Origin of the sequence: Vallitalea okinawensis, from assembly GCF_002964605.1 — a bacterium.
GTDB classification, from domain to species: Bacteria; Bacillota; Clostridia; order Lachnospirales; family PQDH01; genus Vallitalea_A; species Vallitalea_A okinawensis.
In genome coordinates, this window is the sequence record NZ_PQDH01000005.1 from 1 (window position 1) to 115343 (window position 115343).

General features: G+C 34.0%; 99 protein-coding genes (1 of these 99 running past the window's edge). 20 read left to right on the top strand and 79 right to left on the bottom strand.

Annotation, left to right across the window (positions count from 1 at the left end):
• Window positions 1–166: 166 nt before the first annotated feature.
• A complete protein-coding gene (locus C1Y58_RS14455) occupies window positions 167–1726 on the top strand; it encodes an ArnT family glycosyltransferase (RefSeq protein WP_105616790.1) in 1560 nt (519 codons plus the stop codon).
• A 5-nt stretch (window positions 1727–1731) separates the two neighbouring features.
• Here C1Y58_RS14455 and C1Y58_RS14460 read toward each other — a convergent pair whose 3' ends face one another.
• The 6 genes from C1Y58_RS14460 to rffA are packed head-to-tail and all read right to left on the bottom strand — an operon-like array spanning window position 1732 to window position 7262.
• Window positions 1732–2448: an ABC transporter ATP-binding protein gene (locus C1Y58_RS14460; protein ID WP_105616791.1), complete on the bottom strand. Its 717-nt coding sequence runs from the start codon at window positions 2446–2448 to the stop codon at window positions 1732–1734.
• Entirely contained in the window at window positions 2432–3235 is an 804-nt protein-coding gene (locus C1Y58_RS14465; protein ID WP_105616792.1) for an ABC transporter permease, read from the bottom strand. The genes C1Y58_RS14460 and C1Y58_RS14465 overlap by 17 nt, the downstream gene beginning before the upstream one ends.
• Complete coding sequence (locus C1Y58_RS14470; RefSeq protein ID WP_105616793.1) at window positions 3226–4152, bottom strand: ABC transporter substrate-binding protein; 927 nt, start codon at window positions 4150–4152, stop codon at window positions 3226–3228. Before C1Y58_RS14470 ends, C1Y58_RS14465 begins: the two co-directional genes overlap by 10 nt.
• Window positions 4149–5396 carry an ATP-grasp domain-containing protein gene (locus C1Y58_RS14475; RefSeq protein WP_105616794.1) on the bottom strand — a complete coding sequence of 416 codons (1248 nt, stop codon included), beginning with the start codon at window positions 5394–5396 and terminating at the stop codon, window positions 4149–4151. Before C1Y58_RS14475 ends, C1Y58_RS14470 begins: the two co-directional genes overlap by 4 nt.
• A complete protein-coding gene (locus C1Y58_RS14480) occupies window positions 5393–6115 on the bottom strand; it encodes a glycosyltransferase family 2 protein (RefSeq protein WP_105616795.1) in 723 nt (240 codons plus the stop codon). The genes C1Y58_RS14475 and C1Y58_RS14480 overlap by 4 nt, the downstream gene beginning before the upstream one ends.
• Window positions 6108–7262 carry a dTDP-4-amino-4,6-dideoxygalactose transaminase gene (gene rffA, locus C1Y58_RS14485; protein ID WP_105616796.1) on the bottom strand — a complete coding sequence of 385 codons (1155 nt, stop codon included), beginning with the start codon at window positions 7260–7262 and terminating at the stop codon, window positions 6108–6110. Before rffA ends, C1Y58_RS14480 begins: the two co-directional genes overlap by 8 nt.
• Window positions 7263–7345: 83 nt before the next feature.
• Here rffA and C1Y58_RS14490 point away from each other — a divergent pair, with 83 nt between their 5' ends.
• Window positions 7346–7564: a sulfurtransferase TusA family protein gene (locus tag C1Y58_RS14490; RefSeq protein WP_105616797.1), complete on the top strand. Its 219-nt coding sequence runs from the start codon at window positions 7346–7348 to the stop codon at window positions 7562–7564.
• Here C1Y58_RS14490 and C1Y58_RS14495 read toward each other — a convergent pair.
• On the bottom strand, window positions 7561–8460 hold the full coding sequence (locus C1Y58_RS14495) for a LysR family transcriptional regulator (RefSeq protein ID WP_170311600.1): 900 nt from the start codon (window positions 8458–8460) through the stop codon (window positions 7561–7563). The two genes, C1Y58_RS14490 and C1Y58_RS14495, sit on opposite strands and share 4 nt — an antisense overlap.
• 363 nt (window positions 8461–8823) lie before the next feature.
• Between C1Y58_RS14495 and C1Y58_RS14500 the strand changes: the two genes are divergently transcribed.
• From C1Y58_RS14500 to C1Y58_RS14515, 4 genes are all read left to right on the top strand, one after another.
• A complete protein-coding gene (locus C1Y58_RS14500) occupies window positions 8824–9531 on the top strand; it encodes a YeeE/YedE thiosulfate transporter family protein (protein ID WP_105616799.1) in 708 nt (235 codons plus the stop codon).
• Between the two features lie 95 nt (window positions 9532–9626).
• Window positions 9627–9854 (top strand): sulfurtransferase TusA family protein, encoded by a 228-nt coding sequence (locus C1Y58_RS14505; RefSeq protein WP_105616800.1) that lies wholly within the window; start codon window positions 9627–9629, stop codon window positions 9852–9854.
• A gap of 48 nt (window positions 9855–9902) precedes the next feature.
• Complete coding sequence (locus C1Y58_RS14510) at window positions 9903–10466, top strand: YeeE/YedE thiosulfate transporter family protein (protein ID WP_105616801.1); 564 nt, start codon at window positions 9903–9905, stop codon at window positions 10464–10466.
• 224 nt (window positions 10467–10690) lie between these two features.
• Window positions 10691–11929: an FAD-dependent oxidoreductase gene (locus C1Y58_RS14515; protein ID WP_105616802.1), complete on the top strand. Its 1239-nt coding sequence runs from the start codon at window positions 10691–10693 to the stop codon at window positions 11927–11929.
• Window positions 11930–12030: 101 nt separating this feature from the next.
• Here the strand turns inward: C1Y58_RS14515 and C1Y58_RS14520 are convergent, their stop codons facing one another.
• From C1Y58_RS14520 to C1Y58_RS14570, 11 genes are all read right to left on the bottom strand, one after another.
• The gene (locus tag C1Y58_RS14520) at window positions 12031–13485 is read right to left on the bottom strand and encodes a sulfatase-like hydrolase/transferase (RefSeq protein WP_105616803.1); all 1455 of its coding nucleotides are present in this window, start codon (window positions 13483–13485) and stop codon (window positions 12031–12033) included.
• 26 nt (window positions 13486–13511) lie between these two features.
• Window positions 13512–15491, bottom strand: a complete 1980-nt coding sequence (locus tag C1Y58_RS14525; protein WP_105616804.1) for a DUF5107 domain-containing protein — start codon at window positions 15489–15491, stop codon at window positions 13512–13514.
• Between the two features lie 77 nt (window positions 15492–15568).
• Window positions 15569–16447, bottom strand: a complete 879-nt coding sequence (locus C1Y58_RS14530) for a carbohydrate ABC transporter permease (RefSeq protein WP_105616805.1) — start codon at window positions 16445–16447, stop codon at window positions 15569–15571.
• Between the two features lie 67 nt (window positions 16448–16514).
• Complete coding sequence (locus C1Y58_RS14535; protein WP_105616806.1) at window positions 16515–17417, bottom strand: carbohydrate ABC transporter permease; 903 nt, start codon at window positions 17415–17417, stop codon at window positions 16515–16517.
• 96 nt (window positions 17418–17513) lie between these two features.
• Window positions 17514–18914 (bottom strand): type 2 periplasmic-binding domain-containing protein, encoded by a 1401-nt coding sequence (locus C1Y58_RS14540; protein WP_105616807.1) that lies wholly within the window; start codon window positions 18912–18914, stop codon window positions 17514–17516.
• A gap of 131 nt (window positions 18915–19045) precedes the next feature.
• Complete coding sequence (locus C1Y58_RS14545; protein ID WP_105616808.1) at window positions 19046–20908, bottom strand: sensor histidine kinase; 1863 nt, start codon at window positions 20906–20908, stop codon at window positions 19046–19048.
• Between the two features lies 1 nt (window position 20909).
• Window positions 20910–22520, bottom strand: a complete 1611-nt coding sequence (locus C1Y58_RS14550; RefSeq protein ID WP_105616809.1) for a response regulator transcription factor — start codon at window positions 22518–22520, stop codon at window positions 20910–20912.
• Between the two features lie 249 nt (window positions 22521–22769).
• Window positions 22770–24125 carry a sulfatase family protein gene (locus C1Y58_RS14555; RefSeq protein WP_105616810.1) on the bottom strand — a complete coding sequence of 452 codons (1356 nt, stop codon included), beginning with the start codon at window positions 24123–24125 and terminating at the stop codon, window positions 22770–22772.
• Complete coding sequence (locus tag C1Y58_RS14560) at window positions 24112–25731, bottom strand: tripartite tricarboxylate transporter permease (RefSeq protein ID WP_105616811.1); 1620 nt, start codon at window positions 25729–25731, stop codon at window positions 24112–24114. The genes C1Y58_RS14555 and C1Y58_RS14560 overlap by 14 nt, the downstream gene beginning before the upstream one ends.
• A 10-nt stretch (window positions 25732–25741) precedes the next feature.
• Window positions 25742–26194, bottom strand: a complete 453-nt coding sequence (locus C1Y58_RS14565) for a tripartite tricarboxylate transporter TctB family protein (RefSeq protein ID WP_105616812.1) — start codon at window positions 26192–26194, stop codon at window positions 25742–25744.
• 69 nt (window positions 26195–26263) lie between these two features.
• Entirely contained in the window at window positions 26264–27283 is a 1020-nt protein-coding gene (locus C1Y58_RS14570; RefSeq protein WP_207655761.1) for a tripartite tricarboxylate transporter substrate binding protein, read from the bottom strand.
• Between the two features lie 247 nt (window positions 27284–27530).
• Between C1Y58_RS14570 and C1Y58_RS14575 the strand changes: the two genes are divergently transcribed.
• From C1Y58_RS14575 to C1Y58_RS14585, 3 genes are read left to right on the top strand one after another with little or no spacing between them, the layout of a single operon-like run.
• A complete protein-coding gene (locus C1Y58_RS14575; RefSeq protein WP_105616813.1) occupies window positions 27531–28739 on the top strand; it encodes an ABC transporter substrate-binding protein in 1209 nt (402 codons plus the stop codon).
• Window positions 28736–30496: a sensor histidine kinase gene (locus C1Y58_RS14580; RefSeq protein ID WP_105616814.1), complete on the top strand. Its 1761-nt coding sequence runs from the start codon at window positions 28736–28738 to the stop codon at window positions 30494–30496. Before C1Y58_RS14575 ends, C1Y58_RS14580 begins: the two co-directional genes overlap by 4 nt.
• 16 nt (window positions 30497–30512) lie before the next feature.
• A complete protein-coding gene (locus tag C1Y58_RS14585) occupies window positions 30513–31565 on the top strand; it encodes a response regulator transcription factor (RefSeq protein WP_105616815.1) in 1053 nt (350 codons plus the stop codon).
• Window positions 31566–31616: 51 nt separating this feature from the next.
• On the opposite strand, the gene C1Y58_RS14590 is transcribed toward C1Y58_RS14585, so the two are convergent.
• On the bottom strand, window positions 31617–33023 hold the full coding sequence (locus C1Y58_RS14590; protein WP_105616816.1) for an alpha-L-fucosidase: 1407 nt from the start codon (window positions 33021–33023) through the stop codon (window positions 31617–31619).
• 129 nt (window positions 33024–33152) lie between these two features.
• On the opposite strand from C1Y58_RS14590, the gene C1Y58_RS14595 reads away from it, so the two are divergent.
• The gene (locus C1Y58_RS14595; RefSeq protein ID WP_105616817.1) at window positions 33153–34862 is read left to right on the top strand and encodes a sensor histidine kinase; all 1710 of its coding nucleotides are present in this window, start codon (window positions 33153–33155) and stop codon (window positions 34860–34862) included.
• A gap of 117 nt (window positions 34863–34979) precedes the next feature.
• On the opposite strand, the gene C1Y58_RS14600 is transcribed toward C1Y58_RS14595, so the two are convergent.
• On the bottom strand, window positions 34980–35378 hold the full coding sequence (locus C1Y58_RS14600; protein WP_105616818.1) for a pyridoxamine 5'-phosphate oxidase family protein: 399 nt from the start codon (window positions 35376–35378) through the stop codon (window positions 34980–34982).
• A 149-nt stretch (window positions 35379–35527) separates the two neighbouring features.
• Here C1Y58_RS14600 and C1Y58_RS14605 point away from each other — a divergent pair, with 149 nt between their 5' ends.
• Entirely contained in the window at window positions 35528–35860 is a 333-nt protein-coding gene (locus C1Y58_RS14605; protein ID WP_105616819.1) for a winged helix-turn-helix transcriptional regulator, read from the top strand.
• A 9-nt stretch (window positions 35861–35869) separates the two neighbouring features.
• Here C1Y58_RS14605 and C1Y58_RS14610 read toward each other — a convergent pair whose 3' ends face one another.
• Window positions 35870–36931 (bottom strand): response regulator transcription factor, encoded by a 1062-nt coding sequence (locus C1Y58_RS14610; protein WP_170311601.1) that lies wholly within the window; start codon window positions 36929–36931, stop codon window positions 35870–35872.
• Between the two features lie 217 nt (window positions 36932–37148).
• On the opposite strand from C1Y58_RS14610, the gene C1Y58_RS14615 reads away from it, so the two are divergent.
• The 4 genes from C1Y58_RS14615 to C1Y58_RS14630 all read left to right on the top strand — a co-directional run bounded on the left by C1Y58_RS14615 (window position 37149) and on the right by C1Y58_RS14630 (window position 42125).
• On the top strand, window positions 37149–38051 hold the full coding sequence (locus C1Y58_RS14615; RefSeq protein WP_105616821.1) for an ABC transporter permease: 903 nt from the start codon (window positions 37149–37151) through the stop codon (window positions 38049–38051).
• Window positions 38052–38065: 14 nt separating this feature from the next.
• Window positions 38066–38986: a carbohydrate ABC transporter permease gene (locus tag C1Y58_RS14620; RefSeq protein ID WP_242985408.1), complete on the top strand. Its 921-nt coding sequence runs from the start codon at window positions 38066–38068 to the stop codon at window positions 38984–38986.
• A 58-nt stretch (window positions 38987–39044) separates the two neighbouring features.
• Window positions 39045–40619: an ABC transporter substrate-binding protein gene (locus C1Y58_RS14625; RefSeq protein WP_105616822.1), complete on the top strand. Its 1575-nt coding sequence runs from the start codon at window positions 39045–39047 to the stop codon at window positions 40617–40619.
• A gap of 138 nt (window positions 40620–40757) precedes the next feature.
• Window positions 40758–42125: an alpha-L-fucosidase gene (locus C1Y58_RS14630; protein WP_105616823.1), complete on the top strand. Its 1368-nt coding sequence runs from the start codon at window positions 40758–40760 to the stop codon at window positions 42123–42125.
• A gap of 90 nt (window positions 42126–42215) precedes the next feature.
• Here the strand turns inward: C1Y58_RS14630 and C1Y58_RS14635 are convergent, their stop codons facing one another.
• The 11 genes from C1Y58_RS14635 to C1Y58_RS14685 form a co-directional block, all read right to left on the bottom strand.
• The gene (locus C1Y58_RS14635; protein WP_105616824.1) at window positions 42216–43277 is read right to left on the bottom strand and encodes a hypothetical protein; all 1062 of its coding nucleotides are present in this window, start codon (window positions 43275–43277) and stop codon (window positions 42216–42218) included.
• Entirely contained in the window at window positions 43267–44061 is a 795-nt protein-coding gene (locus C1Y58_RS14640; RefSeq protein WP_105616825.1) for a DUF1700 domain-containing protein, read from the bottom strand. Before C1Y58_RS14640 ends, C1Y58_RS14635 begins: the two co-directional genes overlap by 11 nt.
• On the bottom strand, window positions 44054–44389 hold the full coding sequence (locus C1Y58_RS14645) for a PadR family transcriptional regulator (protein WP_105616826.1): 336 nt from the start codon (window positions 44387–44389) through the stop codon (window positions 44054–44056). The genes C1Y58_RS14640 and C1Y58_RS14645 overlap by 8 nt, the downstream gene beginning before the upstream one ends.
• A gap of 165 nt (window positions 44390–44554) precedes the next feature.
• Complete coding sequence (locus C1Y58_RS14650) at window positions 44555–46084, bottom strand: sulfatase family protein (RefSeq protein WP_105616827.1); 1530 nt, start codon at window positions 46082–46084, stop codon at window positions 44555–44557.
• 17 nt (window positions 46085–46101) lie between these two features.
• Window positions 46102–47403 (bottom strand): MGH1-like glycoside hydrolase domain-containing protein, encoded by a 1302-nt coding sequence (locus tag C1Y58_RS14655; protein WP_105616828.1) that lies wholly within the window; start codon window positions 47401–47403, stop codon window positions 46102–46104.
• An 18-nt stretch (window positions 47404–47421) separates the two neighbouring features.
• On the bottom strand, window positions 47422–48780 hold the full coding sequence (locus C1Y58_RS14660; protein ID WP_157950112.1) for a sulfatase family protein: 1359 nt from the start codon (window positions 48778–48780) through the stop codon (window positions 47422–47424).
• A gap of 130 nt (window positions 48781–48910) precedes the next feature.
• Complete coding sequence (locus C1Y58_RS14665; protein WP_105616830.1) at window positions 48911–50218, bottom strand: MGH1-like glycoside hydrolase domain-containing protein; 1308 nt, start codon at window positions 50216–50218, stop codon at window positions 48911–48913.
• Window positions 50219–50229: 11 nt separating this feature from the next.
• Window positions 50230–51531 (bottom strand): sulfatase family protein, encoded by a 1302-nt coding sequence (locus C1Y58_RS14670; protein WP_105616831.1) that lies wholly within the window; start codon window positions 51529–51531, stop codon window positions 50230–50232.
• Between the two features lie 140 nt (window positions 51532–51671).
• The gene (locus C1Y58_RS14675) at window positions 51672–53306 is read right to left on the bottom strand and encodes a type 2 periplasmic-binding domain-containing protein (RefSeq protein WP_105616832.1); all 1635 of its coding nucleotides are present in this window, start codon (window positions 53304–53306) and stop codon (window positions 51672–51674) included.
• Window positions 53307–53324: 18 nt separating this feature from the next.
• On the bottom strand, window positions 53325–54206 hold the full coding sequence (locus tag C1Y58_RS14680) for a carbohydrate ABC transporter permease (RefSeq protein WP_105616833.1): 882 nt from the start codon (window positions 54204–54206) through the stop codon (window positions 53325–53327).
• Between the two features lie 18 nt (window positions 54207–54224).
• Complete coding sequence (locus tag C1Y58_RS14685) at window positions 54225–55190, bottom strand: ABC transporter permease (protein ID WP_105616834.1); 966 nt, start codon at window positions 55188–55190, stop codon at window positions 54225–54227.
• A 314-nt stretch (window positions 55191–55504) separates the two neighbouring features.
• Here C1Y58_RS14685 and C1Y58_RS14690 point away from each other — a divergent pair, with 314 nt between their 5' ends.
• Window positions 55505–57718 carry a helix-turn-helix domain-containing protein gene (locus C1Y58_RS14690; RefSeq protein WP_105616835.1) on the top strand — a complete coding sequence of 738 codons (2214 nt, stop codon included), beginning with the start codon at window positions 55505–55507 and terminating at the stop codon, window positions 57716–57718.
• A 155-nt stretch (window positions 57719–57873) separates the two neighbouring features.
• Here the strand turns inward: C1Y58_RS14690 and C1Y58_RS14695 are convergent, their stop codons facing one another.
• The 16 genes from C1Y58_RS14695 to C1Y58_RS14770 all read right to left on the bottom strand — a co-directional run bounded on the left by C1Y58_RS14695 (window position 57874) and on the right by C1Y58_RS14770 (window position 78539).
• Complete coding sequence (locus C1Y58_RS14695) at window positions 57874–58980, bottom strand: TMEM165/GDT1 family protein (protein WP_105616836.1); 1107 nt, start codon at window positions 58978–58980, stop codon at window positions 57874–57876.
• A 31-nt stretch (window positions 58981–59011) separates the two neighbouring features.
• Window positions 59012–60280: a PDZ domain-containing protein gene (locus tag C1Y58_RS14700; protein WP_105616837.1), complete on the bottom strand. Its 1269-nt coding sequence runs from the start codon at window positions 60278–60280 to the stop codon at window positions 59012–59014.
• A gap of 454 nt (window positions 60281–60734) precedes the next feature.
• A complete protein-coding gene (locus C1Y58_RS14705; protein ID WP_105616838.1) occupies window positions 60735–61943 on the bottom strand; it encodes a S41 family peptidase in 1209 nt (402 codons plus the stop codon).
• A 262-nt stretch (window positions 61944–62205) separates the two neighbouring features.
• Window positions 62206–63348: a murein hydrolase activator EnvC family protein gene (locus C1Y58_RS14710; RefSeq protein ID WP_105616839.1), complete on the bottom strand. Its 1143-nt coding sequence runs from the start codon at window positions 63346–63348 to the stop codon at window positions 62206–62208.
• 10 nt (window positions 63349–63358) lie between these two features.
• Complete coding sequence (gene ftsX, locus C1Y58_RS14715) at window positions 63359–64264, bottom strand: permease-like cell division protein FtsX (RefSeq protein WP_170311602.1); 906 nt, start codon at window positions 64262–64264, stop codon at window positions 63359–63361.
• The gene (gene ftsE, locus C1Y58_RS14720; RefSeq protein WP_105616841.1) at window positions 64254–64940 is read right to left on the bottom strand and encodes a cell division ATP-binding protein FtsE; all 687 of its coding nucleotides are present in this window, start codon (window positions 64938–64940) and stop codon (window positions 64254–64256) included. The genes ftsX and ftsE overlap by 11 nt, the downstream gene beginning before the upstream one ends.
• Window positions 64941–64958: 18 nt before the next feature.
• Window positions 64959–66050 (bottom strand): PucR family transcriptional regulator, encoded by a 1092-nt coding sequence (locus C1Y58_RS14725; protein WP_105616842.1) that lies wholly within the window; start codon window positions 66048–66050, stop codon window positions 64959–64961.
• 130 nt (window positions 66051–66180) lie between these two features.
• On the bottom strand, window positions 66181–67290 hold the full coding sequence (locus C1Y58_RS14730; protein WP_105616843.1) for an ABC transporter ATP-binding protein: 1110 nt from the start codon (window positions 67288–67290) through the stop codon (window positions 66181–66183).
• A gap of 180 nt (window positions 67291–67470) precedes the next feature.
• A complete protein-coding gene (locus tag C1Y58_RS14735; RefSeq protein ID WP_105616844.1) occupies window positions 67471–68352 on the bottom strand; it encodes a YitT family protein in 882 nt (293 codons plus the stop codon).
• A gap of 33 nt (window positions 68353–68385) precedes the next feature.
• Window positions 68386–69108 carry a WecB/TagA/CpsF family glycosyltransferase gene (locus C1Y58_RS14740; RefSeq protein ID WP_105616845.1) on the bottom strand — a complete coding sequence of 241 codons (723 nt, stop codon included), beginning with the start codon at window positions 69106–69108 and terminating at the stop codon, window positions 68386–68388.
• A complete protein-coding gene (gene csaB / locus C1Y58_RS14745) occupies window positions 69101–70225 on the bottom strand; it encodes a polysaccharide pyruvyl transferase CsaB (RefSeq protein WP_157950113.1) in 1125 nt (374 codons plus the stop codon). Before csaB ends, C1Y58_RS14740 begins: the two co-directional genes overlap by 8 nt.
• An 11-nt stretch (window positions 70226–70236) precedes the next feature.
• The gene (locus tag C1Y58_RS14750; protein WP_105616847.1) at window positions 70237–72327 is read right to left on the bottom strand and encodes a DUF5693 family protein; all 2091 of its coding nucleotides are present in this window, start codon (window positions 72325–72327) and stop codon (window positions 70237–70239) included.
• A gap of 195 nt (window positions 72328–72522) precedes the next feature.
• Window positions 72523–74418 (bottom strand): LTA synthase family protein, encoded by a 1896-nt coding sequence (locus C1Y58_RS14755; RefSeq protein WP_105616848.1) that lies wholly within the window; start codon window positions 74416–74418, stop codon window positions 72523–72525.
• A complete protein-coding gene (locus C1Y58_RS14760; RefSeq protein ID WP_105616849.1) occupies window positions 74408–74908 on the bottom strand; it encodes a hypothetical protein in 501 nt (166 codons plus the stop codon). The genes C1Y58_RS14755 and C1Y58_RS14760 overlap by 11 nt, the downstream gene beginning before the upstream one ends.
• An 84-nt stretch (window positions 74909–74992) precedes the next feature.
• Window positions 74993–77089 (bottom strand): phosphodiester glycosidase family protein, encoded by a 2097-nt coding sequence (locus C1Y58_RS14765; RefSeq protein ID WP_157950114.1) that lies wholly within the window; start codon window positions 77087–77089, stop codon window positions 74993–74995.
• A 157-nt stretch (window positions 77090–77246) separates the two neighbouring features.
• Complete coding sequence (locus C1Y58_RS14770; protein ID WP_105616851.1) at window positions 77247–78539, bottom strand: LCP family protein; 1293 nt, start codon at window positions 78537–78539, stop codon at window positions 77247–77249.
• Between the two features lie 687 nt (window positions 78540–79226).
• Here C1Y58_RS14770 and C1Y58_RS14775 point away from each other — a divergent pair.
• Together C1Y58_RS14775 and ymfI are read left to right on the top strand one after the other, a co-directional pair.
• Complete coding sequence (locus C1Y58_RS14775; protein WP_105616852.1) at window positions 79227–80090, top strand: deoxyribonuclease IV; 864 nt, start codon at window positions 79227–79229, stop codon at window positions 80088–80090.
• Window positions 80091–80110: 20 nt separating this feature from the next.
• On the top strand, window positions 80111–80845 hold the full coding sequence (ymfI, locus tag C1Y58_RS14780; RefSeq protein WP_105616853.1) for an elongation factor P 5-aminopentanone reductase: 735 nt from the start codon (window positions 80111–80113) through the stop codon (window positions 80843–80845).
• 71 nt (window positions 80846–80916) lie between these two features.
• On the opposite strand, the gene C1Y58_RS14785 is transcribed toward ymfI, so the two are convergent.
• Complete coding sequence (locus C1Y58_RS14785) at window positions 80917–82797, bottom strand: hypothetical protein (protein ID WP_105616854.1); 1881 nt, start codon at window positions 82795–82797, stop codon at window positions 80917–80919.
• A gap of 285 nt (window positions 82798–83082) precedes the next feature.
• On the opposite strand from C1Y58_RS14785, the gene C1Y58_RS26470 reads away from it, so the two are divergent.
• Entirely contained in the window at window positions 83083–83328 is a 246-nt protein-coding gene (locus C1Y58_RS26470) for a hypothetical protein (RefSeq protein WP_157950116.1), read from the top strand.
• 165 nt (window positions 83329–83493) lie between these two features.
• Here C1Y58_RS26470 and C1Y58_RS14795 read toward each other — a convergent pair whose 3' ends face one another.
• Window positions 83494–84261, bottom strand: a complete 768-nt coding sequence (locus C1Y58_RS14795; protein ID WP_105616856.1) for a hypothetical protein — start codon at window positions 84259–84261, stop codon at window positions 83494–83496.
• Window positions 84262–85367: 1106 nt separating this feature from the next.
• Here C1Y58_RS14795 and C1Y58_RS14805 point away from each other — a divergent pair.
• The gene (locus tag C1Y58_RS14805) at window positions 85368–86216 is read left to right on the top strand and encodes a right-handed parallel beta-helix repeat-containing protein (protein WP_105616858.1); all 849 of its coding nucleotides are present in this window, start codon (window positions 85368–85370) and stop codon (window positions 86214–86216) included.
• Window positions 86217–86287: 71 nt separating this feature from the next.
• On the opposite strand, the gene C1Y58_RS14810 is transcribed toward C1Y58_RS14805, so the two are convergent.
• The 29 genes from C1Y58_RS14810 to map form a co-directional block, all read right to left on the bottom strand.
• The gene (locus C1Y58_RS14810; RefSeq protein ID WP_105616859.1) at window positions 86288–87037 is read right to left on the bottom strand and encodes a coiled-coil domain-containing protein; all 750 of its coding nucleotides are present in this window, start codon (window positions 87035–87037) and stop codon (window positions 86288–86290) included.
• Between the two features lie 153 nt (window positions 87038–87190).
• On the bottom strand, window positions 87191–88465 hold the full coding sequence (gene rhaA, locus C1Y58_RS14815; RefSeq protein WP_207655762.1) for an L-rhamnose isomerase: 1275 nt from the start codon (window positions 88463–88465) through the stop codon (window positions 87191–87193).
• 130 nt (window positions 88466–88595) lie between these two features.
• A complete protein-coding gene (locus C1Y58_RS14820) occupies window positions 88596–89609 on the bottom strand; it encodes an AraC family transcriptional regulator (protein WP_170311603.1) in 1014 nt (337 codons plus the stop codon).
• 195 nt (window positions 89610–89804) lie between these two features.
• A complete protein-coding gene (locus C1Y58_RS14825) occupies window positions 89805–92129 on the bottom strand; it encodes an alpha-L-rhamnosidase-related protein (RefSeq protein WP_105616861.1) in 2325 nt (774 codons plus the stop codon).
• Window positions 92130–92360: 231 nt separating this feature from the next.
• Window positions 92361–93344 (bottom strand): alpha/beta fold hydrolase, encoded by a 984-nt coding sequence (locus tag C1Y58_RS14830; protein WP_242985409.1) that lies wholly within the window; start codon window positions 93342–93344, stop codon window positions 92361–92363.
• A 415-nt stretch (window positions 93345–93759) separates the two neighbouring features.
• Window positions 93760–94152: a 30S ribosomal protein S9 gene (gene rpsI, locus C1Y58_RS14835; RefSeq protein WP_105616863.1), complete on the bottom strand. Its 393-nt coding sequence runs from the start codon at window positions 94150–94152 to the stop codon at window positions 93760–93762.
• Window positions 94153–94175: 23 nt separating this feature from the next.
• Window positions 94176–94610 (bottom strand): 50S ribosomal protein L13, encoded by a 435-nt coding sequence (rplM, locus tag C1Y58_RS14840; RefSeq protein WP_105616864.1) that lies wholly within the window; start codon window positions 94608–94610, stop codon window positions 94176–94178.
• Between the two features lie 180 nt (window positions 94611–94790).
• Window positions 94791–96569, bottom strand: a complete 1779-nt coding sequence (locus tag C1Y58_RS14845; protein ID WP_105616865.1) for a sensor histidine kinase — start codon at window positions 96567–96569, stop codon at window positions 94791–94793.
• Window positions 96570–96707: 138 nt separating this feature from the next.
• Window positions 96708–97565, bottom strand: coding sequence for a carbohydrate ABC transporter permease (locus C1Y58_RS14850; protein WP_105617094.1), 858 nt, complete (start codon window positions 97563–97565; stop codon window positions 96708–96710).
• Between the two features lie 34 nt (window positions 97566–97599).
• Window positions 97600–98502, bottom strand: a complete 903-nt coding sequence (locus tag C1Y58_RS14855) for a carbohydrate ABC transporter permease (protein ID WP_105616866.1) — start codon at window positions 98500–98502, stop codon at window positions 97600–97602.
• Window positions 98503–98584: 82 nt separating this feature from the next.
• Entirely contained in the window at window positions 98585–99913 is a 1329-nt protein-coding gene (locus tag C1Y58_RS14860; RefSeq protein ID WP_105616867.1) for an ABC transporter substrate-binding protein, read from the bottom strand.
• Window positions 99914–100046: 133 nt separating this feature from the next.
• On the bottom strand, window positions 100047–101648 hold the full coding sequence (locus C1Y58_RS14865) for a response regulator (protein ID WP_170311604.1): 1602 nt from the start codon (window positions 101646–101648) through the stop codon (window positions 100047–100049).
• A gap of 244 nt (window positions 101649–101892) precedes the next feature.
• A complete protein-coding gene (gene truA, locus C1Y58_RS14870) occupies window positions 101893–102627 on the bottom strand; it encodes a tRNA pseudouridine(38-40) synthase TruA (RefSeq protein ID WP_105616869.1) in 735 nt (244 codons plus the stop codon).
• A gap of 50 nt (window positions 102628–102677) precedes the next feature.
• The gene (locus tag C1Y58_RS14875) at window positions 102678–103484 is read right to left on the bottom strand and encodes an energy-coupling factor transporter transmembrane component T family protein (RefSeq protein WP_105616870.1); all 807 of its coding nucleotides are present in this window, start codon (window positions 103482–103484) and stop codon (window positions 102678–102680) included.
• Window positions 103485–104345 carry an energy-coupling factor transporter ATPase gene (locus tag C1Y58_RS14880; protein WP_105616871.1) on the bottom strand — a complete coding sequence of 287 codons (861 nt, stop codon included), beginning with the start codon at window positions 104343–104345 and terminating at the stop codon, window positions 103485–103487. It abuts the gene before it with no gap.
• Entirely contained in the window at window positions 104321–105184 is an 864-nt protein-coding gene (locus tag C1Y58_RS14885) for an energy-coupling factor transporter ATPase (protein WP_105616872.1), read from the bottom strand. Before C1Y58_RS14885 ends, C1Y58_RS14880 begins: the two co-directional genes overlap by 25 nt.
• A 174-nt stretch (window positions 105185–105358) precedes the next feature.
• Window positions 105359–105508, bottom strand: a complete 150-nt coding sequence (locus C1Y58_RS26475) for a hypothetical protein (protein WP_157950117.1) — start codon at window positions 105506–105508, stop codon at window positions 105359–105361.
• A 130-nt stretch (window positions 105509–105638) separates the two neighbouring features.
• Entirely contained in the window at window positions 105639–106955 is a 1317-nt protein-coding gene (locus tag C1Y58_RS14890) for a zinc-ribbon domain-containing protein (RefSeq protein ID WP_105616873.1), read from the bottom strand.
• A 12-nt stretch (window positions 106956–106967) separates the two neighbouring features.
• Window positions 106968–108647, bottom strand: coding sequence for a zinc ribbon domain-containing protein (locus C1Y58_RS14895; protein ID WP_105616874.1), 1680 nt, complete (start codon window positions 108645–108647; stop codon window positions 106968–106970).
• A gap of 12 nt (window positions 108648–108659) precedes the next feature.
• Complete coding sequence (locus C1Y58_RS14900; RefSeq protein WP_105616875.1) at window positions 108660–110627, bottom strand: zinc ribbon domain-containing protein; 1968 nt, start codon at window positions 110625–110627, stop codon at window positions 108660–108662.
• 226 nt (window positions 110628–110853) lie between these two features.
• Window positions 110854–111381: a bL17 family ribosomal protein gene (locus C1Y58_RS14905; protein WP_105616876.1), complete on the bottom strand. Its 528-nt coding sequence runs from the start codon at window positions 111379–111381 to the stop codon at window positions 110854–110856.
• 30 nt (window positions 111382–111411) lie between these two features.
• A complete protein-coding gene (locus C1Y58_RS14910) occupies window positions 111412–112371 on the bottom strand; it encodes a DNA-directed RNA polymerase subunit alpha (RefSeq protein ID WP_105616877.1) in 960 nt (319 codons plus the stop codon).
• Between the two features lie 87 nt (window positions 112372–112458).
• A complete protein-coding gene (gene rpsD, locus C1Y58_RS14915; protein WP_105616878.1) occupies window positions 112459–113085 on the bottom strand; it encodes a 30S ribosomal protein S4 in 627 nt (208 codons plus the stop codon).
• 22 nt (window positions 113086–113107) lie between these two features.
• On the bottom strand, window positions 113108–113503 hold the full coding sequence (gene rpsK, locus C1Y58_RS14920; RefSeq protein WP_105616879.1) for a 30S ribosomal protein S11: 396 nt from the start codon (window positions 113501–113503) through the stop codon (window positions 113108–113110).
• Window positions 113504–113522: 19 nt separating this feature from the next.
• Window positions 113523–113891 (bottom strand): 30S ribosomal protein S13, encoded by a 369-nt coding sequence (gene rpsM / locus C1Y58_RS14925; protein WP_105616880.1) that lies wholly within the window; start codon window positions 113889–113891, stop codon window positions 113523–113525.
• Window positions 113892–114149: 258 nt separating this feature from the next.
• Complete coding sequence (rpmJ, locus tag C1Y58_RS14930) at window positions 114150–114263, bottom strand: 50S ribosomal protein L36 (RefSeq protein ID WP_105616881.1); 114 nt, start codon at window positions 114261–114263, stop codon at window positions 114150–114152.
• Between the two features lie 25 nt (window positions 114264–114288).
• Complete coding sequence (gene infA / locus C1Y58_RS14935; RefSeq protein ID WP_105616882.1) at window positions 114289–114507, bottom strand: translation initiation factor IF-1; 219 nt, start codon at window positions 114505–114507, stop codon at window positions 114289–114291.
• A gap of 12 nt (window positions 114508–114519) precedes the next feature.
• Window positions 114520–114801, bottom strand: a complete 282-nt coding sequence (locus tag C1Y58_RS14940; protein WP_105616883.1) for a KOW domain-containing RNA-binding protein — start codon at window positions 114799–114801, stop codon at window positions 114520–114522.
• A 50-nt stretch (window positions 114802–114851) separates the two neighbouring features.
• Window positions 114852–115343, bottom strand: partial view of a type I methionyl aminopeptidase gene (map, locus tag C1Y58_RS14945; protein WP_105616884.1) — the 3' portion only. 264 nt of this gene lie beyond the right edge of the window; the window shows 492 of its 756 coding nt (coding positions 265–756); its start codon lies beyond the right edge, outside the window — the gene reads right to left on this strand; it ends in the stop codon at window positions 114852–114854.

Below are 115343 nucleotides of genomic sequence, written 5' to 3' on the forward strand. Positions count from 1 at the left end.
GGGTCTATGGAGCAGTGAGCCACGGAGGGCGAACCTAGCTGTCTAAGACATGGACGTCTTTCCAGCTAGCGTAATAGATCCCCCTACATGCTTGACTCTATGTGATACAATCCCCTCTAGATTATTTCCCCTCTATCCCTTATAATATTGGAAAGAGGTGGCACATATGAAAAAATTATCGATTTATATAGAAAAAGAATCCCTTATCTTATTACTTTATTTAATTATCTATTTTTTAATAAATTTATTATTTTTAGATACCTTCCCCTTTGTTCATTCAGATGAACCTTGGTTAAGTGGTTTAACCAGAAACATGTTGGCAACAGGAGATCTTGGCACAACAGAGACCTTTTTTAATCTTTATCCAAGATACCCTCATGCTATTAAAATACTTTTTCATCTTTTTCAAATGCCCTTTTATCTTTTATTGGGTTATAACATAACAAGCTTTCGTTTAATGTCCTTACTGTTTTCCATAGCTTGTCTTTATAGCTTCTATAAAATCTTAATAAAACTACAAGTAAAGACCACCATGGCTTTAATGATTACCATATTACTAAGCCTTAACATCCAGTATATTTATACCTCCCATATGGCAAGACAAGAGATTGTCATACTATTGTTCTTTTTATTAGCATTCAATACCTATCTAAAACCCTTTAGTACAAGGCTTCCTTCTTGGTTGATTCTTGGAAGTATTATCGGGTTAAGTATCGGTATTCACCCTAATAGCTTTATTTTAGCTGTAACTTTTGGTTGTCTTTACTTATATGATATAGCCACAAAAGAAAGAACATTTAAAGAACTTATTTACCTTATCATAACTGTAACATGTTTTGCACTTCTATTTGTGGCAATGAGCCTTAGCATGAATACTACTTTCCTACATGATTATTTAAGTTATGGAAGCCAATTAGGCATCACCATGACTCTACAAGATAAAATTATGGGTATCGTCCCTTATTATCTTAAACTATTTAAAGGAATTAGCGGAACCTATTTCATCCCTCCTATTCAGCTTGAACTCATCGTTATTACCTGCTTATGGTTCGTAGCCTTTATCTATGGTTACTTTAAAAAAAATCATACATTTATAAGGCTTGCACTTGTTATATTAGCCATTCAAATCGCTTTTATCATTGTTGGAAGGTATAATGCTACCTACGTAATATTCATCTTCCCTTTTGCCTATATGAATCTAGCTAAATTACTTGATGGAATAAGTATTGCTGTAAGAAAAGGAAGCTTAATATTGTTATCCATGTTAACTGTCCTTTGCATCTTTTCAGTTATTGAAGATGTGAAGATTATTAAAACCTCCTCTCCTAATACTTATGATCAGTATTTAGAGAAAATTGCTCAGTATGTTGCCCCTTCAGATAAGGTATTAGCTAATCTTAATTGTGAGTACTATTTTGATAATGGTCAACTACTAGATTATAGAAATTTAGCTTACTTAGATAATGAAACCTTTGAAGAGTATATAAGAAATAATCATATTAAATATATCCTTTACCCTGAAGAAATGGATTATATTTATCGTAATGTGAACTGGCAAATTTTATATGGTGACATGATTTATTACGAAGATATGAAAAATTATATTAATAATAATTGTCAAGAGGTAGGTTCCCTCACCTCTCCACTCTACGGTATACGCATCGTTAAATATATGATGGATTATGATTGGCAAGTCACAATTTACAGAACCGATGTAGTGGAGTAATAAATTTACTCCATTTCTTGTCGAACCCTTTTACACATCTCACTATATGCATCCGTATCTTGTAGTGGTTGCTGGTTATGAATCAAAACAGCTCCCTCTTCTTTTAGAACAAGAATCTCTGTAGACATCTTGATAGCCTCATCTACATCGTGAGTAACAAATAGAACCGTTATATTCTCTTGCCTCCATAATGTCTTAAGAAGCTTTTGTAGCTTTTCTTTTGTATGAACATCAACACTACCAAAAGGTTCGTCCATCAGTAGTATTTCTGGCTCACAGGCTAATGCTCTTGCAATGGCAACTCGCTGTTTCATACCGCCTGATAGTTGATATGGATACTTCTTAATAGCCTCTTCAAGCCCTACTTTTTTAAGGAGTTCTACTGCCTTTGCTCCACGTTCTTCTTTGGGGACCCCTTTATACTTCAAGGCAAATTCTACATTCCCTTTAACAGTTCGCCAAGGGAATAATTGATCAAACTCCTGAAATACTAAGATCCTCTTCATGGAAGCACCCTCAATAACTTTATCATCGATGTATATGTTACCTTCCAGTGCTTCATCAAATCCGGCTATGAGCCTAAGTAGAGTTGTCTTTCCTATACCTGATTGACCCACAATAGAGAGAAAGCGTCCTTTCTCAAGAGTAAAGCTTACATCCTTAAGAACAACTTTATGATCATATATTTTTGTTAGATTCTCCACATTAATGTATGATTTCATTTTTCATTCCCCACTTAACAATGGTCTTTTTCTCTATCCATACAAAAAGAGTATTTTCAACTAAAAATCCTACTAAAATGATGGCTATAAGTCCTGCATACATCCCTGCAGTGTCCATGAATACTCTCTTTTCAAAATAATACCAACCAATACCACCCATCATGTTCATTGCTCCAAAAATCATTTCTGCGCTGATTAGTGCCCTCCATGCTCGTGACCAGCTGATCCTTAATCCTGCTAAAAAATAGACACCACTAGCAGGAAGTAGAATTTGAATAAAACGCGCCATACCATCCAATTCATAATTCTTTCCAATATCTGTGTAAATGCTTTTGGTGGATTTAAAACCTGTAGTCATATTAATAGCTAACGGCCATAATACAGAGTGTATAATGATAAAAAGAGCTGCATCTTCACCAGTTCCTACCCATAAAATAACTAAGGGCATTAATGCTATTCCAGGTAAGGGATGGGCTATAACAGTAAGGGTATCAAACAAGCTATTGAATACCTTCGATTGACTATTCAGATAGGCCATAATGATACCTACTAATGTAGCTATAATCATGCCAACGAATATGATTCTTAAGGAATAATAAATCTGTATAAACAAGTCTCCCTTTATAAGTTCCCACCACAAAGCCTCTAGTATATCAACCATAGAAGGAAAAATACTCGGATTCCATAGTTTCAAAAGGTATAATACTTGCCACAAGGATAACAACAGAAGGGTCCATACCAACTTTTGGACCCAACTTTTCTCAAAAAGATCTTTTATTAATCCCATAGAACTTCCTCTAATCCATAATTTTCTTTAAGATACTCATTCCTGTACATAAAATCAATAAATTCTTCTACACCTTCTACAGCATTAGAATAGACCATTCCTTCTTGGTTGAGGTAGCTTTCCAATACTTGTACTTCCATATTATAGACTTCTGCTAAAATACTTGTAGCCTCATCTTTGTTATTGTTCATGAAATCAATAGAACGATCAAGAGCTTTTAAAAAAGCTTCATAATGTTCTCTACGACTATAAAATTCTTCTGTTCCAACCCCAACAATAAACGTAAAGGAGTGACCAACCGCTTCTTCTCCTGTTACAACTAAATGATGCTTAGGATTATCTAGTTCCATGAATAAGTAAGGAGGTGAAGTAAAATGTGCACTGATCTCCTTCCCAGCTTCCAGCGCCACCATTCCATCGGGATGTTTAAGGGTCACTAACTGCTCATCAAATACAGAGGCATCCCCTAGTTGTTTCTCCGCAGCCATAGACAGTAAGATATGTTGAATACTTCCTGGTTGTGGTAAAGCAATTTTATCTTCAAAGGCTATATCTTCTAAACTCTTTATATCAGGATCGTTACTCACTAACCCTAAAGGACAGCTTGATAGACCAGACATGATCTTCCACTCCATCCCATTATCCAATCCAATAAGGAAAGGGGGGATCCCCATAAATCCTAAATCCACTTCATTAGCTAGCATAGCTTCCCGAATTGCAGCCGTGTTCCCGAGTTTTTTCCATTGTATCTCTGCATCTGGGAGTTCTTCTTCCAAAAAGCCTTTTTCTTTCATGATCTGTAAAGGTGCATATGCTAACCCATATTGCTCTGCGATTTTAACTGTCTTTACCTCTTCCTTCATACATCCAGTGAATAAAAGAGCTATACACAATAAAGAAATCCATATTTTTTTCATTTGATTTTGCCTCTCCTTCCCCTGATGACCAAATTGTTGCCTTTTTTATCCTTAATCACCATGGTGTCATAAGCTTTATTAATGTTATCTATTAAGTCCTCTTCATCCTTACCAGTGATAATCATATAACCCGCCCTTTGAGTGGCATTAATCCGAGGTTGAAGGGTTTGTCCTACATCTACATTATAGTTCATATTGTGTAAACCTTGACAGTTTAACATCTCCTCACGGGACGTCTTTCCCTCTATAGTACCTTCATTAGCAAAAAACAGTTGACTGGATAAAAAGCTTTTATTTTCATGAATATCATAACTCTTCAATGCTGTGTAATCCACTTCTTGCCCCATGGAATAATCAATAACCATTCCTAATATATCAATACCTGTAATCAGTGGTATAAACTCATCCTCATAGGCACCACCAATTCGACAGGCTATTTCATTTACAAGTACTCCTTTATTCCCAATAAGCATCTGAAAGTAAATAGGTCCATTTTCTATATGGAAAGCTTCTACAATTGCATGACTAATCCTTATAATCTCTTCACCGTAGTCTTCCATATATTTGGATGGAAACTCATGTGAGGAACATATACCAATATGAAGCTGATCTTCAAAGGTTACTCGATCTGTTATGGTAATAATTTTTGTATCACCATCTTTCACCCAGCCTGTTATAGTAACTTCCTCACTGTCATAATAGCTTTCAAGAAGAGCTTCCTCTTCTCTCGAATAGCTTAGAGTCTGATCAATGAATTGCCGAATTTCATCAGCAGTATGTAGTTTATAAATACCCCTCTGACCTTGAGAATCTAAGGGTTTTAAAACAAAGGGTGGTTCAATTCCAACTAACTGAGCATCTTTAAACTCTTTGGTTAATAAGGTATATGGAACTATAGGAATGTCATGATCCTTTAATATTTTTTTCATAGCCTTTTTATTCGTTACATTATACCCTGTTTGTTCATCAAGAAACCTAGGTAGATCTAAGGCTTCTGCTATACGATTGACCACATAGACCGGTTGATCTGTTCCAGTTGTCATAATGCCACTTATGTCTCTTGTTTTGGCTAGTGCCAATGTAGCATCCACATCAAAAGTACTGGCAAGTCCTACTTCATCAGCTATAGCTTTACCCGGTGAATCTTCATAATAATCAGTAGCTAATACTCTATAGCCCATTTCTTTTCCACGACTAATGGCATTACATTGTGCTTTACTGGCACCTAGAATCATCAATTTCATTGAGTAATCTCCTCTATTTCATACTGGTTACCATGCTTGCGAAATGGTTTCAAACAAGGTGTAAAGTAGGTTATTAGTTTCATGTAGAGTCTTAACAATCTAGATAGATTATAATTAGAACTACCTTCTTTTCTTTTTCTATGGTTAATAGGTATATTAGCTACCCTCTTTGTATAATGGAAAATAACTGCCGATAAATAGATAAACCGATAAGGATACCTACTAATTATTTTAACCACATCACTGGTCATGATTCGATAACTACTAATTTTTATTGCTTTTGGTTTTCCGATAATGGTATTAAAAAGCCAATCTGTTAACATCGTTCCTATGCTCCGGTATTTAGCATGTTGCTTTTGAAAAGGTATACCATAAACCACGTTGTACCCCTCTTTAATTTTCTTATAAAGCAAAGGAATGTCACCTGGGTCATGCTGACCATCATCATCCATAGTAATGCAATAAGCGCCTGTCACGTGGCGGATTCCACACAAGAGAGTATTCTGTTGTCCAGCATTTTCCCTAAGTTTAATACTCTTAATCTGCTTAAATTGATGACTTAACCTTTTCATCACTTCATAACTATCATCTTTGCTTCCATCATCTACTAATAGAATTTCATAAGTGAAGTTGTTCAGATTAGCATCTATTTCATAGCAAAGTGTCTCGATAGATTTTGCCCCATTATAAACAGGAATGACAATGGATAAATCAACCATATCTCTTGACTCCTTCAACAAAGAATGTTTGGATACAAGTACTAATATACTCTATTTCTTCATCCTTTAAATCAGGATATAAAGGTAATCGAATAACACGCTTCCCCAAATCCTTAGCATGGAGAAAATCACCTTTTTGATAGCCTAGTTTACTCCCCATAATACTGTCATGTAAAGGTACAAAATGAGTAGCAGTTCCAATACCCTTTCTTTTCATAAAACCTTTAAATGCTAAAGCGTCCTTCACATGTTTAAATTGAATAAAAAACAAGTGATAGTTTTGCTGATTAGCTGGGGTAGGCGATGAATAACTCAATATACGATCATCTAGTATTTCTTTCATAGCACTTTCATAGTACTCAAATATATGCTTACGTCTCTTTTGAATCTTGTCCATCTCTAATAATTGGGCATATAAATAGGCCATGAGCATTTCAGATGGTACGTAGCTAGACCCTACATGAACCCACTGATAATAATCTACCTGACCTTCTAAAAAACTCTGCCGATCTGTACCTTTATCACGCAAGATCAGTGCTTTTTTATATAACAAGGTATTATCATTAATAGCTAATGCGCCGCCTTCACCACACCCTACGTTCTTTGTGGAATGAAAACTAAAACATCCAAGATGCCCGATGGTGCCTAGAGGCTTCCCCTTATATGTAGCCCCTAACCCTTGAGCAGCATCTTCAATAACAAATAAATTATGTCTAGCAGCTACTGCCATCAGTCGGTCCATATCGCAACTGCTACCACCATAATGGACGATAAGAATAGCCTTGGTTTGCTTTGTTATTTTTTTCTTCAGTCCATCTAAGTCCATCTGTAGTGTTTGTGGATGAACATCAATGAATACAGGTTTGCCCCCACTAAGAACAACAGCATTGGCTGTAGAAGGAAAGGTAAAAGTCGGCATTAAAACTTCATCATCCTGACTTATATTCAACAATTGTACAGCCATTTCTAGGGCGTGGGTACATGATGTGGTCATGACGATTTGTTCTTCCTGTAGAAGAGATGCTAGGTGTTCTTTCACTTTAGTTGTATACACTCCACCTGATCCGATGGCACCTTCTTCAATGACTTTTCTTATATAATTGAGCTCATGTCCTGTAATTGTCGGTCTAAAAAAATCAATGTACATATTTTTCACCTTTTCAATTATGCCTTTTTAGTCTAAAATATAAGTAACCCAATTGGGAGTAATATTATTTTGAGGTGATTACAATGAAAAAGATCGATTGTTTAGGCGACTTTTGTCCAATACCAGTTATTAAAGCCAAGGATGCATTTAAAAAATTAAGTCCAAATGAATCTTTTATGATAATAACAGATCATAGTTGCGTTGTTGAATCTCTTTCCGCTCAATTTAGTAAGTTCAATTGCATTATAGAGACCGACGAAGTTATCAACGGCGTTTGGGAAATCACTGTTACTCGTCTTTAACAAAAGCTTTTTTGACCAATTTGTTTGAAATACTCAATAGTATCCCTTGCTTCCTTTGATACACTATCCATCTTTTTACTCACCAAATATAGTTCATAGGTTAAATCCAGATCCTTCACATCAATGATCTTCATGTTCTTTAAATACAAATCTCTCTTAACGGCAACATAGGGTAAAAATGCTGCTCCAAAGCCATTGTTAATGGATGATTTGATAGCACCTATATTATCTATTTCAAAGATAATGTTTAGATCACTAATGGTCTTACATTGTTGTCTTAAACGATTTTCTAGTAGTTGTTTTACATTATGATTGGAAGTTGACCATATTAACTGTAAGCTAAACAGCTCTTCAAAATCAATCTGTTCCTTTACATTATAGCTCTCAGATGCTACTAGTACATACCGTTCCGTACCTATTTTGTGAACATTCATAGAACAGTCTTCTTTTGGTTTCTGATCGATGATACCAAAATCACATATATCATTTTGAACATCTCGTAACGTATCTTGGTTAGAGCTTGAGACGAGCTCATAGCCATACTTTGGGAACTTTTGCTTAATACGATAAAGCACACATGGTAAAGAATAGGTTACCAAAGACCATGTGGCATTAATGCGAATCTTTGCATTGTTATGATCCAATTCATCCATAGCTTCTAACATTTTATCATAGTTAATTAAGATGTTCTCAGAGTATTTTAAAACAATCTTCCCCATCTCTGTTAATTCAACACCTTTATTACTCCTCTTTAATAAGGCTTGGCCTAAACTCTCTTCCATCTTTTGAATCAGCTGGCTTAACGCTGACTGAGATATATGGGATTTCTTAGCCACTTTGGAGATACTTTTTTCTTCCGCTATTTCACAAAAATATTGTAAAGCTTCTATATTCATAAACATCCCTACCTCGTTTATATAATAACTTCAAGTTCATTTAAATTTTCATGTATATTTATGCATCATCTTAGATAATAGCTATCCCTCTTTTGCAAGCTATGAATGCAACGATTGCATAATGTGTTAAATAAATAACAATCTCGTTTTTACTTATCAGTATACTACTACTATACAACAGGGTCGTAGGCATTTCAATATAGTAGAATTAATTTCCACATGACAGCCTATTAAAAAAAGTAATACAATATTAATAAAGGTAATATAGTATAAGTCATTTTTTATGTTATGATGTTTTTAGGAGATTGTTAAATACAAAACAGATGTTCAAAATAAGTTAAAATTGCATAAAGGAGTGATTCGATGAGTGATGCTGTTAAGGTAGAAAACGCTTCTGGCAGTTCATCTATTAGAAGATCCTCAACTCGGTCACGTACTCGCCGCAAGAAGAAAAATCAGCTTCCAATTGGCATCGTTGTCTTTGTCCTTATTTTATTAGCAGGTGCTTACTTCGGTTTTCAATCTGCTTCACTGGGACTTCAATGGATTCTTGGTATATCTTTTGGTTTCATACTTCAAAAGTCAAGATTTTGCTTTACTGCGTCTATGCGTGATCCATACTTAACAGGTAGTACTTCAATAACTCGTGCAGTACTCATTGCCCTTGCTGTAACCACAATTGGTTTCACAGCTATTAAATACGGTTACTACATCAACGGATTACCTATTCCAGGTATGAGTTATGTTGTACCTATTAGTCTAGCTACGATTATCGGTGCTTTCGTTTTTGGTGTCGGTATGGTTATTGCTGGTGGTTGTGCTTCAGGTACACTTATGCGTGTAGGTGAAGGTTTTAGCATGCAGGTGTTATCTCTTGCATTCTTTGTTATTGGTTCACTTTGGGGTGCCCACGATTTCGAATGGTGGAGTTTCCACATCATTTCAAAAGGTCCTAAAGTATTTTTACCTGATGTCTTCGGATGGTTCGGAGCAGTTGTAATTCAATTACTAATTATCTTATGTTTATATATGGTTGCTGTAAAATATGAGCAAGCCAAAACACAGGACTAAACGATTTATGTAGGTAACTCAATTCCTACGCCAGAACTATTATAATCTTAATATCATAATAATATATCATAATATTAAAAATGGAGGAATTAAACATGAAAGAATATGTTATTGATTCATTTGGAGAAGCTTGTCCAGTACCTTTAATTAAGGCTCAAAATAAAATTAAAGAAATCGAAGTTGGTGACGTTGTTGTTTTACAAATCGATCACAGCTGTGCTATGAAAAACGTTCCTGAGTGGGCTCGTAAAGATGGTCACAACGTAGAAGTTGAAGAAGTAGATGATGGCGAGTGGGAAGTAATCATCGAAAAAACTCACTAATAAAGGTCCTAACCTCTTGAACACATTAATTCAAAGGAGGTGTATCATTTGGAGGCAAAAACTGAGGAAAAGTTTTTTAATAAAGTTCAAAAAAATGAATTCTATAAGAAATGGCTTAAAAGTGCATGGCCTTACATAACTGGTGCTATCCTTTTATCCTTATTTCAAATCGTTACGCTTGCTACAACAAGTGACCCATGGGGTGTGTCTGGTACTTTTGCAAACTGGGGTGCTTGGATTTATGAAGCTTTTGGTGGTAGCGTAGATAAATGGTACTACTTCAGTAGCGAAGGAGCTCAGGCTACACTAGAAGCTGGCTTACTTGCTCATGGAGGCTCTATAAGAAATATCGGGATTATCTTAGGAGCATTACTTGCTACTCTTTTAGCTTCACAATTTAAATTTAAGAAGATAAAGAGTAAGAAGCAAGTCATCGCTGCTGTATTAGGTGGTCTCATGATGGGTTACGGTGCTCGTATTGCTTTTGGTTGTAATATTGGAGCATTATTCAGCGGAATCGCATCCCTTTCCTTATCTGGTTGGGTATTCGCTATCGGTATGTTTGGCGGTGCCATAATCGGAAGTAAATTGTTAGTTAAATTTTTTATGTAACTTTAGACACTTACACATTTTTCTACTTTCAATTATATAAGATAATTTCATGATTACTATAGAGATTAAATTCTTGAATCATGAAATTATCACACATTCATTATCTTTTTAAAGAGAGGAATTCTTGCATTTAATGCTTGCATTCCTTTCTTGCATTTTAAGGTTGTTATTACTTTTTCTTATGTTGTATAAGGAAATTCATTTAAACGAGGAGTGTTATGACTATGCCAAGAGAAAAAAAGATTGAAAACTATGACGTTGTAATCATCGGAGGTGGAGCTGCTGGTTTAACAGCTGCTATTTATGCAGGACGTGCTCGTCTTAATACATTATTAATCGAAAAAGCACTAGTTGGTGGTCTAGCTACTTACACTAACGAAATTGAAAACTATCCTGGATTCCCAAATAGCCCAAAAGGTGAAGATATTACTAACTTAATGAAAGAACAAGCTAAAAAAATGGGTGTTAAGTTCAAACTAACAGATGTTAAGTCTGTTGATTTAAAAGGTGAAGATAAAGTTGTTGAAACTTTTAGAAATAAATACATTGCGAAATCCGTTATTTTAGCCACTGGTGGTCGTCCAAGAATAACAGGTGCTAAGAATGAAGAAAACTATCTGTTTGATAAAGGTATCTCCTTCTGTGCTACTTGTGATGCTGCTGCAAATACAGATAAGCATGTTGTTGTTATTGGTAGTGGTGACGCTGCTATTGAAGAGGGTATGTTCCTCACTAAATTTGCTAGCAAAGTAACTGTTTCTGTCATGCACGATGAAGGTATTATGGACTGTAATGAAATTGCTAAAGAGGCTGCTTTAGCAAACCCTAAGATGGAGTTTGTATGGAATACAGTTGCAGATTCTTTTGAAGGTGAAGGACATTTAGATAAGGTTGTCCTTAAGAACTTAAAGACTGGTGAATTAGTACCTGTTGAATGTGACAACTGTTTCGAATTCATCGGTTACATTCCTAACACAGAGATCTTTAAAGATCAAATCGATTTAACTTCAAGAGGTTATATTATCACTAATGAAAAGATGGAAACTAACATTGAAGGTGTTTACGCTTGTGGTGATGTACGCGAGAAGTGGTTAAAGCAAGTAGCTACAGCTGTCGGTGATGGTGCTATTGCAGGTTTTGCAGCTGAAAAATATATTGCTGAAAGTGAATGCTTCCATGATATTATCATGCAAAAAGAGAAACCCGGCTTAATCTATCTATACAATGCTATTGATGCATCATCAAGAGAATTGCTCACATCAATGGAAGAAATCCAAGGTAAATTCGATGAACAAGTTGTATTGAATAGAGTAGATATCTATAAATCTACAGGTATTGCTGATCGTCTAAATGTAGAAAACTTCCCAGCTGTTGTTATTACAAAAGATGGCGAAGTGGTAAAGACCATGACTGAAGATATCAATGTTGATGAAATCATGGATACCTTCAACTCAATTGCATAGATAACCCATAATTATTGCCAATGTCAACTTGTACCCTCCAATCACAAGTTCGGACATCAAAAAGAGCTTATTTTCCTCCTAAGAAATAAGCTCTTTTATTATTATTTACTTTTTACGTTATTTTTGCGATGAGATATTGTTTTCTCAGGGTATTTATTTCTTTGTTGTTTCCACCATTTATCCAATTGATGTTTAAGATCTTCTCTTTCATATTTATAGGAATCAACATTATATATGTTTCTTACCTCTGCTATCTCATCCATCAAATCATACATCTCATAAATAGGCTCATCTTCACCACATGCAAGCCGCATTAATTTAAGATGATCTTTTCTTAACATTGTTAGATTATAGTCTTTTTTCTCTCCAATGATGGAATAGGTCTCATTTCGCCACTTGGTGTTATCATTGTTTAATAAATCCACTAAACTACGGGATTCAATATTATCTTTTTTCCATTTCTGGTCTCCCGCAATATCTAAAATAGTTCCATATAAATCTAAGCTATTAACGACTTCATCTCTAATCGCTCCTCTACTGTTGCCATGAGGTGGCTTGATAAACATAGGCACTTTACAACAGGCATCATACATCTGCCCTTTAAAAAATAATTCATATGCACCCATGTAATCCCCATGATCAGAAACAAAAATGATCATTGTATTATTCCATAGTTGGTTTTCTTTTAGATAACTTAATAGTTTTCCAATATAATGATCGATCATTGAAATTTGCCCATAGTAAGCAGCCAATAATTTTTTATAGTCTTGGGCACTATAAGTTTCGCTTATCCTTTTCCTAAGATTTCCTACTGTTTTCTCAAAGATCGGACTTTTTTCCATAGAAGCATAGAATTGTGGTGGTAATTCAATCTCCTTATGGTCGTACATGTTTTTCCAAGGTAATGGCGGCATATAGGGTTGATGTGGTCCAAAAAATGAAGTGAACAAAAAAAATGGCTTTTCTTTATCTCTCCGCTCCATGAACTGAATGGATTCCTCTACAGTCCAAGGAATATCATGTTCTTCTTCTAAACGAAAATCACTTCCCATACTAAACTGAAAGATATTACTATCAAAACTCTCCTCGTCCTTATCAAATAATACTACTGGATCAATATTCTTATCATCAAAATAATTATCTCTTAACCACTCTAAATAATCAGAATAGCGATCGTCATCTGCATAAGTTGAGTAGGGTGCATCATTTAATTTTCTATATTGAAAACCGAAGTTATTTTTATGAGGCACAAAATGTAATTTCCCACAAAGTGCTGTTGAATAGTCTTGCTTAATCAGCCTATCTGTCATCAACTCTGTACCTTCCTTGAATTCAACCCAATTGTTGATAACGCCACACCCTGGTGGGTATTGACCACTCTTTATAGCGGCTCTTGCTGGAGCACAAACAGGTGATGGTGTATAGGTATTACTAAAGACTATGCTTTCTACAGCAAGGCTATCTAAATGGGGCGTTGAAGGGACTTTTTTACCATAGTATGAAACACTATCAAAACGCTGCTGATCTGTCATAATCATCAAAATATTGGGTTTCACAAATCTTCCTCCACTCTTACTTATACCTAGTGCATTCTAAAATCATATTTTTTAGGGATAATGATATCTTCTTCTTTTACTGCAGGGTTCTTCTTTTTAAATAGAAGTATCCACAGTTCAGTAATTGAAACTTCTCCTTCTCGAATATCATCTACCATTAGTCCACCATCTGAGTCCATGATTTCAGAAGCTTGATCCACATCTCCTGTATGCGCGTATGCAAATGCTAGATACATCTTAATGCGGCCTACCTTCTTTAAACTCTTATCAAGCATAGCATAACATTCAATAATTGCACCATAGTACTCATTATTCAATAATATCTTCAGACAGCTTTCACATAAAGAATAATCATTACTTTTTAACTGTATAGCTTTTGTAGCATATTTGACTGCTTTTTTAATTGCATTCATGTCTATATATAAATAAGCAAGAGCATGGTAGGCCCAGGGGGTAATGTCTAGAATTATTGATTGTTCAAAACAAATTAGTGCCTTTTTATAATCCTTATAATACTTATACATGATCCCTAAGTGATACCAAACATACCAATTGTCTATTCCTTCATTTTCTGAGGATTTTTCTAGTATCTTAAGCCATTCTTCACCAAGCATAAAACTCTGTGGTACCTTATTTACATCTTTATTATCAAAATTACCTTCTTCTAGTAAAGTGATCCAATCTTTAATGTTATCATCTTGCCTTGTGAATTCAAGGTATTCACTTATAAGTGGTTCTCCTTGCTTTTCTCTTCGTAGATTTTCTAATCCACCAAATCCACTTGCGTTACTTTTAAGATCAAACTTTTTCTTTCCTATTGTATGTTTTGTTTTCGTTACTAAATCATTTAAATTGTACTTTCCCCATAGTTCTTCTATGACACAGTCTACTGCTAGTACTGCATCGGAATAGTTATTGAACACTTGCTCTGGGGGTAATTTTAAACTAGTATAACATTCCACCCATTCCCAAGCTGTATGAGGCGGCATTGGAACACACTCATATTGAGTTTTTGCAAGACCGGCTTGAATTTCTATATATTTTCCAGCTTCTTTAGTTAATATATCTTGCCAATTATCTGAACCTTGGAGATGACCCCATGAAAATAGTTTTCTTCCTCGTAATTTATCAGAAGAAAACTGAAGAAGCCCATACCCCGTTTCATCCAAGTTAGTAATGTACTTTCTTTTATTTTCTTCAATATCAAAGAAATAATCGACAGGTGCATCTATATCATTATAGTATGTAATATCTTGATTGATTTCATTGTCAATCGGAATAGCAACCTTTCGAATACTAGGATTGATAGAATTTTTATAAGAGGATGTGGCTGGTACAACAATTCGCCCATGGTCAAACTCGGGAACCGCTATATTGGACCACCAATACATAGGTATCATCTCATCATTACGATTATCAATTCGCATACGGCAGAATAGAATATCAGAATCCTCTTCTAACCAGAAATCCATTTGATAAGTTACTTGACGATTTCTTTCAAACTCGTACAATCGTAAAATGGGTATGCCATCTTCTCTTACAGTTTCTGCTACATTCATTGGTTCACAAGTAAAGGATGAATGACCTATAGAACCAATATTCCATTCAACACCTCCACTGAACCAAGCATTCCTTATAGCTAGATTTCTTGGCTGAATCACATCATTAGTATAGAGCAAATTACGCCCTTCTTTCTTATCAAATAACTCCCAAAGCCTTCCACCAAATTCTGTAAGAAATGTAGCTTTCAAATATTTATTTTCAAGTACGGCTACATTAACTTCTTTTCCTCTTAAATGAGTAGTGTATTGATTTTTCTCTTTATAAGGGAAACAGCCAGCTATTTTGCCATATCCAATAAACAGCCCTTCATCTTCTGACAAGTGATTCTCTTGCTTTTCTTTATTCTGAACATTAATCATTTCACCTAAAGATGGTACAGATGAATCACCAATGAATTCAACACTTTCATATACTTTTTTTGTTAATGTTAACGTTGGTTTCAAAAGACAATTACCTCCTTTATAATCTTTATGTTAATCCCTTTAGTTTAAATCAGTTCATTTTCCTATCATTATGTCAATTATCCTTTCACTCCACTTGTTGTTATGCCTTCTATAAAGAATTTTTGTGCGAATAAAAACAGTATCAATACCGGAATTAATACTAATGTTGCCGCTGCCATTTGAGTGGTATAATCCGAAGCCATTGAAGTAGTGAATAGCTTAATTCCAACAGTTAACATTTGTTTTCTCGTGTCGGAAATAAATATATACGGGTTCATGTAATCATTCCAGCCCCATACGAATGTAAATATAGTCATGGTAATCATTGCAGGTTTAGTTAGAGGTAGTATAATTTTATAAAAAACTTTAAAATGACTACAGCCATCAATAATTGCTGCCTCAGAAAGAGACATTGGGATCGTTATAAAAAATTGCCTCAACATAAATACAAAAAAAACATCAAAGGTACTTGGTAATATTAAACTCCACATGGTATCTGTAATATTTATGAATTTAAAAATTACATATTTAGGTATAATGGTAACATCAGGAGGCATCATCATTGCTGCTAAAAAAACTAAAAATATTATATCTCTTCCTTTAAATCTCAATCTAGCAAATGCATAGGCCGTCATACTTACAATAAAGGTTTTTAATGCTACTGTTAGTGTAATCATCGTTAATGTGTTAGCATACCACCTAGTAAAGTAATATTCTGGCAAGAATAAATTCTTGTAATTTTGTAAGATAAACGTTCTGGGGATGAGTTGAATAGGGTATTCAAACATTTGGTTTAATGGTTTAAATGATGAAGATAGCATGAATAAAAAAGGGTAAATATTTAATATTCCAATAATTAATAAAATTGCTGTTAATATCAACTTCCCTACTATTCCTTTTTTATTTTTCTCTGTCTTTACTAACCACTTGTTTGTATTGGTACGAATCTCTGTCATTTCTATCTCCTTTCTAATAACTTACTAAAACTTCATATATCACTAAACTCTATTCAAGTATCAAGTTTTAGTAGCTTACAAATCTTCTCTGTCCCTTCCATTGAATAACAGTAATAATAAGAATAAAAACAAATACAAATATAGCTTGGGCACTTGCATACCCCATTCTATAAGAAGCAAATGTTTCCCTAACAATGTTTAGGGCTAATACCCGTGTAGACGTACCTGGTCCTCCTTCAGTAAGCGCGTGAACCACACTGAAGTTTTTCAGAGAGCTTATAATGGATGTAATGGTCAAGAAAAATGTTGTTGGTGAAATCATTGGCAATGTAACGTGAATAAATGACTTCCAACGATTAGCACCATCGATCTGTGAAGCTTCAATGAGTTCCCTAGGCACCCCTTGTAAAGCTGCTAGATAAGTAATAAATTGTAGTCCCATTCCCTGCCATACTGCAATGATTACCACTGTTGGCAAAGCTGTCTTTGCTCCCATTAACCACATGGGCGGATTAGTCATTCCTAATGTCATTAGTAAGTTATTAATAGGACCTTCAATGGGATCGAGTAATAATCCCCATACAATTGCAATAGCAACTATATTGGATATATAAGGCATGAATATCATGGTCTTAATAGCATTTTTTGCATATATTTTCTTATTAACCATTAAAGCTAACATAAGACTTAATAACATGATTAAAGGAACATATATAACCGTATATTGAACACTTTTTGAGAATGCTTCCCAAAAATATGGATCATTAAACATCTCTAAGAAATTATCAAAAAATATAAATCTCACTTCACTTATTTTACTTATAAATCGTAAATCTGTCATGCTTATTACAAAAGATAAAATAAAAGGTAGTGCGTGAAAAATTAGAAATCCTAAAGCATAAGGAAAAATAAAGAGAACTCCAGTCAATGCTTCTTTCTCTGCTATGGATAATTTCTTTTTTTTCATCATAAAATTCTTCCTTTCAATTCTCGAGTTTATTGATATTTATGTTTTTTAAAAGCCTTGCAAAAAGCAGTGGCAATCACTACTTTTTGCAAATTATTCTTATTTATTTAGATCATCATTGATAGCTCTGTTAGCTTTCTCTTTAATTGATTTCATCGCTTCTTCTAGACTCTTTTCACCAATACCGTAAAGTCCACCTTCTTCATTGAAAGCTTGATTAATTGCTACATCACCAGGACCTACGATCTTCTCCGGATATACAATCCTTTCTGGGTCAAACCAAGCATTTTTTATATCGTCTACTGTCACCCCATCTTCAACAAATGGAACGACCAATTGCTCTGTAATATATGTATCTAATTTTTCTTGACTAAGGTCTACTCTCGCAGGTACCCTCCCATATCCTAACTTGTATAGATCCTCAGCAATAATTGTAATAGCTTCAAAAGCTTCTTCTACATGTTGGGAAGTTGTAGGTATCCAATAATTCCCCGTTACAGAAAGAGTTGATTTATCATACCCCTCTGGGTAAGGCATTGGTAATATACCAAAATCCCAATCTCTAGGATATTTTTCTTCATCACTCATTAAGATTGTTGTCCAGCCACCGCAAACAAACATACCGTAATTTCCTGTAGTGAAACTATCATATGGTAATTGTTTACTATTCATGGTCAAAAAATCTGGTTGTACTTGATAGTCATTTCCAAAAGCATAATTGAATGCTAAGGCTTCAGCAAATGCTGGATCATCATGATTTGATGAACCATCTTCTTTGTAATGTGGAACACCTTTTTGTGTAGCTAACATATAGTTGTAGTTGTTCCATTCTGTAACCATATATGATCCGTAAATACCTTTTGAAATATCGGTTAATTTTTCTGCTGTTTCAATATACTTTTCCCATGTCCAGTTATCTGCTGAAGGATATTCCATCCCTGCATCATCAAATATTTTTTTATTATATAGCGTTAACCATATATCTGAAATAGCTGGAACCCCGTAAATAGTACCATTAAATTTAGGAAGAAATTGACCAAAAGACCCTTCTAAATCGTAGCCAACATTATTAGCTAATTCTTCAATAGGCATTATAACCCCTGCACTATGCTTCCTTTTCATATTTGGATAAGCATCATAACAAATATCAATTTCTTCTCCGCCCATTAAGCTAATGAGTAATTTATCTGCTTCTCCGTCCTTATGTTGTGGAATAGTCCATGCTTCTACTTTAATCCCTTTTTCAGCTAATAAATCAATCATATCCTGTGTTTCACCTCTCTGAGCCTCCTGAGCAGTAAGAGCCCATTTTAACACATAGTCCTCCCCATTATCACTACTATTTACTTTAGAACCTACATCTCCACCATTTTCTTTTTGGCTATCACTGCTTGTAGTACCTTGTGAATTCTCTTCACCTGAGTTAGTGCAACCACTAAACCCACTAACTAACAGCGTTGCCATCAATAACAAAGATATCATTTTTTTTATCCTAGTCATTACAAATCCTCCCCTTCTTATGTTTTAATAGAATAAATGTAACGTTGCTATAAACATTACACTAAAAATTATAATATTGTTAGTTCAATCAAGCTATAAAGCATTTTTTGCATTTATAGTGTTTTTTTGTACTATTCCATAAGGGGCATTTTAATTGTCACAACTGTCCCTTGATTCAATGTACTTTCAATCCTAATCCCATACTCTTCTCCAAAATAAAGTCTTATTCTTTCACACACATTAGATAGTCCTATGCCCCCATTCCTTTTCATTTCCTTCACGTCTACTTCTTCATTTCCCATATCTTTATAGGTATTTAACTTATTCATCACTACATCTAATCTATCTTTTACCATGCCTTTTCCGTTATCTTCTATGATAAATAATAAGTGTCCAACATCTTCTAATACTGTAATCTTAATGTATCCCACCCCTTCTAATGGTTCAATGCCATACATAATTGCATTTTCAACTATGGGTTGTAAAATTAATTTTAATGTCTTATAAGCCTTAATATGTTCATCTTCTAAATGAATCGTCATGTCAAACTTGTTACCATATCGTATTTTCTGGATGTTCACATAAGCTCTTACATGATTGAGCTCTTCCTCAACAGGTACAATGATTTGTCCCCGATTGACAGATATCCTAAAAAACTTTCCTAAACTATAAGACATCTCACTAATATCTTCTGCGCCAATAGATCTTGCTTTCCACACAATAGACTCTAGAGTATTATAGAGAAAATGAGGATTGATTTGAGCCATTAATGCATCAAGTTCTGCTGTTTTTTTCTTTTTTTCAAGTATGTATTCTTCCTCTATTAATTGATTAATTTTTGAAATCATATTATTATAATATTTTGCCAACTTACTGATCTCATATTGTCCTTTAATATTAACACTAACATTAAAATTTCCTTTCTCTACTTCTTCCATGGACCTAATAATCCTCTTAATCGGTTGAACAATTCTATCCGAAATCATGGTTATGCTAATTCCTGCAATTAATAATAAGATGACTATTAGTAGTATAAATAAAAAGTATATTCTACTAATGTCTTTATAAATAATGTTCGTGGGCATGACTGCAATAGTAATCCAATTCTTCTCATTAAGAGATTCATGAATGACTAATTTATTATCACTTGATATAAAATAACTATTTTCAGGATTATTAAGAACCTCATGAATAATCGTAGAATGATTCTCCAGATTCTTAGATTCTATCATCTCTAGTTGACTATGGGATACTAAATGACCATTTCGATCAATGATAAATACTATGCCCTCTTTAATTAATTCACTGTCACTATATTTTTCGTAAATGGCTTTTTCAGAGATGGTATAAATTTGTTCTCCAATGTATTTTCCACTTGTTGCTCGAATCATGTTTCTTCGAGCAATAACCACATTATTGATTCTAGATTGACCTGCATCTTTTTCTGTAAAGATATTATCTGTTAATGGGTACCATTTCACAGTTAAATCCTTGCTTATTTCGGCTTTTCTTATTAAATTGTCAATATAATTTTGTACAATACTATCCTCATTAACAGGATAGGATAGATTATAGACCTCACCATCATCATTAATAATAGCTGCTAAGTTAATATGTTCTTGATATATAAAATACTGCTCAGATAACTTTTTACGGATTAAAAAGGTGTCCACTTCTTTTTGCCTATTGCCTATATATTGTTCTTTATTATACCTTGATAAATATTCGTTTATGTCATCATCATTGATAATAAATTCTGATACTGCATATAATTGCTCTTTTAGCATCTCATCAATACTCCTATTGATTTGATTAATAGAATCCTGAATGAGTACTGTTGAATTTTCACTAATAATTTTTTTTGAATAGTTTAACATAATCACTGTAATAATACTTGTTATTAAAATAATAATCGTAAAATTCAATAAGATTAGCCGATGTTTTAATTTTAATTTGTCCCAATAACGCCATAAATTATATAATCGTTTTTTCATATCACATATGTCTCTCCCTATATTGTGATGTACTCATTCCTGTATACTTTTTAAAGACCTTTATAAAGTGAGATGTATCTGCATACCCCACTTGATTGGCTACTTCATAGGTCTTAATTGTGATATCTTTTAATAATTCCTTTGACTTATTTACTCGAAGTTTTATTATATAATCAGTGAAATTTTCTCCAGTTTCTTTTTTAAACAGCTTACTTAGATAAGCATGGTTTTTATTGAACTTATCAGCCACCATGCTTAGTGACATTCCATTATCAGAATAATTCTCATCCACATATTTTTTTGCCTCCATAATCAACTTTGATTGATGATTATCTCTTCTTTGATCAACATGTTGTCTACATTTTGATAATATATCTAAAATCCACTTTCTTTTTAAATCAAGGTTTTCAATACTACTAATTTCTGTAATATTATTTTTTCTATTATGAATGATATCATCCATATCTAAATTAAAGCGTACTGCATATCTGGCAATAGCATAGTAGAGTTCATACCATAATTTGTCGATGTAATCATATCTTTTCATAAGTTTATTCTTTAGATTATTAAATACTTCATCCAAAATTACATCTATATTGTCTTGACCATTATAAAAAATGAAATCGATGATTTTATCACTGTTAAATCTATACTCAAGGTATTCCATATCTTCCACATCCATTATATCCTTATAACATGTAATACTCTCATTGCCTAAATAAATCCTTTGCTTTAATGCTTCAACTGCCTGATTATAAAAATATTTTAATTGGACAATGTTAGAACACTCTTCACTTACCCCTGCTGATAAAGTAATACTTTTTAGTTCATATACAACAGACTGTAATTTTTCAATGAATGCAATAACCTGTTTAAAACAATCATCAGTTTTAAAGTTGTAAATACCTATAATCATTTGATTTTCTATATAAAAACTACCATTACCAAATTCTTGTACTAACTGATTGGCTAAATACATTAGGGATTGTTTAAGCAGGTAATTTTGCTCTTCTGAATAATTTATATTTAATATACTGTAGTTATCAAAGCTCAATGCTATAACCGCTAATCGTTCACTCACAAGGTGAATATCATAAAATTTCATTTTTTCTTTAATAATTAGTTGGTCACTATATAATCCATTGCAAATCTGTTTCAAGAAAATTTGGCGCATATAAGGTAAACTCTCAAGTAGTTGTTTTTTTAATTCTTTATTTTCTTTAATCCTTTGATTCTTTTTATCAAGCCTTGCCTTTATTTTCATTGAGACTTTTTCAAAATCCTCGTAACAAGTCGGCTTCAATAAATAGTCTACAACATGGCATTTAATTGCTTTTCTATAATATTCAACTTCACTATAACCACTCAAAATGACAATTTCTAAATCATTGTACTTTTCTGAAATAATATTCATTAGTTCTATTCCATCCATAGTAGGCATTTTTATATCTGTTAAGATCACATCGGGTTTGTATTTTTCGATTAACTCTATAGCTTCTATGCCATTTTGACCTTGTCCAACTACTTCAAATCCCCACTTCCCCCAAGGAATGGTATTAACAATCCCTTCCCTTATGATTAATTCATCATCAACAACGATTAATTTATACATCCCTTACCTCCTCATATCACTGCCTTCGACATAAAAAATTATTAATATTTAATTATACAATGTATAGTATTTAATTCCTATATGCTATATTTTATATACGTGGTGTATATTTGTCTATGGATTTCCACGTATCCCTTGCCATCAAAAAAAGGAATTGATTATATCAATTCCTTTTTTGATAAAACTATTGCTGTTTTTTCTATCTGTTAAACAAGTATAATACTCTTCTCATGAGCCTTTCTTGAAAACTTAATTCATTATTATTGGCTTCTTTTCTCCCGCTTTCCTCATCTCCTTTATAAGTATATCCTTCATTTCTTCCTTTACCTTATTATATTTAGGATTATCAATTAAGTTAGTTAGTTCATAGGGGTCATTTTTAATGTCATACAAAAATTCACCTCTATAACTATCACTGTCTTGATAGATTCCTCCATGTTTATTAGGTGCATAAACACTATAGAGATATTCTTCTGTCCGAACACATCTACCAACACGACTTTCACTAATTTGAGAAAAGATCACGTTATCACGTTCTTTATAATTACCTTCAATTAGAGTATGTAAATCCTCTCCTATCATCCCATCACCAACATCTATACCTGCCATAGTAAGAAAAGTTTTTGGTAACGATGCTGTACTAACTAGTTCCTTTATTCTCTTTCCATGATTAAAACCTGGACCCGAAATAATCAATGGTACATGTAAACATCCTGAATGACATGAGCGCTTATAATCATCATACCCATTCAAATGGCTATCAAGATTCCTCGTTTTAAAATGAGAACCATGGTCGGATGCGTAGACAATAATCGTATTGTCATAAATTCCTTTATCCTTTAATTTTTGCACTAAGCGTCCGAGATTATCATCAAGACTTTTACAACATCCTAAATAATCTGGGTATTCTTCCTTCGCATTACCAATCAGAGCTTTTAAATCCCCTGGCAACTCATAGTCCTTAAACCTCTCTTTTGAACCATCTGGACCTTCATAACGATTTCGATCATTTTGATGGTGAGGTTCAATATGAGAAATAGTCATAAAAAATGGCTTCGCCTTGGCATATTGATCTATAAATTCCAGGGCATAATCGGTTATGCAGTCAACTCTATAACCTTTGAACTCACATTTATTCATATGCTCATCAAATACATATCCATCATATCCATGGGATGTAAACTCAAGGACATCAGAAGCCCTCCAAAACCCTGTATAACCGCCTCGTCGCTCTGGAGGTATAGCTGTTATCGTATAATCAATCTCTGGTTTAGATTCTAGCTCACCATCACTTGCCAGATGCCACTTACCGATATAAGCTGTTTCATAACCACCTTCTTCTAAATAGTTAGCCAATGTCTTACTATCAAGCGGCAATGCAATATTATTCCTATAACAGCCAATCTGCGTCGCATATTTACCAGTCTGAAAAATAGCTCGACAAGGTCCACATACTGGTTGTGGTGTATATGCCTCATCATAGATAACTCCATGTTTTGCTAATCGATCAAGATTTGGAGTTATATTTAATTTCTGACCATAGACTCCAATGGTATCCCATCGCTGTTGATCTGAAAAATAAAAGATAATATTAGGCTTCTTCATGTATCATACCCTCCTTAATTGGTTCTGATTTCATCTTTCCTGATTTCATCTTTCCTGCACTCATATTGGATTTCATTAACATAACAATAACAATGAGTATCAGTATAATGAAGGCAATTGAAATTGGTCTAGATGTAAATATCGACCAACTACCATCTGAAATCACCATGGTTCTTCTAAAATTCTTTTCAGTGAGTGCACCTAGAACAAGACCTAGTAATACCGGTATAGTGGGATAATCTACCTTACTCATGATGTAAGCTATAATACCGAACACCAACGCTACTCCAACTTCAAATAAGGAATCCTTGATGGAATAGGCTCCTGCAAAACAAAAAACCACGATGATCGGCGTCAAAATTTCCTTTGGGATAAGTACAACCTTGGCAAATAGTTTGGTCAGATATTTTCCTTGCAAAAACATAAATATATTTACAAATATAAGACCTATCATAATAGCATAAATAGCTGTACCATGATCATTGAATAAGTTAGGACCAGGCGTCAATCCATTGATCATCAACGCACCTAACATAACGGCTACTGCCCCGTCCCCTGGAATCCCAAGAGTAAGTAGTGGAATTAATGTAGCTCCAGTTACTGCATTATTCGCAGATTCAGCTGCAGCAATACCTTCCTTGGAGCCATGACCAAATAACTCCGGTTTCTTAGACATTTTCCTAGCTGTGTCATAACTTAAAAAGGATGCCATGGATGCTCCTGTACCAGGAATGATACCAATAATAACACCTATCAAACTTGATATAAAAGCAGGTCTTACAATATTCTTGCATTCAGTTAGTGATAAGTTCTCTTCATCTGTCTCTACAGACTTTCTTTTCAGTCTATATTTTTTTTTTCTGTTTAAAAATTTACCTTTATTCCCATTTCTGTTATCAGAACTCATTTTCACTTCAGAGACTACTGGACTTTTTCTTGTAATACTCTGAAAAATTTCTACCAGTGCAAATAATCCTATAAGAGCAATAACTAAGTTAATGCCTCCATAAAGATAAACATTCCCAAAAGCGAATCTCATTGTTCCACTACTGATAGCATCCACACCGATCATGGATACAAAGAGACCTAGACATCCTGCAATCATCCCTTTTAGAAGACTTTTCCCACTGACTCCTGCGATAATAGTCAAACCAAATACACAAATTAAGAAATATTCAGGTGAGCCAATTTTCATAGCCGCTTTCGCCACTTGCGGAGCAAGAAACAGTAGCACAAGGGCACTGAAAATCCCCCCAAAAGTAGACGCATATAAAGCTATGTCAAGAGCTTTCTTGGATTGCCCCTTCTGAGACAAAGGATAACCATCCATCATCGTTGCTGTGGCATGAGGTGTCCCTGGTGTCTTAATTAATATAGCTGAAATAGATCCACCATAACTACCAGCACAGTATATTCCAAGAAGGAACATAAAGGAATGGACAGCACTCATGGAATAGGTAAAAGGTAAAAACAATACTATACAAAGCATCACTGTTAATCCAGGTATAGAACCAAACACCACACCTAGAAGTAAACCGATATTCATGAATACGAAACTTCCAATAGTAAAAAATTCTTTAAACCCTGATATCAAATTCTCTATCATAATCATTCTCCTATGGTAAATTTACATGTAAAGCATATTGGAATACTAATGTTACTCCTACAATCAAGCCATTAACGATCCCATAATACGACCACTTTCTTGAGCCAAATAAGATGAGTGTCAACGATCCAAATATCATTGCAGATACTACGAATGGTACCCAATGTAACAATACCCAAAATAAGACCACTAATCCTATCATAAGTAATCTCTTTACTTCTTCTTTCAATATAATTTCACCCATATTTTGCTCTTTTTTCAGTGCAATTTTTATTATCTCCTTCAATAATAAGTACAAGCTACAAAGTCCCATAAGACCTACTACTAACCTAGGAAAGGACTGGGAATTGATTAAATCGTCTGTTTTAATAACTATTTGATAGGGAATTAACAGCCATATAGCCACTGAGATGACCAAAAAAATAGTTGCACCCAATAAATCCTTATTATATCTCACCCTCATCTTTATCCTTCTTTCTAAAAAATTCTCCGCAATTATTTACGGAGAATTTCTATTTTAAGTTGAAAACATCTATTTTACATAAGCTGAATATTTCTCAGCTTTTTCCATGCATGAATCAATATAATCCTTTACTTCTTGACCTGTCATCGGGTCAATATTTAACCCAATATTCGCCGCTGTTTCTAAGAAGGCTGGATTATCAAGAATATTTGATAAGGCCTGATACATCTTATCTACAGCTGCTTGTTCTGTCCCTGCTCTCATAAATACTGCGCAGACATTTGTCATCCATGTATCGTAGCCATAATCTTCAACACAATCAAGATTATATACTTCGTCCACTAACTTCTTATTGTCAAAAGCAACGACTGGATTAATATCACCGGATTTAACAAATTCTTTTGCCAGTGAACCATGAGTAACTGCAAAATCTACTTCGCCAGAAACGGCAGCATTTAATGCTTCGTTGGCACCATCGTATGAAACAATTTTGAAAGTCCCACCCATTTCTGTTACTAAACCTGCTATTTGAAGCGCTTCTGAAGAAGTTGAACCATTAGTTGCAACTTTCACTACATTATCTTTTACATAAGCTTCAAATGTTTCAAAACTATCAATACCTGTAGAAGGATTAGCTGATAAGATAAATGTTGAAGAATAGATATTAATAACAGGAATAAAATCTTCAAATTTATATTGGACATCTGCAGTCAAAGGTGCAATTGCAAAACTCCCCTCCCCACCAAAAATCAACTTATGACTATTTGGCTTTTCCTGTAAAAACTCTGTTAATGCCACTGCTCCACCAGAGCCTAAAATGTTGTCAGCTAATAACTCTTGCCCTAACTGTTCCTTACCATATTGTGACATAGCACGATTTACTTGGTCTGCTAAGCCCCCTACAGCCCATGGACAAATGATTGTAACGGCTTCTGTTGGCCACTCTTCTTTAGATGCCTTGGCTTCTTTAGTTTCTATTGTTTCTTTAGCACCTTCCGTTTTTTGAGCTGTATCTTTTTGTGCACACCCGCTAAATATCGATAACACCATCGTTACTAATAATACAGCTGTAATAATTTTCTTTAACATTGTTCTCCTCCTATTTATTTCATTTGATAACAAAAGTATATCGAAATAAACCAATATGTAACACTGAACAAGTTCAGTTCAAATTGTATTTTATTCAGATTCTCATGGCTCATTAGTACAATATTCAGTTTTGAAGCATAATATTGGGTTAATTACACCCTTATAACTTAAAAAAACTTCAACAAATTGACTTATAGAATTCTCCTATGCTAAACTTTTCTTATAGGACTGAAATCTGGAGGTAATTATGAAGAAACTTGTACTATTCTTATTTATTTTTATGCTATTATTGATGGAACTTCTATTATTCAACACCTCTAGTTCCAACCAATTAACTTCAGAACAACCCTCTAAAGATAAAGAGCTTATCATTTGGATCCAGGAATCCTTTCCTGGTTCAGAGACCTATTTTAATGAGCTGTGTTCTAAATTTACAAAATTTTATCCACATATCAATATATCTTTCGAAATTATTAAAGGCTCGGACCTTCGTGCGTATAAGTATATGACTGACCAATTAATCAGTGGTACCTCTCCTGACATTCTTCTATTGTCTGTTGCCAATTATAATAGCTTTACAACTGAAGATCGACTTATTGATTTAAGTGATTATATCTCATCCGATGATTCTCTACTTCCATCAGTCGTTAATAATGGGCTATATCAAGGAAGTCCATATGGGATAGCCTACTTTTTAGATCCAGAAATATTGATTTATAATACTAATCATTTTGAAGATGATGCCTTTACAATACCTTCATCATTTTCAACATCAGATGATTTGCTAAAATATATGTCTTCCTTGAATGCAGATTATATAAAGCAAGAGCAAAGTTATTATGCTTTTTCCATACCTAGTCTCATCTCAGAAGGTCAATTTTTACGTTCGTTACAAGACCCCGTCAACACTGACAAAATTGACGAAAGTATTCTTAATAGTTTACAAATGTTATACATCACTCAAAAAGCAGCACCATACAATGTTGACAAATCATTTAGCCACCCCTTTTTCCATAATGAAGTAACTTTTAGCCTTGAGCCTTTATCTCTTGTCTATGAACAGATTAATTTAAACTATAATATGAATGATTCCATAGGTGTTTTCCCCATCGACTTGGAGCAATTAGTATTTTCTTATTCACAGAGTCACTATATTTCCATCTTCTCAGAAACGGATCAATTGGATGATGCTAAAAATCTATTAGATTTATTTTTATCAGAGACAGAAATTTTAAATCGATACAGATTCTATAATGTTCCTGTGATTAGTTATGAACTTAAGGAAGTATTTATTGAAGATCCTTCTTATAATAACCAATATGTATGGGACTATCTCGAAGCTGCATTCCATTATCCGATAGATCCAATGGCAAATTCAATTAATACCTCTTTTGATCATGATTATAACTCTGAATTGTATATTAATTCAAGTTCAATACGAGGAGATGCCCAATGAAATATAATTTTTTTTTTCATAAACCTAGTATTTTGTCTCAACTTATCGTCATCATTACATTAACTATTCTAGCACCACTAATTTTCCTTGGTTTAACCACTTATAACTCCTATACTCAAAACATGGAAAATACAGTTATATCTACTAATTTTGACACACTTAATCAAGCTGATCAAAATATTTCTAATATACTTGGTGATATTTCTTCTATCATCAATCACTATGATAATAATATGGAGCTAGAAATCTTTCTTAATCAAAACTATGATAATAAACTAGAAAAGCTAAGAGTTACACAGAAGTTTGAAGATCATATGAATATTTTTCTTGCAACAACCAATCAAATATACGTTGATGTCATACTAGTAGGGAAGAACAATGAAATTTATAGCACCAGTACTGATCCACACAATGCATCTGTTAGTAATATCTATCGCACTTATTGGTATGAAACAACTAGTAAAAACAACCATGTCATCAATTGGTTTAAATTCGATCGTAGTTATTTTACGAGGAATGAAAACCGTCATATGATTGTAGCAACAAAAAATTTGCTAAATCGTACAACTCAGGAAAGCTATGGCATAATCATTATTGAAATCTATGAGAAGTTTTTCTATGATCGGTACAAGGAGGTTGTTAATGAAGGAGAAGTCTTCATGATACAAGACTCACAAGGAAATATCATCACCACTAGTGATAGATCAGTACAGTTGGCATATAATTCCCAATATAGAACCATTAAAATTGAATCTTCCAATCTTATTTACAATTACCTCTATAAGGATGAAGAATACCTATATCTTGGATATAATTCATCCATATCTGATTGGCGATTCATTAAACTAATATCTACGGACAAGATTAATCGTACAATTAGTGTATTACGCCTTCGATTTATTATGATTTTTTTGGGTTGTGCGTTTTTTCTAGCCATAGGTATCATTATTATTGTTATTGATATTAATAAACCAATCAAACAACTTACAAAGCGAATAAGAAATAACTTCCTACATCCAGTATCTCATCCTTCAAACTATGAAGATACATCATTTATAAATGCTTTTACAAGTTACGAAGTCTTAATAGCTGAGGTAGATGAAACAGTTAATCAACTGATACGTACTCATAATGATAAGCTGAATGCTGAACTTTATGCACTAAAGATGCAGATTAATCCACATTTTCTCTACAATACGTTGAATTCAATCAAATCCTTAGTTTGGACAAATAAGACTGAGTTCATTGAGCCTACCATCACTTCCTTGGTGAAGTTACTCAGGCAAACCTTACAGAACCCACGTGACTATATTACATTAGCTGAGGAGATAGAATTGCTGAAACACTACATTTACATCCAGAATATAAGGACCGACAACTGTATTCAAACAGAGTTTCATATAGGAGTTGATGATCTAACCTTGAATGTTCCTTCGCTAATTCTTCAACCAATTGTAGAAAATGCAATTTTTCACGGCATCGAACCACTTGGTAAAATAGGCACTATCAATATCTCTTCCTATCGACAGAAACAGGATCTAATAATCGAAGTATTTGATAACGGTATAGGAATACAAGAAGAAAAACTAGGAACGTTACTACTTACTATGAACAAAAAGTCCCATCATGGCTTAAACGGTATAGGACTTGCTAATATTCATCAAAGACTACTCCTCAATTATGGAAAAGGCTATGGTGTACAGGTTAATAGTAAAGTAAATATAGGAACTTCCGTTACCATTCGTTTGAGAATATAATGAGGTGAGTAAATCTATGAAATTAATGATTGTTGATGATGAAAAACTACTAAGAAATGGATTTAAGCATATGACTGATTGGGCTTCGAAGGGAGTTCATATCATATCAGAAGCTATCAATGGACAAGACGCATTAAATAAAATTGAAGTCGAAATGCCCGATGTTGTTTTAACCGATATCAACATGCCTATAATGAATGGCATTGAGTTGACTAAACGTATCAAAGAGTCCTATCCTCATATTATTGTTATCGTTCTAAGTGGACATGATGATTATCAGTATGTCAGAGAGAGTATGAAATATGGAGCAAGCGATTATCTCCTTAAGGCTTCCGTTGATGCTGATGAGATTTTTCAGTTATTAGATAACGTCACTCATAATAGTTTGAATGAATTTTATGATCAATCACACTCTAATACTGTTGATATTATTGATTTCGATAAATCTATAATTCTAGTTTTTCTTGAACTACAACAATACGATAAACTTGCAGCCTATATCAGTAATATCATACAGAAGAACAGTGATATTCCACTTCTCTATTTAAGGGATTTTATAAGAGATCTATACTTCTTTATGCAATTTCAAATGGATCAGTTAGGGTTACTCTATAAGGATATTAAAGAGCAGAAGATGCGTTATAGTCTAAGCATACAATCCATTGAAAGAAAAGAGGATGCCATTAAATGGGTAAATGCATTCACAAGGGAATTATCTAACCATAGTTCCTCAATTCATCATCCGATAAACATGCGAGTTAAGCATATTAAAGAATTAATTGAGTCTCAGTATGATGTTCCTGAATTATCTTTAGCCTATATTGCAGATAAGCTTTATTTAAATAAAAATTATCTCTGTGATTTATTTAAGGCTGAGACTGGTTCAACCATCAACCAATATATTGCTAACATACGCATTCAAAAAGCTAAAGAATTCATGCGCAACACCAATATGAATCTGAACCAAATTTCTACTAAGGTGGGCTATCCTGATTATAACTATTTTAGCCGAGTCTTTCGAAAAAAAATGGGAATACCGCCTAGTAAGTATCATCAGATATACTTATAAAAGGTGTTATCTTTAAGATAACACCTCAATATTATTAGTATAACCGCCATCTTAAAAAATAGCTATACATCTTAACTCTGGATAATAACGACTTGATGTTATGCTGATACGTATAAATCTAGCTTTAACATCACTGAGTAAGCAAATCTTCTTATACCCAATCGTTGTACCATTATAAACGCGTTTCCATTGACTTTGATTTTCTGATACTTCAATGTTAAAGGATTCAATACGTTGCCCGTGTTCTATGTATTCTTGGATTAGAACCATTTTAATTTCTTGGTTTTCCTTCATATCAAATAGTAATAATTCTTTGTAATCCTCTGAACCACCTGTCCAATAAGTTTCATCACATCCATCATTTAATACAGAAGTCTCACTAGGACTGGATATCGATTGCCACTTGTATCCTTGAGTGATATCCTCTTTAAACATCTCTTCTAAAGCATTCCCCATACCTTTTAAATGCTTCACATCAATGTCATGGATAAGCCCCTCTTTTGTTGGCGGTACATTTAACAATAGTGTATTATTTCCTCCAACTGCCATGCAATATAAATTGACTAAATCTTCTACAGATCGTACCTTATCATCATCCCCTTGATGATAGAACCAACGGGGGCGGATGGATGTGTCTACTTCAGACGGGTACCATACAAACTCCTTAAAGCTTGCTACAATCTTTCGACTACCAAGATCTTCGTCGCATTTTCCTATATTCTCTAATAAACAACCTATATCACCTTTTTGTGAATTCTCAGCAATGTCCGATTGATTTTGCATTTCTTTGGGTACAACACTCCATTCAGATTCACGACATCTTCCAGCTTCATTACCGCACCATCTTACATCAGGTCCCATAATACTGATACAAGCCTCTGGTTGTAGTTCTCGGATAACTTTATAATAGGCATCCCAATCATAGACTTGCCTTTTTCCATTTGGTCCTTCACCACACGCTCCATCAAACCAAACAGTAAATACCTCACCATATTGGGTAAGAAGTTCAGTTAACTGATTGATAAAATATGTATTATAAGCTTCTGTTCCATAACATGCTTCATGACGATCCCATGGCGATAAGTAAATACCTAATTTCATATCATATTTTTTACATGATTCTGCTAATTCACCAACTACATCTCCCAGACCATCTTTCCATGGCGAATTCTTAACCGAGTACTCAGTGTACTGACTAGGCCAAAGGCAAAAACCGTCGTGATGCTTTGCTGTAATAATAATCCCCTTCATCCCTGAAGATTTCATTGTACTTACCCATTGGTCTGTATCCAAATTGACTGGATTAAAAACCTTTGAATCAGCTGTACCATCCCCCCACTCCATTTCTGTATAGGTATTGGTACCAAAATGAATAAAGCCATAGAACCCCATTTTTTGAATCATAAGTTGCCTAGGACTAGGACTAATTTGAGCAATTTCTATTATATTATTGATCATTTGAACACCTCCACTAATGTTATAGTAATCGTTTACCGATAAAAATACAAGGTGGAATATTTCATAAATTGTGGTATAATTATAACCAATTTTTCTAGTTACTTTTTCGTTGTGTTAGGAGGCTTTCTTATGCTTGGTCAAAAAAGTATTGTTAAATCCATGTTCCTTTTCTTTGCTCTCATTCTAGTTATCATTAGTGGTAGCAGCCTTATACTTTATAGAAAATTTAATAGGGTTATCTATGAGCAAATCGTTAATGATCAACGTAATTCTCTGAGAAATAATAAATTTATTTTTGAGACATTTATAGAAGATATAAACGATACCCTCTTCGATATCAGAATGAATAAACTGATAGCCGAATATCTCGTCAGCGATGTCAATGATTCTCTGGCTATCATCAACCATAGACAAGCTATCCGCGATGAACTTATACTAATAGAAAATAAGTTTTTAGAGAATTGTTACGTCACACTCTTCGTAGATCAACAACTACCTTTTGCTAAGAATCTTCTAGCATACAATTCAGATTTATTTACAGAAGAAAAAGTTTTACGAGGTGCTTTTCCAAATAATAATGTCCACTCAGCTCCTTGGTACCAAGATGCACTCATCAATAAAGATAGAATTCAAAGCTTCTATAGCGCAGATACAGATAATATCTATTTTATTACTGCTATGAAGAATCCTTTTCTGAAACCCTCTACTTATGATTTCACAATTAACACCGATATGTATACCATGTTAGCTGTCATTAGACTTTCACGCTCCTCCATGATAAAGATGGCTAAAAGCTTACACCTGATAAAAGGGTCAACCATTCAGATTTTCAATGAAAATCAACAACTGCTCTATACCTATCCTGAAGATGCCAAGATCGAAAGAGAATCCTTTATCACTGTAGAGGAGAACTTTAGCAATGACTGGTCAGTTACTGCGTATATACCTCACAGTTATATCATAGAGCAAACTGCATTTGTAAAAAAATACGTAAGCTTAGTAACCCTACTACTTATACTCATCATCTTATCTTTTGCTTTTTGGATGATTCGACACATTACAGGTCCAATTCTTGAATTATCCAAAACTATGAAAGCTACCAATTTTCCTAAGCAGAAGAATTATGAAAATAGAGATATCTACTCCAAGAATAATGAGATTGGTATCCTCTTTAATAGCTATGATCGTATGATGGAACAGTTAGTTTTATCCATTGAAAATCAGAAGCAATCTGAATATAAGGCTCTACAAGCACAGATTAATCCACACTTTATATACAATACGTTAGATTCTATTAATTGGATTGCACTCTGCAATGATCAAGACCATATTGCAAAAATGACCACCACTTTATCCAATATTCTAAAGTACAGTATAAAAGAGCCTAACACATTAATTACTGTGAAAGAGGAAGTTGAATATATTGAAGAATATATTTATATTGAGAACATACGCTACAATGATGTCTTGCACTTTCAGTACCATATCCATCCCAAGTTAGAATCCTATAAAGTACCCAAATTTATCTTTCAGCCTTTAGTTGAAAATGCTGTTAAACATGGTATTATGAAAAATGGTGGTGGTACAATCTATATGGAATCTGTAATGGAAGAGGATAATATATTATTTTACATAAGTGATAATGGTCCAGGCTATAATGTTGATGAACTTAATAACTATCTTGAAGGCTTCCAAAACATCCAACCAGAATACAGTGGTATTGGTATTAAGAATGTAAATGAGCGTATACACAACCACTCTGGTGACATGTATGGGCTATACTATATGATGAATAACCCTACTGGATTGAAAGTACAAGTAAAGCTGCCTAGATTATAAAAGATCATTAAAATCTATATATAACTTTAATATAATGGAGAAAGTGTAGCCTAATCGACTACACCTTCTCATATATTACTATGGTATACAACTTTTACTCGAAACGTCTAAACAAATCTATATTTGTACATCGCTAATCACATCTTCCATAGCAGTTAATCTTGCTGTTCCATTATGGACATAAAATAGCTCTAATACTGGATTGTCTGTAGTTTTAAATAGCTCTTTTATATATGGTCTATTCTCAAAGATTTTCTCTATTAAGTCTCTATCATTATCAAACACTACTTCTCCATTAATTCTTACCCAATGTGAATCTGGGTTTTGAGCAACGTAACTTACTTCGTTCATTTCTTTTAACTGATCATAAAAATCCTTATTATTAGTTGTCAAAAAGTAGAATTTCCCTTGAATTTCAAATTGAAATTGAATAGGTCTGATAACAGGTTTCCCTTCTTTAACAGTTGCAATTTGTCCTATATCATTTTTATTTAAAAAATTAATTATTTGTTGCATTATTTCTACCTCCTAGTATACTATTATATAAATGAACCTTGCCAGGTTTTTATACTATCATTATATACCTGAGTTCAATTATGCAAAATACTTTAAATTATTATGGTAACTGCAATAAATTGTTGAATTACCTAAATAGGAGGCTTTATATGATAAATAAATATTTAGAATTTGATTGTGATATCGCTCTCACACATAAATTGATTCAAGGTAAATGGAAACTTAAGATTCTATATATACTTGGAGAAGGTACACTAAGATTTGGTGAAATCCGAGAAAAAGTAGGAGATATACAAGATGGCTATTTATCCAAACACCTTAAAGAACTTGAAAAGGAAGGTATTATTCTAAAAAAAGTGTACAGCCAAATTCCACCTAAAACAGAGTACTCGATGACTGATTTAGGAAAAAAGCTTAAAGTTGTTCTAGACGCTATGGAAGGTTGGGGCAAAGAGTATAGAGACTATTTAACCACCTTATAGGTGGTCTTTTTATTGTTTATACATATGTAATTTCAATATATGCTTGCGATAGTTAGAAGGCGTATAGCCTGTTTGTTTTTTGAAAACTTTTGAGAAGTACTTTGGATCTTTATAACCCACTTTTCTTGATACATCAATAACCTTATAGTTAGGAGACTTAAGCATCTCTATGGCTGTTTCCAATCGTAGCTGAGTAATATAATTAGAAATATTGATTTGCTTATACTTTTTAAATAAAATACTTAAATAGGTTGGTGTTATATAGAGTTGCTCTGCTATATCTCCAACTGATAACTCTGCTTCTACAAACTTCTCGTGAATAATTCTAATGGCATGTTGGATAATTTCCTCATGCTCTGTATTATGCTCTGAAAACTGTATTACTTGAGAAAAAAGCATTCTTAGTTCATATAGCATCTGCTCAGTATCTTTAATGCCTAATAACCGATCTAATGTTTTAACTTTAGAGGAGAGAATAGAGTCTATATTGATACCAATGTTTTGAAAATAACTGTATATACTATTAGTAATTCTTAGTACGAGCTGATTTGCTTCTTCCTTCGTTGTATAGCGTTCTTTTATCGTATGATTAAAGAAATCTTCTACAATACAAAAGTCCTGTGCTGCTAGAGCTTGATACAACATTTCTTCTATATCTTCCGTTAAAACAGAATTAATCAAACTATTTTTACGTTCATAATCTTTTTTTAACCGCTTCAAGTTAGCGATTAACTCATCTACCTTGTCTCGATTAATAGGTTTTAATATATAATCTTTTACTCCAAACTTCATAGCATTCTTGGCATAATTAAAATCATCGTAAGCGCTTAGAATAATTATTTCTGGTTGGAGTGGACTCTTATATATTCTTTCACACATATCAATGCCTGACATGACAGGCATTTTTACATCGGTAATGACTACATCTGGTTGAAGTTCAATTATCTTCTTATACCCCTCATCTCCATTGATGGCCTCACCAATTAAAGATATTCCTAACGCCTCCCATGGGATCAGTTTTCTTAACCCATTAAGAACCAAGTGGCTATCATCAATAATCATTACTTTCATATGAACACGTCCTCTTATCCGCCTAAAGCTTCTATCAATGCTACTCTTAACACTAGAATACATGAATCCAAAATTAAAGTAAAGCCTTAATCGCCGTATAAATAAAACTGATAAATTTATTCCACCTTTTTAAAATTTGTATCACTTGTTGCTTTATGTAACACCGTCTAAACTTAAAGTATAGCAACCAATTGATCAAATTAGAAAGGTGAAATACATGAGAAAAAATACACATTCCACAGGGGTTTTATTCCTTATGGCAACCCCAGCAATTATTTTTTTTATAGCTTTTAAGTATTTACCCATGTTTGGTATTTTCCTTGCTTTTAAGAACTTCAACTACCGTGATGGCTTCTTTAAAAGTCCATGGGTAGGATTTAAGAATTTCGAATTTCTCTTTAAAGGGGATGTATGGACCATTACTCGGAATACTGTTGGCTATAATCTTATCTTCATTATTTTAGGCATCATCATTCCTGTCAGTATCGCTATAATTCTCAACGAGCTATTAAGTAAAAAAATGGTAAAACTTTTTCAAACCACAGTAATTATGCCATACTTCCTTTCTTGGATTATCGCAGCTTATGTCTTCTATGCATTCCTAGGTGTTGATCAAGGTCTTATCAACCATACCTTGCAGCGATTTGGTTTTGAAAAAGTTTACTGGTATATGGATACCAGCTATTGGCCCTTTATCATCGTCATCGCTCAAGTATGGAAAATGTCCGGTTACTCCAGCATTATTTATCTCTCTGCTTTAAAGGGGATATCCTCTGAGTACTATGAGGCAGCGGCTTTAGATGGTGCATCTAAATGGAAACAAACCTTATACATCACGATTCCTTGTCTGAAGCAAGTTATCATTATTCTAACAATATTAGCTATAGGGAGAATTTTTTATGCGGATTTCGGATTATTTTATAACCTCCCACGGCAATCTGGAGTACTTTATCCAGTAACCAATGTTATCGATGTTTATGTTTACAATGCCTTAAAAAATACTGGTAACATCGGTATGTCAGCAGCTGCGGCTTTTTATCAATCCATTGTTGGCTTCATACTCGTTCTAATATCCAATACAATTGTTAAAAAAATTGACTCTGAAAGCGCTATTTTATAAGGAGGGTGATATTCTTGAAAAAAACTATATCAAATTCGAGAAACTTTAATACCATATCTAAAAAATCAAATGCTTTATTGACACTATTAATGAGTATTTACTCTTTAGGTTGCGCTTTACCCGTACTTCTTGTCTATATCGTTTCTTTTAGCTCTGAAGACAGTGTTATGACTAATGGGTATAGCTACTTCCCTACTGAATGGAGTTTAGCAGCCTATCAATCCCTGTTAAAATCCATACATACCATTATACGTTCCTACGGCGTATCCATATTTGCAACCATAACAGGTACATTGATTGGTCTATTCATTATGTCCCTCTTTGCATACGTCATTTCAAGAAAAGACTTTAAATACCATAAGATACTTACCTTTTTCGCTTTTTTTACCATGCTTTTTAATGGCGGTTTAGTTGCCTCATACTTGATTAATACACAAGTATTTCATTTAAGTAATACCATATGGGCATTGATTTTGCCCTATACCATTAATGCCTACTATGTCATCATTATGAGAACATTTTTCTCTCAAACTATCCCTGACTCTGTCATTGAATCTGCACGTATTGATGGTGCTGGTGAACTCCAGATTTATTATTCTATCATCCTACCATTATCTAAGCCGGTTCTAGCAACTATTGGACTATTTTTAATTGTCGTCTATTGGAATGACTGGTTCCTGGGCTTGCTATACATAACTGATGACAACCTGGTTTCTATTCAATACTCACTCATGAAGATTCAAGCCTCAATGGAATTTATTAAGAGTAATATGGTAGCTTTGGGTGGCGAAGCAAGTTCTTTACTTAAAGGGTATCCTACTGAAACAGCCAGAATGGCCATGCTTGTTGTGGTCATTACCCCAGTCATGTTTGCTTATCCATTTTTTCAACGTTATTTTGTAAGTGGTCTTACAATTGGTAGTATAAAAGGTTAAAATAAGATAATCAGACGATTATTTTATTATAAATTTATTATATATAAGGAGGATCCAAATGAAAAATAAGGGGAGAATTATATCGTTTATATTTGTACTTACCATGTTGTTCACCTTAATCGGTTGTCAACAAAACACAACAGAATTAAGTAGTAAGAGCGAATCACCAGAAGTTAAGAGCGAAGCTAATAAACAATCTTCTTCAACTGAAGAAAAGGCTGAAGAACTAGTACCCTTAAAAGTCTATACATGGACTGGTACGAAACAAAGAGATGAAGCTATTGTCTTGACAGAAATGAGTAATTATTTAAAAGAGACAATAAAAGCAGATGTTGAAATTACAATGTTAGATTTGGATGACTATAAGAATAAAGTTCCACTATTACTCTCCTCAGGAGAAACAATTGATTTATGTTTTGCATCAAGTTGGAATAACCCTTTCTTAACTGGTGTTAGTACCAATGCTTTTCTACCACTTGATAACCTTCTAGAGAATCAAGGAAAAGCTCTTAAAGATTTTATTCCTGATGCATTATGGACGGGAGCTAAAATAAAAGGGAACATATATGGGGTTCCTATGTATAAAGAAATGGGGAGACAATGGGGATATTTCATCAATAAAGAACTTGCGGATCAATATGGTTTTGATTTATCAACAATTAAAGATTGGGATGATATTGAACCTATGCTTGCAACATTAAAGGAAAAAGAACCAGATGTTGTTGGGTTAGCTAACCCACAGAGAGCATTCGCTACGCTTCCTTATTCTATTATGACTGGTAACTGGAAACGCCCAGGTGTTATCAATGCAACAAGTGAAATGGAAACCTTCAAAGGAACAGATGGTAAAGTCTTTAACCAATATACAATGCCTGAGTATAAAGAAACCATAACCAAATTACATGAATGGTACAAAGCAGGTTATACGCCAGAAGACGCAAAAAACTATAGTAAAGATCAATTGGATAAGAACGATGCCAAACTCAATAAACTTTTTGCCCGTCTTATTTGGTATGCACCTAATTCTGAGGTAGGCTGGAGTAATGATGTAGGACATCAGTATGTTTATATTCCACTTCATCAACCTGTTATTGAAAGTGGTGTTTCAGTTGGTAATGTATGGGCAATTCCCTATACAGCCGAAAACCCAGAAAAAGCAATGGAACTTTTAACTGCTTTATATACAGATAAAGAATTAGGTACCATGATCCGTCATGGTGTTGAAGGTACTCATTATGTGAAAAATGATGATGGCACCATTACCATTGCTGATGGTATTGACCCTACTGATAGACCTTATGATCAGGGTATGGGATGGATGTATGGAACTATCTTTAACCAATATATTGATGTAAGTCAGACACCTGCTGATACATTAGACGCTTATTACACCTTTAATGATTCTGCAGTCATGTCGGATGCTATGGGCTTTATCTTTGATTCTGAACCAGTACTCAATGAAATAGCAGCTATTGATAACGTAATGGAACAATACTCTGATCCTCTCAATGCAGGTTTAGTAGACCCTGAAAAATATCTACCTGAATTTTTAAGTGCTCTAGAAAATGCAGGTGTTAATAAACTCATTGAAGAATCACAAAAGCAATACGATGCATGGAAAGCAAGTAGATAAATATTTTTAAATGGTTGTCTCATTCTGAGACAGCCATTCATTATCTACATAACACTTGATATTAGGATTAATACTGGTATAATTTAGCTTAAATAACAGATGTATCATATGACTTAATTACAGAAAGGAGTTTGAATAATGGCTGATAATATTAAAAATGGTGTTCATGGATGCAGTGCAGCTGATGACTATATTCAGCCAACTGATCCTTTAGTGGTAGAGAAGTTGGAATCATTTAGAGATAGAAAGATAGGCTTGATGATCCATTGGGCACCAGTAACTCAACTAGGTATCACCGAATCATGGCCTCAGGTGGATACAGAGGCTGAATGGTCTCAAAAAGATATTGATTGGACCAATGATATGGACAGCTTTCGACGTGAATATAGAGACCTACATAAGACTTTCAATCCCATCAGGTTTGAACCTAAAAAATGGGCATCACTAGCTAAGGAATGCGGCTTTCAATATTTACTCTTTACTACTAAACATCACGATGGCTTTTGTATGTGGGATACTGAGACAACAGACTATAAAATAACGAGTAAAAACTGCCCTTTTCATAAGCATTCCTATAAGGATATTGTGAAACACCTTTTTAATGCTTTTAGAGATGAAGGTATTCCAATCCACGCTTATTTCTCTAAGCCTGATTGGGATTCGCCTTATTATTGGAATAAAGAGATACCTTGGCCGGACAACAAAACGGATCGAAACCCTAATTATAAGATTAGTGAGCATCCTGAACTTTGGGAGCAATTCGTTCAATTTACTCACACCCAGATAAGGGAATTGTTGATGGGATATGGTGATATTGAATGTTTATGGCTTGATGGTGGATGGGTCAACCCCTCTAACCTGGGGCAAGACATTCGAATCGGAGAAATTGTTAATGAGATCCGTAAGGTGCATCAGCCTGGTTTAATATGTGCAGATCGTACTGTTGGTGGTGCCTATGAGAACTTTATTACACCAGAGCAAAGCAGACCTGAGGCTCCTATCTTTGTTCCTTGGGAAAGCTGTATCACCCTGGGTAGAAGCTTTACATTCAGGTATGATGATACGTACAAAACACCTCGTGAAGTAATCCACTTGCTCATTGATATCGTTGCCAAGGGAGGTAACTTAGCATTAAACATTACACCGCAGCCTGATGGAAGGTTACCACATCAGGGTATCCAAGTTTTAAAGGAGTTAGGTAAGTTCTTAACGACTTATGGTGAGGGTATCTATGGTACAAGGGTCTGCGAACCTTATATAATTAATCAATATGCATTCACAAAGAAAGAAAATTGTTATTTTGTTTACTATTTGTATAAGGAGGGAGAAAGAATAAAGCACTCTTTCACCATTCCAATTCAATGTGATGTCACTGATATCCGAGAGATGGGTACTGGAGAATCTTTAGGTTTCAGTAGAAGTGATGCTGGATTAGAGATTCAGCTGAAGGAAAGAAGCGATATCAACACTCAATATGTTGAAGGCTTTACCTTATATCTCAAGTAGCAAAAGAACCTATAGAAATGACTTGTTAATAGGGTCAATTCTATAGGTTTTTTCATTCTAAGTACTCTTAATACTAGTACCTTTATCCTGCTATCTTAAGCGATGTTCCAATGCTTGTGCTGATTCATGAATGAGAGAACCCTCATAATTAGAATACGCTTCAATATAGTAATCACCTTTCTTACCAGTAGACATAACACCTTCAAATTCATTGTTAACTAATGGAATAAACGTTTCATCGTGATTAGCGGTACCTTCATAATCAGCACCATTATACAATTTTACTTTTCCCTCAATGTAATAAGGCTCATAGTCCATTGTTATAATAAAATAATCTGCAGCATTGACATACATCTCTTTAGCTATAGGTTGATAGGATTGAATATCAATACTACGACCTGATAAGACTATTTTATGAGGTACTTGATTAAGTTCCTCATAGTTACTCATTTCACCAGCAGAAAAGATGAGTATATTTCCACAGGCAATCTCCATTTCCTGAACGTTAATAAACTCGAGGTATTCCATTCGTACGTGGCTTTCAGACTTTATTACAAGATTCTTTAGTTCAATGAAGTCTGGTAAGTCACAATAACCGTTCCGAACATCCACTAAGAGTTCATCTTTTAAGGTTTCTTTATCTATCACTTCTAACTTTACTTCTTGATCAGATTGAACTTGGAGATCAACTTCATTAGGTACTTCGATAGTGATAACTGTATCATAGTAATTATAATTAACTTGTTCATACAATAAAGCATAGTAAATTTCTTTAATGGCATTGTCCCTTGATATTTGTTCCCGTAGATCGAAGTTATGATTCTTCTGATCAAAGACTACATTTAATGTCCCTTCTTCTATAACAGTTTCTACGAGTATTTCACTAAATGGATCTCTTGTACTTTTGATATGTAATTGTTCATCAGGACTTTCTTTTATAATGAGCTTAGATCGCCATATATTTGATGTTATATTGACATGATTGATAACTTCTCTAGTGGAATAGAGTTCCAATGATTCAGTAACATCGACTTCTATACTTACTGCATCACTGGTAACAATAGCTGCAACTTCAAAACCATAATAAACAGTTCCCATAATACCACCAGCTATTAAAATAAGGGCTAAAATAGCAGCGATTTTACGCTTCATATCCATCACTCCCTTCATAATCGAGTTCAGGAATAAGATCTGTACGTGTACCAACTCGTATATACATAAATCGTGTTTTAAGCCAACTGATATATTGTACAATGCAATATTTCATTACTCCAAAAATACTTCCATAGACTATCCAGAACAGAAGTAATAATCCTGTTGCAAACAGCGATAAGGATAGGCCTAGACCAGTAAAAGCATCACCTATCTGACCAAGTAATAAACTCGCTGGATAAGCTGCTATAGTACATAAGGTTCCGAAAAACAATGCTCCACCTGCTAATAAGATACCCCCGATGATGAAACCTGCTGGGAACAGTAATACAACCGTTAGTAGGATATAAAATAATTTCTTCAGCCAACTTGGACTTTTGGGTCTTATACGTATCTGTATATTAGATGGTAAATGCCTATTGATTGCCTCTTTGATTTTAATACACCTCTCTCCTACAGTCTTATTAAAACGCTTAAACTTAGGTCCAATATTTCTCTTAATATTCCCCCAAAATTCAACTATTTTATAATATAAAGCGGAGTCTTTAAAGCTTTCCTGATTTTTATTAGTCGCTCCATTTTCTGTTCTCATTTCCTGTATGAGGTCCCTGGCTATAGCTTTGGGTGATCCTAAAGCCTTTATAACCTCCTCTTCACTTTTTCCTTCTATTTCACCATTTAGAAAATACTCTTCGTAATCCCGGAGTATATCGTTAAGTTCGTATTGGCTAAAGTGATCTTCTAGATAATCCTTAAGAATATCAAGAAATTCTTTTTTATTCATCCCCGTTAATCCCCTTTCTATATAGGCTTATTATCATATTGACATCTTCAACAAAGCTATCCCATTCATCCACCATGTTCTTCAAATTACGTTTTCCTTGTTTGGTGATCTTATAATATTTTCTAGAAGGTCCTTCGCTGGATTTTACGATATATGTATCAAAGTTACCCTCTTTCGTTAAACGTCTCAATAAAGGGTATATGGTACTCTCTTTTACCGTCATTACCTTGGAAATATGATCTACAATTTCATAACCATACATGTCTTTACTGTTCACCAAAGTCATAACGCATATCTCTAGCACACCTTTTCTCAGTTGGGTACTCATTGGCAAGCCCCTTTCGTACTTGATATAAGAAGTGATTCACCGACTACTGTGCAATACATAATAGTGAGCAAAAAGAAAACTACTATGCATTACATAATAGCTTTATGGTTTCATCTTACCACACTACTATGTTTTACACAATAGCTTTTTAGAAAATTTTTCAAATTATAATTTGTCTTTATCTCCTGCTTCATCTTTTAATTGAATAAGTCTCTGTTTAAGTTCTTTTATAACATCGGAATAGGCTTCATCCTCATAGCGATTATACATTTCACAAGGATCTTTTACTAGATCAAAGAATTCCCATTCTGGTTCTGTAGAATCATCAATAGATCCTGCTGTACCTAGAGCTTCACCATAATAGTAGATTAATTTATATTTCTTAGTTCGAATACCGTAGTGAGCTGCTACACCATGATGGGCTAAATGCATCCAATAGCGATAATACATGTCCTCTCTAAATTCTTCCTCTTCTTTTTCTTCTAAGACTCTTCGGAAACTCTTACCCTGCATATCCTCCGGTATAGCAACTCCTGCAAAATCTAGAAGGGTTGGTGCAAAATCTAGGTTAAGAACCATTTGCTCTGTTGACAGACCTTCTTTTATCTTTTCAGGATATTTAACAAGGAGAGGCATTCTTAAAGATTCTTCATACATAAAGCGTTTATCAAACCATCCATGATCACCTAAGAAAAAGCCTTGGTCCGAGGTATAGATGACAATAGTTTCTTGGTCTAAATCTTCTTCCTTAAGATAATCTAATAACCTGCCTACATTATCATCCACCGATGCTACGCAACGAAGATAATCTTTGATATAACGCTGATACTTCCAGTTCTTCAGTTCTTCTAAGCTATCAAACTTGACTTCTTCCCCATCTCTTGTCGTAAAGGTATAGCCTTCTAAATCATCAGGCATTGGTATTCGAAGTCGATTAGTTTTCCTAGCATAATCACCTTCATTATTAGTTGGAATGGCATTCCCTACCTCAAGAATATTAGCAGGTGTTTCAATCTTTAGGTCATTTGAGTTCATATCTTCTACGATACGCATCTTAGCTCTTTTCGCTGCTTCTGATCGATTTTCATAGTTATCATCAAATGTAGTAGGAATAGGAATATCCACATCTTTATACATGTCTTTATGTTTGTCATCAGGCTGCCATGGACGATGGGGAGCTTTATGATAACATAACAAGCAGAATGGTTGATTATTCTCTCTCTCTTTTAACCAATTGATAGACTGGTCCGTTACAATATCAGTTGCATATCCTTCAAATACTTTGTTTTCTCCCATTTCATTCATCACGGGATCAAAATAATCACCTTGCCCTGGGAAGATGGTCCAATAATCAAAACCTCTTGGCCAATTCTTTTCTTCCTGACCTAGGTGCCACTTACCTATCATTGCAGTAGAATAACCTGCTTTCTTTAGCTCTGTGACGAAGGTATTTTGACTGCTATCAAAATGATCATCTAGGGTTCTAACGCCATTCACATGTGAATGCTTGCCTGTTAGTATGACTGCTCGACTAGGTGCGCAGATTGCATTAGTGCAAAAACAATTATCAAAACGCATCCCCTCATTAGCAATCCTATCTAAATGAGGTGTGGTGTTGATTTTACTTCCGTAACAGCTCATGGAATGAGCTGCATGATCATCAGTCATGATAACGATAATATTAGGTCTTTTCAAAGCATCATCCTCCTATTCTAATGAATCATACTCTTCTCTAAGCAAATATTTAAAAAGGCCGCTGCAGTCCATAGTTGACTCTTTGACCCTTTAATCTCTCCTGTTATAGCATCTACCAACTCATGGAATGTTCCGTCATCACGGCAAGTTCTTGCAAGAAGAGCTATATTGTAACCAGATAAATCTTCATGTGTAGCTTTTTCTAGGGCTCTGATGAAGAATCGATCTACAAAAGGCCATGTTGAGTCGTTATGGTTAAAAGGTTTGATTGCATAATTCTCAGTATCCAGATCAAAAAAGGGATAAAAGAGTGGAACCCCTTTATTAGTTTTTGGGTAACTAAGAAGCAATTCTTTAGCCTCTTCTCCCTCAACGATACCATGCAAAACAGCAAACGCAGTACCAAGAGCCTCTCTTCTTTCTGTTACTATCCCATTAGCGTCTTTATAATAAGCTAGTGTTCCATCCTTTAACTTTAACTCTTTTATGATGGCCTGCTTAAGGTTACTGGATTGTCTTGCCCACATTTTTTCTTCCTCGCTTCTACCTAGCGCCTTAGCTGCTAACGTCATACGGTCCATGGCTGCTTTGTATAAACAATTAGTTGATAACGACTTGATCATAGCACAATCTGTAATACTCCAATGAGAAGGATAACCATTAGCTTTAAATTGTGGAAAATGGATATCAATAAAACAAGCTTGCCCCCTGTATAAGCCATCTTCTTCATCATAAAAGGGTCTATAGTAATTCTCGAAGAAATAACAAGCTATTTCATAGAACCATACCAATTCTTCCTCATTATCCTTAATGAGATCATATGTACACCAAATCCACACCACATCATCGGTTCTTCTCGTTATTGGACCGCCTTCAAATAACTTTTTATTAACAGCATCTTCTCTTTCTATAGGCTGTATCACTTTCCAGGGTGCTTTTATATCATTCATAACATAGTCTTTTGTGACATTAAAGCCCTTTTGCTTACGAATTTCTCTTGTATGTTTGATACTTTTTAACATCAACTCAGGATAGAGTTGATTGAGGGCTAGTATCCCCGCCAAAGCAATATCTCTTGTAAAAACCGCTGCTCCAAATTTTTTACCCGCTCCAAAATACTTAACATCTTCCACTTCAATTATATTAGCTTCTACATCATGCAAAGCCACATGAATCATTTTTTCTACTAATTCAGTCGTTTTTGAAATATTTATTTCTTTTTTATGGTTGGTCTCTTGAAGCTGATGACTTTCTACCCTGCCTAGCTCATCTTTCAAGTAATCTTCTCCTAAGATCAAACCCGCTTCCTTATAAACCATAGCATACCTCCATGATGATTAATTGACTTCTGGCAGTTCAAAAGTATCATCGGTTTCTTCTATCCACCTAGCTAAACGGTCATTAAGCTCTTTATGCTTTTCTTTATAGACATTGTCATGTGCTAAATTAACTTGCTCATAAGGATCTTCATTTAAGTTAAAGAGCATCCAAGGTGTTTTTTCAAAGCATACATACTTCCAACCATCTCGTGTCAAGATACCTCTCCAAGGACGATTAACACTTGCTCCATGACCAGTTGGGATAACGCTTTGTAGATAAGCTGAATCAGGCTCTTCCATGACTCTCCTACCTCTTAAGCGATAATGGGAGTAGTCAGTTCCCTCCATCCAATCTGGCGCGTCAATATTACATAAACCCAAAGTCGTCGGTGCAATATCCACATGATTAAGGGGAGCATCACAAGTATTTTCTAAGCGGCCGTTATATCGAATCTTCTCTCCACCGATAATGAAGGGAATCTTAATAGCTTCTTCATAGGCAGTCATTTTTCTAAACTGACCATGGGAACCATGCATATCACCGTGATCGCTAAAAAAAACTATATGCGTATCTTCTGCAAGTCCTCTTTCTTCTAAAGCTTTCATAATACGTCCTATGTTGTAATCTAAATTTTCAATCTGAGCATAATAACCTGCTAATTCTTTCTTTGCTTGTTCCACTATCTTTTTAACTTTTGGTACATTTTCTCTTAAGGTGATATTGCCAACGCTATGTCTCTCTCTATATGAGGCAGGTGCTATATAAGGATTATGAGGTGGTTGCACTGACAATACAGCGAAGAAAGACTCCTCTTTTTTTCTATCTAAATAATTAATGAGTAGATCTGTTAAAGCATCTGTTTCATAACCATTTAGTTTATAATGAAAGGCTTCATCACCTACACCACCATGGACCCAGCAGTCCCAAGGTGAATTATTGTTTTCATAGCCTACCCAGGTCTTAAATCCGCCTCGTCTTTCAGGTGGAACTATATGCATGGCTGCACGATCTACATGTAATTCTTCATCAAAATTTCTTACTGGTAGGTTGTTTTCATGAAAACCATCCAAATGCCATTTGCCAAAATAAGCAGTATCATAATTGTGATCATTAAAGACATGTGCAATGGTCTTTTGATCTGGTGACATCTGAAATTCATGACCTGGTACACATTTATGCGGATAACGACTCGTTAGCAAAGAACCTCTAAAAGGACAGCATAGAGGAAATCCTGCCACTGCATTTTTAAATTCTACACCTGTCGCTTCCAAATTATCTAGATGAGGTGTGGATACATTAGAGTCACCTTTAAAACCAAGCGCTTGAGCCCTGTGTTGATCACCAAAGATCCAAATAACATTAGGTCTTTTTTCCATCAGCATTCCTCCTCCTTAATAAAAAACGATATAGATATAAGCTCACCCAAGACTATTGATAAAGCCTTTATCAACACACTAAACTGAGCTTAATTTCCTCACTATTAACCCTATATTTTACAGCCAATATTTATTTATCAATTATCCCTGATCGCTGACATACATTTAGAAAGGCTGCTGCTGTCCAAAGTTGATTCTCTGAACCAAAAGGTTCTTTATTGATGAAGTTCACCACTTCTCTAAAACTAGAGTTAGGTCGACAAGAACGCGCTAACATGGCTATGTTAAGAGGCTTTACATCTTCATCAGTAGCCTTTTCATAGGCCATTAGGAAGAAAGTATCCACAAATCCCCATGAAGTATTATTATGATAAATGCCATCCCAATGAACTTTATATTCTTTTAATTGCTCAGTAAAATCGTAGAATGGATAAAATAGAGGTATCCCACATTCCTCAAGGGGATACTGTCTGATTAATTTCTCAGCTTCATCTCCTTCAACAATGTCGTGTAACACTACAAAAGCTGTGCCTAAAGCATCCTGTCGTTTATGAAGGTTACCCTGCTTATCTTTAAAGAAAGCAAACTTACCATCATCATAGGTTAACTCTTTAATCATTGCTTCTTTAAGAGCTTTTGAGCTCATCTTCCACTCTTTTACATCCTCAGTTAACCCTAAAATCTCAGCAGCCTTAGCCATCTTATCCATAGCCACCTTATAAAGGGAATTGGTAGAAGTAGCTTTAACTAAGACACAATCTCCAATACTCCATTCCAATGGATACCCATTGGCTTTAAAGGTTGGAAAATGGACATCTACGAAACAAGCTTGACCTCTATAAAGCCCATCTTCAGCATCATAAAAGTACTGATAAATCTTATTGAAAAAGAGCTTACCCGTCTCATAAAGCCATTTCCAATCATCTCGTTGATTACCATTCTTTTCAATCCAATCGCTAGCTCCCCAAATCCAAATGACGTCATCTGATCTTCTTGAAATGGGTCCACCCCTTAATGTCTCCTCTGTTTCTCCTTTGACTTTCCATGGAGCAGGAATACCTTCAACAATGTATTCTTCTGCTACAGTAAAGCTAGCTTTCTCTCTAAGAGTTCTTGTATGTTTGATACTATCCATCATCACTTCTGGATAAAACTTGTTAAGAGCTAGTATGCCTGCAATACTAATATCTCTAGTAAAAACACTGGCTCCAAAAGTAGCACCTGCACCAAAGTATCGATCATCACCAACTGTCACAATGTTAGACTCTACATCTTTAATAGCAATATTAACTAACTTTTCAACCATAGGTGTTGCGCCATGAGTTATAACTTTTCTATCAATATCAGTAGTAAGCAACTGGTCTTCTTTAATGGTTCCAATTGGGTCTATCAGTTGCTGCTCTTCTAGTTTTAATTGCTTGCCTTCATATGTTTGCATAGTGATCCCCCCTACTTCCAGTCCATTACTTTTGGACTTATGGTTGATAATTTATTAGCTACAGCGCCTTCTGGTAGTGGAATTTGTCCATTTAATAGTGGATCATCTGTCTCTTCCATCCATTTATCAAGTCTATGACTTAGTTCTTGATAGATATCACTATATCTTTCATCATTAACTAAATTAACACGTTCAACTGGATCAATGTAGAGATCAAACAACTTTTCTCTTTCCACCTTATACTCTAAGTAATCGTGTTCAATTAAGAAAGATTTACCAGGTGAGTCATCAATATTAGCTGGTACAATTTGATCATGAACATCATAGTGTTTGATGAGCTTATATCTTTTTGTACGAATACATCTCTTTGGTTCATAAGCAGCATGATAAGATACTTCAGAGAAAAGTTCCTCACGAATCTCTTCTTTATCACCTTCAAAAAGATCTACCATGGATTGACCTTGTAACCAATCAGGCTTTTCAATATTCGCAATATCACAAATTGTTGGGAAAAGATCGAGATGTGATATTAATGCATCGCTTGCTTTTCCTTTTAATTTACTGCCTTTATAGTCCATGATTAATGACACGCCAATACCGGTGTCATAAAGATTACACTTCATTCTTGGAAATGCAATACCGTGGTCTGTTGTAAAGATTACAAGAGTTTCATCTCTTAGCTCCAATCTATCTAGAGTATCTAGGACCATACCAACGCATTCATCTGCTACCATCAAACTGCTCATGAAGGCTGCCATATCTTCCCGATTTTCTGGTGTATCTGCTAATGGGTATGGTGGTGTGACATAATCTGGATTGATGCTTTTATGGATTTCCGGAAACTCTCTATGGGTATTCCACATACCAAAAGATAGGAAGAAAGGTTGCTCTTTAGAACTTTCAATGAACTCACATGCTTTCTTCGCATTAGCTACATCATAAGCCTTGCCAACACGCTCTTCTTTTGATGTTAAAACATAATCGTATCCAATCTCTTCGCCACTCTTAGCAACATGCTGGATACCTGAAAGGGCTGTTACATAATTATGTTTTTTCAGATACTGCACTAAATGTTTGTTATTGTCTGTAAGAGAAAACCCTCGGTGCGCTAATCCAATCATTCCTGCATTATGTGGAGACATACCCGTTAATAATCCTGCTCGACTTGGCGAACAAGTAGGACCTGCACAATATGCATTTCTAAAAAGGGTTCCTTCCTTAGCAAATTTCTTTAGCCGTGGTGATTTTACTGGCACACCATAGGGCTCAATATATCTTCCTGTATCATGGGTATGCATATAAACAATATTCATCTAATATCTTCCTTTCATAATCAAATTTGATTCTTACTAACACTTTACTTTGCACTTTGTATGATATCAACAGTTCCTATAAAAAATACACCCCTAAAGGTTATATAACCTTTAGTAAGTGTATTCTTTACTTTAATTTATTATTTCATAAAGTTATCATATGCTTCTTGATAGATCTCTAAGTAACGCTCTAATCCCATATTATTAATATCATCAATGTATTTATCCCATTCTTCTTCTATGCCACCGTTAACAATCCATTCAGCTGTTTTTGTCCCTGCATAAGTCCCAATATCGTTTTTAAGTGTGGCTAACTCCTCTGATATATCAGGTGTCCAAATAACCATTGGGAAGGTATTGGATTCTGGTTCCATATAAGGTGTTAAAACATCTTCATAACCTAATTTGATCTTGTGGAATTCAGGAATTGTTGTTTGCTCTTCAATACTCTTTGAAGCGTACATTGGTGCTCTATCAGCTGGTGCATTTGTCCACTTCCAACTTCCTGCATCTAACCCTGATTCTTCTGTTGGATCAAGAACAACATAGCCATCGTCTTTTTTCTCAATACATGGTCCGATTGATCCAAAGAATAACTGTAAAGATGCTTCTGGATCATAAAGCTCATTGACCCAACGCATTGTTGCTTCTGGATATGGGTTAGCAGATGTAATTGAAAAAGTATTTTTCTTCATTCTAATCTTCGTTGGGTCAGTAACCACTGTACGATCACCTCTTGGTCCCTCAAGTGGAGGTAGTACAGCATATTGATCCGCCCATTGACCAAATAAAACAGCTGCTTGCCAGTGAACACCAGCTCCTAATTGAGCAACATCAGGTGTCTTACCAGATTTATTATAATTATCTTGAGTTAACACTTCTGAATAAATTAACCCTTCACTATATAGCCTATGCATGTATTGAACGGCTTCTTTATAGCCTTCAGCAACTGTAACATATTGAACATTACCATCACGTAAATAAACATTATCTCCAAAACGATCATTGGTTACGCCGAATGAACCTAATATACCTCTCCAAGTAAAGTATTTATTAGAATTGTTAGGTTCCACAGGATTAAAATTAAATGGTATCTCATCATTAGGATCACCATTGCCGTTAGCATCTTGCTCTTTAAATGCTTTTAATACCTCATAGAATTCTTCTGTACTTTGTGGCATTTCTAAACCTAAATTATCTAACCATTCTTGATTAATAAACCATGTATCACCAACGTTTGGTCTAAAAGGACGTACATTAGGTAAGCCATAGATTTCACCCGTATTAGGTACAGTAGCCATTTTCTCAGTAACAGGCTCTTCTTCAAACATTTTTTGAATATTTGGAGCATACTCACTAATGTAGCTATTCATATCAACAAAGAAATCTTTATTATTAAGTAAATCTGTATCTTTAAGTCCTTCACCAAAGAAGATATCAGGAAGGTCACCACTTGCTAAAACTAAATTTTTCTTTTCAGTCCAACCACTACGAATGGTTTCCACATTAAGCTTAATATTGGTTTTCTTTTCTAACTCTTGGAAAAATGGCATTTCATTTAATTCAATAGTGTTTGGATGTGAATTGAAAATCACATCTAATGTAATGGTTTCATTCACAATTGGATAGCCAGTTGCATTAAAATTATCACTTGCCGCTACCTCTTTTTTTTCTGTCACTACTTTTTCTTCTTCTGCTTTTGAACACCCTGTTAGTATACTTGAAATCCCAATAGCTCCTACTAGGGCCAAAGCTACAACCTTCTTTAAGTTCATGTAAATTCCCCTTTCTACTTAGCCTTTAATGGCTCCAATCATAACCCCTTTTGTAAAGTACTTTTGAATTAATGGATAGATCACTATAATTGGTATTGTCGAAACAATGATGACTGAATACTTAATTAGCTCAAATAAATCCATTACTTCCGCAGCACCTTCTGCCGCTGACTCTTCAAAAGCTTGATTAGCGATTAAAATATCTCTTAATACAATCTGCAAAGGATTAAGTTCTTGATCCCTTAGATAGACTAGGGCTTTAAAGAATTCATTCCACTGTGCAACAGCATAATAAAGACCTATAACTGCAATAATGGCTTTTGAAAGTGGTAATACTATTTTAACAAAGAAATAGAAATCACTACAACCATCAATTTGTGCTGCATCTAACAACTCGTCTGGTATACTTCTTGCAAAAAAAGTCCTTGCTATAATAAGATTATATACATTAACACAAAATGGAATCACCATGACCCAAATTGTATTATAGAGATTCAAATTCTGAATAAGTAAATACGTTGGTATTAGACCTCCACTAAAGAACATGGTAAAGGTCATAAACATCATGACAATCTTTCTGAACTTAAAGTCTTTTCTAGATAAAGCATAAGCAGCTGGTAAAGTAAAAAGCAAACTTATGGTAGTACCCAATGTGGTATAAAAAATGGTATTGCGGTACCCAGTCCAAATTCGACTATCTTCTAAGACTTTTATATACCCTTCGAATGTTATATCCTGAGGTAATAACCATACCTGTCCATTAGCTACAGCATCTGGTGAACTGATGGATGCTATAACAACAAAATAGATGGGGTACAAAGATATTATAAGAGCAATGGTTGCCAATGCATACATAATGATGTTAAAAACTCTATCGGAATTGGTTCGTCTTCTCTTCATTTTATTTTGCCCCCTCTTCTACCATAAACTCATATCACTTGTCTTACGAGCAATCTTATTCAGTGATACTAATAAAATGAAATTGATAACAGTATTAAATAAGCCTATTGCTGCTGAATAACTATATTGTGAGTTAAGCAAACCTGTTTTATAGACATAAGTGGATATAATCTCTGATGATGATAGATTTAAACTGTTTTGCATGAGGTATACTTTCTCAAATCCTATGGTCATTAACTTACCAGCTCTTAATAGTAATAAGATCACAATGGTTGGCACAAGACTAGGTAAATCAATGTACCACATCTTTTGTAACTTGCTACCACCATCAATAGAGCAGGCTTCATATAAGCTTGGGTCAATACCTGATAAAGCAGCTAGATAGATGATACTCCCCCATCCCACGCTTTGCCATATACCAGAAAAGACATATAGTGTTTTAAACCAAGCAGCTTCTCCCATAAAGTTAATAGGTTCTAATCCCATACCTCGCATCAGAGCACCAACGAACCCCTTATTTGGTGACGTGAAGAGCATTAACATACCAACTACTACTACTACTGAAATAAAATGCGGCATGTACGTAACGGTTTGAACAACCCTTTTATACTTCTTAGAATTTATTTGATTGAGAACAAGTGCTAAAATGATAGGAAAAGGAAAACCTACTGCTAATTGATAAAAACTCAATCCTAGTGTATTCTTTAGAACTTGCATAAAATAAGGTGAATTAAAGAACTTAATAAACCATTTAAAGCCTACCCATTCACTTCCTGCTATACCTAATGAAGGTACGAAATTTTTAAATGCGATTTGAATACCATACATTGGTATGTAGTTAAAAATAAAAATTACAATGATTGCTGGAAGTACAAGTAGATAAAGTTGATAATGTTTTTTCAAATCTAATTGCCAACTTGTTAAAAGAGAATGTTTCTTGGATTTCATATTGCTACTAACTTGCACTTGAGAACTCTCTTTCATTTTTTCAACCCCTATTTAATTAGTTTCTAGTCAGAACCAAGATGCCTTTGTCGTTCACCTGACTTGTATAATCATTGTAACCAATACAAAGAATAGAAAGATACAGTCAACTTTTGCGAATGAACAGTTTTTGCTTATACATTTTAAAACCATCTTGAAACCCCTAGAAATACTAGGTTTTAACTACTGCAAAAAATGTATATAAAAAATATAAACATTTCAATATAGTAAAAACCTCTTCCTTTTGTTATACTTAAACAAACACAAATAGAATTTATTCTTATCATCTAATATTTTTATAGGAGATTTACATAATGAAAAGATTTTTTAAGACCTCTTTTAGTCGATTTTTAATTACTCATTTAACCATATTTGTTATCCCTTGTTTCCTTATCCTTTTTTATTTTTACCCTAAAATTGACAGCATTCTTATGGATCGTTTATACGATGATGACTTAGCTATGCTAAAAAGGGTTCAAAATAATATGGATTTTCAAATAGATAATATTCACCAATTACCTGTTGCCATCTCACTTAATAGCCTCTTATCAGAAAATCACTTACGCTATAGTTCATTTAATCGTCTACAATCGAAAGGTGAAATTGGTAAATATATAAATACCAACGCCTTTATTGACAATACTTTCATCTATATGAAAGACTTTGACTACCTTATTCAAAAAAAGGGTACTACACCTGTATCTGGCTTTGGTGAAATCTTTATGAAATATGAACACTATACACAAAAAGAGTTACTCACTCTTTTAGAATCCGTTGACTCACCATTTGTAATTGGGTCACAACAAGTTACTAATACCGATGGGACACAAATAGAGGATTTAATTACTTTAGTTTTTCCTCTAAACAAATTCACGAAAAGTACTTTAATGGTGACTGTTAAAACTAGAGTTTTCATGGACTTGATCATTACCTCATCTAATCAACTACATAGTGAAATTTTAGTAGTAGATGATCGTAATCAAGTAATCGCACAAACAGATAATTTTAATGCTGATCTTAGAAGTAATCTAATCGCATCAATGGATCAACTGACTACAATGAAAAATATTGACTTTAACGATACAGAATTTGTCTTATCCTATTGTGAGTCACCCAAATATAAATGGAAATATATAAGCGTAACACCTTATGAGATGGTTGGAAGAGATATCAATAAGATAAAGCTACATATGATTCTTCTTCTATTCTTATTAATTGTTGTTGAAATCCTAGCGATTTATATTTTTTCAGCCTTTAACTATCGACCTTTAAAAGCTTTGTTAGGGTCTCTTGACATTACGCCAGAGAACAACCATAAAATGAATGAGTACAATATGATAAGAAGTAAAATTGATAACTTAGCTCAGCAGAATCAACTACTTAATACAAAGATTAGCCATGCCATTCCGGCTACAGTGGATTACTTGGTTCATAGTCTCATTAATAATCGAATTACAACTTTAGAAGAGTTTAATCAAAGAGGGCAGAAGTTTAATCTCACACTTCATGGTATCTATTTCAATTGTACTTTGATAAAAATAAACAATGCTTCTAAAGAAAATCTTTCATTAGATACTTTCATGGATGATATAAAGCATACTATGTCTGACCAGTTTACTGGTCACTTTGCATCGGGCTTTACAAGGAATTCTTTATTATTAATCTCAGGTAGACAAGAAAAAGAAAGCCTAAAAGACTTTCTTCAACAAGTTATCAATAATTTTAATTTTAAGGATGCTGAGCTTTATATAGGCGTTAGTCAAGATTTCGAAAATGTCATCCATATGAATAAAGCTTATGTTCAAGCATCTTCTGTAGTTGATTACTTAATCATGCGTGATCAACCTGGCATATTGAACTACCAAGAATTACCTTATTACTCAAATACACCTTGTTATCCTTCTAATTTGATTTATAATTTTAAATTAGCATTGCTACAAAATAATAAAGGTCGCTCTGATCGATTATTTAGTCAATTAATGGAGCGCATTCAGAATACCGCGACCTCTGTAACTACAATCAGAACTCTTACTTATGATTTAACTCATATAATGAATGAAGTTAGTCCTAGTGAAGATCATGCAACATTTACAATAACACCCGAAACAGGTATAAAGGCTATTCATCAACATTTACTTCAACAGTATGATGAAGTATCTAGCCACTTAGTTGAAGAGGAGCATGAGCAAGTGAATCATGATGAAATCTCTATCAACCTGGTACTATCTTATATCAATGAACATTACTATGAATATGACATGTCTCTTCAGCGTGTAGCTGATGAATTCAACATGTCATCATCTAGCCTCAGTCGTTTCTTTAAGAAACATACAGACGTTACTTTTAAAAATTACTTGAATGTTCTTAGGATTAATAAAGCACAGCAGCTATTGGAACAGACGGATATGTCCATTAATGCAATCAGCAGCCAGTTAGGGTATTCTGGGGCGTCAAGTTTTATTAGGGTATTTAAAAGCCAACTGGATATGTCACCTGGTCAGTATAGAAAGGATAAAACCATGAGATAGAGTACAAAAGTGGCTAACGCCACGGTAAAACTGAAATAGGAAAGTATGGTACCTTGCAACTCGAACTTTCCTATTCCAAAATAACAGGGAGAATCTTCTTCTCTCGATCACTTAAATTCATAACGATGAGTTCATTATACGCAAAAAGCTTATCATTAATCTAATGATAAGCTTCTGCCTTTTAACTCTTCTGCAATTTCTTTGTCATATTCTTTTATTTTTTGGATGTAATCTTCAAAACTACCATCAAATTTAACGCTCTTTTGTATAAGAATGAGTTCTAATGCTTGTCTTACCTCTTGAATGACGAAATCTTTTGAATAAAAATCTCCCAGCTCATGAATGCAATCTAAGGTAAGCACCAGACCATTAATAACTTTTTTCTTATCAAACTCTTTAAGCTGCAGTGTCTTATTCTTATTGTACTTTTGACCATGGTTTTGATTGGATTCTAATGCAATGTTTATAATCTCCTTGGTGTATCCAATAACACAATTACTCTTTAGACACATATCACAACCGATACATATATCATCAATAACATCTTTAATTTGATGTGTGTATTCATAGAGTCGTTGAGCTGCCTTCTTATACTGTGTTTCACGGTCTGCTTCGATGTTTTTCTTGATGAGGATATAGGATAAGCTGCCTAATAATGAAAAGTAAACAATCAATATCGGCATTGTTGTATATTCCCCGGGTAATATGTCGTACAATTTTAATGAACCAAAGAATATAAATACAATAGCAGATACAATCTTCAACATCAACTCAGGTATTTTATCTCCCAATTTGCTACCAATCCAGATGCCTATTGCCCCTGTTAAAACCATCCCTGATACTGTTCCACATAGTAGAACTAAAGGGTATGCAGTCTCAGTTGATAGTGTTATAGTTGCTAATTGAGTCTTGTCCCCTAATTCACCTATAAAAAATGCAAAGGCTACAGTAAAAATGGGACCGAACTTAACCTCTCTAACCTCTTCTCCCTCATCATCGTCTTCTAGCTTTAAACTCCAAAGACCAAAAAATACGAAAAGAAGTCCTGCCAATAACTGAATCAATCCTAATGGAATGACGTCTGAGAGATATGTACCCAATATTACTGCTAAACTATGATTAAGTAATGCTCCAACAAACACACCAAAAAGCACATATCTTACTTTGTATTTTGTTGCGAAAACCATAGCAAGAATTTGTGACTTATCCCCCAATTCAGCCACAAATATTAAAAACAATGCTTTGATAAATTCCAGTAACATGACGTGTCCTCATTTCTATTACACATATTTCTTATTTAACTTTCCTCAATATAAAATCTAAAAAGCTTCGTGTATCCTGTAATTCTTTAATACTATATGAAACCGGCGGATGTTCTGGTAAATGCACAATATTAAGTGAGCCAACACCCTCTGGATAACATTTATACTCATATTGATGATGTTGCCCATTCGGTTTCTCCACTTCAACCCATAGGACATTGAAGTAATTCTTTAAAATAGCTCGCATCTGCATATAGTTAACGACGTTTATATCATTAATTTTCCTAATAATATCTCCTGCTTCAATCCCCATTTGATCAGCATGACCGTCTGGGACTACTGATACTACCCTAACACCTCGTTTAGGCAGGGTAATGAAGGGCTCTTTCTTAGCCTCTTTCTTTTGATCAATAACAATGATCAATTCATGTACAACTGGCATAGTGATGAGCCCTAGCAACTGTAGCCCTGTAGAGTTCACTGAAGCTAGAGATATCGCTAAGAGATAGATACTGTAAAAGAATAAATATACGGATGTTTTTTTAGCTCTTGCCTCAGGATTAGTACTTATGGCTACATTACTATAACCTAAAGCTGCTGTTATGGGTAATAAACCGTACATAAAAGCTTGTGAAAAAACATTCGATTCTAATAAGGGCCACCAATTCGGCATGCTAACAGCTTGATTAACATTATTCGTTGGCAACATATTACTTAAAATGAGCATAGCAAATGGCAGAGGCCAAAATTTTTGCATGATATAACCTACAGCATAAGTACCTTTTTTCCTAACAACAATAGGGATATTGTTATCTGCTCCTCCAATAAAGATGAGCAAAGCCTCCATCAAATGTAAAACTCCAACTAAGGCGATTAATCCACTTGGATTGAGCCCTAACTCTGGAGCCGTACCACCTAAATTATTAATCAAGATTAATCCCATGTCCATTAGTCCTAAAATGGCTGCTGAATAACTAAAGCAAAGGTAACGCATGTTTATAAAAGATAGCATAATAGCTATAGGCAATAATAACCCAAAATAAGGCGTTAAGCGAATCGGAAGACCTAAAAATGTAATGATCAAACTCCCAATAATACCTGCTAAAATCCCTTGAAGAGTCACCTGAATTAGTTGAGATGGCACATCATAGTTATAAGGCGTCAAACTATAGTAGGCTATCTGGCTATTGCGTTTATAAATAAAATACATCACCAATACAACAAACACAAAAGTCATATCAAAAAGAGCCGTACCCACTTTCAATAACACAGAATGTATTACATCAACTATAGGAACCATAGACGCCACCTCCTCAAATTATCCAATCTCTCTACCTCATCACTCATCAAACAGAGGGTCCTCTCCCTCTATTCATAATACATCTTGCTTACTCCTACTTCTCTCCCAAACTTTAATTTGTCATTTAGCATAGTTGACTACTTAGCTAGTCACAAAGTTCAGAAGCTAAGCTTTTGCTTCTAATGTAGAACTATCGTTCTATACCTGTTTTGTTAATTCTTAGTTCTGGGTTTTAACTAATCTATACCATACAGAAAGCAGTTAAGGGGTACTATGGAGCAGCGAACCATGGACGGTGAGCCCAGCTGTCTAAGACACGGACGTCTTTCCAGCTGGCGTAATAGTACCCCTTATCTGCTTGACTCTATAAAATGTTACTTAATAAATAAGACTCCTTACCGCTCTATCTTAACTTTCAATATCACTTACCTTGATGACAAATTAAAGCCCCTTCTTACTCTATTTGACCCTCAATCTGTGTAACAGCCGCCTGCAACTGTAAATCCTCTTCATATGGCACAGACATACGATACTGGTTCTCCTCTGCTAATTCAACTACCATATGAGGCTCAATCCCTGTTCCATTGATAAAGTCTCCATTAGGTGTATAATAACGAGAAATCGTCACTTTTACAGCAGACTGATCATTTAGAATAAAAGGTTTTTGAACAAGACCCTTTCCAAAAGTAGTTGTTCCAATTATCGTCCCAACATCATAGTCTTTAATAGCACCAGTAAAGATTTCTGAGGCACTTGCACTGTTGCCATTAACTAATACAGTTAAAGGTTTATTAAAGAATACGTTATCCTTAGTCTCATAAACCTCTTTATTTCCTTCCCCATCAATGGTATAGGTTATAATACCTTCTGGAATAAATAAATCAGTTATATTAAGTGCTACATCTAATATACCACCTGGATTATTACGTAAGTCAATGACTAAGCCGTTTAATCCTTGATTTTCTAAATCAAGTAAAGCTTCTAAAAACTGCTCATCTGTCACAGCATCAAAACTAATAACTTGAATATAGCCGATGCCATCATCCATCATTTCATATTCAATTGTAGGCACTTCAATGATTCCTCTTGTAACCACACTATCAAAATTTCTGCCTTCACTTTGACGTGCAATCGTTAAAGTCACCTCTGTGTCTTCTGGTCCCTTAATCATCTTAATAATCTCATTAGAATCCATACCAACCACGTTTGTACCATCAACACCAATAATTTTATCAGATGGCTGTAAACCAGCAGACTCAGCAGGCGCTCCAGGGAAAACCTGCATGATGGTTAATATACCATCATCGGGATCTTGATTAACTGATACCCCTATTCCAGCATAACTACCTTCAGTATCTGTTATAAATGATTGGAAACGTTCAGCATCCATATACATCGTATAGGGATCACCTATTGAAGCAACTAACCCATAATACATACCGTCAAACATCTTCTCATAATCAATATCTTCATAGTAATAAGTATCAAGAATACCTATTACATCATTTGCTTTATTCATGAATTCATACCATTCTTTTTTCGCAAATCCTTCATCAGTTGTGGGAATCAAGGCAATGTTTATACCCGTATAAAGTATATAGACTAAAAAGCTAATAACAATTCCTACAGCTAACCCTTTAAAAAAGCCTTTATTCTGATTCATCCATGTTCTCTCCTTTAAAAAGTCTACTTTAATGTATATGAATGAACTCTCTTATACATCACATTGTACATCTTAATCTTTTTCATAGTGTTTTGTTAATAGTATTATATGCATAAGTTGTACAAACTTATGTCTTAAGTATCATTAAAACTGAATCCCAATTGAAAGAATTCCTCAAATGACAAAGAAGTGCATGATGAAGTTGTTTTATTTTACCTCATCATGCACATTACTTTAATAAACTAGTCCTTTTTTATGATGTCTAATCACTGGTTACATATGTCTGTGGATCTTTAAACTCACCATTAACTCTTACTTCAAAGTGTGAATGATTACCCGTTGAACGTCCCGTAGAGCCAATCTTAGCGATTGTATCGCCTCTTGATACCTGATCTCCTTTAGATACAACTAAAGAGCTATTATGGCCATATAACGTGACGATACCACTACCATGGGCAATCATAATGGTATAACCATAACCATTAATCCATCCTGAATGAATAACTTCTCCAGAAGCAGCTGCAACAACAGGAGTTCCTGCTGGTGCTGGGATATCAATTCCATAATGGTACCAATCTTCACCAGTGAAAGGATCCTTACGCCATCCATAAGGTGAGGATAATCGGTAGTAACCTGGAACAGGCCATGCCATTTCACCACCGGAATACTTCATAGCTGCAAGCCTTGCTTCTTCAGCTTTGATGAGCTTTTCTGTTTCAGCTATGGAGTCCTCCATCATCTCTTTTTTATCTTCAACTTGAACTTGCTTAGCTTGCAAATCCTTCATTCTTGAAGTTTTCAATACTCTAGACTGATTAAGGTCTTCCATTTGTAAATTCAACTCATCATTATAAGCTAATAAATCAGCTTTATCATTTTCTAAACTAGCTTTCATTTCCTCTATTGCTATACGTGTTTCTTCAAGGTCCTTAAACAATTTCTTGTCATAATCCATCATGGCCTTGATGTATTCAAAACGTTTATAAAAATCTGATATGCTATCAGCCTCAAGAAGCATCTGTATGTAACTCTCTCTAGAATGTTCATACATGTACTTAATATTGGATTTAGTCGCTTCATATTGGGCTTCTTCTTCACCTTTAGCTACGACCAAATTGGCTTCTGTCTCCTGTATATCTTGTTCTTTCTCGTCAATCTGCTGCCCAAGTACATCAATATCACTTTCAAGAACTTCAATTTCTATACTGAGCTCATTAATCTCAGCAACAACAACTGCTTCATCTGATTCTAATTGTTTTAGTTCTGCATTATAAGCTTCAATTTCCTTTTGCTGATTACTTTTTTGTGAAGTTAGCTGGTCAAGGGATGATGCCCTTAACAAAGATTGATTAGACAAAATAACTGCACAAATAAGTAATAGAGTTACAACTCTCTTAAATCTCATAGCACTCCCCCTATACCCGTAAATGCTTTCTAATAGATAAAAAGGAACCAATAATACCTATTCCAATACCAATTCCTAAGAAAACTGGTCCAAGAATAGAAACAATTTGACTAAGTTCAACAAATCTTATAAAATCATTTAGCATATAGAATTCATCGTTAATGATCGTAATCAAGTAATCATAAGAGTAATAGATGATACCGAAAGGTATTAATGCTCCAATTAATCCGATTAGAATACCTTCGATAATAAATGGTAAACGTATAAAACTATCTTTTGCTCCAAGGTACTTCATAATATTAATTTCATGCCTTCTTATAAATAGTCCAATCTTAATGGTATTAGCAATGAGTAATGTAGCAATAGCTAATAAAATACTTATAAGAACAAGGCTTATGTATTGAAGCAAAACACTAAAATTGACAATTACATCAATTGACTCTTGAGAATAATAACAATCTCTGATACCTGATAAGGTATTGATATAGGTTACAAAATCTTCTTGTTTAGATGCATCATATAGAAATATTTCAAAAGATGCACTGTCACTAAGAGGATTATCTTTCTCTAATTCAGCTAGTATATCTTCATTGGCATCAAGTTCGCCTTTAAACTCGTTCCAAGCTTCTTCGGGTGATGTGTAAATTACAGTTTTAACATTTGTGTCTGATTTTATATCTGTTAGGAGATTATTGACTTGATCTTCTGTTAGTCCACCTTCTAAAAAGGTGACAATACTTAATGTGTCATCAAAATTTTCTACCATATAGTCGATGTTCAGTAAGACGCAATAGGATACACCTAATATAAACAAACATGCAGAGATGATACCAATGGATGCAGCACTCATTAAACGGTTCTTGAACAAACCTTTAATACCTTGTACGAGACTATATTGAAGGGTTCTAATCTTCATAGCGATAACCACCCTTCTTTTCATCTCTAGCAATTTTGCCACCATCGATTTCAATAACACGTTTCTTCATAACATCAACAATTTCACGGTCATGGGTGGCAATGATCACTGTAGTACCTCTATGATTGATATCAGACAACAAGTTAATGATATCCCATGATGTTTCTGGATCTAGATTACCTGTCGGCTCATCACAAATCAATATCTGTGGGTTGTTAACAATAGCCCTTGCAACAGCTGTTCGTTGTTGCTCCCCACCGGATATCTGGTGAGGATAACATCTAGCTTTATGGCCTAACCCTACCATAGATAATGCCATGGGCACATGCCGCCTGATTTCTTTTACCCCTAGTTCACGTACTTCCATTGCAAAAGCTACATTTTCATACAAGGTTTTCTTAGGTAATAATCTAAAGTCTTGAAAGACAATCCCCATACTTTGTCTCAATTCGGGAATTTTACGTCTCTTTAAACGTGTAACGTCTTGTCCATTAACTTTCATTCTACCTTTTGTAACATCAATCTCCTTTAATAAGAGCTTTAAAAATGTTGACTTACCTGAACCACTGCTACCGACTATAAATACAAATTCGCCTTTTCCAATCTTTAAACTAACATCTTCTAGTCCGACTGTTCCGCTTTTATATATTTTAGTAACATTTTGTAATTCTATCACACCTAATACCCCTTATCTCTAATACATGGCGTTATCCATAAACTTCATATATTTAGCAACCATTAATGCAATCTTAAATGTAATGGCGTCTTCAAATTTTCTTAGATCTAATCCTGTGTTCTTTTGTAGTTTATCTAGTCGATATACTAAAGTATTTCTGTGAATATAAAGTTGTCTAGATGTTTCTGATACATTTAAGCTATTTTCAAAGAATTTATTGATTGTGTTAAGGGTTTCTTCATCAAATTCTTCAATAGATTTGTCACCAAAAATTTCTTCGATGAACATTTTACATAAAGGTAAAGGTAATTGGTAAATAAGACGGCCAATACCTAAACGACTATAGTGAATAATGTACTTTTCTGAGTTGAAGATTTTACCTACTTCTAAAGCCATTTTAGCTTCTTTGTATGATTTTGATACATCTTTTAAGTCTTCAACAACAGTACCAAGTGAGATATAAACTTTACTCATGGCTTCACTGTTAAGAGTATCTAAGATCATCTTTGCAATTTTTTCAATATTTTCTTCAGAAGCATCTTCATTCACTTCTTTAACAAGAATAATGTTATTTTCATCAACTGCTGTAATAAAGTCTTTTATCTTAGTAGGGAATAAGCTTCTTACAACATCCATAACATTGGCATCTTTCTCAGATGATGTTTCAATTAAATAGACAACGCGTTTCACATTATTTTCAATGTGAAGTTTCTTAGCACGATTATAAATATCTACTAATAGAAGATTGTCCAATAGTAAGTTCTTGATAAAATTATCTTTATCAAAACGTTCCTTATAGGCAACAAGTAAGTTTTGAATCTGGAAAGATGTAATCTTACCTACTTTATAAACATCTTCATCTTCACCTTTTACTGAAACAACATACTCAACTGATTGATCATCATAAATCTTAAAGAATTGATAGCCTTGAATCAACATACTTTCAGCTGGAGAATTAACAAAATCAAATACTGACTCGTTATACTCTTCCAATCGCTCTTCTTCTGTTGTAGCAAGGATTTTACCGTCTGCATCCATCACCGTAATATCTCTTTTGGTAATAGCTCTAAGACCATCTATCGTATTTTGTAGAATTTGATTAGAAATCATTTATTTCACTCCCAACACATTTAGATTACTCTACTATATATAATATAGCAAAACTGAACAAAAAAAAAGAGAAAATGCCTATTTTTGTGCATTCCCTCTACTTTTTATTTCAATTTACACTTTTAATTGTTTATTTTGCTATAGTAAGTTCAGTATCTTTATCGAATAAATGGATTCTGTTAATGTCACAACCCAATTTGATTTTGTCGCCAGCACCAATTTTAGCTCTTGGATTAACTTTAGCAGTTACATCAAAACCTTCAACTGTTGTGTATAAGTTTAATTCAGCACCTAACATTTCTGTTACGTTAACTTCAGCATCAACAAAATCGTATTGATCGCCAGATGCGCCTTCAAACTCATGCATATCTTCTGGACGAATACCGAAGATGATTTCTTTACCCACGTAACCTTTATCTTTAATTAACTTAGCTCTATCAGCAGTTAATCTAACTTCGTTTTTACCAAATGCTAACGCGATATCGCTACCTTTTTCTTTTACAACAGCGTCAATGAAGTTCATTTGTGGAGAACCAATGAACCCAGCAACGAATAAGTTAGAAGGAGAATCGTATAAGCTAGTTGGTGTATCAACTTGTTGCATGATACCATCTTTCATAACTACGATACGAGTACCTAATGTCATCGCCTCAACTTGGTCATGTGTAACGTAAATAATAGTTGTTTGTAATCTTTGATGTAATTTAGAAATCTCGATACGCATTTGAACTCTTAATTTAGCATCTAAGTTAGATAGAGGCTCATCCATTAAGAATACTTTAGGTTCACGAACGATAGCACGACCCATAGCAACACGTTGTCTTTGACCACCTGATAATGCTTTAGGTTTACGATCTAATAAATGCTCGATATCAAGAATTTTCGCAGCTTCACGAACACGTTTTTCTATTTCTGGTTTAGGAGTCTTTCTTAATTTAAGACCGAAAGCCATATTATCATAAACTGTCATATGAGGATAAAGTGCATAGTTTTGGAATACCATTGCAATGTCACGATCTTTAGGCGCAACATCATTCATTAATTTATCACCGATCCATAATTCACCATCAGTGATTTCCTCTAAACCTGCGATCATTCTAAGTGTAGTAGATTTACCACATCCAGATGGACCTACAAAAATGATAAATTCTTTATCTTCAATATCTAAGTTAAAATCTTGTACAGCAGTAACACCGCCTGGATAAACTTTTTTAATGCCTTTTAAATTTAAACTTGCCATTCAATTTGCCCCCTTAGGAATTTTAAGCTCTAAGGAACTGTATACATACAAGCTCCTCAATAACACATAGCAGTTTTATAGTTCTAATATACACTATTTTTCAGGTTTGTACTATTGAATATTTCTACAAAACCAAATTCTTTAATTTGTTAATTTTGTATATGCGTTATTTTTTTTTGTTTATAGATTATATTCTTTAAATCCTTCGCCAAGCACTTCTCGTACATCTGCCACTATAACGAAGGCCTTTGGGTCAATTGTAGCTACAATTTCTTTCAAATTTACTATTTGTTTTTTAGAAACGACACAAAAAAGTACCTCTTTTTCACTATGGGTAAACATACCTTCGCCTTTTAGGCCTGTTATACCTCTGTCTAATTGCACTAATAACTGATCCGCTATTTGTTCATAATGATCAGATATGATAAAAGCGGCCTTTGAAAAATGAATCCCCTCTAACATCGCATCTACTAATTTAGCTGTTAGATAAACAGCTATAATAGCATACATAGCTTTTTCAACACCAAATACAAAGTAACCTAAAGCAATAATAACTGCATCTAATGCAAACATCAGCTGTGCTATGGTAAAATGCTTCATTAACCTTTGTAATAAGCTTCCTGCAAGATCTGTCCCACCAGTTGTTGAATGTGCCATAAAAACTAGTCCTAATCCGACACCAGCTAAAATACCACCGTATAGACTAGAAAGTAATAAATTTTCTGTCACAGCTTGAAACGCTTCTGTATACCATAGTGCAAATGACAAATAAAAAGTTGCAAATAGAGATTTATAACCAAAATCTTTACCTTTAAGCATAATCGCTAAAATAAACAGTGGAATATTCACCGCTAAGTTAGTGAACCATAAAGGTATCCCATCAGGTAATATACCTGTTGTCAAAGATTTTATAACGATGGCTAGTCCTGTAACACCACCTGTTACCAATTGTACCTTGTCATTATCAAAGAAGACGTTAATAGCTATGGCAAGTATAGTTGTTCCTATTATAATAAGAAGAATATCCTTCGCTAAACTTTTTTTCCTAATAAAACGATCCATGTATGTCTCCTCCTGAAATGTAAATTTGAGATTTTATCTTTTGTTTTTCATGACTTCTATAATAAATAAAGGCAGTTTCATCATGCGTTTGGCTCTTGTTGGTTGTGAAATAAGGCGGTAAAACCATTCTAGATTAAGCTTTTGGAAGATGACAGGTGCTCGTTTAACTCTCCCTGCCATTCCATCAAAACTCCCACCAACACCCATGGCAATCTTAACATTTAATTGATCTCTATGTTTGAAAATAAATTTTTCTTGTTTGGGCGCTCCTAAAGCAACATAAAGAATATCTGCTCCAGTAGCATTAATCTCTTCTACTATATAACTTTCTTCATTTTCATCAAAATATCCATCACGGCACCCAACGATCTTTAAACCTGGGAATTTTTCTTCCATCTTTTTTGCAGCCTCTTCAGCTACCCCTGGTCCAGAGCCTAAGAAATAAATACCAATATTCTTATCCTTAATCTGGTTAAATGTATGTTGAATAAGATCATATCCTGGCACTCTTTCTTTTAATGGAGTTTTTAGCATTTTTGCTCCTATAACAACCCCTATTCCATCTGGAATAACAAGATCTCCCTCATTTAATATTTTCTTAAAAGTTTGATCTTCCCTCGCTGCCATAATGAATTCAGGATTAGGTGTAAAAATCATTCGTGTCTCATTACCTTTTAAATATGATAAAATTTCCTTAGTGGCTTCCTTCATATCCACACGACTAATACCTACGCCTAATACATCTATTTTATCCATTGTACTTCCTCCCAGCTTTCACCTGTTCAATTAGATCTGTTAAGTGCTTATCATTTTTATCTGCAAGCACATAAAGTTCCCTGCTTATATTACTGAGTTCTTCTACCTTTGTTTCATATTTTTTGTTAAGGTCATCAACCTGCTTCATAACATACTCTACATCAATTGAGCGTATATCTCCAGCAGTAGGCATCTTTAATATATCCAAGTAATACTGAACCTTTGGATCATAAACAAAACCAATCATAGGGACATTCTTAATCCCTGCATAGAGTAATGTGTGTAAACGCATACTCATTACTAATTGAGCTAAGCCAATCATACCAATAATTTCATCAGGTGTATATTTTCGTTTTAAAACAAAAGCTCTCTGCTGATGACGCATCATTTCCTTAATACGATTAGCTACATGAATATCACTAGGTCTTTGCATGGGAATAAAGAGAATATTATACTGATACTTCTTAATTAAAGTATCACAAATATCAGCCATCTTTTTATAGAGTCCTTTACAATCTTTCCATTCTCGAAAGGATACAACTACAAAAGGTTGATCCGTGGATATGTCATCATCACGTAATATTCTTGCAGCCTCTTCTTTACTGACCCCATCTAGGGTAAAGACCGGATCAGCTGCAACTTCAATTCGAGGTTTGGATACGCCTAACTGTGTGAGTTCCTTAAAGGATATTTCTTCACGTAATGTAATAACTTCAACACCATTAGCTACCCATTTAACTAATCGACGGTTAATTCTATTTGTGAGAGGTCCAATCCCGTTAGCATAAAGCATAACTTTCTTTCTCATCATCTTTCCCAATGTTATAACAGATAGATAATAAAGTAATGAACGGGTACTCGTACCATCTTGAAGAAGGGTTCCCCCTCCACTTAATAGTATATCACTCCTATGAATCTCCTTAATCACTTTAAATGGATTAAAGGCAGGTATAGCATTGATCTTATAGTTTTGTATCGTTTCTTCCGGTCGTTTAGATAATGCTGTAATGTGGACATCAGAGCGATTTTCTTTTATATTCTTTTGAATGGCATATAGGATAGATTCATCTCCGCTGTTTCTAAATCCTAAATAACCTGAAATCAAAATATTTATCATATGGCTCATCCTTAATTCTTAATAATAAACCCTTGCAACTTCTTAATTAACCATTCTAAAACCATAAAACCTATGAGATAGATAATACCTAATACAATACCAAAAACTAGGCCATACCCTATTCTTGCAATGGATAAGTACAACGGTGAACGAATATGACAAAATGTATTGACAACATCCGTAAAACCTATACTGAATAATAATGCAAAAGGTAATATCAGTGGACGATACCCTTTAACTGTCACATAGATTAATAGTATCAATGATGGATAAGCGATAAGGAATTCCTTATTCCGAGGTCTTGCTAAGGTGGTCTGCTCAAGGAAGTTTCTAAATATAATTTCCAAGTTCATTGGCTGTACATTGGTTTCATGACCACTTCGAGCTAAGAAAATATATGCTGCAACGCCAAGAACCGATAACGCAATAAGGTATTTGACCTTAATACTCTCATCGAATAATTTCTCAGTTTTATAGATAATGCCGCTTAGTTTCTTTGTTTGACTCGTCCCATAAGCATAATAAATAAAGTAATATACTGCTGTAAAGAATATTGGTGCTATTAGGCTCAATTTCACGCCTCTAAAGAACTCTAATTCAAGTAAATACCTGCTATCCGTTAATATGGTTCCAACATAGAATCCACCAATAAGTGTTATAAGAACACAGATAATCAGCATTCCCAAACTCATGAAGAAAACTTTATAATCATAGTCCTTTATTTTCCTATACTTTTCAAGACCATTAATCATATATAGTCCTGCTAATGTTGGGAATCCAACTGCAGCAACAAGAGAAGTAACGATTTTGAAGAAATTAGGTGCAACGTATCCCCCTAAAACAATGAATAAAAATCCTAACCCTAAAAGGATGTAGTTGTAAAGCTCTTTTAATGGTAGTAGTCCGTTTATTAGTAGGATAACGACAACCACTAAGCCCATATTAATTAAGATGCCTCTAACAAAGTCTACATGTATTTCATCCATAGGTTGTACATCACCAGGAACAATGCCATGGGGTTCTAAACGCTGTCTTAGAGATGTAAACATCATTTCGTAATCTTCTAAATCAGTAACATATTCTTTTGTACCTGAATCAATGAAAGGTTTAAAGTAAATATAACGAATATTTCTTTCTGTAATAGCGCGGTAATAAGTATTGGTAATTTCTTCTGGTCCCTTATAAATTAAGTAGGCGTAACGCTCTTGAATATATTCCCATGTCGTAAAAGCTCTCGTTGCATGATTATACCCTGTTAAATCTAAAAGAGTATCCATCCCTGTCTGTGTTAAATGTTCACGTTGGTCTGATTTCTCTACCATGGCAATATCCATATCAAACTCGACGATAAACTCTGCTAATTCGTTAATACCATTAATAGCTGCTCCATAACCTAGTACTTCTTTTCCAGCTACCATATAAACAGAAGGCTCTATGTTATATGCATTATGTGCATCTTTATATACTTCAACAAGTTGATCTGTATAAGGCTCATAGTTAAAAGGTCTCAGAAGAACTTCTAACCCAGCTGTTTTTACTGTATTGATCTTCTCTTCATCATAATAGATACCCACATAGGTCATAACATCTTCATGGTTCTTTTCAGTTGAATCAATAGTAATAACATATTTGCCATCAGCATTATAGGTATTGTAGAATGCGCGTCCATATCTTTCATTCATACCATCAATCATATCGTTATATATTGCTGTATCACGTGTAGCAACAACTAAGTCATAATCAGAAATATCTTCATTCTGTACAGCTTCCACGAAAGTTTCTGGATAACTGATAACCCAATCAATATCTTCCTTGACCTCTATAAGTGGTGCAACCTCAATCTCCCCAGCCTTTTGAAGTGATTGTAGTGTCTCTTCACTAATGCCAACATATTCCGCATCAAATTCCCCTAGCTTTTCCATCCACCAATTGAGGTCTTCCTCTGACTCGTTAGCCATTTTGGTCATATCATTATAATCCAATATAATGGAATAAGTTTTATATTCTGACTCTACATTCATTCGCTGAACTAAAACAGTGCTCATGATTATAAAACTGATCACGAAGACTACTGCTAAAATAATCTTTTGCATTCTTGACATGTTTTCATCACCTTTTCTATCCCTACTCGTATTTCATTATTTATATAAGTTGAAAGATACGTTAACGCTTCAACTTATCACCTTCATCAACTAATTGAACTTTATAACTCGTTGTACTTATTCTTAATTATATATATAGTATAACACAAATACAGTGGTAACAAGTCATGAAACCTTATTACCACTCTACTTTTGTTATTCAATCGTTCTCTTATTAAAATAATCTTTTTCTAAGATAATATCACTTATGATAAGATCCTGCTGATACTTTTTGATCTCATCTTCATAAAGAGCCTTATCAAGAAGCTCTCCAGTTTCCATATCATATACTTCACCAGTTGAACTTAAGTACATAAACTGATCTGTCATAACTGAAGAATAACGAAGTACAGCATAGCCGTCTTCTATTTCAGTATTCATTAAATCTTTACCGATAGTATATGGCATGTCAATACCCATCAAATTAGCTATGGTAGGCATTGTATCCACTTGCCCACCTACTGTCTCAATTCGTCCATTAACATCAGCACCAGGTACATGAATGATCAAAGGTATCTTTTGAATCTTTTGCCACTCATATTCATTATAAGGTATGTCAAGAAAATCCGTTAGATCATCGGCTTGATCTTCAAAGATCCCTGCATGATCACCATAGATAGCAAATATGGTATTTTCATATAAACCTTTAGCTTTCATATCTTGAAAAAATGCTTCAATAGACTTATCCACATAATTAGCTGATTTAATATAATTGCCTACTTGTGTATCTTCATATTTCCCTACATTAAAATCATATCCATAAAACGCATCATAAGGATGATGACTGCTCAAAGTTACAAAGAAACCATAAAAAGGATCTTCTGTATTCATAAGTTCCAACCCTTGCTTAAAGAAAGACTCATCACCTAATGCCCAACCTACTTTTTTATCGATGGTAAAATCATTGTAGTTAATAAAAGTATCTAAACCTAGATTTGGATAAACAGCCGAACGATTCCAAAAACTCGGCTTGTAGGCATGTAAGGAGTAAGTGTTGTACCCTCTATCCTTTAACGCATTTGGGAATGAGTAATATTTATTCTGTGGGAATCTAAAATATACTGCTCCTGAAGATGCAGGATATAAAGATACATTGGCCATGAATTCAGAGTCTGATGTATTACCTCCGCCAACTTGGTAATAAATATTGGGGAAGTAAAAACTCTCTTCTATCAAATCATTTAAAAATGGTGTTATTTCCTGGCCTTCTATTGTGTTTTCATATAAGAAGGTTTGTAAGGCTTCCATCTGTATAATAACAAGATTCTTCCCTTCTGCAACACCATAGTAAGCATTTACTGTATCGTTAGCCCATTTTTCATTGAAATATCCTTCTACTAAATTGATCTCTTCTTCAGTCAACGGTTGACGTTTGGCAATCTCTTCTTTGGTAAATTGCTGCATATCATAATAATGATAGTAAAGGATGCCTAAATCTCTTGCAGCATAGTTACGATCCCATTGATAATGCATGATACTAGAATTATTATAAGAGTAATGGAACATTGGTATACTCATGATAATAGCTAGTATACTAACACCCCAACGAATCTTAATTTTATGACGATATTCTCGATCCCTAAATTTAAGTTTTTTATAAATATATCTAAATACAAAGTAAATAGGTAAATCGATGAGTAAGACGATATCTCTCATCCTAAACAAGCTTTGTATACTGGATGATACATCACCAACATAGCCTACTTGGTATAGAAGAGCCATGTTAATAGGTGTGGTATAATATCTGAAATAAAGAACATCTGCTAATATCACTAAACTTAGTAGGAGATTGATGATAAAAAGTGAAAAACGACTTTGCTTTACAAATATAAAAAGTGTAAACCCAAATATCCCCAAAACAATACCTAAAGAAGCTAATAACATTTTAAAATTCAGCATGGTTGTTAAAGGAAACTCATTAAGTCCAGAACCAAACTGATAATAGAAGATCTTACACATTATAGCTGTTATAAAGTATGCGAAGTAAAGAAAGTCAAAAATAACACGTCCATAACGGCTTAAAAAGGATTTAAATCCCTTCTCATTCGTCATAAGTAATCTCACCTCTTACCATAATATAAGCATCTTTCTCAATCAAGATACCTCGTCCATCTTTACGTGGAATTACAATTAAGTTGTTCAGAGGTACTTCTTGTCCATTAGCAATATCCGTTCCAGCTGTTAAGTTAGATAATCCATTGACTCCAGGACAAACCGCTAAAGCACTCCCACCTCTAAGGATGATTTCAGTCCCTTCACCACCAAGTATAAATGTTCCAGCAGCGATTGGTCCGATTGCTTCGTAAGTCATGCTGCCTGCATTATTGCTTGTTCCATTATCTGTATTAAGATTATTATCATTACCTTCTATAAAAGAACCCATTAAATTAATAACTTCATCAATTTTTTGATCAACATAGCTTTTGGTAACAAGAGGATCCGATACTGAACCCGGTTGTGCATCGTTAGCTGCAAATAAAGTAGCCGCACTTATGGCAAAAATCGAAGTGAATGTAACAAAAAGTTTTTTTCCTCTGTTCATTGAAATGCCCTCCTAATAAAAATGGTAATTTATACATAAGTAACCACCATTAGAGATACCCCTAATGGTGATTGTATATTCATCTTATTCTTCATTACTATAGATTGGTTCTATTGAATAGGTAATTTCTTCTTCACCTACATTAAACAATACCATATAAAAGGACTCTTGTAAATCCAAAGATTCTCCTTGTGCCTTATACCATAATCCGTTCATATTAAAATATTTAACACCGTCTATTTCTTCATAAGTGGTTTCATAGCCACTTCCACTCATGACATAAACTTGTTTCCCTGTTTCAGCTGAGAAATTACTTAGCATTTCTGTAAGCATATCTTTTTCTCTTGGGTCAACGAAACCGTTTAGAGGATTTCTATCTAAAGTGATCAGGACATAATCACTTGTTGTATTCTGAAGAGCTTCTTCTAGATATACCCATTGATATGGATCCGTCTTGGCAATACCGCCTTGACCAGTGCCCAATTGTATAAAGCGGATATCTTCAAAGTCAAGGACTGAGTATTTGTTTTCCCATGAGAAGTGAGGAACATTTAATTCAGCTGTATTGACTTCTGTATCACCCACAAAGAAAGCCATATCAGCTTTTTCATTAATTTGCTGGGTAACCTCATCTTCGATGATTTCATCTAATACTGTATTTTTCCCAGCTGTAGTACCAAAGAATGCAAATTTATAACCCTCATCTGCTAAAATTTCTTCTTCAGTTTTTTGGTCAACATCATGATCTAAGAAATAAAGAACTTGACTTTCTGAATAGTTTTCATAAGTAATGGTCATAACCCCTTGCCCTGATGACACTGGTATAAATTTATTGTTTTCTTGCCAATAACCGTCTATACCAGATACAGAAAATTGAGCTTTATTGATATCAACATCAACAGGATGATAGTTACTATCATAAGCTGTTGGATTGACTTCTACAATTTCATCTAAGTAATAGATATTATCTTCTAAATTAAAGTTAATACCGCCTATGGTGTTCACCTTAGGTGCGTTATTACTAATACCAATACCATTTGCAATTTGACGTTCTTTACCATCACTAGGGACATTGGCAACAGTAAAACCTTCTTCCCCTGAAGGTATATAAGTTAATTCTGATGAACCGCCACCATCAAGTAGCATAGCATCATAAGCACCTTCTTCAATCATTAGATTGGCTAATTCTTTATCTGTTGCTCCAATACTCTTACCTCTGCCATCAACAACCATCATGATTACCTGGTTACCATCCTTTGAAATACCAATCGCCGTTCTTGGATGTCTTTCATTTTCTTTAACTTCTAAACCAGGCTCTTCAATAACTTGTCCACCCTTGACAATTTGACCACCACCACTGATAGCGAATTCAAGTTTCTCTAGATCAATCTCTGCATCAGGTACGATAAATACTTTTTGTCCTTCTTCAAATAACTCTATAGCTTCTGTATAAAAGCCATAGTTCATGGTAATGATATAACCGTTTTCAGGAACGTCTACTGTTGAAGTATCGTCAACTATATCTACAATTATATCATCTTCTATTATAATTTTATAAACACCCTCATACTGATCATCCAAATACTGTGTTGTTTTTAAAACTGTTTGATCAATATAGGTTGGCATATGTACTGAACTAATTTTATTATAAGCTGATAATTCCATATTGAGACCTTTTTCACTTACCAAATAATAATTAATATCCAACATATCAATTAAGACCTCACCTGGCGCTTTTTCATAGAAAACATATTGCCCTTCTTCTATTTGATGGTCAGCATCATAACCAGCTATTAATTCACCATCATCATAAGTTAAACCTAAACTATCTGTATTCTTTAGATAAGCAAGATAAAAGTCACCATTTATTGCAGCTACTATATTTTCTCCTTCTTCTGCTAGTTTGCTAAGTTCCTTTCTCTCACCATAAGGATCTTTAGAAACCAGTACATCTAAGTCTAAAGAAGCCTCTGCCACATCCATCTTTAACATATAATAATCCAACCAACCCTCCGTAGTCAGCCGTTTAACTTCTTCATAATAAAGTCCATTGGCTAACATCTGTCCTTGGCGGTCTTCATACACTTTAATAGGAGTCTCCATGGCATACAATGGCATAACAGTTACACTGAATAGGGTAAATACTAATAATAAAGCTATCATTCCTTTTATATTATTCATTCTAGGGGTCACTTAAACGCCTCTCTTTCTATTTTCAGATCCATATACTCTTTAATCTGACTCGATTATCTATACATCATCACTATAATTCACTATATAATACATAACTAAGTGCGTTATATTAACGCACTTAGTTACTTGGTTATCATCATCCTATTTATTTTTCACCTGTACCAACTATAATGCGTATATCGACTTTTGGTGATAGTTCTTCAGGCATATTGATTATTTCTGCCTCTCTAAAATGCATCACCAAATCTTCACCCATTCCCTCTTCTGATACGATGATTCTGGTTGCTTCTACTCTATTTCCGTCATAAGTTCCAACAGAAACGATATTATAGCCATTCCCCTCTAGCTTATTACTGAAGGTCGTTGCGATACCGTTAACGCTTCCACCATTCAGTACTTCAATTTTTAAGTCTTTGCTATCTCCTATTGTTTCTTTATCTTCATTTTCTTCTGGTTTATGTAAAATATCATCTACAAAGCTTTTAACTTCAAATGAATCTATTACATAATATGAACGTCCATCAATGTACTGAGCTTGTCCTGGTATTGTATGTGTTTCCATCTTACTTGGATCAATATTATTGTAATACTTAGCAGCATAATTGATTGCCTCACCTAAAGATAGATCCGTTTCCAAGTCATCGTAAACAGTATTGATTAAATCATCTATATTGAATACTCCAGCCCACTGTATCAACTGTTCCACAAATGCCTTCATAAATGCTTGCTGTGTTTCGATACGTCCTATATCACCATTTGAGTAACCATATCGATATCGAATAAGCATCTCAGCCTGTTCTCCATCCAGCACTTGTTGCCCTTCTTTTAGATTAATATAAAGGTTTTGATATGGATCAGAATAATACATATCTATAGGTACATAAAAATCAACACCTTCAATCAAATCAACCATTTCTTTGAAAATGTCTAGATCAATTAATACATAATGATTAATGTCCACACCTAGTATATCCTCAAGCACCGGAATAACGTAACTGTACCAATCTTCTCCAGCGTAGGCATGTAACTCATTAATTTTCATAACAGGTGGCGCATAATCCCCTGTATTAAGACTTGCATACATCTCATCATTAAGTTCTATATAAGTATCACGTGGTACGGAAATAAGATCAATTTCCTCAGTCTTTGTATCAAAGGTACCCACAACGATAGAGTCTGTTCGCATACCATCTTTATCAACACCAAAGGCTGCTACTGTTATTCTCTCAGGACCAGCTGAAAACAATTCCTCTAGGAAACTTGTTTCTTCTCCATCAAGATCTACGCCGTTATCTGCTGTACTAATTTGGTTAAACATATAATAAAGATAACCAAATGTAACAACTATTAATATTAATGTTGTTGGTATAAGGATGGAAAGAACAATTTTGATGAACTTATAAATAGGAGACTTCTTCTTAATCTTAGTTTTGGCCATTAAATATCAGCTCCCTAATTCCAAAACATTTCTCAAATTACTATAATACTACCGCTTCCACATAATTACAAGTAGTAATTTATGCCTGAATATTTTCTAGCGATTTATCCATTACTTGTCAATGTTCTATTAAAACTTCTTGTATACGCTTTATATGGTTTATTTATGAATAATCATTAAGGTAATTTTGGAATACTTAAAGTAATCATAAAGTAATTACATTCTTTATGATGATACCATAAAAGAATTACAAATATATGACAAAAGGATTATAATTTCGCTAGACACTTTACTATTACATTACAGCATCATTTATATAGACGTATGAAAGGCTAAAAAAGTTCAATAAATCCTTAATAATCCTAATAAGAAATCTATTATTTCTTATAGGGTCAAGCATACAAGGAGTTCTATTACGCCAGCTGGAAAGACATCTGTGTCTTAGACAGCTGAGCTCACCATCCATGGTTCGCTACTCCATAGAACGCCTTATATGCCTTCGGTATCTACTGACCACGTTTTTTGTAGATTTAGTTGTTTTAGCTCAATAGAATGAGGTAGATTTTCTGTTAATGATAGGACGTTCATTTACCGATATGTACAATCTATAAAAACTATGTTAGAATAAGATAAGTAATATTAAAAGAGAATAATTATCTAGAAGATAAAGAAAAGGAGTTGATAAAAATGGCTATTAAAATTGGTTCCCATGTATCCATGTCAGGAGGATTGATAAAATCAGCTCAGGAAGCTGCCTCCTATGATGCTAATACCTTCATGATTTATACTGGTGCTCCACAAAATACACGCCGTAAACCTATAGAAGATCTGAAAATAGAAGAAGGATATGCCTTTATGAAGGAACATGGCTTGTCAGATATTGTAATACATGCGCCTTATATCATAAATTTAGCTTCCTATAAAGAAGAAATCTATGAGCTAGCCATCTCTTTCTTAGCTGAAGAGATTCGCCGTACAGAAGCATTAAGATCAAACTATATTGTATTACACCCTGGCTCTTATACCCAAAAAGATGTCGATTATGGTATTGATCGTATTGCAGATGGACTTAACAATATTTTAACACCAGAGACAAAGCCTTTTGTTTGCCTTGAAACCATGGCTGGAAAAGGATCTGAAGTAGGGAAATCTTTTGAAGAGTTAGCACGAATTATTGACAAAGTTCAGCATTCTGATAAAATCGGGGTTTGCTTCGATACTTGCCATACCCATGATAGTGGTTATGATATCGTTAACAATTTTGATGCTGTTTTAGAAGAATTTGATCGAGTAATTGGTCTAGATCGCCTAAAAGTTTTTCATATTAATGGTAGTTTAAATACTATGGGGGCCAGAAAAGATCGCCATGCTAATGTTGATGCTGGTGATGATAACCCTCGTGGAAAAGATCATATTGGGTTTGATGCTCTTTATAACATCGTTCATCATGATATAGCTAAGGACAAACCTTTAATTTTAGAGACTCCTTGGTTGGATAAGAAAACGAATCTTTATAAAGAAGAAATCCACATATTACGAGAAGGTAGATAAGATCAGAGTGAGGTATACAAATGAGAAAAGTCGTGTTAATTACTGGTTCTACGAGAGGGATTGGAAGAGCAATTGCTTTAAAGTATGCGCAAATGGATTATGATATTATTATTAATGGTCTTCATAGCGTTGATGCCTTACACGCACTAAAAGATGAAATAACAGTTACGTATCAAGTCAATTGTCTTGCTTATGTAACGGATGTTGCTAATTATCAGAAGGTTGAAGAGATGTTTAAAGATATTTATTCCCACTATGAATCAATTGATGTTGTTATCAATAATGCTGGTACTGCTCATATAGGCTTGTTCACAGATTTGACGGAAGATGAATGGGATAGTATTATGAATATTAATCTGAAGTCCATATACAATGTATGTAAACAAGCTATTCCAGCTATGGTTCGACAACAAAGAGGTAACATCATTAATATATCATCCATGTGGGGAATTACAGGTGCTTCCTGTGAAGTTGCTTATTCAGCATCAAAAGGTGCGGTGAATTCGTTAACAAAAGCTTTGGCTAAAGAACTAGCACCAAGTCACATTCGTGTTAATGCCATTGCTCCTGGTGTCATCAAAACGGATATGAATAAATGGCTAGACGATACTGAGATGAGGGCTTTAAAAGAAGAAATACCCATGGGTAGGTTCGGTCATCCAGAAGAAGTAGCAGATTGTTGTTACTACTTATCAAGTAAGGATTCCAGTTATCTTACTGGTCAAATTATCACCTTAGACGGTGGAATGATATAAAACTAACACATAAATTTAGCAATAAGTCGTTTTGGCTTATTGCTTCTTTTGTGCTTCCAGTATAACCTTCATTAATGTATTTGCATCAGTAAAAATGGTAGTTCCCAACTAGTTTCTGCCTCATTACGCGGTAATGCCTCTGTCAACGTACCTCCATTTGCCAATAACACAAACTCTTCACCACCTGTTAAATAGATATATACATAATCACCAATATAAGAGGAAAATAAAATAGATCCTCCTGGATAAACTCCTTTACTTCTTAATTCATCAATAACAGATTGTCTGCCATATTTAGAAATCTGCTTGATACTAACCTCCCTATAATCATAGGGAGGCAGCAGTTTGATATTGAACTCTGTATATTCATCATTTAAAGTCTTATAATCTAAGTTATGAATTAAAACTGTCCATTGATTTTCAACCTTTTTTAATGCATAACTATGGCTTTTATCATAAGAATTCTCAAAGGACACAATTGCATAGGCATACACACCATCTGATTCTAAATAGCGAAAATACAAATCATCTTGTGTTTCAACATAGGTTTGTATCCCTTGCTTCACTGATTTAGCTTCCTCAGACTCTCTAGATAATTCTTCTCCTTCATTCTCAATACGATTAGTTGGATATTTTTTATTTGCTTCTTCTGTTGAGATGATTTCATAGTATTCAGCTGAAACAACTAGTATTTGATCTTCATTTAAGAGATACTTAACAATAATCTCATTATTAATTGGGTCATAATAAAAAGAACAATTCTTAATCTCTTTAGCAAACACATCACTAGGTAACTCATAAAATTCACTGATGGATTCCACTGTGATCAGTTCTTGCCTTTGGGCATCATACATCATACCGCCATCACTAAGTAAGAAAATATCATTATTATTCAAATAATCGTTAATCTGTAGTAATAAGGTATGGGCTATTTCAATTTTCTTTGATATGACTGTTTCTCCCTTAGCTTCATAAAGCTTTGTAACAGAATCCCGTATGATAAATCCATATTCATTATATAATCTTTGAATACCTGCTGCGTCTAGAGCCATAATAAACTGATTAAGAATGAGTTGCTGCCCAAACATATCTTCAATAAAGATGCTTATTTCTTCATCTGACACTTTTTCTGTATCAAGGATATTGAGAATAATCGTATTTTCTGAAGTTGATTTTGTTTGATAACTGTCTAAGATAATAGGGTCTGCATTGTCACTATAATCTATAAAGTGACTTGCAGCTGATTTAAGATCAAAACCAGTATTGAAGATAACCCCATCTTCCTGCATAAAGATAGCATTTGTCTTTAGATAATCTGGAAAAATCTCAAGGACATTCATAGGTACAGATACTTTAACATCATTTTGTTGCATGAAGATATCCATAATCAAATCTGGGAGTAAAAGTCCTTCACTACCTACTGATATGTTATTGAGTGTAATGATCATGGCATCATCTATGATATCAAAATCAATCTCCCCTGATAGTGGCATTAACGTAATCCCTATACGACCATTAATGTACACCATCTTCTCTTGAAGATTAACGGTTAAATCTAACAGATTATAATCATAAGGTATATACTCTTCAATAGTTTCTTTATTCTTAAGTAATAAGGAATTAAAGATACCCTCATCCATTTTTATATCCATTGAATTAGTGCTTTCGTATTCAATCGCATCCGACGAAGCTTCCTGTAAGTAGTTGTTTACACTGGTATAAGTAAATGTATTATCGAATGCATACTGATTAAAATAGTAGAACATTGCTACTGTAGTCAAAACTACAACTGCCAAAACAGTTACTGTTGTGAAAATGGATACTTTAGCTACAGAATAAACAATATCTTTAAAAGTCCTTTGTTGACGACGTTTTTGCCGTTCAAGTTTTCTAATATTTCTTTGTATCCTCTTTTGCACCTTCCGTTCACGTTTGTTTACGTTTTCATCCATATATATCCTAACTACCCCTTTTCTTGCATAAGTTCTATCCATATTATTACCGATTAAGGCCTACTTCAAACGCCCACTATAGTAAAGTATACTGACTATTGAGCAATAATGCAACAGTGGGGCGATACAACTTTTCAAACTTATTGACAAATTTATTAGGAGGAGTTCAACATTTCAGTAACAGTTATTCCACACTCTTTCGTTTAACTCTACAATATGGTATAATTTTACTACTAGTTCAATAATTTCTTATTATCCATACAACTCACATATAGGAGGTAACTCATGAGTAGACCCATAGTGTATCGTCGAATTTCTCGGACTCTGAATATATTAGCTTGTATAGCATTACTCTTTAGTATGCAATCAACTTTATTTATATTTTTAGCTATCATTTTAGCTATGACTTCATACATCATCTCGGTTTTAACATGGATTTGCCCAAACTGTGAATGTTCTTTATCGCATAGAAGAAAACGTTTATATAATGGGATGTATTGTCCCCATTGTGGATTTAACATAAAAGCTTAATCTAGAACGTAAAAAAGTTCCTTCATTATCTAGCAAAACATCTTTACCAATCGTCGCACGGTACCTAGCGAGCAAAACGCCAACTTTCCTATTCCACAAAAAAATGATACAAACTTATTGTCTTGTTCTAATAAGTTTGTATCATTATCAATTTTATCTTTTAAGTTACATCATACTTTCATTAATTGTCTTAATAATATTAAATAGATCATCTGTTATGTGAATCCTTACTGGGTCACCATCAAATACATCTTCAGTAAGTCGATACCAAAGGTAACGTAGGGCATCATTAACTTCTTGATCATCGTAATATTCTTCATCTATCATTATGGAAACATGATAAATGTTATTCTCATAATCTAATTTTACTGCTACGGTGGCATTATCTTCAAAGAAAAAGCCTTCTTCAATTAAGAATTCACCTAAGCGATCAACCTCTTCAGATTTAACATGCTCTGTATAGTATATTTCATCATCTAAATATACTTTATAATTTTCAGGTATATTCTTGGTTATAGAGAATGACCATATCATAACTGCTACGAAAGCTATTGTAAATACTATAGAAATTATCGTAGGTAGGATATAGCTTGCAGATTTTCCACCACGTTCTATATGTTCTTTATACAAAGGTTCTTGTGTTACTTTCATATATTGCCCTAATCCGAAGGACATCGTCATACCTATTACTTTAGCAATAAACTCATTGGATATAAAAAAGATACTTATAACAGTTAGACAAGTTGCGGCTAAAATAATAATGATTGATTGATTCCATATTTTCTTTTTCAATCGAATAAAATTCCAAATATAAAATATACTTATTGGAATATACGTAAAAATAAGAGTCAGGATAAAAAAATACTTTGGATTCCATAATGGCTTTACCGTGTATTGTTCTTGGTAATCGCTGTGATTTTCAATTATATCCATCGATCTTCACTCCCCCTCAATAATTGCCAGTTAAATCATATCACGTCTCATGCATTTACAATAGTGAAGATTACTGGAAAATACTTAGAGACTCTTCGCTCAGAGCTTCAACAAACTTTGCTTTTTCAATAATTTATAATAGGTTAATACAAAAATCGTATACATAAATGGAGATGTAAACAATAATATTATACTGTTCAAACTTGATACAATAAAATTATGTATATTAGACATATTACCATAGCCTACGATATAGTATCTATAAATAGTATCAGGTAAAAAAGGGACAAATGTTATCATCACTAATACCAACACTTTCCAGAATGATTCCCGTACTATTATTCTAGAATACTTCATGTATTTTCTTTCTTCTGGTACTAATACTCTTATTATTGGTGCTAAAGAATAATATGTATTAAACCATATAAGTAATACAACCCCAATAATGATTAGTATCCATTTAATATAGCCTTGTACAGCCAACATAAACGGTAGCATGACTAGAAATAACGGGACTAAAATTATTAGGAGATACACTAACAGGGCTCTAATGTATTTCCAGACCAAGTCTTTAGATTCAATATAATTATATCTTATATTCGTTTCAATATTCTTATACCTCTTGGAAATAAATAATATCATTGTAGTACTTAGTTTTATATGAAAAAACATACTAAGTAACATCATATCAAAAGAGAATAATAATATGAGTAGGTCCCACATCGTTCCAGTTCCAATGAAACTTAAAGTAGTTATGCATGATGACAATATTTTTACGCCAAAGATCATGAAGGATATTTTCATAAGCATTTTAAAGTTATTAACATAGATTATATATGATTCTTTCAAAACGTTCTTAATGCTAAATGCTATAGAATCATTGTTTATGTCCATTTGTTTACTCCTCAACTGTACTAGTTATTAATTTTTCAAAGTTTATATATTCTTGTTTTATTATAAAGCGGTATAAGAATAGATGTATATAGATAAAATTTACCAATTAAAGTCGCATCTAAACAATTTAGTACATATTATATATAAAGAGTTTAAAATAGCAAAATTAATTACAATTTTCATTGAGTATCTCAAAGATTGGAAGTGATTAGGTGGCGATTTTAATAGTTCCTTCAGCTGAGTTTCCTACTATACAATCTGCAGTAGCTGTTGCTATGCCAGGTGATATTGTAGAAATCTTGCAAGGAACATATAATGAAAATATCGAAGTGCAAAATAAGAATGATATTATAATTAGAGGTAAGAAAACTGAAAGTATTGGACTTTTGGCTATGGATCAATCGAGTATCGGTATAAACATAAGGCATGACTCAAGTAAAATAACAGTTCAGAACATGAACATCTTCAATTTCTCTGCTGGCATTTTAATAAGTGGTGACAAATGCAAGCTTATCGATTTAGGTATTAATAATAGTATATTTAATGGTATAGAAGTACGGGGAAATAAAAATTCTATTATTAACAATCGACTAATACAGAATCTTGTGGGAGTAGGTTTTGATGGCGATTCGAATATAATCACAAACAACGTATTTTTAGGAAACACTGCTGCTGGTATTTCTAATACAGAGACACCAACCCACGAAAACATTATTAAAACCAATTCCATTGGTCAATCACAAGTAGGTATTTTATTGAATGCCAAAGGATCATCAAATAATAAATTTCTAAATAATATAATTGCCATTAATGCTTCAGGCTTTATTGTGAAGAATCAGTGTAACAGAATTTCCTCAAATATCATTCGTAATAACCAGCAAGATGGTCTCAATATCTTATCTAATAACAACGTTGTAACAAAGAATGTTATTAACGTCAATCAAAACGGTGTTGTTGTCGTTGGTAATAAAAATAGAATAACTAACAATGTCATCAAAAATAATGAGTTTGAAGACATCATCAATACTGGTAAAGGGAATGATATACGAGATAATGAATAGTATTGCCAAGTAATAAAACTTATTCTTATATGCCTAAAGAGGTCCCCCCTCTGAAGAGAATAAGTTTTATTTTACCATGTAATTCCTTGACGGGTCATATAACTAGACATTTGTCCAAAAACCGTAAGAGTATTATCTGTATCAACAACCCACCTATCCCCATCTTTAATCGTAACCAATGAGCCAGTAAAATTAACAACTTTATTATTATCCTGATCTTGAAGATTATCAAAATATAAAATATAGTCGTAAGCAATTCTATTTTCATATTCTGTACGTAAAGTCACTTCAATTTTACTCGGTTTAATCTCTCTATTCATAGCTTCAGCAAATTCGTAAATGCCAACTCCAATAGAAATATTGTAATAAACTTGCTTTAGTTGATCAGATATGTATGGACTTAGATTTATTAATTTTTCATTGGAGAAATTGCCTTTATCAGCAAAGCTGACTTCATCTTGATCTAAAGGTTTCGCACTCCAAAGCCCCATTAAGTACCTTTCACTTATACTCAATGGCGAGATATCTTTCAATACTATATTTAGACCTGTCAACTCCTCTTCTAATTCAGCAATAGTGGTATCTGATTGTTTCAATTGATCACTATATGTATTAAGCTTATCAAGTAATTCATTATTTACATTGGTCAAGTTATATACTGAGTCCTCTAATTCATCAATTAGAATAACTGAATTAGCTACTTCACTCTCTAAATCTTTAACCTTGTTTGCTAGGGAAGTGCTTTTCATTGTACTTCTGACAGATACAGATCCTAAAATGATTAATAAAAATAAACTACTCATATAAAAAAATTTCTTCACGAATATCGCCTCTTTTTATCAAAGTAACATGCTAAATTATAACATAAAAAGTAACTAATTTAAATCCTGCCATGGTAATCTAATAATTTCATACGAAAAGAAAGAACCACAATACTTATTAAGTACTGTGATTCTTTCTAGTAAATGTATGCTTTAGCCTCTTTTTGCTAAAACTTTTTTTTCATATTCCTTGACATGATTAAGCCATTCTTCTCCAACTGGCACACCCTGCTTCATGCAATAGTAATTCCATACTGTTCCCCAAGGATAAGACTTTAGTTCTTCTAATAATGCTAGTCTAGATGTATAGTCTTTTTCTAACTCTAAGGCTTTTAGTTTCTTAGTTGGTTCAAGCATAGCCATTAATAATGCTTTTAGCATGTTCCTTGTACCAATAACCCAAGCAGCTACACGGTTTATCGTAGCATCGAAGAAATCTAAACCAATATGTGTCTTATCTAAGAAATTACCTCTCACTATTTCTTGTGCTATTGCCTGTAGCTCATCATCTAAGATAACGATATGATCACTATCCCATCTCACTGGTCGACTAACGTGCAAAAGAATTTTATCTACAAAAGTTAATATGGATGATATTTTATTAGAAATAACTTCTGTTGGATGAAAATGGCCAGCATCTAGACAAAGTAGTTTTTTGTTTTGAATAGCGTATCCCATATAGAATTCATGGGAGCCTACGGTATAACTCTCTGTACCAATACCAAAGACTTTACTCTCAACAGCGTCAAGGTTATACTCTGGTGATATAGCTTCCTCAAAAATTTCATCTAAGGCTTCTTTCAATCTTTGACGTGGTCCTAAACGATCAATTGGTATATCCTTGAAACCATCTGGTATCCAGAAGTTTGTTACACAAGGTGTCCCCAATTCTTTACCAAAATACTCACCTATTTTTCGTGAAGCCTTACAATGGTCAATCCAAAACTGACGAGTTTCATCATCTGGATGGCTCAACGTAAAGCCATCATCACTCAAAGGATGTGAAAAACAGGTTGGATTAAAGTCCAGACCAATCCCTAACTTTTTTGCCCACTCAACCCAATTCTTAAAATGTTCTGGACGTATACTATTACGTTCCACCCTTACATCTCCAGTTTCTGCATAAATAGCATGAAGGTTAAGCCTATGTTTACTTGGTATAAGTGAGTAGGCCATTTTAATATCCTCTCTAAGTTCCTCTGGTGTTCTCGCTTTTCCAGGATAATTGCCTGTAACTTGTATACCGCCGGTTAAAGCCGTATCTGGACTTTCAAAACCTAATACATCATCACCCTGCCAACAATGTATAGAGATTGATACTTGGCTTAACTCCTCTATAACTTGATCTGTGTTGATCCCCCACCTCATATAAAGCTCTTTAGCTAATTCATAACCTTTTATGAGATTTTCTCTACTCTTCATCTTCATTTTATCCTCCTAGTTTCCTGAGTTTCTTATCATAATGACCATTCCAGCCCTCTTTAATCTATTTCAAAAAAATTACTAATATTATTATAAAAAAAAATAGATTACTTTTCAGTAACCTATCAAGGCATGTTCATTGACCTTTAAAGTATTTCGTTCTATATTCATCAGGTGTTAATTCATATTGCCTCTTAAAAATTCTATAAAAATAGCTCTTATTAGAATACCCTATTTCTTTAATAATTTCATTTATGGGGTAATCGGATTTTTCAAGTAGTAAGCATGCTTGTTTCATTCGGATATCTTGCAGTAAATCCGTGAAGGTTTTACCTGTAGTTTGCTTAATAATTTTACCTAAATAATCTGGATTAAAATTGAAATGCTCAGCTAACTTCTTAATAGAGACTTCTTTATATTCTTTTCTTAAATATCTGGTTATTTCTGTTTCAATAGCCGTATTGAATCGTTGTTTTGAGATTTTACTAAAACTCTTTTTATGCATTCTTAGCAGTTCAGTAAATATAAGCATCATATAGGATTTGATAACTGTTTCCGTACAGAATGAGGGGTCATAAAATTCGCACAATAAGCTTTTCATTAAGTTTTGTACCTTATGATTATCCGATGTATGAAAATGTAAATAGCTTTTATAAATTCTCTTATCATACATAGTTTTTACGATAAAATCAGAGATAATATCATTATCAGCAAGCTGGCTCATAACAATCCAATCAAAGAATTCCTTTTTAATAAGAATATTGGCTGCAATATCGCCCTTCATAGCGGGCTCAATTGAATGAGATATATTTAAGTCAAGTATAATTATTTCTCCAGCCTTAACTTCAATCTGTGATTGTCCTATTGTTTGTCTTATGGAACCTGAGTACACATAAATCATTTCTAAGTAGTCATGTTTATGTGTATCAAACTTAATGAATCGATCATGCTTATGAATGCCAATCATTTCATCATCTTTTAAGAACTTCTTGCTTTCTATTGTCCATTGACTTTCTTTTAGATCATTGGCATAGAAAAGCTTCATTTTCTTATCACGATCATTAATTGCATAATTCTGTTTAAGTGAAAGCACTTTTTTTTCAAAGATATTGAGTTCTCTTAGATACTTGTCTAGCTCCAGTAAATCCAAACTAACACCCCATAACCAAAATGACTCTCCCATTTCATATTTTCATTTTAACCGATTTGATTACCAAAAACAATCATTCAATATAGTGTCTTAACATCTTCCCTTTCCACAAGTAAATTTAAGTTTCCCAATTAAAAGCGCTAGTTACTTTTATATAACCAAAGACTTTATAAGATTTATAAAGCCTTTTTCTTATTATTTTATTAACACTTTATTCTTTGTATCCTTTATAACATAGCCTTCTTTATCGTTTTCTAGCTCAAATACTCCATTTTCGTACTTGATTTTTAAATTAGACTTTTCAGTTGGTAACGTTAGCTGGAACTCTTCTAGATTGATATGATCATGATCTATTATAATAGTCTTCTCCTTATTATTCACTTCTCTAATACCTGCCCCATCACGGTAAATACACCTGATGACATGAGAAGCGAACCCATGATTACAACTTGCTGTCGTTTCTTTATTTTCCCACAGCGTACCTGTTTTCTCTGCCATATAAAAGAAATAATCTTCTAGTTCCTTTATTACTTGCTTATGCTGCCCGTAGTGTGATAAAACTTCCAATCGTAAGTAGTTACCTATAAATGCATTAGAAGGATGAATCTCCTGTCGCTGTCCTTCTACTCTATTAGGACCTAACTGACTTAACAAAGTATCAAATAAATCTGGATAGCGTTCCTTCGTAGCCACCCCAAAGAAGAAAGCATAATATTGGCATGTTTCTGTTATATTGTCTGTTGGTTGTAATACCCCATCTACTCGCAATGCATTATCTATAAAGAACTTACGATTAAACGCCTGCCGGCGAATAACTTCTTTAATTTGTTGACCTTCTCTTATTAAGGTATCATCTTCATATAGATGTCCTGCTACTTCTAGAGCTTGAGCATAGAGCATATTAGTTGGATAATTAACATCCTGTACAAATTCATTAGACTTTGACCATTCAACGAAAATCCAGCTTTCTAGATTTTCTAATAACCCATCCTCGTTCTTGAACTTATCAAGATAAGTTAATAGACTATAAATTTTTTCTTTGACTTTGTTCACTAATTCATAATCACCTGCTCGCTTATAATATTCTTCCAACTCTAGTATAAACCACATGGACCAGTTGGGGATAAATACTTCATCATAATGATCTGCTGGGTAACACATGGGTAGCATCCCATCTGGCAAGCCATTAAAAGATGGAGGTATAATGAAATTCTCTAAAAAGTTCTTCTCTATAGCAGATTCTCCTGTAAGATCGTACTCAACTCTTCCAGTGAAGAAACTATCGCATAACCACCCAGCTCTTTCTCTTGACGGGCAATCCATATAGATATCCACAGCATTTTGTGCAAAAGTGGATAACCCTGCTTCAAATATTTTATTAATACTGTCATTGCTGCATTTGAACTCAACCTCATCTATATCTGAATTAACATATTCTCTAAGATAAATTTCTTGGACTGCGCACTCTTTAGTTGCCCAAACCTTCAAATATTTAAACGTATATGGTTCAAATGATTCAAACTCATAAATTCCCTTTTTCAAGTAACATTTAATAATATTAGCACAGCCCATTCTTTTAAAATCAATATCTAAACCCTCATCATCCATAATTTCATCAAATGTAAAATAAATTGTAGTATCTTGTGTACATTTTAGTTGAGCTCCTATAAAGCCTGTATTGTTATGGGACATCTTATAAATAATATATTCACATTCTTTAAGATCCACAGATTTATACTGTGATTGCTCTCCTGATAACAATATTTTGTTCGTTGATTGGTACTTCTGATGCTCATCTGTAATCTTTTCATCCAGTTCATTCTCTTTATACCCCTTTAGTTTTGGGCTTATATTGATAAGGGATCTGTCTTTCCAAATCACCTCTTGTGTCTTTTCCACTATCTTACCTTGAGATTGTAAAGCTTCTGGAAATAGTTTATTAAATTTAGAATAAGAGACTCTCCTATCAATAAGTTTTTTCTCTTCGACCCTTTCTAACGTAATTCCTTTAACAGGAATAGATAAATCTCTTCGCCAATCTGAATACCCTTGGGTTAGATGATATACTTCTGAAAAGGGTCTTTGAAAACTATAACGCTGTACTTTTTGCACTCGCTCACCTAGAAGCATAGCCTCAAAGCTTTTTTCCTTATCCCTTGTTGCTATGACTGATTGGCCATTGAGGAATACTTCCACTTGTATAAATGCTGGTTGATCTAAAAGATAATAGCTATTGACGTTATAACATACTGCTTCAATGGCTATAACATTTTTACCTTCCATCATACATAGGCTCAAATCAAGCTGGTCAACACGGTAATAATCATGAGGACCTCTCGCCGGTCCATGTCCTGCGAATCTACCATTAATAAATATCCTAAAAATCCCTGAGCTCGCTATGTGAAAGTCTACTTGGTCATCTTTCTTAACCTGGACTGTAGCTCTCAGACCGATTGTTATATTTTTTTCTGTAACTAAGCCTTCTCCCCAGACTGGCTGTGCTTGATCAAAATATATCATGTAAAAGGATCCCCCCAGTTAAATTAATCTCACTTCATTCTTATTATAAATTGTATAACCCCATAACACAGTGACGTATAAAGAGGTTATGAATAACCAAATCAGATGAGTTTTATTCTATTATACTATGATATATAAGTAAAAAGCCTCTTATATTATGCCAGAGACTTTGAATGTATTATTATTAAGCTATATTTCTTATGCTATATATCTATTTAATTGTTATATTCTCTACTTAACCTCTTCTAAGAGTGAAATTATTACCTCATTAATCTCTTCAGGAGCAAACTGATGCATATAATGCTTAGTATCATCTACAATAACTTGTGTACTATCAGTTGACCAGTCTATAAATGCTTCCTGACTACTCTTCCATTTCTCATTCAAGGTTGCTTCTTCTTCAGCTGTAAGTATTCTTAAAGGGATATCCTCTAACCTTCCATCTTTTAAGACTGTTTCTGCATTTACTTTAATATGGTTATCTTCTCTAACTACATTCTTATTAAACATATTTTTAAGATATAAAGCCTTATCAACCTCATGTAATTCTTCAGGTACATATGTAAGAAAATTTCTTGGAAAATATGCTGAATTATAAAAGTTAGGAGAATGGTTAAAGAGTAGTCTGATTACTCCCATATTTTTTAATACACGTTGTAGTCCAAGTGAGGACGTAACCTCATCACTGATAGACTCTTTAGCATAAAACTCTGGACTTCCACCATCAATAGTAACAATGCCTTTTACTTCCTCTCTATAAAGTTGAGCATATCTTATAGACTCAAGTGAACCCATTGAGTGTCCAACCAATAGATAGGGAGGTTTCTCACCAGCCAACTCAAGCAGTTGGTGAAGTTCATTAGTTACAGTATCAATATCTCTAGAGCTTGATGATACCTCACTCCACCCATATCCAGGTCTATCATAAACCACTATCCTTGCATGTTCTGATATCTCACTATAAATTGGATAAAAGTCAATATAAGGACTCGGTGTACCTAAACCTGATACAAATACAACAGTCACATCTCCAGTTCCTTCTGCATATATGTGCATTTTCTGTTCATCTACATCGATTATCTTTCCTGGTGGTTCATATTTTTTACTATCCGCATATTCTGCAGCCTTCTCATAAACTAAAGCTGCCAATGTAAGTACAATCACCGCAATTATTCCGATTCTTAACAGTTTCACAACCCATTTTAAAAATTTCATAAAATACCTCTCTAACATTTCCTATTTTGTACAAATTATCATGTTAGATTATAGCATATAGCATCATTGATTAACTTTAGAATTGTATTAGAAATTACTCTTACCATAAGCAAAACCCCTATATTCTTATCTAGTGAATATAGGATCATATCAAACTTATTGTTGTGAATATTTATCAATTACCATAAAGAGAATGCCAACTAGAGGTAATAAAAAAATCCAATATTTCATCTCTGCATAAAAGAACGTATGAGGATGCTTATAGTGAGTAGATTCACTATTAAGGGACCTAAATGTGATTTGCCACAGTAAAAAATGCTAATGATCTATTTATAATTTTAAATTTTTTTGTTAGTTATATAAATTAAAAAACCCCCAAACATAAATGTTTGAGGGTTTCTGTATAATAATGAAATTATCTTTTTGAGAACTGTGGAGCACGTCTCGCTGCTTTGAGACCGTACTTCTTTCTTTCTTTCATTCTTGGGTCTCTTGTTAAGAAACCAGCTTTTTTAAGAGCAGGACGTAATTCTATATCCGCTTCTAATAAAGCTCTTGAAATACCGTGACGAATTGCACCAGCTTGACCTGTGAATCCACCACCATGTACGTTAACTAATACATCAAATTTATCTAATGTACCTGTTAAGCTTAATGGTTGACGTACGATAACTTTTAAAGTTTCTAAACCGAAGAACTCTTCGATATCTCTTTTATTGATAGTAATTTTACCGTTACCAGGTACTAAATATACTCTAGCAACACTACTTTTTCTTCTACCAGTTCCATAATATTTAACTTGTGCCATTGTTATCCTCCTTTCAGTATCTCTTAATATTTGATTTCAAGTACTTCTGGCTTTTGTGCATCATGATTATGTTCCGTACCAGCATATACACGTAATTTTTTAGCCATTGATCTACCTAAAGAATTTTTAGGTAACATACCTTTAACTGCTAAAGTGAAAGCTAACTCAGGTTTAGTAGCCATTAAATCTCTATATTTAATCTCTTTTAAACCACCTGGATGACCTGTATGCCATCTGTAGTATTTTTGATCTAATTTCTTACCTGTTAATTTAACTTTATCAGCATTAATGATGATAACATGATCACCTGTATCAACATGTGGAGTATAAGTTGGCTTATTCTTTCCACGTAAAATTTTTGCAACTTCAGATGCTAAACGACCTAATGTATGACCAGTAGCATCAATAACATACCATTTTCTATCAACGTTTTGGGCATTCGCCATGTATGTTTTCATTCGTTTACCTCCTTGATCTTTAAAATATCAATTTTTTAGTATGACATTTATTTAAAAACCCGGGGCTATTGGATTTTTTCTAACATACTCATACTTGTATATTATAGTACAACGCTTAAATCTCTGTCAAGAGGTTATTTTAAACATTTTTAAGGAGTTTTTAATATCTACTAATTCTAATTAAATCAGTGGTAAAGTAAAAGTCACATGAGTACCTATTCCTTCTTGACTAGTAACGTGTAAACCATACTCCTCGCCATAAGCGAGTTTAATTCTTAAATTAACATTTCGCATACCTACAGACTTCTTATAACCTGTTAGAATTTTATCTGTATCTTCATTAATGTAGTCATTAAGCTGTTTGACTTGTTCATTAGACATACCTTTACCATCATCAGAGATTTTAATGATTAAGTTTTTATCGCACCACTCCGCGACGATAGCAATGATACCTTCATCCTCATCGGATAAACCATGCTGAATAATGTTTTCCACAATCGGTTGTAAAATTAACTTTAGTACTTTTGCATCTTTCACATGAGGATCAATATCATAGAAAACCTTAAATCGATCTTCAAATCGTACTTCTTGTATGAAAAAATAATTTTCTATGTGCTGTATCTCTTTTGTTAACGTAACGAATTCAGAAGAATTGATGTTAATACTATATCGTAACATCTGTCCTAGCTTCTGGCTGATTTGACTGATTTCATGACTGCCATAAACACTTCCAATAGCACTAATAGATTCAAGTGTATTATAGAGGAAGTGAGGGTTAATCTGAAATTGTAGTGCACTTAATTCTGCCTCTCGTTTTTCAAGTTTTTGAACATAATTTTTCCGGATGAGGCGATTTAGCTTTTCAACCATCCTATTAAAGTAATTATCGATTAATCCAATTTCGTCATTACTCTCAATTTTCTCACTGATTTCCATATCCCCTTCTTCAACTTTTAACATTTTACTTATAAGTATTCCCATGTTCCTTGATATACGTCTTGTATAAATAAAGAAAACTAATGTAGCAAGCAAAATACCTATAATGATTATAAGGAAGGAACTTGTCCAAGCGTTATCAATTTCTCTAGTAATGTACTCCATTGGTATGGAAGATATATAAACCCATCCGTTTTTAGCTTCTTGGAAAGCAATTAAATGACCATCAACATTATAATATTCAGATGAATCACCTAAATTAATCATCCTTTCCATTTCTGCATCCAGCGTTGTACCAATGAGTTCTGGATTACTGTGTGCTACAATGGTTCCTGTTGAATCCACCAAATAGTTAGTAGAAGAAAACTCTTTCTCCATATCAAGATACAAATCAGTGAATACTTCCATATCCATCACCATAGTAATAATACCTAACTGCTTCCCTGTATCCCAGTGTGAAAGTTTCTTCATAAGGTAAATATCATCATAATTCTCTTGAATACCTGATGTCCAATAGAAACTATGGTAATTTTGAAGAATATTTTCAATGACAATTTCTTGACTAAAGTTATCCCAATCCATAAAGAAGAAGGCATACTTATCCTTATACTCTTTCTCAACATAATACTGATCACTAAAATTTCCCCCATAGTGATGCAGATCTTCATCGCTCTTTAACTTGATAATAATCGATTCAATATCTTTACTACTATATATCGTAATATCTGCCAAAGCTTTAGCCTGTGCTGTTCTTCTAACATACTCATCCACGGGAATCTTATCAAGATTCATATAGTTACTGGTAAACTCTGAATTCATAACCAACATATTCATGGATCTTTCAATTTCCAGTACCTTTGAATCCATGTGCATAACTGTTTTATTAACCATTTCATTGAGGAGGTAACCAAATTTATCTTCAATCTCAGACTGAGTTGTATAAAACGTAAAACTAAAAACTAACATGATCGTAGCGATCGTTAATGTAATGAAGAATATTAATAGCTTTTTACTTATACCCATTGGATCTCCCCTTTCTAACCTCTTCTATTATAGCATATATCAATCGCCCACGAACTCATAATATCTTGCTAAGAGGTTCTATGCTGACCACTGTTAATCACAATAAGACACCCCTTTATGAGGAGTGTCTTATTATTATTAACCTTTTGTACCTGTCATAGCTATCCCCTCAACAAATTGTCTTTGGAAGATAACGTAAAGAATCAGTATAGGCCACATAGATAAAACTGTACCAGCCATGATTACTGGGTAATCCGTGACGTATTGCCCATTTAATGTTGCAAGACCTGCTGATAAAGTCATTTTGTCCATTGAAATATTAACAATGATTGGCCACATTAGATCCTTGTATGCCCAAATTGCTGTGAAGATGGTTAACGCTGAAACGGATGCCTTTGTTAATGGAAACATAATTCTTGTGAAAATCTTCCAATCATTACATCCATCAATAATGGCTGCTTCTTCTAGTTCATTAGGTAATGATAAATAAAACTGTCTGAGCAAGAAGACACCGAAGCAGCTGATTAATCCAGGAAAGATTAATGCGAAAATGGTATTTAACATTCCTAAGTCCGCTACCAATAAATACTGTGGAATAGTAAATACTTGACCTGGTACCATCATCTGTGCCAATATTAATCCAAACATGATTTTACTGCCAGGAAACTTAATACGCGCAAAGGCGTATCCTGCCATTGAACAAGTTACAACTGCAAAAATCACTCGACCAAGCATCATCAAAATGGTATTTATATATAATTGTGTAAAAGGTAATACGTTTAAGACCTTGGTATAATTCTCCACCATCCATTCACTAGGTAATATGGTTGGTGGTATCCGAGTTGCTTCTCCAAACGTCTTTAGTGACGTGAGAATCATCCATATAAATGGAAAAATCATAGATATAGCGCCGATAATCAACAATGTATGAACTACTATTTTACCTATTTCTCTATATGTGAATCCTTTTTTCTTTAAAGTTGGACTATTTTTCATTGTCATTGCGTTTTCACTCATTCTCTCACCTGCTTTATTCATAGTGAACCCATTTTTTCTGTAATACAAATTGTATGCCCGTAATAATCATGATAATTACGAAAGTAAACATAACGATGGCTGAAGCATAACCTTTATTATTTTTTACAAAGGCTTCTTCAAAGTATAAATAAAGAATTGTTTGCGCATGTTGTAGTGCTGGATTGACATCTTCAATCATCATATATACAATGTCAAATTGCTTAATAGCATTCATAAAGCCAGTAATAACAACAAAGAATAATGTTGGTGATACTAACGGTAACGTAATATGTCTAAATTGTTTAATAGCACTAGCACCATCAATTTGTGCTGCTTCATAATAGCTGTTAGGTATAGAATTAAGACCAGCCATTAAAATAATCATACGATAACCTAACTGTCCCCAGATAGCAACAATAGATACCGATAACAAAGCAGTGGAAGGATTGGTTAACCAGCGGACTGGATCAATGCCCAGAGTACCTAAAAGATAATTAATAATTCCATAATCAGCATTGAACATCCATTTCCATACCATTGCAATGGCTGCTGGTGCAACTACCATTGGTAAAAAATAAATGGTACGATATATTCCTTTTCCTTTTATTTTTGAATTAACAAGACTAGCTAAAATTAGTGATATAAAGACAGCAAGTGGAACTGTAATTATCGTGAACACTAGAGTATTACCTATTGCTTGCCAAATGGTTGAATCACTGAACATTTTTATATAATTGTCCGATCCAATATATTTATAGTTATTAAAACCTAAGTTCTTGTTCAAACTCAACCAAAAGGATTGCATTAATGGCCAAAGGTTAAGTATGAGCAAACCTAGCATCGTTGGCGCTACCATAATGTAACCCCACTTAAATCGACTCTTATCAAGTTTTGAATATTTCAAATCTTTTGTCATTATGAATCTCTCCTTAGGATGATAGCGAAGTCGATTTATAGAAATCGACTTCACTTAAGGCATCTATATCTTATTAAATTTTTTATTGTTCTTCTGCTAATATAGCTTCCATTTCTTCGTTTAATTTTGTACATCCTTCTTCTACAGAAACTTGATTAGAAATGATTAGTCTTGCATAGTCTTTAACAACTGAATACCATTTGTTTGTGTTTTTAGTTCTTGGTAATGGGTAAGCAAATTCTAATGAATCAATAAAGATTTGTGCATTATAATCACTGTATGTTTCTACCCATTTGCTAGCAGTTCCTTGGAATGCTGGAATTGCACCACCAAATGCTGCTTCGATAGACTGAGATTCTTCACTAGCTAAGAAAGCTACAAATCTTCTAGCTGCTTCTAGTTCTTCAGTGCTCTTAGCGATTGAGAAGCAAATACTATTTGTCATAACTGCTTTTTGTGCTGGTCCAGCTGGAAGCTCAGCTACATCAAATTTATCTGCAATGTCTTCATTTTGAGCAAAATTATTCATGTTCCAAGAACCTGCAAACATCATAGCAAGCTTACCAGATGCGAACATTTGCTTTGCTTCAGTATCAGCAAACTGCTCAGGTGTAGGGGATACTTCATGAGTATAAATCATATCAACCCAGTATTGCATGCCTGCCATTGTTTCTGGCATTGCTGCACCAGATTTTCCTTCTGGTGTAATCAGGTAACCACCAGCTTGCATAATAGTGTTGTAATAACCTTGTTGTGGTGTAATATAGGCACCATAACCATATATATCATTTTCTTTATCAGTTAATTGTTTTGCAACTTCAACAAGTTTATCCCAATCCCAAGTTGAGTCTGGGTAAGGAACTCCAGCTGCATCAAAGATTTCTTTGTTATAGAACAAACCAATTGTATCGAAATCTTTTGGTAAACCATAAGCTGTCCCATCAAATAAGAATGGAGCAACAGTTGCTTCAGGATAATTATCTAAACTAAAGTTTGGATCAATATCATTAAGATCGTCAACTGGTACAAGTAAATTATTATCTACATATTGCTCAATATATTTTGGATGGTGAATAAATACATCTGGCATCGCTCCACCCATAGCTGAAGCTTCAAGCTTTGTCCAGTATTCACTCCATGGTAATGCTTCTATAATAACTTTGACATCAGGATTCTTCGCTTCAAATGCTTCTACAATAGCTTTAACGAAGTCTTCGTTACCATCTCCCCAATAAGCATATCTGATTTCAGATACTTCTACTGGTTCTTCTTTATCTTTAGTTGTATCCTTTTTTACTTCTTCCTTTGTAGTTTCTTCTTTAGTTTTTTCTGTTGGCTTATCGCTTGCACACCCCGCAAAAGAAGCCATTGCCATAACTAATACAAGTAATAATGAAATGATTCTTTTCATTATACTACCTCCCTCTTCTATTAAGTTTTGTTAAGTCAATTACATCAACAAACTTATTATAGCACCGGTACTATTAACTGATTATAGATGAAAGTTATAAGACCTATGGACATTTTTCACTTGAATGATCCTACTATTTATTGCCTTGATATTTATTGCGATATTCTAATGGTGTCATATCATATTTCTTTTTAAACACTCTGAAGAAATATAAGGGATCTTGATACCCAACACTATTGGATATATCAGTAATGCTCTGCCCTGTTTGAATGAGGAGTTCACAAGCTTGAGCAAGTCGTTTATTAGTTATATATTGAATAGCACTCATACCTATTTCTTTCTTGAATAGAGTTGAGAAATACTTTGGATTAATAGCATATTCATAGGCTAAGTCCTTTATAGCTATGTCTTGTTCATAGTTTTGATCAATAAAGTGTTTAACTTGATAAACGATTTCTTTACAATCTTGGTCTTGGTCTTCCTTAATTCCTAAAATATCAATAACCGTTGTATAGAGATAATTAATCACCTCATCTACATTCTCATAACGTTCAAAAATTTCAGGCTGTAATAAGGACGTACTCAATAAACGTTGGCTTTTTTTCTCAATAGCGTCCAATGAATTAATAAGGATACTAACGATTTCAAACCAAATGAAGGATATATATTTAGTTGATTGCTCCTTAATGGTATCTGTGTTAATCAAACTCTCTAATAGTATACGGATATTTTTTGCATCACCTTTAGACATGTACATTTTTAACAGCTTAATCTTATCTCGTGGTATTTGGATAGCGTTCTCAGTCATATATTTGACACTTTCATACTGATAGATTTTTCCTCTTCCATCAATGAAATTGAATTCATAAGCTTCTTTAGCTTCACTATACTGCTGACGATTTATATCAGGATGCACTTTACTGACACCTATTGTGACCGAAATCTTTAAATACTTATTAATACTATTAAGAAGATCATAAAGCTTCTCTTCAATCATTTTTTGAAAATTCATCCCTTGATTATTAGCCATGATTATAATCATTTGATTACGATTAGTATGGTTGTTACATATAAAATAATGAAAATCTTCTAGTGTTATTTCATTCATGATATTCTTAATACTGAATTTCAGTAATTCTAAATCTTCATACTTAAAATTAGATTGGAAATAGGAGCTTGCGTCAATATTAATGAGAGCCATAGAACTATAGGAGAACTCTTCATCCATTATTGCTTTAATGGCAACATGGTTGATTTTATCATCAAGTATCAGTTCATTGATCTCCTTTTCTTTCCCATTATCCACAAAAGAATCCTCTAGTTTATCCACCTTTACCCGAACTTGATGGTATTCCTTTTCTCTTTCAATCTCACCTAATATCTTATCCATTGTTTCTTTGAGATTCTGATCATTAATAGGCTTCAATAGGTAACCTCTTGCTCCCATGTTGATAGCTTTTTCTGCATAGTCAAATTCTGCATAACCGCTAATGATAACAAATTTAATCTCTTTTGAAATCTTAATACCTTCTCTTATTAAGTCAATACCGGTCATCTTTGGCATACGAATATCTGTTATTACCAGTTTGGGTAGCTCACTTTCAATAATTTCAAGTGCATCCATTCCATTTTTAGCCTCTAGAATCTCTTCAAATTGATAACCTAGTTCCTGTAGCTTTACTTTTAAACCTCTTCTAATCCACTTCTCATCATCAACTATCAATAATTTTTGCATCATATACCCCCTAGTTGATCTTTCTATTTATCTTTATCTTTGCCAAAAAAACGCAAAAAGACACCTACAACAATTGTAGATGCCTTAATTACATTATAACGCTATAGATTATTAGATGTCAATTGTAAAGTTATTTACTTCGATAAGTTATTTATTCCAAGTCCCCTAGCATTGATCATACTCCGTCTATTCGATACCGAAAGCATATAGGGGTTCTATGGAGCAGTGAGCCATTGACTCTATATCAATAATAGATCTTAACTAAAGTAAGACCTTTTGCTGGTGCTGTCTTACCAGCCTTATTTCTGTCACATAAATCAATAGCCTCTTTAACTTCCTCTAGAGAGCGTTTTCCCTGCCCAACTTCAATTAATGTACCAGCAATAATTCTCACCATGTTATAGAGAAAACCATCCCCTGTAACTTGTATTGATATTAAATCTTGATCAATGATTAAATGCATATCAAAAATAGTACGTATTGTGGTTTTTACTGATGATCCTGTAGATGAAAAGCCTTTAAAGTCATGTTGACCTATAAAAAGTTCACAAGCTTTTTCCATGAGATCTATATTCAGCTCAGTTGGTACAAAAGCTACCTGCTTTCGTAGATTTGGAAGAAGAAATTGGCCGTTATAAATACGGTATTGGTAGGTTTTCTTAATAGCTGAATACCTGGGATGGAAGTCTTGATGAACCACTTCTGCTCCAACAACAACAATATCCTCTGGTAACTTAGAATTCAATGCATAAGGTATGTTCTTTAAAGGTATGTCTTTACTGGTTTCAAAGGTAGCAACTTGCCCTAATGCATGGACACCTGTATCTGTACGACTAGCACCAGTGATTTTAATAGGCTCGATAAAAATCTTTTTACAAGCCTCTTCTACTTTTTCTTCTATCCCTACTGCATTATTTTGCCGTTGCCAACCATTAAAAGCTGTACCTTCATATGCAATTGTTATTTTAATTTTTCTCATGTATATCCCTCTTTATAACTAACCCATCTGTAACTTAATTATCCCATTGATTACTTTATATAATATGCCGACATAAAGATAACAACCGTAAATAATGCAAACACACTAGCAGTAAGTGCATCATTTTTACTGTATTTCAACTGTTTCATCCTTGTACGATTAACGTCACCGCGGTAACAACGGGCTTCCATAGCCATAGCTAACTCATCTGCTCGTCTAAAAGCTGATATAAATAGAGGTACCAATAGAGGTATCATACTCTTGGCTTTTTTAATTAATCCACCTTCTTCAAAGTCTGCACCTCTTGCCATTTGAGCTTTCATTATTTTATCAGTCTCTTCTAAGAGAATAGGTATGAATCGTAATGCTATGGTCATCATCATAGCAATTTCATGGGCCGGTACTTTAATTTTTTTTAGTGGGCTCAATAAATTTTCTAGACCATCGGTTAATTCAATTGGTGAAGTCGTTAACGTCAGCAATGATGAGCCAATGATTAAGAACATTAAGCGGACTGCCATAAATGCCGCTTGGTATAATCCTTGTGTTGTTATTTTAATAACTCCCCACTCAACTAAGGTTGTTCCACCACTGGTAAAAAATACATTCAATATTAATGTAAATATCAAAATCATGATAACAGCTTTTAACCCTTTTAAAATGAATTTAAGAGGAACTTTTGAAATTCTTATACATGCACCTAAAAATAGCGCTGCTATCGCAAATCCCCAAAAATTATCAACAACAAATAATACAATAATGTATCCAATCGTTAATAACAATTTGGAACGTGGATCTAATCTGTGTATAAATGAATGAGTTGGGTAATACTGTCCTATTGTAATATCACGTAACATCTATACACCTACTTTTCTATCTAAGGTATCTTTCAGGTAGTTAACTGCTTCTTCTACCGTAATAATTGTATCAGGTATATGAAAACCCTTTTCTTGTAAAGCATTCATTAGATCTGTTACTTGTGGAACGCCTAATCCCATCTCAACCAGCTCTTTACTGTTTTTGAACACTTCTTTTGGTGAACCATCAAATTGTACGTGACCATCTCCCATAACGATGAGTCGCTCCACATATTTAGCGACATCCTCCATACTATGAGAAACGAGAATAACTGTAATACCTGTTTCATCATGTAATGCCTTCACCTGGTCTAGAATTTCATCTCGTCCTTTTGGATCAAGACCAGCTGTTGGCTCATCTAATATTAATATGTCAGGTTCCATAGCTAATACCCCTGCAATGGCTACTCTTCTCTTTTGTCCCCCAGATAATTCAAATGGGGACTTCTCATAATGCTTTTCAGTAAGACCTACTAACTTTAAAGAACGTATCACACGTTGGTCCACTTCTTCTTTATTGAGACCTAAATTCTCTGGTCCAAAAGCTACATCTTTATAGACTGTCATCTCGAATAGTTGATGTTCAGGATATTGAAAGACTAATCCAACTTTTTGCCTTACTTCCTTTTTGCTGGTCTTATCATCCCCCAAATCTTTTCCATTGACGATTACTTTACCAGAAGTAGGCTTTAATAAGGCATTAAAGTGTTGAATAAGTGTTGATTTGCCTGAACCAGTATGCCCAATTAACCCTATAAACTCACCGTTATTAATGGCTATATTAACATCCTTGATGGCTGTCTTTTCATAAGGAGTACCTTCTCCATAGATATATGTTAAACTTTTTGTTTCAATTGGCATATCGCATTCACCATCTCATCTATTGATAGTATTTCTTGGGAAATTTCAATTCCTAAATTATTTAACTCGTAAGCAACTTCTGTTACTTGTGGTACATCTAATCCTAAGTTTTTCATTAATTCTACCTCAGCGAAAACTTCTTTAGGTCGACCTTGCTTAACAACCCTTCCTTCCTCCATAACAATAACACGGTCTGCTCGAATAGCTTCCTCCATGTAATGTGTAATGTGAATAATGGTGATACCTTCTTCCTCATTGAGGCGAAGAACTGCATCCATTACTTCTTGACGGCCAGAAGGATCTAGCATTGCTGTAGGTTCATCAAGTATAATGCATTCCGGCCTCATGGCCAGTACCCCAGCTATGGCTATTCTTTGTTTTTGCCCACCTGATAATTTATTAGGAGAATGATCTTTATAATGATACATATCTACTGCCATTAATGATTCATCCACTCTTCTCCGAATCTCTGCTGGATGAACCCCTAGATTCTCTGGTCCAAATGCTACATCCTCTTCTACAATAGTAGCTATAATTTGATTGTCTGGGTTTTGAAATACCATACCAGCTGATTGACGAATATCCCAGATATTATTTTGATCACTGGTATCTAAACCTTTAACTAATAAGGTTCCCTCAGTGGGATGCAGTAACGCATTTATATGTTTAGCCAATGTAGATTTACCAGAACCATTATGTCCTAAAATGACAATAAACTCACCTTGTTCCACTTCTAAATCCACTTGATCAATAGCTCTCTTTTTATCTTCAACTTCTCCAAACTCGTTATGAACAAGATACTCATAGACGAGCCCTTTTGAAGAAACAATTTTGTCCATGACTTCACCACGCTTTTAAACTTGAATAGAATTCAACTATACTCTAACAATACATTATACAGTATAGAAAAGACTAATACAAGGTTGAACGTAAAAAGCACATAATCCATATTTTCAACTATACAAACAAAGTCTTTGTTAGGTTGAAATTAATTGATTATGTGCTATCTTTCTTTAATCTAATATCATAATTGTTTTAAAATAGTTTTCTTTAAAAACCTTAGCCTTTTTGCCGTCATGTACTTCTAATGCATAACCATGGTCATGAAGTTCCATAGCCTGTTCAATTGTTATCGCTCGTATATTTATCTTATAGCCTTTCATCCCTGTACAACCCCTTTTCTTTCAAGAACATTTTTCTATATAACATCCTATGAGGTTGTCCATATTTTTAGAACAAATTTTTGACAGTAAAAGGACACATGTATCAAACCATGTGCCCTTTGTATTACTTTTAGAAAAATCCATTATACATCATTAGGCTCTGGAAAGCTTCGTTTTTCATGATTATCTTTCCGATATTTGCCTCAATTTCATTACTAATCACCATTAGATCTTGTTCATTAATATCAGCTAAATCTACTGCATCATCATCTTCAATGTCCGGTATGTCTAGTGAAATGTTTTTGAACTTATTATAGACGGTTTCTGTCGTCATATTAACTTTAACATAATCGCCATATTGATCAATCTTCATTTCATTTTCCACGGTAATGCTTCTGATACGGTTATTTCGATCAATACGATAAATAGTTGTATTATCTTGCTCAATCTCCTCTTCATTCATGTCAAAACCATACTCCATACCTTCTAAAAGACTCTCCATACCCTCTTCGTAATTATCATCAAATTCATCTCGAGCGTCTTCTATCTCATCTTCTGTTATGTAGAGGTTTTCATAATCTTTTGTATCAACTAAGACATCAAGAAATTCATTGAATTTAGCAACTAGGAGAGCCTCAACTTCCTCATCCTCTATAAGCATTTCAAATAATTCTAATGTTAAATCTTCAACATCTTTTATATCTTGTGTAACGGTATACTCTCGGCATTTGACCTCTTTTTCTTTCTTACCTTCTGTATAGGTAACGTCTACTAGAGATCCCTTCGTTATTTTACCTTCATAATACCCTTTAATAAAATTGTAGTATTTCTTTTGATCAATGGCATTAAACTCTTTTGAATCTTCTACATTAAAGATCTTTACATATTCCAAATATTCTAGTTCCGGAATATCCATATAGAACTCTTCGTTTAATGTTTCCACCATTTCGTCTAGCTCTTCCCACTTCACAAAGAACATCTCATCATAGATAATAGGTATGTTAACAGCTATATATTCTTTATTGACAAAAACATCCATTGTAAATATTTCTTCCTCATCATAATTCATTTCTAGAATAGCGTACTGTTGATCATCCTTTTTCTGAGTTGTAACCACGATATCTGAGTCTTCAATCATGTTCACTACTAAATTCATAGTGTCATCCTGGATACTGGACTTCACATCGTATGTAATAGTAGTCACAGCTTCATATTCATCAGCTTCAAATAGATTTTTATAACTTAGTAACACTCGATCTACAGGATCTTTGTTGATAAATGCATAAGCTGCAATACCAAGCACAAGAAATAATAGCAAAAAGCTACCAATCAACAGAATAATTTTAAACGTTGATGTTTTCCTTTTAGCTTCGTATCTGCTACCACACTTTGTACAGAACTGAGCATCATTTGCCAAACTTGCCCCACAGTTATTACATATTTTCATCATTATTTCTCCTTACCAAGTCCCTATATAGTAGAAACCTTCAAAATCATCTTCTACTCCTTCTGTATCACCTTTAAGGTTTACTTGCATCAAATCTCCATCTTCATCGGCCACTAATATAGTTTTTAGATTTCTAACATAAAAATCTTGAACATCATCGATAATCTCTGTACCTTCTTTACCTTTTTTGCTGACCTTTAATGTCTTATCCTCATCTGTATAAATAATCGTATGACTGTCTTTATCCATCCAAATTTGTCCTGTATTATAATCAAAGTCTTTATCGATCAGTCGAGGCTCACCGCTTTTCCAATAAAATAATTGATTATCATCATCAGCAAAAACTACATAGTCACCATAAGCTGAGACCAGCACGTATTGAATGTCTTCTTCATTTTCTATCTTCTCTTCTTGCCATTCTTTCCCCTTGCGATGATAGACACTTAAATCTTCATCATCAGCAATAGCATACATAGGCTCAAAGCTTGCATAGTCATAACTCATATAGTCTTCACTTAGTTTTTTCCCTTTTTCATCTTCTTCTATTAATAAGTAATCTTTTTCATAATCTTTATTATAGATAAGATCTAAGCGATTGGAGTGAGCTGCCCAATATGCTGTATAGATGTACGCTACGCCTTTATCAATCTTTTCTTCACGATCGCCAACTTTGATATACAATTCATCATCATCGTTGATCCAAGCAACTTTATCCCCTTTGGTTGAGAAAGCATAATCGTAAACATCTTTAGCTATACGCTGCTTATCATCGCCCTTTTGATAGTACAAACGATAATCTTCATCAAGGTAATAAATACTTCCATCATCAAAAACAGCTGCTACTTCGCTTGCTTCATTCTCTAACTCTTCTTCTTCTTTACCTACTTTGTATAAGTGTAATTCTCCACCTTCTGATACTTCATACTCACTAATATAGGCTATGTACTTACCATTTGCACTCATCTCAAAGCTCCATATATCTTTCTCAATGAGTTCGACATCATTATTCTGATATAGGTATAAATCATTATCATCTTGTGTTTCATAGACTACAGTCTTACCATCCTCAGAAATCCTAAAGGTTAATACGTCTTTATCTATTTTTTCTATATCCTCATTACCTAATTGATAATGATAGAGTTTACCTTCCTGTGTAGAAATATAATAATCCTTGGTATTCTTAGTACGTACATAGTCAACAGTACCTTTGATTTCAATGGCTTCTTCACCAATTGGCATTATATAATGATCCCCGTCTGCAGCATATACAAAAGGTGCATTGGATAGATCTACATACTTTGAACTTGCTCCTGTGGAAGTGACCACCTTACTACCAGCAAAAACTAATATGAGGACAGCAAGAATACCCCCTCCAATACCAAGCAATAGCTTCAAGTTTACTTTATTAGACTTTTTAGTTTCTTCTTTTACATTGATAAGCTCTGTACTTTCATCATTTTCCTCTTCAACTACATTTTCATTTCCTACTGGTTCATTATTTTCTACTTCATTCTGATCCTTTATGCTGTCGTCATCTTCTATTACTACATCATCTTCTGAATTAGTTTGCTCTTCTTCCACTTCAATTTGTATTTCGATGACTTCGTTTTTCTCTTGATTCATAGAAGCGCCGCATTTGCCACAGAATTTACCCTGTTCACCGTTTTCAAAACCACATTGACTACACTTCATCTCATAACCCCCTTATCGAATTGCACCGAGTACTAAATACTCTGGTATATAGAATAAATCATAGGCTGTCTCTAGATCATAAACGTTCTGGATTGTGCCATAATAATCCACTTCTACGATAAATTCACTTCCATCATCTAGAACAAGATAGATTAATTCGTCTATATAGGTATAAAATAATACTTGATAGTCCGTATGTGTTATGTAGCCAGTACTGTATATGTTATTAATTAAAACAGTAAAGTCATCTTCATATAGAGAATTGAGATAAACAAAATTAGGCTCTTCTATAGGTAAAGTGAATACATTAAAATCTGGGTAGTATGTTGTCAAGTCTTCATAGTAATCATCAACACTAACAGCTTCCCAAGCATCACCATTTCTAGTATAGGCAACTGCATATAAGTAATCTAATCCATACTCCGTTGACAGAACTGCATAAGCTGAGTCCTCTACGATTCTCAAATATCTATAGAAGATTAGTTCATCTTCCCATACGATATCTAAAGGACGCGTTGCTGCTGTTATCTTATCCAATTCAGTTTCAGTAACTTCTGTTTCTGTAGGATATGTTATATCATAATTAAATTCAATATCTGTTATCTCATAATCATAATAATTAATCTTATAGTTTTTTCCTGAATCACTCTTATAATAAATAAAAGCTGTATAAGCATCTTCCATGGATAGATACATGTTTTTTGCTTGACTGTTATCAAGTCCATAAAAATCACATATGTACTCTGTAGATATAAACTCTCTAATGGTATAATCATAAATAGCGTTTTTATACAGTAGAAGATCACCGCTGTAATCATAATAGTAATTATCAAAACTGTCTAGAATCACTTGTGCAAAGTTAATTGTTTCGATTATTTTATAATCCTCTTTAAGTAATAACACATCTTCTTTTGTGACCTTACTTGCTAAAACTTCGCCATAGTTTTCATAAAATTGATTTAGTGCATCATCATTTATAAAGACAAGAAATTCTTTCATTAGTAGTCCGTCTGTCATGATACTTTCCACATATTCATCTACTTCATCATCGAACATTTCACCGTAAGAAATAATTTCATAAGCTTGATCTATCCCGTTAGTGGTCTCATAGAAACTATAGTAGTTATCCATCATGAACGAGTCTGATTGTGAAATAAGACCTCTGATAGCTTTTCCAATTTCCTGCTCATCCAGTGTTAGTGTGATCTCCACTTCACCATCATCGATTTGGACATCATCAACTACATATAAATCTGATTCCTGATTCATTTCTAAAGTAATCTGCTTTAGCTCCTTAGGTATATCAATAAAAAATGGCAGTGAACGGGCCTTCTTTCCTAATTTATAACTTTTAGCTTCTATCACTAATCCATTCTCATCATAATCCATATCAACTTCAGATACTAAAGGCATTTCAATCCCTAGAGATTTATATTTCAAATGCAATAATTCTTTATCAAGATCAATAAATATGCCTTCTAGTTGCTCATCACTTTTTGCTAATGTTTTCAATTGATCTTCAAGCATTGTATTAATAATATCTGATGATAATTCTAAGCTCATTTTGCCATCATCTGAGTATGTATATGAATTCTCTGTTTCATCTAAAGATGTTTCTTTAAAAGCATATTCCACTTGTGAACTCTTTATGTAGTACAGATTGTAGCCAATGAAACTAGCTGAACCTATGATAAACAGTAAAAGAACTAACACTATTACTACAGCTATCTTACCGCCATTACTTTTCTTCTTTTGATTCTGCTGACTTACCTGATTGTTATTGTTTTCAGGCTTGTTAACTACTTTTGGAAGCTTAGCTTCTTCCTCATCAACTTTATTATCTACTTGGATAATATTTTCTTCTGGTATATGAATTGTTTCTGTCTCTATTTGGTGATTTACATCTTCAGCTTTGGTTCCACATTGGTCGCAGAAGATGTATCCTTCCTTTAGCTCAGTGCCACAATGTTTACAATACATTGATACTCCCCCTCATAATATGTATTAATAAGAAAAATGTCGAATTATATATATTATTTAGTACATTTAACTCACTTTACCATTATAGCACAAAACACAGTTTTTTTTGCGTAAAATTTCCTAAATTGTTTACTTTTGTGGTGAAATATAAGAGAAGGAGAGAGGGGAAAAAAGGGCATAATAAAAGACTACTAATAAACTCTGCCTATTAGTAGCCCCATTACAATTATACTAATTCAATAAATACTTCCATTGCACCGTCACCTTTACGTTGACCGATTTTGATCATTCTTGTGTAACCACCATTACGGTCTTGGTACTTAGGTCCAACTTCGTCAAACATTTTTGCAACCATATCAACTTTTTTAGCTGATCTCTTTTTGTTACCAGGTACTTCAACAACAGGGTAAAGTACTTTTAACATTTGTCTTCTTGCGTGTAAACGAGTAGCTTTATCTTTTTTGATAGTCTTCTCTAATTCATCATAAACAGTAACTTTCTTACCGTCTACTTCTTCTTTTACACGTCTGCCTTCAGCATCTTTTCTAGGCACTTTAGCTGTAACTGTAACTTCTTCGAAGTTATCCATTTCTTTTACTGCTAATGCGATCATTTTTTCAGCCATTTTTCTAACTTCTTTAGCTTTACTCTCAGTTGTCTTAATTCTACCGTGGTATAATAAATTAGTTACTTGATTTCTAAGTAAAGCTTTTCTTTGAGCAGTTGTTCTACCAAGCTTTCTGTATCCAGCCACTGGTAAACCTCCTTTCAAATTCAGTCCAAATTAATCCTCTGTAGGCTTTAATGCTAGACTTAATTCTTGCATTTTATTTAATACTTCTTCGAGCGATTTTCTACCTAAATTACGCACTTTCATCATTTCTTCTTCGGTTCTATTAGTTAAATCTTCAACTGTGTTAATACCCGCTCGTTTTAAACAGTTGTAAGAACGAACAGAAAGATCAAGTTCCTCTATGGTCATTTCAAGAACCTTTTCTTTTTGATCTTCTTCTTTTTCAACCATGATTTCTGCATGTCTTGCATTATCAGAAAGATCAATGAATAGTGCCAGATGGTCATTTAATACCTTTGCAGCTAAACTAACAGCTTCATCAGGATCAATTGTTCCATCAGTCCATACTTCAAGATTTAACTTATCGTAATCAGTAATTTGACCAACACGAGTGTTATTTACTGCAAAGTTAACTCTTTGAATAGGTGTGTAGATTGAATCTACTGGTATAACACCAATAGGTTGGTCATTGGATTTGTTTTTATCAGCACCAACATAACCTCTACCTCTAGTAATTGTTAGCTCCATGAATAACTTACTATCAGCACCACCGCTTAAAGTAGCGATTTTTAAGTCTGGATTTACAATTTCGATATCGGGATCAACCTTGATGTCGCCAGCAGTAACCACGCCTTCGCCTTCAAATTCAATGTATGCAACTTTAGGTTCCATACTATCACTATTGTTTTTAATAGCTAAACTTTTAAGGTTAAGGATGATTTCAGCAACATCTTCAACAACACCTGGAATAGTGCTGAATTCATGAAGTACACCTTCAATCTTGATGCTGCTTACTGCTGCACCAGGTAAAGAGGATAACATAATTCTTCTTAAAGAATTACCTAAAGTTGTACCGTAACCTCTCTCTAAAGGTTCAACAACAAAACGACCATAAGTTTTCTCTTCATTTATTTCTTCTATCTCGATACGTGGTTTTTCAAATTCTAACACATGAACCCTCCTTTATTTTTTTAAGTTCCTTAATGAGGGTAAAACAATGAGCATAAACATCTAAGATCATAATAACCTTAGGTATTACTATTTTGAGTAAAGCTCGACGATGAGCGTCTCTTGAACATCGATGTTGATTTGTTCTCTTGTTGGAACATCTGTTACTTTAAAAGTGAAGTTTTCAGTATCAGCATCCATCCATTCAGGAACAATTCTAGATTCAGTAGTCTCGAAGATATCTTTGAATCTTTGAGCACCTTGTGATTTCTCTTTAAGTGTAATCACGTCACCTGGTTTTGCTTCGTATGAAGGAATGTTTACTTTTCTACCATTAACCTCAATGTGGTTATGTCTAACAACTTGACGAGCTTCTGTTCTTGAACGACCAAATCCTGCTCTATAAACAACGTTATCTAAACGCATTTCTAATAACTTTAATAAGTTTTCACCAGTGATACCTGATTTTTTATCAGCTTCAGCAAAGTAGTTTCTAAATTGTGTTTCTAAAACACCATAGATTCTTTTTGCTTTTTGCTTCTCTCTTAATTGTAAACCGTATTCGGATTGTTTTTTACGTGCTTGACCATGCTGACCTGGTGCATATGGTCTTCTTGTTACAGCACATTTATCTGAAAAACATCTTTCGCCTTTTAAGAATAATTTTTGGCCTTCTCTACGGCATAATCTACATACAGCACCTCTGTATCTTGCCATTCTGTTACACCTCCTAGCTTAATTATACTCTTCTACGTTTTGGTGGACGACAACCATTATGTGGTACTGGAGTTACGTCTTTAATCATTGTAACTTCTAATCCAGCAGCTTGAAGCGCACGAATAGCAGCTTCTCTACCTGAACCAGGACCTTTAACCATGACTTCCACTGTTTTTAAACCGTGATCCATAGCAGCTTTAGCAGCTGTTTCAGCAGCCATTTGAGCAGCATATGGAGTATTTTTTCTAGAACCTCTGAATCCTAATCCACCTGCACTAGCCCAAGAAAGTGCGTTGCCTGCAGTGTCAGTTAATGTAACAATAGTATTGTTAAAAGTGGATTGGATATGCGCTTGTCCACGCTCAACATGCTTTTTTTGACGTCTACGTACATTTCTTTTAGACGGTTTTTTAGCCATTTACTCCAACCTCCTCAGCTTATTTTTTCTTGTTAGCTACAGTACGTTTAGGACCTTTACGAGTTCTCGCGTTAGTCTTAGTCTTTTGACCTCTAACAGGAAGACCTCTTCTATGACGTAATCCTCTGTAACAACCGATTTCCATTAAACGTTTGATGTTTAATGCAATTTCTCTACGTAAGTCCCCTTCTACATTACAGGACTCATCTATAATAGAACGTATTTTTGCAACTTCTTCGTCAGTTAAATCTCTAACTCTTGTGTCAGGGTTAATTCCTGATTCTTTTAAGATACGAATAGATGTTGAACGGCCAACACCATAAATATAAGTTAAGCCAACTTCAACACGTTTCTCTCTTGGTAAGTCTACACCAGCAATACGAGCCATCTACCTCTCGCACCTCCTTGATTAATTTAGAAAATCGTTTCAAAATTAATGTTCATTATTGATCCTCGTTTAACTTTATTAGAGGGTTAAGTTAAACATAAGAATCTTTTATTTATCTTCTATCAGCAACATGAACCAGGCTACAACTTAGCCGTGTGGTTCATAATTGCAGCCGCAATCAAATAAATACTCACAATTTATTATTATATAATAAACTGGTGAATAATGCAACTGTTTTTTATTACGTTTTATAACTCTTTAGCCTTGTTTTTGTTTGTGTTTAGGATTTTCACAAATAACGCGAATTCTACCTTTTCTCTTAATCACTTTACACTTTTCACAAATAGGCTTAACAGATGCTCTTACTTTCATCAGAATCGCTCCTTTCTATTTGCGATTATTTATCACGCCAAATAATGCGTCCTTTTGTTAAGTCATAAGGTGACATTTCAATTGTCACTTTATCACCTGGTAATATACGAATGTAGTGCATTCTTAGTTTACCACTAATATGCGCTAGGATCTTATGTCCATTTTCAAGTTCAACCTGAAACATAGCGTTAGGAAGTTTCTCTAAAACTTTACCTTCAACTTCTATAACGTCCTTTTTTGACATCCTCGAACCTCCTTAATTCACCTCTAACAAATCATCTACATATAACTCTAATGCTTTACGTATATCGGCATTAGTAATTTTATATCCTTCGATTATTTGTTCTTTAAGATCATTCACGATAACATTGATGGTCTGCAGATGTTTTTTCTTTTTCTTTTTAGGCTTTTCTAATTTACGTAGATGACCATCTACTAAATATACATATTCACCTAAATCCTCAATTATTATAAAATAATGATCTTTATCTCTGCCTGCCTTCGACTTAACGATCTGACCTACTTGAAATTCTAACATATATATTCATTCACCTCAGTTATTACAGGAAGCTTCTTATCAGAAAACTTCTAATCTATCTGGGTTAGTAATTCTGGACTATCTTCAGTAATAAGGATGGTATGTTCATAATGAGCTGATAAAGACCCATCGATAGTAATAACCGTCCAATTATCTGAAAGAACTCTGACTTCATGACGTCCTATGTTGACCATAGGTTCAATGGCTAATGTCATACCTTTTTGAAGCTTTGGACCTCTTCCCCTAACTTTATAATTAGGTATTTGAGGGTCCTCATGCATACTTTCTCCAATACCGTGACCAACAAAATCGCGTACAACAGAGTAACCATGTGATTCAACGTATTTTTGTATGTTAGAAGAGATCTCATGTAAATGATTGCCCTCTTTTGCAAATTTAATTCCTTCAAAGAAACTGTTTCTAGTCACTTCGATAAGATCCTTTGCATCCTCGGAGATTTCACCAACTGGGTAGGTTCTGGCTCCATCACCGTGATAGCCATTGAGATACGCCCCTACATCTACACTAATGATATCCCCTTC

What these genes read in the sequence shown, in the direction of transcription:
- C1Y58_RS14595 (WP_105616817.1), top strand. Translation starts at nt 33,153, where the DNA reads ATGCTTGGTCAAAAAAGTATTGTTAAATCCATGTTCCTTTTCTTTGCT.
- C1Y58_RS14755 (WP_105616848.1), bottom strand. Translation starts at nt 74,418, where the DNA reads ATGACGAATGAGAAGGGATTTAAATCCTTTTTAAGCCGTTATGGACGT.
- C1Y58_RS14895 (WP_105616874.1), bottom strand. Translation starts at nt 108,647, where the DNA reads ATGAAGTGTAGTCAATGTGGTTTTGAAAACGGTGAACAGGGTAAATTC.
- C1Y58_RS14480 (WP_105616795.1), bottom strand. Translation starts at nt 6,115, where the DNA reads ATGGTTGATTTATCCATTGTCATTCCTGTTTATAATGGGGCAAAATCT.
- C1Y58_RS14795 (WP_105616856.1), bottom strand. Translation starts at nt 84,261, where the DNA reads ATGGATATAATTGAAAATCACAGCGATTACCAAGAACAATACACGGTA.
- C1Y58_RS14735 (WP_105616844.1), bottom strand. Translation starts at nt 68,352, where the DNA reads ATGGATCGTTTTATTAGGAAAAAAAGTTTAGCGAAGGATATTCTTCTT.
- C1Y58_RS14865 (WP_170311604.1), bottom strand. Translation starts at nt 101,648, where the DNA reads ATGCAAAAATTATTGATAGTTGATGATGAGAAGTGGATTAGAAGAGGT.
- C1Y58_RS14890 (WP_105616873.1), bottom strand. Translation starts at nt 106,955, where the DNA reads ATGAAAATATGTAATAACTGTGGGGCAAGTTTGGCAAATGATGCTCAG.
- C1Y58_RS14775 (WP_105616852.1), top strand. Translation starts at nt 79,227, where the DNA reads ATGGCTATTAAAATTGGTTCCCATGTATCCATGTCAGGAGGATTGATA.
- C1Y58_RS14505 (WP_105616800.1), top strand. Translation starts at nt 9,627, where the DNA reads ATGAAAGAATATGTTATTGATTCATTTGGAGAAGCTTGTCCAGTACCT.
- ymfI (WP_105616853.1), top strand. Translation starts at nt 80,111, where the DNA reads ATGAGAAAAGTCGTGTTAATTACTGGTTCTACGAGAGGGATTGGAAGA.
- C1Y58_RS14455 (WP_105616790.1), top strand. Translation starts at nt 167, where the DNA reads ATGAAAAAATTATCGATTTATATAGAAAAAGAATCCCTTATCTTATTA.
- C1Y58_RS14770 (WP_105616851.1), bottom strand. Translation starts at nt 78,539, where the DNA reads ATGGCCAAAACTAAGATTAAGAAGAAGTCTCCTATTTATAAGTTCATC.
- rpmJ (WP_105616881.1), bottom strand. Translation starts at nt 114,263, where the DNA reads ATGAAAGTAAGAGCATCTGTTAAGCCTATTTGTGAAAAGTGTAAAGTG.
- ftsX (WP_170311602.1), bottom strand. Translation starts at nt 64,264, where the DNA reads ATGAAGATTAGAACCCTTCAATATAGTCTCGTACAAGGTATTAAAGGT.
- C1Y58_RS14550 (WP_105616809.1), bottom strand. Translation starts at nt 22,520, where the DNA reads ATGTATAAATTAATCGTTGTTGATGATGAATTAATCATAAGGGAAGGG.
- C1Y58_RS14590 (WP_105616816.1), bottom strand. Translation starts at nt 33,023, where the DNA reads ATGATCAATAATATAATAGAAATTGCTCAAATTAGTCCTAGTCCTAGG.
- C1Y58_RS14665 (WP_105616830.1), bottom strand. Translation starts at nt 50,218, where the DNA reads ATGCAAACATATGAAGGCAAGCAATTAAAACTAGAAGAGCAGCAACTG.
- C1Y58_RS14740 (WP_105616845.1), bottom strand. Translation starts at nt 69,108, where the DNA reads ATGGATAAAATAGATGTATTAGGCGTAGGTATTAGTCGTGTGGATATG.
- C1Y58_RS14885 (WP_105616872.1), bottom strand. Translation starts at nt 105,184, where the DNA reads ATGGACAAAATTGTTTCTTCAAAAGGGCTCGTCTATGAGTATCTTGTT.
- C1Y58_RS14600 (WP_105616818.1), bottom strand. Translation starts at nt 35,378, where the DNA reads ATGCAACAAATAATTAATTTTTTAAATAAAAATGATATAGGACAAATT.
- C1Y58_RS14760 (WP_105616849.1), bottom strand. Translation starts at nt 74,908, where the DNA reads ATGAACAGAGGAAAAAAACTTTTTGTTACATTCACTTCGATTTTTGCC.
- C1Y58_RS14825 (WP_105616861.1), bottom strand. Translation starts at nt 92,129, where the DNA reads ATGATATATTTTGATCAAGCACAGCCAGTCTGGGGAGAAGGCTTAGTT.
- C1Y58_RS14710 (WP_105616839.1), bottom strand. Translation starts at nt 63,348, where the DNA reads ATGAGATTTAAGAGAGTTGTAACTCTATTACTTATTTGTGCAGTTATT.
- C1Y58_RS14515 (WP_105616802.1), top strand. Translation starts at nt 10,691, where the DNA reads ATGCCAAGAGAAAAAAAGATTGAAAACTATGACGTTGTAATCATCGGA.
- C1Y58_RS14490 (WP_105616797.1), top strand. Translation starts at nt 7,346, where the DNA reads ATGAAAAAGATCGATTGTTTAGGCGACTTTTGTCCAATACCAGTTATT.
- C1Y58_RS14785 (WP_105616854.1), bottom strand. Translation starts at nt 82,797, where the DNA reads ATGGATGAAAACGTAAACAAACGTGAACGGAAGGTGCAAAAGAGGATA.
- C1Y58_RS26475 (WP_157950117.1), bottom strand. Translation starts at nt 105,508, where the DNA reads ATGAAAGGCTATAAGATAAATATACGAGCGATAACAATTGAACAGGCT.
- C1Y58_RS14570 (WP_207655761.1), bottom strand. Translation starts at nt 27,283, where the DNA reads ATGTTAAAGAAAATTATTACAGCTGTATTATTAGTAACGATGGTGTTA.
- C1Y58_RS14545 (WP_105616808.1), bottom strand. Translation starts at nt 20,908, where the DNA reads ATGAAAAAACGATTATATAATTTATGGCGTTATTGGGACAAATTAAAA.
- C1Y58_RS14730 (WP_105616843.1), bottom strand. Translation starts at nt 67,290, where the DNA reads ATGGCAAGTTTAAATTTAAAAGGCATTAAAAAAGTTTATCCAGGCGGT.
- C1Y58_RS14470 (WP_105616793.1), bottom strand. Translation starts at nt 4,152, where the DNA reads ATGAAAAAAATATGGATTTCTTTATTGTGTATAGCTCTTTTATTCACT.
- C1Y58_RS14875 (WP_105616870.1), bottom strand. Translation starts at nt 103,484, where the DNA reads ATGTTACGTGATATTACAATAGGACAGTATTACCCAACTCATTCATTT.
- C1Y58_RS14460 (WP_105616791.1), bottom strand. Translation starts at nt 2,448, where the DNA reads ATGAAATCATACATTAATGTGGAGAATCTAACAAAAATATATGATCAT.
- C1Y58_RS14830 (WP_242985409.1), bottom strand. Translation starts at nt 93,344, where the DNA reads ATGAAATTTTTAAAATGGGTTGTGAAACTGTTAAGAATCGGAATAATT.
- C1Y58_RS14640 (WP_105616825.1), bottom strand. Translation starts at nt 44,061, where the DNA reads ATGAATAAAAAAGAATTTCTTGATATTCTTAAGGATTATCTAGAAGAT.
- C1Y58_RS14560 (WP_105616811.1), bottom strand. Translation starts at nt 25,731, where the DNA reads ATGATAGAGAATTTGATATCAGGGTTTAAAGAATTTTTTACTATTGGA.
- C1Y58_RS14580 (WP_105616814.1), top strand. Translation starts at nt 28,736, where the DNA reads ATGAAATATAATTTTTTTTTTCATAAACCTAGTATTTTGTCTCAACTT.
- C1Y58_RS14565 (WP_105616812.1), bottom strand. Translation starts at nt 26,194, where the DNA reads ATGAGGGTGAGATATAATAAGGATTTATTGGGTGCAACTATTTTTTTG.
- C1Y58_RS14845 (WP_105616865.1), bottom strand. Translation starts at nt 96,569, where the DNA reads ATGGGTATAAGTAAAAAGCTATTAATATTCTTCATTACATTAACGATC.
- C1Y58_RS14500 (WP_105616799.1), top strand. Translation starts at nt 8,824, where the DNA reads ATGAGTGATGCTGTTAAGGTAGAAAACGCTTCTGGCAGTTCATCTATT.
- rpsD (WP_105616878.1), bottom strand. Translation starts at nt 113,085, where the DNA reads ATGGCAAGATACAGAGGTGCTGTATGTAGATTATGCCGTAGAGAAGGC.
- C1Y58_RS14880 (WP_105616871.1), bottom strand. Translation starts at nt 104,345, where the DNA reads ATGCCAATTGAAACAAAAAGTTTAACATATATCTATGGAGAAGGTACT.
- C1Y58_RS14530 (WP_105616805.1), bottom strand. Translation starts at nt 16,447, where the DNA reads ATGACAGAGATTCGTACCAATACAAACAAGTGGTTAGTAAAGACAGAG.
- C1Y58_RS14860 (WP_105616867.1), bottom strand. Translation starts at nt 99,913, where the DNA reads ATGAAAAGAATCATTTCATTATTACTTGTATTAGTTATGGCAATGGCT.
- C1Y58_RS14610 (WP_170311601.1), bottom strand. Translation starts at nt 36,931, where the DNA reads ATGAAAGTAATGATTATTGATGATAGCCACTTGGTTCTTAATGGGTTA.
- C1Y58_RS14605 (WP_105616819.1), top strand. Translation starts at nt 35,528, where the DNA reads ATGATAAATAAATATTTAGAATTTGATTGTGATATCGCTCTCACACAT.
- rpsI (WP_105616863.1), bottom strand. Translation starts at nt 94,152, where the DNA reads ATGGCACAAGTTAAATATTATGGAACTGGTAGAAGAAAAAGTAGTGTT.
- C1Y58_RS14615 (WP_105616821.1), top strand. Translation starts at nt 37,149, where the DNA reads ATGAGAAAAAATACACATTCCACAGGGGTTTTATTCCTTATGGCAACC.
- rhaA (WP_207655762.1), bottom strand. Translation starts at nt 88,465, where the DNA reads ATGAAGATGAAGAGTAGAGAAAATCTCATAAAAGGTTATGAATTAGCT.
- C1Y58_RS14695 (WP_105616836.1), bottom strand. Translation starts at nt 58,980, where the DNA reads ATGTTACTGGAATTTATCAAAGCATTGTTTTTAATATTTGTGGCTGAA.
- rplM (WP_105616864.1), bottom strand. Translation starts at nt 94,610, where the DNA reads ATGAAAACATACATGGCGAATGCCCAAAACGTTGATAGAAAATGGTAT.
- C1Y58_RS14940 (WP_105616883.1), bottom strand. Translation starts at nt 114,801, where the DNA reads ATGTTAGAATTTCAAGTAGGTCAGATCGTTAAGTCGAAGGCAGGCAGA.
- C1Y58_RS14675 (WP_105616832.1), bottom strand. Translation starts at nt 53,306, where the DNA reads ATGAACTTAAAGAAGGTTGTAGCTTTGGCCCTAGTAGGAGCTATTGGG.
- C1Y58_RS14495 (WP_170311600.1), bottom strand. Translation starts at nt 8,460, where the DNA reads ATGAATATAGAAGCTTTACAATATTTTTGTGAAATAGCGGAAGAAAAA.
- C1Y58_RS14660 (WP_157950112.1), bottom strand. Translation starts at nt 48,780, where the DNA reads ATGGAAAAAAGACCTAATGTTATTTGGATCTTTGGTGATCAACACAGG.
- C1Y58_RS14900 (WP_105616875.1), bottom strand. Translation starts at nt 110,627, where the DNA reads ATGTATTGTAAACATTGTGGCACTGAGCTAAAGGAAGGATACATCTTC.
- C1Y58_RS14575 (WP_105616813.1), top strand. Translation starts at nt 27,531, where the DNA reads ATGAAGAAACTTGTACTATTCTTATTTATTTTTATGCTATTATTGATG.
- C1Y58_RS14585 (WP_105616815.1), top strand. Translation starts at nt 30,513, where the DNA reads ATGAAATTAATGATTGTTGATGATGAAAAACTACTAAGAAATGGATTT.
- rpsK (WP_105616879.1), bottom strand. Translation starts at nt 113,503, where the DNA reads ATGGCTAAAAAACCGTCTAAAAGAAATGTACGTAGACGTCAAAAAAAG.
- C1Y58_RS14625 (WP_105616822.1), top strand. Translation starts at nt 39,045, where the DNA reads ATGAAAAATAAGGGGAGAATTATATCGTTTATATTTGTACTTACCATG.
- rpsM (WP_105616880.1), bottom strand. Translation starts at nt 113,891, where the DNA reads ATGGCTCGTATTGCTGGTGTAGACTTACCAAGAGAGAAACGTGTTGAA.
- infA (WP_105616882.1), bottom strand. Translation starts at nt 114,507, where the DNA reads ATGTCAAAAAAGGACGTTATAGAAGTTGAAGGTAAAGTTTTAGAGAAA.
- C1Y58_RS14750 (WP_105616847.1), bottom strand. Translation starts at nt 72,327, where the DNA reads ATGTCAAGAATGCAAAAGATTATTTTAGCAGTAGTCTTCGTGATCAGT.
- C1Y58_RS14630 (WP_105616823.1), top strand. Translation starts at nt 40,758, where the DNA reads ATGGCTGATAATATTAAAAATGGTGTTCATGGATGCAGTGCAGCTGAT.
- C1Y58_RS14635 (WP_105616824.1), bottom strand. Translation starts at nt 43,277, where the DNA reads ATGAAGCGTAAAATCGCTGCTATTTTAGCCCTTATTTTAATAGCTGGT.
- C1Y58_RS14670 (WP_105616831.1), bottom strand. Translation starts at nt 51,531, where the DNA reads ATGAATATTGTTTATATGCATACCCATGATACAGGAAGATATATTGAG.
- C1Y58_RS14475 (WP_105616794.1), bottom strand. Translation starts at nt 5,396, where the DNA reads ATGAAATTGATGATTCTAGGTGCCAGTAAAGCACAATGTAATGCCATT.
- C1Y58_RS14680 (WP_105616833.1), bottom strand. Translation starts at nt 54,206, where the DNA reads ATGAAGAGAAGACGAACCAATTCCGATAGAGTTTTTAACATCATTATG.
- C1Y58_RS14855 (WP_105616866.1), bottom strand. Translation starts at nt 98,502, where the DNA reads ATGACAAAAGATTTGAAATATTCAAAACTTGATAAGAGTCGATTTAAG.
- C1Y58_RS14690 (WP_105616835.1), top strand. Translation starts at nt 55,505, where the DNA reads ATGAAAAGATTTTTTAAGACCTCTTTTAGTCGATTTTTAATTACTCAT.
- rffA (WP_105616796.1), bottom strand. Translation starts at nt 7,262, where the DNA reads ATGTACATTGATTTTTTTAGACCGACAATTACAGGACATGAGCTCAAT.
- C1Y58_RS14540 (WP_105616807.1), bottom strand. Translation starts at nt 18,914, where the DNA reads ATGACTAGGATAAAAAAAATGATATCTTTGTTATTGATGGCAACGCTG.
- C1Y58_RS14535 (WP_105616806.1), bottom strand. Translation starts at nt 17,417, where the DNA reads ATGATGAAAAAAAAGAAATTATCCATAGCAGAGAAAGAAGCATTGACT.
- C1Y58_RS14685 (WP_105616834.1), bottom strand. Translation starts at nt 55,190, where the DNA reads ATGAAAGAGAGTTCTCAAGTGCAAGTTAGTAGCAATATGAAATCCAAG.
- C1Y58_RS14765 (WP_157950114.1), bottom strand. Translation starts at nt 77,089, where the DNA reads ATGAATAATATAAAAGGAATGATAGCTTTATTATTAGTATTTACCCTA.
- C1Y58_RS26470 (WP_157950116.1), top strand. Translation starts at nt 83,083, where the DNA reads ATGAGTAGACCCATAGTGTATCGTCGAATTTCTCGGACTCTGAATATA.
- C1Y58_RS14700 (WP_105616837.1), bottom strand. Translation starts at nt 60,280, where the DNA reads ATGGTTCCTATAGTTGATGTAATACATTCTGTGTTATTGAAAGTGGGT.
- C1Y58_RS14555 (WP_105616810.1), bottom strand. Translation starts at nt 24,125, where the DNA reads ATGAAGAAGCCTAATATTATCTTTTATTTTTCAGATCAACAGCGATGG.
- C1Y58_RS14725 (WP_105616842.1), bottom strand. Translation starts at nt 66,050, where the DNA reads ATGATTTCTAATCAAATTCTACAAAATACGATAGATGGTCTTAGAGCT.
- C1Y58_RS14850 (WP_105617094.1), bottom strand. Translation starts at nt 97,565, where the DNA reads ATGAAAAATAGTCCAACTTTAAAGAAAAAAGGATTCACATATAGAGAA.
- C1Y58_RS14465 (WP_105616792.1), bottom strand. Translation starts at nt 3,235, where the DNA reads ATGGGATTAATAAAAGATCTTTTTGAGAAAAGTTGGGTCCAAAAGTTG.
- C1Y58_RS14705 (WP_105616838.1), bottom strand. Translation starts at nt 61,943, where the DNA reads ATGAATCAGAATAAAGGCTTTTTTAAAGGGTTAGCTGTAGGAATTGTT.
- truA (WP_105616869.1), bottom strand. Translation starts at nt 102,627, where the DNA reads ATGAGAAAAATTAAAATAACAATTGCATATGAAGGTACAGCTTTTAAT.
- csaB (WP_157950113.1), bottom strand. Translation starts at nt 70,225, where the DNA reads ATGATAAATATTTTGATTTCAGGTTATTTAGGATTTAGAAACAGCGGA.
- C1Y58_RS14655 (WP_105616828.1), bottom strand. Translation starts at nt 47,403, where the DNA reads ATGGTTTATAAGGAAGCGGGTTTGATCTTAGGAGAAGATTACTTGAAA.
- C1Y58_RS14645 (WP_105616826.1), bottom strand. Translation starts at nt 44,389, where the DNA reads ATGAGTACCCAACTGAGAAAAGGTGTGCTAGAGATATGCGTTATGACT.